This is a genomic window from Haloarcula sp. KBTZ06, from assembly GCF_048595605.1.
GTDB lineage: Archaea > Halobacteriota > Halobacteria > Halobacteriales > Haloarculaceae > Haloarcula > Haloarcula hispanica.
Map to the genome: position 1 here is coordinate 711049 of NZ_CP184337.1, position 111390 is coordinate 822438.

The window sequence follows — 111390 nt, forward strand, 5'->3', positions numbered from 1 at the left end:
GAGCCGGTAGTTCAGCGGGACGAACACCGCGCCGAGTTTGTTCGTCGCGTACAGCGTCTCGATGAAGTAGTGTGTGTTCGGCGCGAGGACGGCCACGCGACTCTCCTTCGAGACGCCCCGCTCCGACAGTGCGTGTGCCAGCCGATTGACCCGCTCGTTTACCTCAGCGTACGTGTACTCGGTACCGTCATGGGCGACAATACCGGTTACGTCGTCGTAGATGTCCGCTGCACGGTCGATGAAGTCGGTGGTGAGCATCTCGCGTTTCATGATAACATGCCTCACTTGTCGTATTCAAACCCAATTATTATTATATTTTCTTCGTGAACGGTTGACAGCCCTGATTAAATACCTTCGTGTGAACTACTACGGCTATCGGGAGAACAACAGTCTACGGCCACTCGTCCTCGTGGCCGTCCATCGGCGCGGGGACGACGCCGTCCTTCTGCGCCCAGACACGAGCGTGGTCCGGACACACTTTGCGGTTGGCGTCCCAGGGGATGTGGAGTTCGACCGCGGCCTCGTTTTCGCAACCGTCCTCTGCGCACTGCGTCATAGGAGCGCGACGGCAATCATGGTGACCAGTATCGACGCGGTCAGCAGGGCCTGGACAACGCCGGAGGCCAGCATTCCGGCGGTCGTCACGAGCGCGGCCTTCGCGCTCCCGCGAGCGTCCTCCTGCCGGTAGAACTCGACGACGAACACCGTGCCGGCGACCCCCAGCAGGATGCCGAGCGGGCCGGTGACGAAAAAGAGGACGAGCGCCACGACGCCGGCGAGGGCCGCCGTCCAGTTCGACGCCCCGCCGACGCGCGCGGCGACGGCCCCGCCTGCGATGTCGACGGCCCACGTCAGCAAGCCGACCAGCGTCAACAGGGCCAGCAGGACCGTCCCGGGTTCGGTCATGCCACTGGCGATCCAGTAGAGATAGACGCCGGCGAGCGAGACGAGCGCGCCGGGGACCTGAGGCGTGAGGCTGCCGATGACACCGCCGACTAGCAGGGCGAACGCGAGTACAAACAGCAGCGTTTCGAGGCCGAGCAGGCTCATTGGTGTCTATCGAGTTCCTCCTGTACCCAAGGGTCGCCGTACAGACGCGTCAACCTTTCGACTATTCCGCCCAGCGTTCGCATACACTCCCGCTCAGAGACGAACGCCAGTTCCTCGGTAACGGCCGGCCACGGCTGCGCTTGCAAGACCTTTCGGACAAGCAGGCGCTCCTCCCGTGGCGAAAGCGCGGCTGGGTCGGCCGGGTCTGAGAGGTGTCGCCGGCTGAGTTCACGGAACGGCTTCGGGTTCGTGTCGAGAACCGACGCACCGCCGGGGACGCCGGCAACTAGCCGCCATTCCCACTCAGAGAGGGAGAGGGACGGTTCGCTGTCAGTCGCTCGTAGCACTGCCCGAACCACGTCGGGGTCGCAGTCGTCGAGCGAGTCTGACAGCACCGCCGCGATGCGGTCCTGAAACCATCCACCGTGTCGGGTCGAGAGCGCCGCCCCGTCGTCGGAACAGGGGTCCAGCATCACGACGGAGTACTCGCCACTGGTCGCGTTCCGCGAGGTGGCGAGGTGCACGGTACTGTAACCGTTGTCCGCCCAGAAGCGGACGAGTTCCGGCGTCGCACCGTAGCTGACCCCAAGCCAGTCCACTTGGTCGGCGAACTCCGTCTTGATTTCCGAGAGGAGTTCGGAGCCGAGCCCGCGGGACCGGACCGCGGCGTGGGTCGCGATGCGGAGGACCCGCTGGCCGACCGGAATCCCGGCGGCCTCGTCCCGGAGCTGCGTCGACAGCACGTCCGGGAGCATGTTCCCACGGACCCGCCCGCCCTCGTACATCGTGGCTCGCGTGTCTGCCGAGAGCCCGCCCTCCTGTGCCAGCAACGCCACCGCGACGACGTGGCCCCCGTGGGTCAGCGCCCGAACGGTGAGATTGGGCGCGTCGAGCAGCCGGGCCAGGTCCGAGGGTTCCGTCCGGTAATGTGCCAGCACGAGCAGGCCGAAGACCTCCCGGAGCAGGTGTTCGTCGGCGAGCAGGTCAGCCGTCGAGAGCCGGCGATACTGTACGCTCTCCGGCGTCGCATCCGCGATGAGTTGGTCGGCTGGCGGGCGGGCGTCCAGCAACAGCGCCCGGAACGCCCACACCTCCACGGGGTCGGCGTCGCTGTACCTGATCGGTGTCGTCATCGACACGTCGGTAACCGTGTGGTCGCTTTCGGCAAGTCGGTCACGGAACCGGACGGAGAAGCCCCGGCCTGCCCCCTCGTAGCCGTGGACCGTCGTCGTGAAGGCGACCGCTGGGGCGTCGAGGAACTGTTCGAGTCGCCGGACCGGCAGGGCCGCGGCCTCGTCGACGATGACTACGTCGGGGTCGTCCGGTAACGCTGCGGCCTCGTCGGGGGACGAGTACCGCACACAGCCCGCCCCCGCAATGCCGAGCCGCTGTGGTCCGGATGCCTGGTCGCGCGTGAAATCAGCGCCGAGCGTCTCCAGAAGATGTCCCGCCCGCGCGAACACCTCGGCGGCGCTCCGGTACTGCGGCGCGGTCACCAGTACGTCCCGCCCCTCGACGGCGAGGTTTCCGGCGGCCAGTCCGGCGGCGCTGGATTTCCCCCGGCCGCGGTCGGCCTCGACCACGACTGCCTCGCCCTCGTTCCGCAGCGTCTCGAACGCCTGGACTGCGTCCCGCTGGTCGTCGGTGAGACACTGGGCGTAGGTCTCGGCGCGGAACCACGCGTCGGTTGGCGGGGTCGGGCTCGGAACCGGGCGGCTCGGTGGCGGGTCCGTCAGGCCGTCCTGCTCGACAGTGCCCCTGTCGACGTCGACGATAGCGATACCTCGGTGTGCTCGCAGCGTTTCGACGAACCGACGGCGGAAGTGGCCGCTCACGTCTTCGACGCTGAACGGCGGGACCGCGAGCGAGGCATCGAACTCATCCCGCTCCTCGGGCCATCGGTCCAGCGGCGGCGCGAGAATAACGTAGAGGCCGCCGCCGTCGACTGCACCGACGGTCCGCCCGACCGCGTCCGGCCGCAGTTCCTCGTGCACATCGACGACGACGGCCGTCCGGGTCCGCCCGAGGAGTTCCTCGGCGCGGGACTGCTCGTGGTGTTCACAGTCGAGGAACGGCTCCGGCCCGACGACGGTCGTCTCAGCGCTGGGGATATCCGCAGCGTCGAGGGCTGCCCTCGCTCGCTCCCGCGTCCGGTCGGGGTCGCCCGCCAGCACGAGCAGTCGCCGCTCGTTTGCGCGGCGGGCCTCGGCTCGGAGCGAGCGCGCGATGTCCATACCGGTGGTGGCGGACGCGCCAGTATGGACCTGACGGTCACGGCGCTATCGAGGTACGCTTTTACCGGATCGGACATAGTCGCCGGCATGGCACCCCTCCAGACCCCGCTCTGCTCTGCGATAGGTATCGACCACCCAGTCGTACAGGCACCGGTCGGGAGCGTCTCCACACCGGCACTGGCTGCGGCAGTCGCGGACGCGGGCGGCCTCGGGATGCTGGCGATGTCGTGGCGCGACGCCGACGCGATCCGTGATGCGTACACGGCGGCCGCGAGCGCGACCGACGGCGTGGTCGGCGTCAACGTCGTCCTCGACGAGTCGACGGGCGTGCTCTCGCCGTCGGCATGTCTCGATGCGTGTCTGGACGCGGGCGCGTCGGTTGTCTCCTTCTCTTTTGGCGATGCCGAACCGTACATCGACCGGGTGCACGAGGCTGGTGGGACGGTAATGGTCACGGTCGCGAGCGCGGCCGAGGCCAGGGCGGCCGTCGACGCCGGAGCCGATGTCGTGGTCGCACAGGGTCGGGAAGCCGGCGGCCACGTTCAGAGCGACGTGACGACTTTCGCCCTGCTCCCGCGGGTGGCCGACGCGGTTTCCGTCCCGGTGGTCGCGGCCGGCGGTCTCGGCGACGGTCGCGGCCTCGCGGCGGCGCTGACACTTGGGGCTGACGGCGGCTGGTTCGGCACTCGGTTCGTGGCGACCACAGAATCGGGGGCGCACGAGACCTACCGGGAACGCATCGTCGACGCGCCCGAGACGGCGACGCGGTTCACCGAACTGTTCGACCGGGGCTGGCCGGACCAGCCACACCGGGTACTCGAAACTGATGAGGTCAGGCAGCAGGCCGGTGCCGATTCAGGTGGGGAAAGCGACGGTAACGATTCCGAACAAGTCGCACAGATGCCCGACGGCGAGCCGATTAGTCGGTTTGCTGATATGCCCCCGCTTGCGGGGATGACCGGCGATGTCGAGGCCCTGCCACACTACGCCGGGCAAAGCACCGGTCGCGCACAGGACGTCCGGCCCGCCGGTGAGGTGGTGGCCCGTCTCGTCTCGGACGCGCGGGCCGCGCTGGCCGATGCGTCGGCGGCCGCGGAATAGGCAGACCCCCCGACAGCACCCGTGTGGCGGCCTGGCACGCGATTTCGGCTTCGAAAGCGCTTTTAGGGCCGGTGGCACAGAATGGGGTACAGCCTGCGCCGAGTTGATGATGCTCCCAGCCTTTTCAGGATACACACCATCACGGTGTGACGGGCCCCGCGGCCCGGACACGGCGGGGGAGCCTGAGCTCGCGCGCAGGAGGTGAACATACAAATGCCAGTATACGTAGATTTCGACGTTCCCGCGGACCTCGAAGACGACGCCCTCGAGGCGCTCGAGGTCGCCCGGGACACAGGCGCTGTAAAGAAGGGTACAAACGAAACGACCAAGTCCATCGAGCGCGGCTCCGCCGAGCTCGTCTTCGTCGCCGAAGACGTCCAGCCCGAGGAGATCGTCATGCACATTCCGGAACTCGCCGACGAGAAGGGTGTCCCCTTCATCTTCGTCGAGCAGCAGGACGACCTCGGACACGCCGCCGGGCTCGAAGTCGGCTCGGCCGCCGCAGCCGTCACCGACGCCGGTGAGGCTGACGCCGATGTCGAGGACATCGCCGACAAGGTCGAGGAGCTTCGGTGAGGTGACCTCGGATGAGCGCTGAGGAATCCGAAAGCAGCGGTTCCACGCCCGCCGAGGTTATCGAAGTCGTGGGCCGGACGGGGATGCACGGCGAGGCCATGCAGGTCAAGTGCCGCATCCGCGAAGGCGAGAACCAGGGGCGCATCATCACGCGCAACGTTCTCGGTCCGGTCCGCGAAGGTGACGTGCTCCAGCTCCGCGAGACGGCTCGCGAGGCCGACACCATCGGAGGGCAGTAACCATGCCCCGGACACGCGAATGTGACTACTGCGGCACAGACATCGAACCCGGCACGGGCACGATGTTCGTCCACAAGGACGGCGCGACCACGCACTTCTGTTCCTCGAAGTGCGAGAACAACGCCGATCTGGGCCGCGAGGCCCGCAACCTCGAATGGACCGACACCGCCCGCGGCGAAGCCGGTGCGGTCGAGACAGAGGTTGAAGACGAAGCTGAGGAGGCGGAAGCAGAGCCGGCAGCTGACGCCGAGGAAGCTGACGCAGACGACGAGGAAGCGGCTGCGGACGAAGCTGACGCCGACGACGCTGACGAGACCGACGCGGACGAAGACGTCGAGGACGAAGAAGCCGAGGAGGCTGAAGCGTAATGTCCGAGCACGAGCGCACGTTCGTGATGGTCAAGCCCGACGGCGTCCAGCGCGGCCTCATCGGGGACATCGTCTCCCGTTTCGAGGACCGCGGCCTGAAGATGGTCGGCGGCAAGTTCATGCAGATCGACCAGGAGCTCGCTGAGGAGCACTACGGCGAGCACGAGGACAAGCCGTTCTTCGACGGGCTCGTCGACTTCATCACCTCCGGTCCCGTGTTCGCGATGGTCTGGGAAGGTCAGGACGCGACCCGGCAGGTCCGCACCATGATGGGCGAGACCGACCCGGCCGAGTCGGCTCCCGGCACCATCCGCGGCGACTACGGCCTCGACCTCGGTCGGAACGTCATCCACGGCTCCGACCACGAGGACGAGGGCGCAAACGAGCGCGAAATCGAGCTGTTCTTCGACGAGGACGAACTCGTCGACTGGGACCAGATCGACGCGCCCTGGCTGTACGAGTAACGACAGATCGGCTGTCGCGTTTTTTCGAGCACAACCACCTTGAGGGCGGCGTCCGTACCGCTCAGTATGAGCCTGACGCTCTACCAGCTCGACGGCTGTCCGTACTGCGAGAAGGTCGCCGACCGACTGGACGAACTCGACATCGACTACGACAGCGTCTGGGTCGAGGCGCTGCACTCAGAACGTGACGAAGTGAAGCGGGTCTCCGGCCAGCGGGGCGTCCCGGTGCTGGTCGACGACGACCGCGGGGTCACGATGGCCGAGTCCGAGCGCATCCTCGAATTTATCGAGACGACCTACGCGCCCGAAGCCCAGTCGGTGTAGAGGTAGCGGGCGGCCGCGCCGAGGCTCGCAAATATCAGTGGGAGGAAGAACATCAGAATCAGGAGCCACAGCACCGCTGGCGCGGCCTGTCCCTCGCCCCCGCCGTCGAACATAACTGTCCGGACGAATACGAAGCTCCCGATAAACCCAGTGACGACGTAGCCAAAGCCGATGCCGGTCCCGACGAGCGCCGCCTCTTCGAGCAGGCTGTCCGACCGGGAATCGCCGCGGTAGCGTTCGAACAGTGCGCCGACGGTGAGCAGCGAGACGATTGGTATCAGGAAATAGACGATAGGGGGGATGCTCGCGTTCTCAACACCGTACAGGACGTTCCGCGCGGCCGAGCCGTACACCTCGGCACCTGTCGCAGTCACCAGTGTCGGCACATGATGGGCGTTGTACAGCACGAACCCGTACTGGATCAGCCGGTCCGACAGCTCCTGCAGGCCGACCTCCGGCGGGCCGACGAGAAACAGCAGCGTGACGAGCAGATACTCGACAGCCAGCGTCCCGGCGGCGACGCCGGCAGCCCGGAGCCACGGAAACGTTCGGAGGCTCTCAGCTAGCAGGTGACTCTCCGGCTGTGGCTGCTCGGCAGCGGCGGTCGGTGGCTCGTCCACCAGCGACTCGTCGACCGGCGCCCCGGCCCCCTCGTTGTCCGCCTCGTCGGTCCCGTGTTCAGTCACGTCTAGCCGTATCAACTTCAATGACGGAAAAAAGGGTTCCGGTGGTCGCTACTCCGACTCGAAGTCGAGCGCCGCGCCGTTGATGCAGTATCGCTTCCCGCTCGGCTCCGGTCCGTCGTCGAATACGTGGCCTAGATGACCGCCACACTCGGCACAGACGACTTCCGTTCGCTCCATCCCGTGGCTGTTGTCCGCCTGTGTCTCGACGTTGCCTTCCTGATACACGTCCCAGAAGCTCGGCCAGCCAGTCTCCGATTCGAACTTCCTGTCGCTATCGAACAGTTCTGTCCCACAGCCGGCACAGGTGAACACGCCCTCGTCTTCTACGTCGATGAGGTCGCTGCTGAACCGCGGCTCTGTTCCGGACTCGCGGAGGATTCGGTACTCCTCGTCGGAGAGAATTTCGCGCCACTCTTCGTCGTTGTCCGGGAGTTCTCCTTCGGATTCACTCATGCGCCACCGTATGCACCCCAGCGGTAAAAACGTGAAGCCAGGGGTGGGATTTGAACCCACGAACTCTCGATTACAAGTCGAGTGCTTGGACCACCCAAGCTCCCCTGGCGCGGTTGCATACCTGCGTTGTGTGGGGACCGTTTAGAGAGTATCGTTTTCGGTCGGCTTTTCGAGCTCGATCCGGTGTGGTGCGTAGCCGTGTGCTCGGTAGAACTGTCGGGCGGATTCGTTGTCCGCCATCGCCTCCAGCGCGAGGATCTCCGCACCGTCTTCGCGAAGTAGCTCCTCCGCCGTATCGAGCAGTTCGCTACCGACTCCCTGACTCCTGTGGACCGGTTCCACGAAGATGTTCTCGATGATGCCCCGCGTCTCGTCTTGTTCGTACCGGCCGCTGTCGATGGTCACCATGACGAACCCGACGATCTGCCGGTCTATACGGGCGATACGGACGTTCTCGGCGACAACGCGCTGTACGACAGTCTCCCGGACCGCGGTCCGGTTCCGGTCCCCGAACAGATGTGACCCGTGGGTACGTTGGCTCTCCGCCAGTCGGACCCACAGGTCGACGATGGTGTCCACGTCGTCCATCGAGGCGGTGGCGATTTCCACGGTGGTGCTCCGTGTCGTACGGTCAAAACAGTTCGGCTACGCCGCCGTATCCGTCCGCTGTGAGAGGCGGGGCCGGCTGGCGTGGGTCAGACGTCACGACAGTCCGCACAGAGGAGTTGCCCGTTGAACGACGCCAGGTCCCGTGTAAACGTGCTACAGGCGGAACAGATGCCCTGATTATCGAACGAATCCTCGACGGCGGACTGCATCCCGTCGGTGGTGGCTTCCTGCCCAGTTGTCGCAACCGGCGAGGGCTGTTCGACGACGTCTGTCGACTCGCTCTCTAATCGTGCAGTCGAGAGGATATCGTGCTCAGTCAGCGTCCCGAGCGGCTCTCCGTCAGCCGTTACTAGGAGGAACTCGGCGGACCGTGTCGCCATTCGGTCCCGGGCCGCCGGGAGTCCAGCATCGGGGCCAATTGTCGGAATGGATTCACGCATCACGTCGCCGACGGTGGCAGTCTCCGGGTCACCGCCGTCGACGATGTATGCCAGTACGTCTCTGTCCGTCGCGACACCGACCGGTTCGTTCCCCCGTAACACGAGAATCGGATGCTGGTCCTCTCGGATCAGCAACTCCGTCGTTTCGAGGAGGTCGTCGGACTCGCTTGCGCCGACGTACTCTCTGTTCATAACCTCCCGCACAGTGACCTCACCGTTCATGTGTCTAAGTACCACACGACCGGTCTAAAAGATACCTCCACTACGTTTATATCGCGTGGTTCACAACTTACTCGGTTGTCTCGGTTTCGATGGTAACGGCCTCGCCAGTCGCCCGACAGGTCTCTAACGCGTGCTTGGCGTCCATCCCGGCCGTAGCTGCCGTCCGCCCGCGTCCGACACCGACTTTCAACTCTACATCGACCGCGTCACGGACGTGGTTGATTGCGTCGTGGTAGTCCGCCTCGTCCAGGTCCGGACAGACCGCGATGACGTTGTCGCCGCCGACGAAAAACGACAACGAGTCGTGGGCTTCGCGCATATACTTCATGAGCGCCGCGTACCCCTGCTCGATCTGGATGAACGTGTCGAACTCGTTGAGCTGGTCGGTGTACTTCTCGGTGGCGTCGTCGACATCGAAATGCGCGAGTTGCACGTCTGTGGGCTTCCGGAACTCCTCGTCGATCGTCTGACCGCGTAGCACTTCTCGCCGGCCCTTGTCCTGTGCGCTACCGGCCTCCTGTAGCTGCTCTGTTGCCGTTCCCAGCGCCGAGACGGGTGTCGTTCCCGTCGCGACCGAGAGGCTCATCGTCACCGGGTAGCGATTGCCGACGGACTCCTGAATGAGTGCGTGTGCCGCCTCGTCCAGTCCGTTCGTCACGGCGATCATGTTGTCGAACCGCGAGAAGAAGATGTAGCCGTCGCGGTTCCCGAACAACTGTGCGAGGTCAGCGTACAACCGGGACTGGAGCGTCTGCAGGTCGACTTCACGGCGGGGCTCAGGCGTCACAGTCCACGGCCCGTAGTTATCAATCTGTATATGGGTGATCTGGGTGTTGGTCACTGTCCATCGTTCGTTTAGAAGCAACGGGTATTGCTCTGTCGAAATTAACCGGCAGAGTGGACTGAAGGCCGGTCCGGCCGGTGTCGGACTCCGGACATGCGAGCCGATTCAACGGGGGTCAGTCGGCACCGCGTCGGGGCGCTGTATCTCGACGGTCCCGACCATCGAATCGTATGTTACGATATCTGTTGCCGTCAGTTTCGGGAGGTGTTCGGTGAACAGTTCCTCGGTGAGTTCGTCCCTGTCAGTGTCAGGGACTGCCGCTGGCTCGATGTCACGCTGGGCCGCCAGAACCGCCGCCGCGAGGTCTGCTACGACAACCGGTTCACCGCGGTCTGCCAGTATCGAGAGCGCACGACGGCGAGTGTCGTCCGACAACAGATCGGCAACAACCTCCTCGGGGAGTCCCTGCTCGGTGCGGTCGCCGCTTGAAGATGTCGTCGCCATACGCGACGCTACATCGGCCTCCCACAAGTATGTGTCGTGCCCACACACTTCGCAGTCAGGCCTGTTCGAGTCTGTACGGCCACCAGTCCGCTTCGCGCAGCGCGCGCCCGAGAGATTTGTGGAAGTCCGGGAAGTCTTCGAACTCCTCCTGATCGACGTATTCGAAGATGTCCGCCACGCTGACGACCGTCTCGTAGTCGATCCGAACCGGGTGGTCCCCGTACTGTTCGACGTATTCCTCGGCAGTCAGTGGGAAGTCCTCGTCCTCGTCGACTTTCTTCGCCAGCACAGCGTGGCCGTACTTGCGCCGGCCCTCGCTTCCTTCCTCACCGTCCGGATCGTGTGGCCAATCCATACGCGGTTCTCTGGACACTGGCACAAAAAGGGTTTCTCTCCCCGCCTACAGTTCGAAGCCGCTGTCGTTCCGGCTGCCACCCCGTCGGAGGAGCACGATGACGACGCCGAACAGGAGCAACGCACCGAGAAGTCCGCCGATGACCAGCACTGTACTGAGGCCCATGACCGTCGCCGGGAGCGGCCCGAGTCCGCCGTCACCGTCACCCGCGGGTTCGGTCTGGACTGCTGGCTCCGTTCCCGTCGGCTCTGTCTTCGGCTCGGCACCGCCGTTCTCGTCGGTCTGGAGCTGGCTCTCGGTTACTTTGATTTCACCGGCGTTGGCGTCGTTGAAGCTGATCTGGAACGTCCCCGGCGTCGTCACGACCGTCGACAGCGTCACGGTCTGTTCGGTGTCTGCCGGCACAGTCACTGAGGTCTGGTTGACGACCTCGTCGTCTACCCGCATCTGCGCGTCGTACGTGCCTGGGGCACTGCCGGCGTTTTCGACAGTCCCTCTGACGCTGACCCGATATCCGTCTGTCGCCTGTTCGCTGACGACTGACGTTCGTGTGACGGAGAACGACGGCTCAATTTTCCCGATGGCGTAGGCCGTCGTCCCTGCGGTATCCGCCTCGTAAACGATACGGTCGGGCTGCTCCGTGGCGACGGTCGTTTCGGCGGCTTTCCAGGATCCGTTGATGCGATGATACACGCGGACATCCTGTGGTGCTATTCCGGCTGACTGGAGTGTTGAGCGGTCCAGCGCGAACTGCATCGACGACGGCTCGACGCCGTCCGACGACCCGACAGTCACCACACCGAACACCGATGCGTCGTCACCGGACGGTACCGCAAGGTCTGCCGCGCTGGGATCAGTGTACTCGGTCACGTCCTGCGTGAATGCCTGCCGTGATGCGTTGACCGTCCAGGACTGGACGGCAAAGGATCGGTTCGTTTGTTCCGATACGTTCAGTTCGTAGGGTTCGTTCGTCGGGACTGTCCCACCGCGTATCTTGAGCTGCCGCGTAGTCGAGTCCGTACGCGTTGTCTCGACTAGTGCCGGCTTGACCTTGACTCGCCCAGCTGATTTCCCTGGGCTCTGGACCTTAATCCTGTACGTTCCGGGGGCATCGAACTCCAGTGCCCGCGTCCGCTCGACCGACGAGTCGGCGTCGACGACCACCCGTTCGGTCGCTCTAGTCGTGCCGTTTACTACGTACTCGATACCCATCGCACCGCCCGAACTGCCGGTGTTATGGACCGTTGCGGTAACGTTTACTGATTCACCGGCCAGTATCGTGTTCGCGTCTTTCGACGCGCCGGACACGAACAGACTCGGTTCAGCAACAGCGGGGCCCGCTACCGTGGCTGCGAGGAGGAGAGAGACGACACAGACGATTGGGAGGCCCGGAAGATGCTGTCTTGGGGACCTATCTTCACGTACCATTACACGGATATAATCCGGACCACCGACATAAAACCGCCCGATTGCTTCGATTCGGTAAACTGTGCCTACACATCGGAAGGCAGCGAATTCTGTCCACCTCTTCTGTAGGCTCTTAGACTGGACCGAACGTTGCTGTAGTTGCATTCGAACCAGAGCAAGACGGTCGCACTCACTGTGTGCGCTGCGACTTGCAGGGTTCAAACCGCCAGTACATACCGATGGCTCCTCGCGCATTTGCTCGGAGCAATACGGTGGGACTGGGATTTGAACCGAGCCGAGACGGTCCTGCTCACGCCGTTGCGAGGGCTGCGACTCGTCGGCTTCAAATCTCAGCTGGTGTACTTGCCACTCACGGTTTGTTCGTGGCAAAATACGGTGGGACTGGGATTTGAACCCAGGAATCCGTGAGGATACCTGCTTTCAAGGCAGGCGCAATAGGCCGCTCTGCCATCCCACCGCAGTCGGGCATACTGCGTGGGCCTTCTAAGACCTGTCGGTCTCTCGGACCACGGTCGGCTCGCCGTCGTTGTCGACAACACGGATTCCGAGGTCATCGAAGAACGTCATCGTCCGTTCCGGTACGACCCGACCAGCTCGGTTCCGGGCGCGTAGCAGCGGAACCATCGTTTTGAGATCCGATTGCGTTTCGAGGACCGGCGTTGACGGGAGAAAGTCCACGTCGAGGCCGGCATCCGCGGCGCGCTCGCCGATGGTTTCGACCGCCGGGGTGGCGTAGCTGTCCTCGAAATCTATCGGCTCACCGAAACCCGCGTAGTAGACACGGCCGCCCTCAGCAGGGCCGAGTACCACGCCGCTGGATCGGAGTTTCATCGCCGCGCTGTCGATGAGTTGGCGGTTCAACAGTGCCGCTGTCGGTTCGACGGCGGCGACGGTTGCGACGTCTTCCCGGTTGAGGAGGTGTGTGACAGTGTTCCCGACCCGACCGGCGAACGTCGAGCCGACCTGTACCTCGAACCGGGCGTTGCCCGGTGATTCGAGGGCCTCTGTCACTGGCTCTCGCACCGCGGTCTCGGGGTCTACGCCGTCCGGGACCTGCTCCGAGGCACGGTAGTTCACCAACAGCTCGGCCCCGCTGATCTCCACCGCACGACAGACGTCGAGCAGCATGGCTTCGTACAGCTTGGCCGCCTCGGCGTCGTCCAAGAGGTCGCCCGCCAGGTCCTGTAACACGAACCCTTCGACTGGCGGATCAGCCAGTACAGTTACCGTAGTCATACTGTCTTCTCGGCCCGACTGTGATTAGTCGCTTGTGTTCCGACGCAGCTACAGAACAATTATAAGATGTGAGCAGTATTTGATAACTAAGAGAAACTATATGGAGCAATCCCAGACCTACAGATGTGACGGATGTGGGTCGGAGTACCGGGTTCTCGGGGAGCCACGACCCAAGATCGTATGCCGCGACTGCGAACGCGAGGCCACGTTGTCCGGGACTGCGGCGGCACAACGGGCGTACCATATCGGCTACACGCGGTATCGCGAAGCGCGCCGGCAGCTATCCGACGCGCTAGCGACCGTCGAAGACGGGGAGATGGCGCTCGCTCGCGGTGGGTTCGACAGTGCCGCGTCGGACTTCGAGGAAAGCGTCGAGGAGTTCACGACGACTGTTCGCGAAGCGGACGACGACTCGCTGACCGAGTTAGCGGAACGGGCGCGCAAGAAAGCGACCTGTCTCTGGCAGGCCGCCGAGTGGCTCAGCGGCATGACTTACGCCAGCGAACAGGGCGAATCGACACAGGCGAGCCAGTACCGCCACGACGCCGAAAACCGGCTACAGGCGGCAACTGAGTACGGGACAGTGTCGAGCCCGGAAGAGTTGCTCCAGACCGCTGAGACCGAAGTCCAGTCCGATACCTGACTACCGCCCGCGTCGGCCCTTCGTCTGCCGGTAGTCCTGTCCGAGCGTCTCGCTGAGGTGCTCCAGAAACGCTGTCCGTTCCGCATCGGTCTGTTCACTCGGCGGCATCATCGGAAGGATCTCGAATCCCCGACCGCGGATCGTCGTCGCGTGCCGGTCCTCGATGTCGAGTTCGTCCTCGCTCATCGTCGTGTATTCGAAGGCTAACTCTTCGAGGGGACGCTGGCCGACCGGTAGCAATATCTCGGGATTTATCATCCGTATCTCGCTGTTGAGATACGGTTCGCAGTTGACGACCTCTTCGTCGGTTGCGTCCCTTTCGGGATGGCGACAGCGGGTCACGTAGGTCAGGAAGGTGTTCTCTAACTGCGGCCTGTCGGCGTCCGGGTCCGAGCACATGTCGACTGCGGCGAGGATGTCGAGCAGTTCGCGCTCACTCTCGTCGGTGAACGGGATGCCGGACTCATCGGCCCCGGCCGCAGGCGAGTCGCCGAGGACGATGAACTCAGCGCCCACGTCCCCGTAGCCGTGGACGACGTTCTCTCGCGTCTCACACAGTGCGGGGCAGTTCTGGCACTCCTCGTCCATCCCGAACGGGTTCGACTTTGACTCCTGATGTGCGTCCATCTTACTCGTCGTCGATGGTTTTCGCGTGGGTGTCCGCGTCCTCGGGGTCGTTCTGTGGGCTGGACGGGTGGTAGTCGGTGTCGTACTCGCCCGGTCGGTCGTCGAGCCGGTCGGGGTTGATGCGGCCGCCGAGCAGCATGAAGTCGAGGACCGTACAGGCCAGCATGGCCTCGACGACCGGGACCGCCCGCGGCGGCAGGACCGGGTCGTGGCGGCCGGTGACGGTAATTTCCTTGCCTTCGCCCGTCTCCCAGTCGACCGTCTTCTGGGTCTTGGGAATCGACACCGGCGCGTGCCACGACACCTCGCCGTAGATTGGCTGGCCGGTCGTGATGCCCCCCTGGATGCCGCCGTGGTCGTTGCCGACAGGCGTGGGGTGGCCGTCCTCACTAAACTCCCAGTTCTCGGTGTACTCGCTGCCCTTCGTCGTCCGGGCCTCGCGGCCGATGCCGTACTCGAAGTCGTTGACCGCCGGAATCGAGTACATCGCCTGGCCGAGCCGGGACGGGAAGCTATCGAACCGTGGCGCGCCGAGGCCGGACGGGACGCCGCGACATTCGAAGTAAATCGCGCCGCCGATGGAGTCGCCCTCCTTCTGGTGCTTGTCGGCCAGGTCGCGCATCTCCTTGGCCGCGTCGGGGTCGGCACAGCGGACCTCGTTTTCCTCGCTGTGTTCGAGCATGTCCTCGAAGGTCACCGGGCCGGCCTCGACGTCGCCGATCTGGCAGACGTGGGCCTTGATCTGGACGTCGTAGTCGGACTGTTCGAGAACCTGCTTGGCGACGCCGCCGGCGGCGACCCAGTTGACGGTCTCGCGAGCGGAGGAGCGACCGCCGCCGCCCCAGTTCCGGGTCCCGAACTTCGCGGAGTAGGTGTAGTCGCCGTGGGACGGTCGCGGAGCCGTGATGAACGGCTCGTACTTGCCCGAGCGGGCGTCCTTGTTCTGGATGACCATCCCGATAGGCGTGCCCGTCGTGTACCCGTCCTGAATCCCGGAGTTGATCGTCACCTTATCCGGTTCGCCCCGGGAGGTGGTAATCATCGACTGGCCGGGCTTGCGCCGGTCGAGGTCTTTCTGTATCTCTTCCGCTGAGAGTTCGACACCCGCCGGGACGCCGGAGACGGTACAGCCCATCGCCTCCCCGTGGGACTCGCCGTAGGTCGTCATGCGGAACAGACGACCGAACTCGTTGCCGTTCATTACAGTGGTGTCGGGGTTGGGGGCATTTGAACCTTGTAGATGTGGCCGGTGCTTGTCCCGCTATAGGCGACGATAGCGTCGGTATCCCCGCTATCTACCGCTCGACGGCCGCGCCGAGCGAATCGAGCACGTCGAAGAAGTCCGGGAAGGACACGTCGACGTGTTCCGCGCCGGTCACAGTTGTCTCGCCGTCGGCGACGAGGCCGGCGACGGCCAGCGACATGATGATGCGGTGGTCCGCACGGCCCTCGACGGTCGTGCCGACGAGGTCGCTGTCAGCGCCGTAGACGAACAGTTCGTCCTGGTGTTCCTCCACCTCAGCGCCCATCTTCGTCAGTTCTTCAGCCATCGCGCTCACGCGGTCAGTCTCCTTGTACCGGACGTGCTCGGCGTCGGTAATTCGGGTGACGCCGTCGGCGGCGGCCCCAAGCGTCGCGATGGTCGGCAGGAGGTCCGGCGTGTCTTCGACGCCGACCTCGATACCGGTTAGCTCGGACTGTGTGACGGTGATTTCGCCGGTTTCCTCGTCCCAGTCGAGGTCGGCCCCCATCCGGTCGAGGATGTCGACGATGGCGGCGTCGCCCTGAGCGCTGGGGAACGCCGACGTGACGCGCAGGCCGTCCTCGGCGGCGAGCGCACCGGCCGCGAGCAGGTAGCTCATCGACGAGAAGTCCCCGGGGACGTTGTAGTCGCCGCCCGCTGGCGTGTAGGACTGACCGCCCTCGACGGTGAACCCGTTATCTGTCTTCTCGGCGTCGACGCCGAAGTCCGCCAGCACCTCAAGCGTGATGTCGACGTACGGCGACGATTTCAGCTCGGTCGTCAGATCGATGTCGACGCCGTCCGGCGAGACAGCGCCGGCCATCAGCAACGCAGTGATGTACTGCGAGGACACGTCGCCGGGGATCTCGACCGCACCGCCGTCGACGCCGCCGCCGACGACCAGCGGGGCCTGGCCGTTCCGGCGAGTCGATTCGGCGTCGCCGTTCAGTTGTCCGATGGCATTGAGCAGCGGCCCCTGGGGGCGCGACCGGAGTGAGCCGTCGCCAGTTAGCACCGCGAGATTGTCCTGCAGCGCGGCTGTGGCGGTGACCAGCCGCATCGTCGTCCCGCTGTTGGCACAGTCGATAACGTCGTCCGGCGTCCCCGGCCGGCCGTCGAAGCCCGTGACTTCGACCGTCGATTCGTCTTCAGCGAGCGAGACGCTGCCGCCGTAGGCCTCGACGGCGCGCATCGTGGCTTTCGTGTCTGCGCTCACGAGCGGGTCGCGGACGACCGCGCCGTCGGCGTAGCCCGCGGCCAGCACCGCCCGGTGCGTGTAGCTCTTCGACGGCGGCGCTTGCGCCGTCCCCTCGACCGTCGATTCGGCAATCGTGATGTCCATGCCCGGTCGGTAGCGGGCGTTCGACAAGAGGCTACCGCTCTCTCACCCCACCGACGGCGGGAGCAACGACCTTGTGGCTGGCAGCGGTACCACCGCTATGGTCCCAGCGATGGACGGCGCGACCGCTGTCGTCACGGGTGCGAGTAAAGGTATCGGCGAGCAGATAGCCCACGCGGTAGCGGGTGCGGGCGCACATACAGTCATCTGTGCTCGCGACGCGGAGGCCCTCGAACGTGTCGAAGCCGATATACGGGATGCAGGCGGCTCCGTGACCGCGATTCGGACGGACGTGCGCGACGAGTACGACGTAGAACGACTGGTCGAAACTGCGACGCGGGAGGGGAACGGTGCGATACAGTACGTCGTCGCCAACGCCGGCGTCTACCACGGAATCGCCGGCGAGACACCGCTCACCGAGGAATCCTACGCCGCATTCGACGACCACCTCCGGACGAACGCTCGGGGCGTGTTCTCGACGATCCGCGAAGCCGTCCCACACCTCGGTCCGGACGCCCGCATCGTCGTCCCGACGGGCGTCGTCGCCCGCGAAGGGATGCCCGGCTACGGCTCCTACGCCGTCTCGAAGGCCGCCGCGGAGGCTGTCGCCCGCGGGTTCGCCGCCGACCTCGACGTCCCGGTCGGTGCAGTCGACCCCGGACAGGTCGCAACGGACCTCTCCGGCGACGGCGGACGCGACCCGGAATCCGTCGCCGAAATGGTCCTCTGGGCGCTCCGGGACGCTGACCCGTCAGCACTGGACGGCGGCGTCATCGACTGGGGCGACTATCGGTCGGCGACCCGGTGACCGCCACCGATGGGTTTATTAGCAACAGCCCAGTGATTGTAGATAATGTCTATTAACTCGAACTCAATTTTTAATAACTCTGGCCGAATCTCCACCGCCGGCATCGCGAGTGTCGTCGGCCTGGTGATCCTGTCCGGCGTCGCAGTCACCGGCGGGGCGAGTAAGGTTCTGGTCATCTCCTGGGTCGCGTTCGTGGCAATGGCACTGGGCGCGTGGCTTGGGGCGCGGGCCGATGAAACGAACCCCTACCGACTGGTCTGGGGCTACGGGCTCGCGAGCGGGGCGATGGTCACCTCGGCGGCCATGTTCCTCGTTCCACAGGCGATGGGACTGGGCGGCCAGGCCGGCGCAGCGCGTATCGGCGGCGTCGGCATCGCCGCCGGACTGGTCACCGGCTACGGCACCCACACTATCGGCCACCGGCTGACCCACGTCGAGACTGCCTTCGACATGACGACGCTTGCCATCGCCGCCCACGCCCTCTCGGCCGGCCTGGTCATCGGGCTGGTCTACGCCTCGATGCCCCAACTGGGTATCCTGCTCGGGCTCGCTATTGTCTCACACAAGGGACCGGCCGGCTACGCTGCTGCCCGGCGGCTCGGACGCAGCGGCAAGTCCGCCACCGCGCTGTTACTCCCCGCGGCCGGCGTCGGCCTGACGGCGATCCCGTCCGCGCTCCTGCCGGTCCCGGAGTCCGCCCTTCTCAACGCAGTTATCTTCGGGTTCGCCGCCGGCATCTTCCTCCACGTCGCGATGGACTTCCTGCCGAACTGCGAGGCCGGCAGCGAGATCGACGAGGTCTGTGAACTCCACGACCACTCCCACGACCTGCTCGACGAACTCCGTACGCACGCCGTCGCGTCGACGGTGGTCGGCGCTGCCGTCATCGTGCTGGCGTGGGTCGCCATCTGAACGCGTGTTCGTCGTCACCGCACGGGCATAGTCACGGACACACTCGTCCCGTCGGTATCGACCCGGATGTCGATATCGCCACCGACGTAGCTGACGAGCCAGTACGCGAACCACAGCCCCAGCCCGGACCCGTGTTCGAGCGGCTTCTCTTCCGCCGCCTCGATGACCCGCCGCTCTTGATCCGGGACCCCTGGCCCGTTGTCCACAATCGTCACTGTCGCTGTCGAGTCGTGGCGCTCCGTCCGGACGGTGACCCGCGGTGCCGATGCGTCGGAGTGCTTGATACCGTTCTCGATGAGTTCCTGCAACGCTGGGACTACCTTTGCATCTATCGCGGACGACGAGACGGAGTCGCTCTCGACGACGAACTCGGCGTCGGGGTATGCTGCGGCCAGCCCGTCCGTGATGTCACTGAGGACGTCTTCGAGTTCGCGCTCGACATCGTCGGTAAGCGAGTCCGCGAGCAGTTCCTGTACGTGGTGCGCTTTCTCGCTGATGTCGAGCAGGGACTGCACGTTCGCTTTGATCGTCTCGAGGTGGTCGAGAGCGGCGTCGTCATCCACTAACTCTGACAGAATATCCGCACGTCCACTGATCGTCGTTCCGTTGTTCCGGAGATTGTGCCGGAGAATCCGATGGAACACGGTGAGCTGTTGCTCGCGCAGTCGGCGACCGGTGATTTCGTCCTGCATCCCGACGAACCCCTGGATCGTCCCGTCCGCGTCCTGAATCGGGGCGATGGTCTGGTTGATGATGAACCGCTCGCCGGACTTGCGCTCGTTTACGATCTCGCTCGTCCAGACCTCGCCGCGACAGATCGTGTCCCAGAGCCGTTCGTAGAACTGTTCGCTCTGTTCACCGGACTTGAGTATCCGCGGTGTTCGACCGATTGCCTCTTCGGCGCTGAATCCGGTGAGTTCCTCGAACGCCGGGTTGACGTACTCGATGACGCCGTAGGTGTTCGTTATCAGAATCGCGTGGCCCGCATGCTCGACGGCGTTCCTGAACCGCCGGAGTTCGCTGTTTTGTTCTCTGAGGTCCGCAACGAGGTCCTCGGTGTGGCTGCGCCGGGCGAGGAGGTTCGCGATGGTTCGAAAGAGCGCCTGCGTGTCCAGCGGCGCTGTCATGATATCATCGACGACGAGTGGCTGCTCGGCCGCGTCGATATCGGGCAGGTCAATCCTGACTGGCGTCCCCTCACGACGCACCAGAATCACGGGGCAAAACACCGGATCTGCCCGGTGTTTGTACTGCTCTATCGACTCTCTGTACTTCGGAAACGACGACTCGTCGACGATGTGGAGGTCGACTTCCCGGAACTCGTCGTCCGTGATCGGCGTGTGGTGTTCGGCGACGACGGAGGCGAGTGCCTCCCGGTTGCCGTCGCCGGCCAGCAGTAATTGGACGTCGGCCATCGGTGGTTAGCGAGTGGATGAGCGTCCGCCGCTGTCTCCATGCTGTTCGGGCACGCCCTCGAACACGCCGTGCATCCCCGAGACGGGGTCGCCGACCTGAAGGCCGTCGGCGGTTATCTCGAACCGGCGGGGGACCGCCTCGAACCCGCCGACGCGCTTTTTCAGCGCGCCGACGACTCGCTGGAGTTCGCCCCCGACCTCGATGTAGTTCTCGAAGACGATGTTGTCGGCGAGGTAACTGACGTTCTCGCTCGTGGGTTCGTGAAGCCCCGTCACGTCCCTACGCTGGTCGATCAGGATCACAGCGGTGTTCCCGCGCGTGAGATGCTGTGTCAGGGCGTGGAGCCGCCGACGCAGTTCCACGTCGTCCTGTCCGTGCTTGATCGCGTTCTTGTAGCCCGCGATGCCGTCGATAACCACGAGTTCGGCCCCGCGCTCCGCGGCCTGTGTCTTCACGCGGTTCGCGAACTCCTCGGGCGACATCGCCAGCGACTCGATCTCCTCGACGAGAAGTGTCCCCTCGTCACGCAACTCCGAGAGCGGTATCCCGAACGTCTCACAGCGGTGTGTGAACGTGTCGATGGATTCGTCGAACAGGTAGGCAAGCGCCGGGGACCCGTCTGCCGCTGCGGAGGCCAGGAACTCCGTCGCCGTCGTCGACTTGCCGACGCCGGAGGGGCCACTGAGAATCGTCACCGTCCCGCGTTCGAGTCCGCCATCGAGGAGCGAGTCCAGTTCCGGCACGCCGGCGGAGAACTGCGTGGGGTCGAACGACCGCGTCCGCTGTTCCGGTTCGAGCGCGGGATACACTTCGACGCCGGATTCCCGGATTTCCATCCCGTGTGAGCCGTCCTGTTGGCCGATGCCGCGATGCTTGCGCAGTCGAATACGCCGACCCGCCTTCTCATCGCCGTAACTGAGCGAGATGATGCCGTCACTGAGCGACCGAAGCTGGCTGTCCATCTGATTGCTCGGCGTCTTGGTCGCCAGCACGGTCGTCTCCCTGTCTTGCAGAAAGCGCGCGAAAGAGATGATACGCTTCCGAAACTGGTACTCGGTCGGTTCGAGATACTGGAAGTGTGTGATCGGGTCAATGAGGACGCGGTCCGGGTCGACCCGCTCGATAGCCTCGCGGATATCCGAAATCAGGTGGCCGTCCTCGACGTCTCTGGGCTTGACCACGTCGTACGATTCGGCCTCCATGAAAAACTCCGAATCGGGGCCGACATCCAGAAACGTCGCATCGGCGATATCGATGCCGAGTTCGGCAGTGTTCGCCAGTAAATCGGCAGCCGATTCTTCGGCGTGAATGAACAGCACGTCGTCGCCTGCTTCGAGCCCCGCTTCGAGAAACTGCGTGCCAAGCAGTGTTTTCCCGGTCCCGGGCGGTCCGATAACGAGATAGAGCCGCCCTTCCACAAGCCCGCCTCTGAGAAGCGAATCAAGGCCTGAGATCCCGCTGGAAAGCCGCGTGAACTGCCGCAAAGGAGAGGGCATAGAGAGAGTATCGGATGGCGGGTAATAAGCATCTCGCGAGAACGCGGGCGTGACAACCGAGGACACGAAACACCGATTCGCGTCTCCTCGCTCTTTCGACTAACGTGAGCGAAAAAGCGACCACTCGCGCTGCTCGTGGTCGTCCTACTCCTCGTCGAGCAACTGCTCGGCCAGAATCGGGACGAAGGTCCGCAATCCACCTTTTTTACCCTCGGGTGTGCTCCCAGTGGTCGCACACCGCTCGGTAAAAAACGTGGGTGAAAAAGCGACCACTCGCGCTGCTCGTGGTCGTCCTACTCCTCGTCGAGCAACTGCTCCGCCAGAATCGGGACAAACGTCCGCAATCCACCTTTTTTACCATCGGGTGTGCTCCCTGTGGTCACACACCACTCGATAAAAAACGTGGGCGAAAAAGCGACCACTCGCGCTGCTCGTGGTCGTCTTACTCCTCGTCGAGTAACTGCTCGGCCAGAATCGGGACAAAGGTACCGATATCGGTGACCATCCCGACCGCCTGCGCGGAGCCACGGTCGAGGAGCTGTGTCACCGTCGCGGGGTTGATGTCGACGCAGACGACCCGCGTCGTCGAGGGGAGACAGTTCCCGACGGCGACCGAGTGCAGCAGCGTCGAGAGCATCAACACCATGTCGGCCTCGTGGGCCTGCTCCCGGATGGCGTTCTGGGCCTCGACGGCGTCGGTGATGGTGTCCGGGAGCGGGCCGTCGTCGCGGATAGAGCCCGCGAGAACGAACGGCCGGTCGTTTTCGATGCATTCGTACATCACGCCGGAGCCGATGGTGCCGGACTCGACGGCCTCCTCGATGCCGCCCTCGCGGATGACCTCGCTGATGGCGTAGATGTGGTGCTTGTGGCCGTGGCGGGGATGGTCAAGGCTCTCGGTGTCCATGCCTAGCGAGGTCCCGTAGATGTCGCGCTCGATGTCATGGACGGCGAAGCCGTTGCCGGCCGAGAGCATATCGACGTAGCCCTCCCGGACGAGGCGGGCGAGGTCCTCGCGCGCCCCGGAGTGGATGAGGGCTGGCCCACAGACCGCCATCACTTTGCCACCCTCCTTTTTCGTCTCTTTGATGGCGTTCGCGATCTTGCGGATGGTCGACTCCGAGGGCCGCTCGGAGGAGACGCCGCCCTGCATGAAGCCGAACGCGCCGCCCGAATCGCGGGGCCGCTCCGGCGGCTGGACCTTGATGCCGGTTTCGTCGGTGACGACCATGTCGCCCTCCTCGATAGCGTTCAGGACCTTGGTGTAAGCTCGGGGGTAGTCTCTCGGTTCCTCGTCGTCACCGTTCGACTGTTCCGAGGCGCGGTGCGCTTCGCCATCTTCGACGACCACGGCGCAGTCCATCTCCATGTCCTCGACCTCGATCCACTCGCCGCTGTGGCGGATGAACGTCGGGTGGTTCGTCGTCGAGTAGAACCCGTGCGGGACGACCTGGTCGTCGGGTGCGGGGACGAGCGTGGCGTCTTTCGGGTCCGAGGGGTTGACGCCGTGCTGGTGGAGTTCGTGAACAATCGACTGCAGTTGGTCTTCGTCGTCAGCCTCGACGAGCATCCGGGCGTAGGACTCCTCGTCTTTGTGACGGCCGATATCGAACTCCTGAACGGAGAAGGAGCCGCCCAGATCCATGATGATGCCGAAACAGGACTGCATCATCCCGGAGTCGATGATGTGGCCCTCTAGTTCGACTTCGCGAGAGACGGTCATGGCCAAGACATGGAGACAGGTGTGTAAGACGGTTTTGGGTCTGCACCACTCCGGCGACCCGGCTACCGCCCGTCAACGTGTCGTTGCACGGCCCACGACTCTCCCTCGCTGGCCTCACGCAGCCGCTCGAAGAACCGCTGTAGCCCGTCGGACTCCGTGGTCGGCAGGACGTGCAGTCGGACCGTCCCGTCGCGGACGGCGACGCGGAACACGTCGGTCGTCTCCTCGTCGCGGACCAGCCACAGCGGCATCGGCAGGTCGTGGAAATCACCGTAGCGGTACGGTCCGGCCTCGAGGATGTCGACGACTGTCTCGGCGAGTTCCGGCGTCGACCGCTCCCGATCCGGGATAAGTCGGAACTCCGTCCCGCCCTCGTATTCGACCCCGCTCCCGTGGGGAAAGCGCCGCTGTGGGTGTGCAGGGATGCTGAACGGGGGGTCCGTGGTCATCTGTCACGTAGTTGGGCGCTTTCGGATTTAAATTCGCGGGCCATGCAGGGCTCGATAGTACAACCGCCCCTGCGTCTGTGGCGTCGATCCGACGCGGTCTAGCATGACCGGTGGCGAACTAAAGTCATGAGAGTGAATTGTCTTCGGAGTGAGGAATCAGTATGCGCGTTAGTCTGGCGGTGGTAGACCGTCTCGTCGCGAACGGCATCGATACCGTCTTCGGAATCCCGGGGAAGCAGTCCCTCCCGCTGAACGAGGCCATCGGCAAGCGAGACGACATCCGTTTCGTCGTGGCACGGCACGAAACTGCGGTCTCACATCAGGCCTGGGGCTATGCAGAGACGAGCGGGCAGATAGCGAGCACTGTTGTCGTTCCCGGTCCGGGCGATATGAACGCGATGAACGGCCTGAAAAACGCGCTGAACGACTGCACGCCGCTGGTGCACTTCGCCATCGAAACCGAGCCGGCGCTCCGGGGCGGGGATGCGATTCACGAAACCCCGCCGGACACCTACGACAACGTCGTCAAAGAGAACATACTACTGAAGAACCCCGAGACGACAGCGGCGACGATTGACCGAGCGGTACAGATCGCTAAGACACCTCCGAAGGGGCCAGTCAGAGTCGGACTCCCCAAGAATTACTTGCAGATGGACGTGCCAATCGCTGGTGCAAGCACACCTTCGGCTCCGTCCACCAGCACCGTCCCGGAGCAGGCGGTTGCGGAAGCCGCTGAGCACCTGCTCGCGGCCGAGATGCCAGTTATCATGGCAGGCGGTGGTGTGCGAGCGTCGGGTGGGACGGCGGCGCTCCGAAGCCTCGCCGAGCGACTTGACGCGCCCGTCGTGACGACGTACAAAGGCAAAGGCGTGTTCCCGGAGGATCACGACCTCAGTGCCGGTGTCCTGAGCGGGAGTGCAAGCCCAGAGCTACTGGACTGTCTCGCCGACTCCGACGCCGTACTCGCCGTCGGCTCCGACCTTGATGCACACGGGACACGCGGGTGGTCCGTCGAACTACCTGAGACGCTCGTTCACGTCACGATTGACGCCGACGACCTCGGCACGGGCTATGACCCGACTGTCGGCATCCTCGCAGATGCCGCGGACGCGATGACGGCGGTCGAGAACAAAATCGCGGCGGCTGATACCGCTCCTGCTACGAAGGCGGACGGCACCGAACGCGCACAGGCTGTCCGCGATGCTACTGCGCGTCGTATCGAACCGCTCGTGGATTCGGAACCACCGCTCACCTCCGTCCATGTGCTGCAAACTCTCCGGGACGCAGTCCCTTCGGATGCTATCACGGCCGTCGACGCCGGGGGGTTCCGCGTCTGGGCGCTGAACACGTTCGAGGCGTACGGGCCGCGCAGCTACGTCAACCCCGGGTCGTGGGCGACGATGGGAACCGGACTGCCGTCGGCGATTGGGGCACAGCTAGCCAATCCGGACACGCCCGTCGTCGCGTTGACCGGTGATGGCGGCCTCATGATGTGCGTGCACGAGCTCCACACTGCGGTCGCCGAGGACCTCCCGATCACCGTCGTCGTCCTCAACAACGACGATTACGCGATTATCAGTGAGGAGGCCGGCCGGAGTTACGACCTCGACCACCAGGCGTACGGATGGGACACGACGCCGATTGACTTCGGAACTGTCGCTGCCGGAATGGGGATGGAAGCCGTGCAAGCCGACACGCCGTCCGAAATCCGCACGGCGGTTCGCGAGGCGGTGCAGACGGACGCGCCGACGCTCGTCGAGGTCAGGACCGACCCGACGGAGCCACAGGCGAGCGAGTGGATGAGCGAGTAGTGGATTTATCCAGCGGGAACGCCAAAAGCAGGTCATGTGTGGCCGCTACAGTTTGTTCTCTCCTCGCGAGGAAATTGAGACGCGGTTCGACGCCGAGTTTTCTTTCGACTACGAGCCGCGATACAACGCCGCTCCGAGCCAAGACCTGCCGGTCATCACTGCCGAGTCGTCCGGCACAATCAAGCGGATGGAGTGGGGACTGATTCCGTCCTGGGCTGACAACCGCACGGACCACGGGCACATCAACGCCCGCGCCGAGACGCTGGCGGAGAAACGTTCGTTCGCCGAAGCCTACGAGGCTCGCCGCTGTCTTGTCCCTGCCGATGGGTTCTACGAGTGGGTCGAGACGAGCGACGGCAAGCAACCGTATCGCGTGGCGCTGCCGGACGACGACCTGTTCGCGATGGCGGGGCTGTACGAGCGGTGGGAGCCGCCACAGCGACAGACCGGGCTGGGGGAGTTCGGCGGGAGCGGCGGCGATTCGGGCGGCGAAGACGATATCGTCGAGTCGTTCACGATTGTGACGACCGAACCGAACGACGCCGTCGCTGACCTCCATCACCGGATGGCCGTCATCCTCGACCCGGCTGAGGAGTCGACGTGGCTGCGCGGCAGCGCCGACGACGTGTCCACACTGCTTGACCCGTACGACGGCCCGATGCGGACCTATCCGGTTTCGTCAGCGGTCAACAGCACTGCTAACGACTCGCCGGAACTCATCGAACCAGTCGGGTAGTGACGGCTGGGTAACGGCGCTACTCGCTCGGCGTGTTCTGGCGCTTGAACTGGTGCAACATCTTCCAGAGCGTCTCTTCTTCGACCTGGTTTTCGGCGGCGGATAGCTGGCGGTACAGGCCCTCAGAGACGGTAATCTCGGGCATTACTGGAACGCTCGTGTGGAGGCAACATAAGCTTCTGGAGACTCGGAACCGAGTGAATGTATCCGCCCCACAATATTCTGGGTACGTCGTTACGGGGGCTAATCGCCTTCTCCCGGTGTATGCAGTCGTACGCCCAGCGAGACGACGGTACTGTCGCGTCCAGTGTGACTGAGCTCATCGGCGACACGCCGCTGGTCTGTCTCGACAGCTTCGCGGACAATCTGCTCGGCAAGGTCGAAGCGGCCAATCCTTACTCCGTCAAGGACCGCATCGCGCTGTACATGGTCGAGGCGGCCGCAGAGTCCGGAAACCTACCTGACGACGGAACGGTCGTCGAGGCGACCAGCGGCAACACCGGTATCGGGCTGGCTGCTGTCTGCGCTGCACGGGGGTACGACTGCGTGCTGACGATGCCCGAATCGATGAGCGAGGAGCGCCGGCAGTTGCTGTCGGGGCTCGGCGCGGACCTCGAACTCACGCCGGCCGATGGCGGCATGAGCGGCGCGATCGAGCGCGCGAACGAACTCGCAGATGCGCCCGGTACCGTACGTGCCCGGCAGTTCGAGAACGAGGCGAACCCGCGTGCCCACCGCGAGACGACGGGTCCGGAGATATGGGCCGATACCGACGGCGACGTGGACGCCGTCGTCGCCGGCGTCGGGACCGGCGGCACGATCACCGGTATCTCGGAGTACATCGAGGAGGAGGTCGGCGCGGATCTCACATCGGTCGCCGTCGAGCCTGAACAGTCCAAACTGCTCTCGGCGGATGCCCCGGACAGCCACGACATCCAGGGTATCGGTCCCGGGTTCGTTCCGGACATTCTCCGGCGCGACCTCGTCGACGAGGTGCGGACCGCGAGCAAGGCGGAATCCATGGAGGCGACCCACCGACTCGCCAGCGAGGAAGGGATTATGGTCGGCATCTCCTCCGGTGCGGCGCTGCACGCGGCCGCGGAGTACGCCACCGAGAACCCCGACGAGACGGTGGTCGCCGTCCTGCCGGACACCGGTGAACGATACCTCTCGACGGACCTGTGGGACTAAGCGAGAACCGTCGCTGCGATGCGGCGAAAACAGCCTTCAGGCGACCCGGCCGAACGCCAGCGTGCCGCTGATGCTCTCGATGTAGGCCTCGACGACCTGCCCTTCGCGCGCTCCGGAGACGAAGATGGTGTACTTCCCTTTCTCGGCGACACCGTCGCCCTCGCGGCCGGTGCCGGTGATCTTGACCTCGTAGGTCTCGCCCTCTTCGAGCGTGGGTCGGTCCTGCTGCGTGTTCGAACTCGCGCCCTTGGCGACCGGGCGGAACGCACCACAGGCCTGACAGCGCAGCATGTCGACGCCGTCCTCGTTCTTGAGGACCGTGTCGGGCAGGCCACACTCGGAACAGGTGACGTACTCGGCGACGTACGCGTCGATGGCGGCCTCGAAATCAGCGGTGTCGAACGACCCGTTGTAGCGGGCTTCGCCGCCGTCGAACTGACCGTTGGTCCCGAACTCGCGCTGGATGGCTCGGTGGAGATGCTGGGCGTCCCGCGAGACTGCGTCGGCGATTGCCTCTAAGTTCGTCAGGCGTGTGAACGCACCGTCGGTCTGGCCCTCGGGGTCGGGAATCGAGAGCCGTTCGCCGGCTTCCCGGGGTTGGTCTGGTAGTACGTCGTACGCACGCTGTAGGGCGGACTCGTAGTTCATACATCTTAGACGGTGCTGGCACGTAAATGGATTCCGTCACATCTGTGATCTCCTATCGGCCAATGATATTAATACTGAGAGTGGATAATTGATTGACATGGATCAGCACGAACAGCCTGTGGAGACGCCGGGACTCGCGTCCGAGCGACTCGATACGCTATTACGGGCGCTGGCAGCCGAGCCCCGGCGGATGATATACACTTACCTCGCCGAACACGACTCGGCCTCAATCGCGGAACTCACTGACGTGGTCGTGGGCTGGTCCAGCGCGCGTGGTCGAGACACCGACGCCCGCAACTGGGACGATACCCGCACGTCGCTCCACCACCGCCACCTCCCTGTTCTCGATGACGCTGGCGTTATTAGCTACGACGCTGCCCAGCGGACCGCGACGCTGGCATCGCTGTCGCCATCCACGGCCGAGGTTCTGGCGACGATAACCGATCTGGATACCGCCGAGACAGACCACGAGGACTGATCGTGGGCCGATGACAGTTCGTACCCTCCTCCGACGCTTCGAGGACTCGGACGTGGAGATAACTGTGTACGGTCCGCCCGCAACGAAGACTGTGGTAGAGCGTCTGGCAACTCAGGGAATCGACGCCACCTGGCGGAAACTCCCGACTGGACACCAGAACGCGTTTGTCGTCGTCCGCCGCGACGGCGCGTTCGCCGGGACACCGCCACTCACAGCGCTGCAGGCGTTCTTATGTAAGCCGACGACAGAGCCCGACGACAGCAGGGTGCCTGACAGTGACCCGGACCGGCAACTTCTCTACTCGGCGCTCGCGAACACGCTCCTCGCATCGCTCACGCCGGCACAGTTGCTCGCAACGTCGCACGAGTTCGAGGACAGGGCCTACCGCGTCGGGGAGGGAACGCTTCGAGTGAGCTTCCAGTCGCTCTCGATCTTCCGCTCTCAGCGCGCCCGATACCAGACGCTCGCCAGCGACACGGACCTCGACATCCACGTTTACGGACGAGACGACTGGGAGCCGCCAGCGATTCCCGGAATCTCGTTCCATCCGCTCACAGACACCGTGCTCGAACAGGTGTGGCTGCTGGCGTTCGACGCCGCCGGCGACGACCAGAACAAGTGTGCACTCGTCGCCGAAGAAACCGAGGACGGACCGTTTCGTGGTCTCTGGACGTACAACGCACGGCTGGTCGACGAAATCATGACGGCGGTTGTGGCTGTCGACGAGTAGCAACTGACCACGAGTCGGCCCGGAAACACCCAGCGGATGCTATGCCGGACATGACAGCGGGACCCGAAGTCCGAGGCCATTACGCTCGATAGCCGTTCCGAAGGGCCGAGAGCGCTCCCGGAGTGTCTCACGAAGCCACTCAGCCACCGCTTCGTCGGCGCGTCCGACCTGTGTGTACGCGTTCTCGACCGGCGTGAGTTCGAGCGCGGCCAGCCGGCCGTCCTCGATATGGAGTTCGAACAGGAAGCTCCGGTCGTTGCGGTAGCCGTCCTTGACCGCGTAGTCGTCGACGAAATTACCGGTGTCGTACATGATGGGGCGACCGCGGTACACCTCGACCCCCTGGATGACGTGGGCGCTGTGGCCGTGGACCACGTCGGCCCCGTTGTCCACCAGCCAACGGGCGAAGGCCTGCTGTGTCTCGCCCGGTTCGGTCACCCAGTTCGGCCCCCAGTGAGCGGTGACGACGAGCAGGTCGGGGTCGGCGTCGCGGGCCGCCGCCAGCGCGCCCCCGACGCGGCGGCGAGTCAGCGGGTGGTTCGGGTCCAGCGGTGCGTATGCCGTGCCGGGACTGTCGCCGTCGGCGGCGTAGCTGGGTGACTGGTCAGTGACGGCGACGACGGCGATCGAGAGGTCGCCGATCTCGACGAACGCCGGCTCGAATGCTGTCTCGCTATCGACGCCGGCCCCGGCTGAGGCGATGCCAGCGTCGGCGAGGTGAGCCGGCGTGTCCGTGAGTGCCGCCGGTCCGAAATCGAACAGGTGGTTGTTCGCCAGTCCGGCACAGGAGACGCCGGCGCGGTCCAGCGCGGCCACGGCCCATTTCGGGCTCGCTCGGAAGTGGAACGTACGGCCGGGCCGCGGTTCGCCGCGGTCCGAGAGACAGCATTCGAGGTTCGCCACCAGCCCGTCGAGTGACTGGAGTTCGTCGAGCATCGACCCCCAGACGGCCGTCGGTCCGTCGGGGGCATCGCGCCAGCGTTCGTCGACGCTCCGGCCCAGCATCACGTCGCCGACGAACCCGAGGCGTAGTGACGCGTCCGTCGGGACAGACGGCGGACACGACACGTCCGCGTCGTCGTCGGCACCTAGACACCCCGAAACGGCGGTGAGGCTCCCGAGTGCGGGGCCGCCGCTGGCGAGGACGGTTCGGCGGGTCGGTGCCACAGTGAATAGAACATCGGCTGGGACCGCCTTGAATTTCAGTGACGTAAAAACCATCCAGGGTGTGTCGTATTGAGACACACTCCGGACGGTTACTTTTAGTTACCAATCCTCTATCCAGGTATGTCAAGCGACACTGCACGGGACTACGACGGGGACGAAGAGTGTACGACCACGGAGTCGTTCGCCGACCACGGCCTCGACGACGGCAGCGTCCTCATCAGCCGGACGTACAACCGAATCGCGGCGGACGGCGAACCCACGTTCGAACCGCCCTCGGAGTTTTTCGACACGCTGGAGGCGGCGTTCATCTGGGCCTACATCGGCACGATTGACGAACCTGGCGTCCCGCCCCATGTCGAAGCGGCCATCGAAGACGCTCGGGAGTTCACGCGCCAGGAGTTCGAAGACGACCCTGACGTGGACCTTCGAACGGACGTGATTCCGACGTTCTACCAGCAGGTCGCCGGCTTCCACTGCGCCTATCGAGATTAAAAGAGCAACCGCAGGCGGACTGTTGGGTGGACCGCTCTATTCGAGGTGGTGATAGTCGAGTTCGTAGCCGACGTCGACCGCCTCGCTGACTTCGTCGCTCGGTTCGGCGACGCCGCGAGTCGTCAGTTCGAGCCCGGTATCGCCGCGGTCTACGAGGATGTTCCGCCGCCACTCGGGGTCCACGTTGGGCGCGTCGGTGCGGTAGTGCGCGCCGCGGGACTCGTCGCGCTTGCGTGCGCTCAGCAGCAGGGCCTCGGCAACCGTGAGGCTGAAGAACAGATCGACGGCGAGTTCGAACGACAGGCTGGTCCGGTCGCCGTCGATACCGATGTCCCCAGTCCGTTCGCGAAGGGCATCGAGCGCGGCGAGGCCGTCCGACAGTGATTCGCCGTTACGGAGAATACCGGCGTGCTCCCACAGCAGGTCGCCGAGGTCCGCGAGTAGCCCTCCGGGCGTCTCGTCTCCGTCCGACGCCGCCAGTTCCTGCAGCGACCGGAACTCGCGCTCGGCGATGGCACGCTGACCAGCCGGCAGGGCGTCGTCGCGGTCGTCGTCTGTCACCTGCGCCGCGACGTGGTCGCCGACGAGCGCGCCGATGGCGACCGTCTCCGCCAACGAGTTCCCGCCTAGGCGGTTCGCGCCGTGGACGCCTGCGACCGTCTCGCCGACAGCGTAGAGCCCACTGACGCCGGTTTCCCCGGTCTCGAAGTCGATGTCGACGCCGCCCATCGAGTAGTGGGCGGTCGGCGCGACTTCCATCGGCTCCTCCGTGATGTCGACGCCGAGGTCCATGAACCGCTCGTACATCCGCGGCAGTCGGGACTTGATGTACTCGTCGTCGCGGTGGGAAATGTCCAGATAGACGCCGCCGTTCTCGGTCCCACGGCCCTCGCGGAGTTCCTGTGCGATGGCACGGGCCACCACGTCGCGCGCGTCGAGTTCCATCTGGTCCGGCGAGTACTCCTCCATGAACCGCTCGCCGTCGGCATTGAGCAGCCGACCGCCTTCCCCGCGGACCGCTTCGGTGACGAGGCGGCCGTCCCAGTCCTCGCCGTAGCGGTCGCCGACCATCCCCGTTGGGTGGAACTGGACGAACTCCATGTCCATCAGCGACGCGCCGGCTTCGAGCGCCAGCGCCGGGCCGTCGCCGTTGTTCTCCTCGTCGCGCGAGGAGTGGCGGTTATACAGCGCGGAGGAGCCACCCGCCGCCAGGACGACGTGATCCGACTCGAAGAGGATGAACTCGCCGCTCTCCATGTCGTAGCCGGCCGCCCCGTAGACGCGGTCGCCGTCCGAGAGCAGCCGCGTGATCATCACGTTGTCGCGGTAGGGAATTTCGAGCGACTGGGCCCTGTCGACGAGCGTGTCCAGCATCGCCTCGCCCGTGCGGTCACCGACGAAGCAGGTCCGGCGGAACGACTGCGCGCCGAAGTAGCGCTGATTGATCTTGCCGTCTTCGGTCCGATCGAAGGGGGTCCCCCAGTCATCGAGTTCCCGGATGCGGTCGGGCATATGCTTGGTCGTCAGCTCGACTGCTTTCGGGTCGTTGATGAAATGGCCCTCGTCCAGCGTATCGGCGGCGTGAATCGTCCAGTCGTCCTCGGGGTCGAGCGATCCCAGCGAGGCGTTGATGCCGCCGGCGGCCCACGTCGTGTGTGCGTCGCCGTGATCCCGCTTGCCGATGACCAGCGGCTCGACACCGTTCTCGGCGAGTCCGATAGCGACCCGCGCCCCGGCAGCGCCAGCGCCGACGACCAGCACTGGTACCGACACCGTCTCGTAGTCGACCGCCGGGCCTACGTCGGTCGCCCGACCGTCGGCAGCCTGCTCGCCGTCAGCGGATGGCTTCTGTGGTGTCATCGTCTAACGTAGGGGCTGTGGACTTATCAGGGCTTCGCGCGCACGCGCACGAGAAAGCCGCCAGCGTTCAGTCACGATCACACATTCACGACTGCTGGCAGCGCAAGGCCGATTAGTCCTCGCCTGCCGTCACCGACCCGCCACCACCGGACTGCACAGTCGTCTCTTCCGCGCCAGTTCGATCCGCATAGACGATCTGCCAGCCAGTGACCCCCATGAACAGGAGCACGAGCGGCGAGAGAAAGCCGAAGAAGTAGTACGGCGCGTATTCCAGCGTCGGGACGCCGAGCGTCCCGGCCATGAACAGACCGCCGCTGCTCCACGGGATGAGCGCACTCGTGGTCGTTCCCGACGCTTCGATGGCTCGGGAGAGATTCTGACTCTTGAGCCCCTGTTCGTTGTACAGATTACCGAGCGTCATCCCCGGGACCACGATACTCACGTACTGTTCTGCTGCGAGAATGTTCATCGAAACAGCGGAAACAGCGGTCACGCCTGTGAGGCTCGCGACGTTGTGACAGAGTCGCCCGAGATGGTGAGAGAGGACCGCGAGCACGCCGGCTCGTTCGAGCAGTCCGCCCAGCGCGAGCGCGGCAATCGCAATCGTCACGATCCACGCGCCGCCGGTCAGCCCCCCGCTCTCTAGGAGTCCGTTCACGAGTTCCATGCCCGTCTCCGGCGCTGTTCCGGACTGTGCGGCCGACCAGGCGGCACCGAACCCGGTTCCCTGCACGAGCATCGAGGTTGCGACGCCAGCGAACACGCCCGTTCCGAGCGTCGGCAGTGCGGGGATGCCACGCAGCGCAAGCCCGAAGGTCACAACGACCGGTAAAAATACGAACGGCGAGACGACGTACGTGCCCTCGATTGCCGCCTGGATGGACGCAACCCGGTCAGTAGGAATGGCCCCAGCGGCCCGCAGTCCGAGGCCGGCGTACAGGAGGACGGCAATCGTGAACGCGACGAGCGTGCCGGCCCGCATCGCGTTGATGTGTTCGTACAGGTCCGTGTCTGTCACTGCGGCGGCCAGGTTCGTCGTATCCGAGAGCGGGGACTGCTTGTCCCCCGTGTAGGCCCCGCTGAGGATGGCACCGGCGGTCATCGGCTCGGAAATACCCAGTCCCGAACCGATGCCGATGAGCGCCACCCCGAGTGTCCCGGCCGTCGTCCAGGACGAGCCGACGGCGAAGGAGATTATCGCAGAGAGGATGGCCGCTACTGGGAGAAACACTGTCGGCGTGAATAGCTCTAAACCGAAGTACATGAGGCTGGGAATCGTGCCCGCCTGAATCCACGACGCGATGAGCGCGTAGACGGTGAACATGATGAGAATTACCCGCATGCCCATGAGCAGGCTGCTGGCGATCCCGTCGTACAGGTCTTCCCACGTCAGCCCGAGGTGATACCGTGCGAACAGGCCGGTGAAGGCGATCCCCCAGAACAGCGGGAACTGTGGGTCCAAGTCGAAGGCAATGAGGCCCACACTGAGGAACACAATCATTCCCGCAATCGGCACGAGAGCGGCACCCAGCGACGGCCGCTCAGACGGGTCGATATCGTCGAACAGCCGGGGTTCGAACTCGACCATCACTGCACCCCGTCGCGCCTAGCTGGCCGGACTCCGACATGGCTTTGGTTTGAAGCTGGGTGTTCCCGCCAGCCCTGTCGACACGCTCCGATACGCCTCTGCCGACCACCTGCGACGGCCCCGCGTGTCATATTTATATCGGCGATAACCACAGGTGGGTTAAAACAGGCTCCATTCCGGCGTGGGCGTGAGGATTGGTAGCTTACTACTGTCTGTCGACAGTGTGTGCGTCCGCCGGGTCGAAGCCGACTGTCACCGTGCCCGTCGGCGGGTCTTCGGCTCGTAACAGGATTTCTCGACCCTCCCAGTCGAGATGAACGCGCGTCGTCTCCCCGAGGAACTCCGCGCTCGTGACGGTCGCCGTCAGCGCGTTCCGGTCGGCATCGAGGGTAAGCCGCTCCGGTCGCACACAGAACGTGAGCCGGTCCCCGGCCGAGACAGCGGCCTCCGGGTCGCTGTCACCATCCAGGGCCACTGAGAGCGTCGTACTGTCGACCGTCACGTCCGCGATGGATCGTCCACTCTCGTCGCTGGAATCGTCAACCCTGTCGGTCGACCGAACTGCCGTCACCTCACCGCTGAGGACGTTGTTGTCGCCGACGAAGGTGGCGACGAACTCTGTCGCCGGCTCGCGGTAGATGGTCCGCGGCGGCGCGACCTGTTCCGGCGTCCCGTCTCGCATGACTGCCACGCGGTCTGAGACAGCTAAGGCCTCCTCCTGGTCGTGGGTGACGTAAATCGTCGTAATGCCCAGTTCCTGTTGAATCTCGCGGACCTGCACGCGCAACCGTTCCCGGAGCTTCGCATCCAGGGCGCTCATCGGCTCGTCGAGCAGGAGCACGTCGGGGCCGGGGGCCAGCGCGCGGGCCATCGCCACCCGCTGTTGCTGGCCGCCGGAAAGCGTGTCTGGGTCCCGGTCCTGCATACCGTCGAGGTCCACCAGCTCCAGCAGCTCACGAACCCGCGCTTCGTCGCTGCCGCCGCCGGGCGGGTCGGAGAACGAGAGGCCGTAGGCGACGTTCTCCCCGACGGTCATGTGCGGGAACAGCGCGTAGTTCTGGAAGACGACGCCCACGTCGCGGCCCTCCGGCGGGACGCCGGTGACGGACTCGCCGCCGAACCGGACTTCGCCCTGCGTCGGGTCCTCGAAGCCGGCGATGAGCCGGAGCGTCGTCGTCTTCCCGCAGCCGGAGGGGCCGACCAGCGTGAAGAACTCGCCGTCCCGAACGGAAAGCGACAGGTCCTCGACGGCGGTCGTCTCGCCGTAGCGTCTGGTGACGCCGTCGAGTTCGACGGCCGGCGGGGCGGTCCGGTTCACGGCAGCACTGTCCGACGGCGACTCCTTAGAACCCAACGTCGTCACCCCCCAGCCGGTCGATGAGCAGGAAGCTCGCGCTGGTGACAACGAGCAGGACGACGCCCATCGCTGTCGCGGGACCGAGACGGCGGCCGATGAACCGCTCGATGGCGATGGGCATCGTGAACTGGTTCGTTCCCGAGGCGAGGACAATCGTCGCCGAGAACTCCCCGATAGAGATAGCGAACGCAAAGGCGGCCCCAGCGATGACCGCTGGCCACACGAGCGGCAGTTCGATGTCCAGCAGCGCTCTGGCACGCGGCGCGCCGAGCGCGCGGGCGGATTCGACCAGCGTGTGGTCGACTCCCTCGAGTCCGGGCGCGACCGTCCGGACGACGAACGGGTAGCCCGCGACAGCGTGGGCGGAGACGATGGCGAAGCTGCCGCCGACGGCGATTCGCGAGCCGCCGACCTCGACGCCGAAGACGAGGCCACGAAGCAGGCCGAGGCCGACGACGATACCCGACACGGCGAGTGGGGCCATCGCGACGGCGTCGACGAGCTTCCGGCCGCGGTAGTCCCGCGTCGTGAGAACGGCCACGACGACGCCCATCGGGAGGGCAACGGCCAGCGAGGCGACCCCGAACAGCAGTGAGTTCTTGACCGCATCCCACGGCTGGACCTGGAACGATGCGCCGGTCGTCTGGCGGTCGATGAGGAACTGATAGTTCGCCAGCGTCAGCCCCTCCGGGCCGCTGAGGCTGGCGAGCACCATGCTCGCTATCGGCGCGACGAACACCGCCAGCGCGACGACGGCGTAGACGGCGAGCCCCAGCCGGGGGAGCAGTTCCCGGACCGAGAACGACGGCGGTGTCAGCGGCCGCCGCGGAAGCGGTCGAATCCCCCGCGACCGGACAGTATGCTTGGCCTCGTACCGGAGGTACGCGTACAGCAGCCCCAGCGAGATGCCGAGTTCAATCAGCGCGAGGGCGGCCGCCTCGGCGTACTCCAGGTCTCGGATGAGCCGGTAGACGAACACCTCGACGGTCGCCAGCTGGAACCCGCCCAGCGCGAGGACGATGGGGAACGTGCTGAAGGTGAACACGAAGGTCAGCGCCGCCCCCATCAGCACCGACGGGTACAGCTGCGGGGCGACCACGTCGCGGAACGCTCGGACGGGGCTCGCGCCGAGGCTCCGGGCCGTCTCGACCGCACTGGCGTCGACGGACTCCCAGGCGGCGGTGGTCACCCGCGCCACGAGGGGCGCGTTGTAGAACGCGTGAGCGATAACGACGGCCTCAAGCGTGAACAGGAGATTCACCTGCCCCAGACCGAGCGCGCCGAGCACGGCGTTGAGCGTCCCGTTCCGGCCGAACGTGGCGACGAAGCCCACCCCGACCATTATCGACGGGAGGACGAAGGGGAGAATCGTTAGCGACCGGAGCGTTCGCCGACCGGGGAACTCATACCGAGCGAGCAGATACGCCGCCGGCAGGCCGAGAGCGACGCTGGCGACGGTCGAGAGAGCCGCCTGATACGCCGTGAAGCCGATGACGCCCAGCCGCCGGTCCGGCGACAGTGCGTCCTCGATGACGCTCGCTATGGGTTCGCCGGCGAGCAACCGCGCCGGCTCTCCGAGGTAGAACGGGTCCCGCAGTATCGAGACGAACACCCGGCCCGTCAAGCGGCCGTCGACGAGGACGCTGTCGATGAACACCGTCGCCACCGGGTAGTAGAAGATGCCAAGCAAGAGGGCGATAGTTGCGACCGCGAGCCCGACGATTGCCCGACGCTCGATAGTGTTGCGGACGGTCCGGCCCCGCTCGCGGGACGGACTGTTCGCTGTCCCTGTCGACCCCCCGCCGCCACCATCGGCACCGCCGTCTGAATCTCGGGCCACAGTCGGTCGTCGTTAGTTCGAGGCGAACTGCCGTTCCCAGTCGGAGATCCAGCCCGAGACGGAGCCCTTGAGTTCGTCGTAGCCGAACGTGACCGGCTCCGGGGGCTCCTGAGCCAGTTCGGCGTAGTCCTCGGGGAGGTCGGCGGATTCGGTCGCCGGGAACTGGACGTTCCGGACGGCGATTTCGCCCTGAATCTCCGGGCGCAGCAGGAAGCCCATGAACTCCCGGGCGAGGTCGGGCGTGTCCGCTCCATCGAAGACCGCCATCCCTTCCGGGTTGGCGTAGCCCTGGTCGTTCAGGAAGCGGATCTGGTGTTCTTCCAGATTGGCGTCGTTCTGGTCCGCGAACACCTGGTCGGTGGAGTAGGAGACGACCATCGGCGCTTCGCCGCCCGACCACGCACTGTAGGCATCGCTCCATGAGCCAAGCACCCGAACGTCGTTCTCTTGCAGGTCGCTCCAGTAGTCCAGATAGCCGTCCGGGCCGAACTGCTTGACCGTGTGCAGCAGGAACGCCCGGCCGGTAGCCGAACTGGACGGATTCTGCGTGATGAGGTCGCCGGCGTGTTCCTCCGCAAGCAGGCCGTCGAAGGTCTCCGGTGCTGTGGTCTCCGTGCCGTCGAACACCAGGCTGATGTAGCCGGTGTCGTAGGGTATCGCCCGGCCGTCGGGGTCGAACTGCAGCCCCGGTTTGATGTCGTCCTGGCCGGCCACGTCGCCGACCCCGGCGAACAGCCCGTCGTCGAGGTTCTCGTCGACCCGGACGAGGTGGTCCGTGTTCAGCCCGAGGTACATGTCGGCCTCGATGTCGACGCCGGCGTTCCGGCGTTCGATGTAGTGGTTGACCTCGTTGCTCGGCGTCTGCCAGATCAGGCGGGCGTCGAACTCCTCCTCGAAGCGCTGTTTCACCCACGCGCCCGGACTCGTCGACGGCGAGTCGACGAAGGCGCTGTAGGTTCCGACGACGAGCGTTTCCTCTACATCGCCGGCGTCGCCGGTACTCGTTCCGGTCGCGGTTGACTCGTCCGTACTCGATGCCTCGGTGCTCGACTCGTCGCTACCGCCCAGCCCGGCACAGCCGGCAAACGAGACGGACACTGTCACACCGGCCGCTGTCAGGAAGGAACGTCTATCCATTACTCCGTGGTCACACCCAGTGGTACTTAACGCCGGTGTTCCCGAATCCTAACGCGTCACCCCTCAAAACACCGCAACAGCCGTTATCACCCCGCGGTACTGCAGGATGGTGACGGCGTTGTAAGCAACGACCGCGAGCGTCACCACGGCGAACAGGGCGAGAAACACCGTCGCGTTGTGTTCGGAGAGCAGTCGCCACCCGGCGACCAGCCACAGCATCGCCCCGAACTTCACCAGCCAGAGGCCCGCCAGCCCGAACTCCGCGAGCATCGTGCTGACGACGACGTTCCCCTCTTGCAGTCCGACCGTGAGCCCAGTCATCGTCAGGAGGATGTCCCCGACTGTTGCGACGAGGATGACGGTCCAGAGTACTGCATGTGTGTGCGACAGGTGGTGTTCCCACCAGAGTGTCACCGCACTCTCGTCCGTCTCCGGGTTCGCTTTGCCGGGCATCACCGACATATTGGACGGAAACAGCATGAATACTCGGGCCAGTCGTGTCGACGAAGGGACTGTTTTATTTTCGCCGTCGTGGAATCTCCCTCCAATGAATATCGTCGGCAAGTGCCCGCCGACCACAGCCAAGCTCGACGCCGCGGCCGACCGAGGCTTCGACAGCGTGGAACTCCACCTCCGGCCGTCGGACCTCGACGACGTCGGGGCTACAGCGGCGATGGTCAAACAGTCACCCGTCTCGGCGGCGTCGGTCCACACGCTTCACGCCCGCCCGGACGATCCGGAACCGTTCCGCCGGAGCGATGCGCTTGCCGAGCGACTCGACGCCTATCTCGTTGTCCACAGCCAGTACGCCCAGCACACGCACACCGCCCTGCTGGACAGCTACGACTTCGCCGCCCCCTGCGGCTACGAGAACAACCCCGGCGCGAGCCAGTTCTCGCTGGCGAATCTACTGCTCGACCGCGGCCACGATCTGGTGCTCGATACGGCCCACCTGTTCATGTCCGAGCCAGCGTATCTGGAGTCACTTTCGGACCTCTTGAAAAGCTACGGCGACCAGATTCAGGTCGTCCACTTCACCGACGGAACGCTGTTGAACGACGGCCTCCCCTTCGGCGACGGGGAGATACCCCTCGAACGAACAGCCGAAATTTTGGCTTCGGAGTTCGACGGCAACGTCGTGCTTGAGGTCATGCCCGACGACCAAGCCGACGCCCGCCAGCGCGTGCTGGAGTGGCTCGACTAAGCGGCGATGGCGGCCGTGGTCTGGGAAAAGGTCATTGAGACTGACGAATCCTTGTTCCGTCAGTGAATCATGGCTCAGACACACCTTTTTGCCAGTCCGCACCGAGTGTGGTGATACGACATGGCAACCGACGTGCTCGATAGGGCGTACGACGACCAGGCGCAGGCGCTGGACGCCGATGGCGAGATCGTCGACCCGGACCTCATCCCGGACCTCTCTGACGAGAAACTGGTTTCGATGTACCGCGATATGCGCTTTGCGCGGCAGTTCGACGAGCGGATGATAAGTCTCCAGCGGCAGGGTCGGCTCGGCACCTACTCCTCGCTGGCGGGCCAGGAAGGGTCTCAGGTCGGGTCGACGTACGCGCTGGCCGACGAGGACACAATCTTCTATCAGTACCGGGAACACGGCGCGCTCGTCGCCCGCGGGCTCCCCTGGGAGTACGTCCTCTACTGGATGGGCCACGAAGCGGGCAACGCCGCTCTCGGCGACGTGAACGTGTTCCCGCTGAACATCTCCATCGGTGCACACCTGCCCCACGCCGTCGGGTGGTCGTGGGCGGCAAAGCGAAAGGGCGACGAGCGCGCCGGTATCGTCCACTTCGGCGACGGGGCCACCAGCGAAGGGGACTTCCACGAGGCGATGAACTTCGCCGGCGTGTTCGAGACACCAACGGTGTTCTTCTGTAACAACAACCAGTGGGCTATCTCCGTCCCGCGGGAGCGCCAGACCGCCAGCCAGACGCTGGCGCAGAAGGCCGACGCCTACGGCTTCGACGGCGTGCAGGTCGACGGGATGGACCCGCTGGCGACCTACACCGTCACCGAGGCCGCACGGGAGCGGGCCGTGGGAGCCGACGGACAGGAGCGGGGACCCGTTTTCATCGAAGCCGTCCAGTACCGCTTCGGCGCACATACGACCGCCGACGACCCGGACGTGTACCGGGACGACGCGGAGGTCGAGCAGTGGCGCGAACGCGACCCGCTGGACCGCATGGAGCAGTTCCTCAGGAACTGCAATCTGCTGGACGACGAGAAGATCGACGTGATGGACGACACCATCGACGAGCAACTCGGCGAGATTATCGACAACGCGGAGGCTCACGCCGCTGAACCGACGGATCTCTTTACCGACGTGTACGCCGAGTCCACGCAGAACATCGACGAGCAGCAGGAGTACTTCGAGGCGCTCCGCGAACGCCACGGCGACGACGCCTTGCTGGAGTCAGAGTAGCCGACCGAGCCTGTTATTGCCGTCCCGTCGCTTCCGTCTACTGTGACAGAGTGGCCACCGGTGGACCCTGCCGACGCAACGGCCGTTGCACAGCAGCGTGACGAACTGGTCGCGGCGGTCCGGGACCACGCCGGACAGGTCGCCTACCAGCTCGCCCGGCTGGAAGGCGGCGACTACGGGCAGGCGGACATCGAGACCGACCGCGGCGAGTGGACCGTCAAGTACGAGGGCGGCGATCTGGAGTATCTGCGGTTCTCGCCGTCGCGCGGCTCGGACACGTACGTCATCTCGACCAAACAGCCACCCGAGCCGGAGCCGCTGGCCGCCGCACTCGCCGACTACGACGCCTTCGTCGAGGGGTTCAACGACTACGTCGCGTCGCTCGACGGCGTGCTCGACGACGTATCGACCGAGTTCCCGGAAATTGCCACCACCGACGGCGTCGTGGCCGAGCGCGACCGTGTCCTCGGCCGCATCCGCGAGATTTGCGACCAGATTGCCCGGGAACTCCAGCGCTACGAGGGCGGCGACTACGGGACCTTCACCGACCGAATCGGCGGCACGCGCTGGGAACTCAAATGGGACACCGACGGCGCGTCGTACCTCCGGGTCGGCGGGAGCAACGGGCTCTATCTCCTCTCGCAGTACGAACCGCCGTCGGCCGCCGACATCCGGGAGTACGCCCCCCAGTTCGCGGATTTCGTCGACGCCTACAACGACCACGTCGACGAACTGGAATCGGACCTCGGAACCGTTGAACTCTGAGTCGGAGCGGTCTGTCCTGCTCTCGGTAGCGTTCCGCTCGGTGAGCGTGTGGTGTGTCAATTCGGCCAGCGCTGTCATTTTCGCATAATCGCTTTACTGAAGTCGAATTACCGTAGAATACCACCGAACAATATGTCGGCAGGGTTTTCAGGGGGCCTCACCCAAGCCGGAGGTATGAGTTCGACCGAAACCGTCGACAGTTCGGCTGTTAGCAAGGGAACACTCGGTGAATACGCCGAAGCGATGGGGCCGTCCTGGATCGCGGGTGCAATCGCCGCCGGCCCGGCGACGATTGCCAGCCTCGTCACCGCTGGCGGTGCGTTCGGCTACAGTCTCCTGTGGGTCGTCGTCCTCTCCGCGGGGGCGGGAGCGCTGGCCCAGTACCTCGCGATGCGGCTGGGACTTCTGACCGAACGGGGCATCGTCGCCGTCGTCGAGGAGCACCTCGGCGACGCGTGGGCGTGGCTGCTGGTCGGCGACGCGGTGCTTGCGGCCGGCGTGGCACAGCTCGTAATCATGAAGACTGTCGCCACGGTCTCGGCGACGGTGACCGGTATCGACGCGCGAATCTGGGGCGTCGCCTGGGCGCTCATCCTCGCGGCGGGCCTGGCCGGCGGCGGCTACCGGTTCCTCGAACTCGCCGCGAAAGTCCTCGTCCTGCTCGTGGTCGTCGCGTTCGTCGCCAGTCTGTTCGTCGTCCCCATCGACGCCGGCGCGGCGGTGACCGGACTGATTCCGTCCGTCCCGTCCGGGAGCGCGCTGGTCGCGGCCGGCATCCTCGGCGGCGCGGTCCACATCACGCTCATCACGATGCACTCCTACACGATGCGAGCGCGGGGCTGGACCCGCGAGGACTACGACCTCGCGACGGTCGACGTGGGGGCGTCTATGCTGGTGGCGTTTGGCATCTACAGCCTCGCCATCTTCCTGGTGACGGCGAGCGTGCTCACTTCCGGCGACCTCACGACGGTCGGCGCTGCGGAGGCCCTCGGTCCATTGGTCGGCGACAGCGCTCGCTGGCTGTTCCTGCTCGGCCTCTGGGGCGCGGCCGTGTCGACGCTTGGCGGCAACACCATCGTCCCGCCGTTCCTGCTCGCCGACAAGCTCGGCTGGGGCACCACTATCGAGGACAGCCGCTACCGCGGGCTACTCGTCGCCGTCGCGCTGCTCTCTGCCCCGGGCGCGTTCATCGGCGGGAACGTGCTCGGCCAGCTCGTCCTCGTGCTTGCCCTCGGCACCGTCGGCACTCCGTTCGTCATCGCCCTTGTCCTCTATCTCCTGAACTCCGACGCGGTTCCGGAGTCGAACTCGCTGGCGGCGAACGCCGGCGGGCTGGCGCTCATCGCAGTTTCGGGCGGGCTCGCCGGGAACTTCGTCGTCGAACAGCTCGGCGGCGGCGTCGGCCCGCTCTCCGGGTTCGTGCTGGCGTTTGCCATCGTCCTCGGCCTCGCCATGGCCGGCCTCGGCGGGAAGTTCCTCCGGGAGGAACTCCTCGCGTGACCGGCGTTGGATTCCCACTCTCTGGGTCGACGCTCGTCACCGGTCCCTCCAACGCCGGCAAGACGCGGACGACCGCTGCCGCCATAGAGGCATGGCTCGACCGCGAGGGCACCGAGGGCGTTGTCGTCCTCGATTTCGCGCCCGAAATCGAACTGGACGGGACTGTATTAGGCGGCCGTCTTGATCGATTTATCAGCGTCCCGGAGTCGGTCTGGGTCGGCCGGATCGACGCCAGTGCGCCCCGCGCCGAGAGCGAGACGGCCGAGCAGGCGGTCGCACTCGCCCGGGAAAACGCCCGCCGTGCCGAGCGACTGATTGACGCGCTCCCGGAGAATCCCCGCGCGGTGTTCGTCAACGACGCGACGATTCCGTTCCAGCACGACGCCGCTGCGGTCAGCCGGCTCACCGAATACTGTAAAAAGGCGGACGTAGCCGTCCTCAACGCCTTCGACAGCGACGAACTGGGCGTCGATAATCCGGTGTCCCGGGCCGAACGGGACGCGCTCGATAGGCTCCGGCGCTGGGCCGACCGGATCGTCGATCTGTCGTAGCGTCCCGTCGAACGGTGACCGGACGCGTCAGCGGCTGGCTACGACCCGCCGCGTTTCCGGAACCAGACGCGCTCGCCGACCGGATCTTCGTCGTCGCCGATGTCGAGCCGACTGACGAACAGGTCGCGAATGGCCATGGTGACGACGAGTTCAGTCGGCGCACCGGACTTGTTTTCGACGGTGACGACACAGTGGCCGTCTCGCTCCGCTATCTCGGTGATTGTACCGACGGTCCAGCTGTCGCGGTGGTGTGACGGTTCCTGCGCGTGAATGCGGTCGTGATTCATCGGGACTGCTGTGAGTTATCTCACCGGTTCCACTCGTAGAACCACCACGCGCCGCCGAGCACCATCAGGCCGATACCCAGCGTGGAGGTGGCCGGCTCAGGGATGATGAACAGTACGAGCCCGATGAGTACCATCCCGACCGGTTCGAGTTCGTCGAGATACTGGATGATGTCCATACGCGGTAGTTCACCCGCCTGCCGTATAGAGGTTCGTCCGGCTATCGGGGAGTGAGAACGAACCGGGAACGGCGACTGGATCAGCGGAAGCGGAACGTTTCGAGGTTCTCCGGCGCGAAGGTCCGGATGTTCTGGTCGTGGTACAGCGACGAGGAGAGGTCCTGTGTCGCGGATTCGTCGCCGTGGACACAGAGGATCTTCTCGGGTCGGGGGTTCATCGTCTTCACGAAGTTTTCGAGTCCCTGTCGGTCGGCGTGGCCGGAGAAGCCGTCGACCGTCTCGACGGTCATCTCCAGCGGGACCGTCTCGCTGCGCCCGTTGCCGCCGACGGGCGCCTCGTCTACGCCGCGCTGGATACGATTACCAAGCGTTCCCTGCGCCTGATAGTCGACGAAGGTAAGCGTCGAATCCGGGTCGGGGCCGAGCTGTTCGAGCCAGGACATGACCGGCCCGCCGGTAAGCATCCCCGAAGTAGAGAGGATGATAGCGGAATCGCCATCGGCGATCTCCTGTCGTTCCTCGTCCCCGCCGTCGATGTGGTTGAACTGATCGGCCAGGAACGGGTTCTGGTCTTCGTCGAAGATACGGTCCTGCAGACCGTCGCGGAGATACTCGGGGTAGGTCGTGTGAACGGCCGTCGCCTCCCAGATCATCCCGTCGAGGTGGACCGGCATCTCGGGGATGTCGCCGTTCCGCATCGCCTCTTCGAGGACGAGCATGAGTTCCTGTGACCGCCCGACGGCGAAGGTCGGAATGAGCACTTTCCCGTCGCGGTCGTAGGCGTTCTGGATGATCTGTTTGAGCTTTCGCTCTGAGTCTTCCTGATCGGTCTGGTAGTCGTTGCGGCCGCCGTAGGTCGACTCCAGCACGAGCGTTTCCACCCGCGGGAAGTCGTTGACCGCGCCGTCGAACAGGCGCGTGTCGTCGTAGTGGATGTCGCCGGAGAAGGCGACGTTGTACAGGCCGTCGCCGACGTGGAAGTGACACACCGACGAGCCCAGAATGTGGCCGGCGTTGTGCAGCGTCAGTTTGATGTCGGGCGCGATGTCGGTCACGTCGCCGTACTCCAGCGGGATGGTGTGTTTGATGGCTTCGCGGACCATCTCGGAGTCGTACGGCGGGGTCCGACCGTCGTCCGCGGCAGTGTCCAGATAATCCAGCGTCAGCAGGCCCATCAGGTCCCGCGTCGGCTCGGTGCAGTAGATGGGGCCGTCGTAGCCGTATTCGAACAGTAGCGGGACCAGCGCGGAGTGGTCCAGATGTGCGTGGGTCAGGACGACGGCGTCGATACCGTTGGTCCCGGCCCCGAACGCCTCCGGGATGTCCAGATACGGTTGCTCCCCGTTCGACCCGGGCTTGTTACCACAGTCGATGAGGATGCGCGTGTCCGGCGTCGAGAGGATGAACGCGGCGCGGCCGACCTCTCGGCAGCAGCCCAGTGTCGTGATACGGACGTACTCGTCGTCGGACATCGGCTCGCGGTGGATCTGCCGGCCGACGCGTTCGAGGATGTCCCGGCGGTCCTCACGCTCCTGTTTGAGGAAGTTCCGGACGTTCTCGACCGTCGAGGACTCGATGGGGGGCGTTCGAACGACTTCGGGCGTCCAGCCGACCTCTTGCGTGATGTCACGCAGGGTCGAGCCGCGCCGGCCAATGACGACGCCGGGCTTCTGGGCCTGGACGACGACTTCGCCGGTGTCGGTGTGGAAATTCAGGTCCATGACGCCGGCCTCCTCGGGGATGAGTTCCCGAATCGCCTCCTCAGCCTCGGCTGGCGGGGCCAGTACGTCCGGGTCCGGGCGGACCGTGATTCGCTTGCGGAGTTTCGACGCGAGCCGGCGAACGAGGTCGCTGTTCGCGGCGAACTCCTTCGGGTCCCGCGTGTATATGACGAGTTCCGGTCCCTCGTACGTGACATCCGAGACGGAGATACGGCGCGGGACTTCCTCGTCGATCGTTGCCTTCACGTCTTCGAGTTGCTTGTCTACAGTGCTCATAGCTCAAAACGGGGTGTCATCCCGGTAGCGGGGCCGTCCACGGCTGGCGCGGGCCGACCTGGTGCCGCGGGATGTACGCTCTCTAATAAAGTCATCAGTTATCGGTGAGTTGCCTCCGGACGTGGAGAGATGTCCGGAAAACCGTCCTCTATTTCTCAGTATTCCCCTCGTGTTATAAAAGCCTTCGCAATACGGAGGGTAGGGGGCCGGACCGTGGTCGACGCGCTGTTGCCCAAAGGAGTAAACGCACACCGTGTGAGACGCCACCATGCGACTGACACCGGACACAGTCCGCGACGAGTACGAATGGGTACAGGACCGTCGTAGCGACGTCGTCCCGCTGGTGAACGAAACGCGAGCCCATCTCGGGTCCCAGTTCGACGTCGACGTCGAGCCGCTCACAGACGACGCCTACACGGCCGCCATCGACGAGGTGTTCGCCGACGGCGACCGTGCGGTCAACGTCGCAGCGCTGGTTCATCTGCTTCGAGAACTGGACGTCGAGAGCGATTACCCGGGCTTCGTCGTCGACGAACTGCTGGGCCGTGAGCTGGCAGCGATGATTGCCGGCGAGCAACCGCTCCGGCTGCTCGCGGAGGCCACCTTCCACGTCGCGGACGTGCGAACCCACGGGGACGACACAGCGGCCGCGGGTGCTGACGACCTCGACGCCGCACTCGCGGCCGGGGTTCAGACGCGGGTCCCGGGCTGGCCGTGGCAACAGACGGAGAGTCCGTTCGCCGTGGAGTGAGCCATGGTCCGCTCTCGCAACCGAACGACTGGTCGAGGCGGTCAGCCTCCCGAAAACGAGAACGAGGGTGTCGTCAGGAACGCCGTCTCGTACCCCTCGTGGCGGGACACCTGTGGCGGGGCGACGACGTCGACACCGACAGACGGCTCCTGGGTCGCCGTCTCGACGACTGCGCCGTAATGATACCCGAGTTCGGGGTGGACCCCAGCGGTCAGCGCGTCGTCGAACACCGTTTCGCCGTCGGCCTCAACACTCCCGTCGAGGGACATCATCGGGAGGGGAACGCGGTTGTACGGCGTCCGAGCCGAGACGGCGAGATACGACTCGCCATCGGAGAGGAACGCGGCGTCCTGTACCCACGTCACGGCGTACACGCCGTCGCTCCCTTTGTCCGTCCCGAGGACCGTTCCGGGCAGGGCCGACACTTCTGGGACCTGCGATGTCGGTACCATGTCCATGTTCATCAGGTCGACCGCCCCGCGCTCGCCCTGCGAGTCCGGGAACTCCTCGAAGGAGAGCTGGTCGCGGGTGGACTGTGCGAAGTCGAACTCGACCGTTGCCTCGCCGGCCTCGCCGAACCGACCGTCGAAGCCCCCCAGTCGGCGTTCCCCCATCCCGTTGACGCGGACGGAAAGCTGGTAGACACCGTCGCCGTCGAGCGCGTAGTTGTCGCCGTAGTGAAAGCCCATGTTCTGGGAGATCATCGGCCACGGGGACTTGTCGGCGACCGTCTCGCCGTCGCGTTCGATGGTGATCGAGAGGCCGGCAGACACCGGCAGCACCATCTCGGTCTCGGGGTCCCAGATGGTTGCCATCAGGTGGACGCTGTCCTCGCTCCGGATGTCGACCTTTTCGGCCGTCGTCCCGGTGACCGTCCAGAAGCGGTGGGGAAAGGAGTAGCTCAGCCCGACCATGTACTCGCCTGCCTGTGCCATCCCGGCCATCCCCATTCCCTCGGCGTGGGTGGGGCGGTACGTGGCGTCGGGGCGGTTCTCGACCAGCGGGGGAGCGCGTGTCGACTGGGAACTCAGCGAACCACACCCCGCCAGGACCGTCGTGCCGGCGAGGCCGGCACTGGCGAGGAACTCTCGGCGATTCATGGACCGCCTTTGGGTCCTCGTCTGAAAGACCGTTCTGGTACGATAGCCGAATGTCGTGGCGAGACCGAAACGGCACAAGACATTTGCTATCGGTCGGTGCAATCCCGGCCGTGTCCTCCAGAATCGCCCGTACTGCGGTCCTCAGCTTCGTCGTCTTGGCCGCGGGATGTTTCGGTGGACCGTCGCCGGAGTCAGCGCCCCCGTCGGAGGCAGCGACAACCGTTGCATCCCCGACAGGGACTGTCGAGTTCCATGACGGTCCAAAGGACCCGCCCGACCAGCCCGCGACGCTGAACGAGTCCTCCGCCCGTGAGTTCGTCTACGAGTACCAGTACCGGAGCGTCTACAACGGTCTGTGGCAGGGCGAACACACCGAGATGACCCTCGACTGCCGCATCGACAACGTCACCGAGCGGTCGTGGGGGTACGACGTCGTCATCACCTGTACAGGGTCGTCGACGACCGACCCGCCGGCCGGCTCGACAGCGACGGACGGTCCGATATCCGACTACTTTACCCAGTCGTATCGGTACAGCGTCGGCGCCGACGCCCTGGCTCGTGAGACAGTCGAGAACCGTGACGCGGTCTCCTGACGACATCGACCCGTCAGGCTGGGTCGGCCGGTGGGAGCGCCCGCAACGAGCGCGGGGGGAGCAGGTAGTTCCCGCGTCGCGTGACTGTCATGTACTGGAGGATACCGTTGTTCACTCGCTGACCGACGGCGGAGTCGTTAGCGACGTCCGTTCCGTTCATCGCCTGTTTCGTCGCGACGAAGTCGGCGATAGAGCGTTGTAGCGAGAGGAAGTGCAGCCCCGCTTCGCCGTCGTCGGTCGAACTGAAGTCCCGGCGGAGGATGGTCGGTGTTCCGTCGTCCCTGACGCGGGACATCTTCTGTGCATGACCGACGACGCCCTTCTGTCGCCCGCTTTCGACCACGTCCTCGGGACACTCGCTGGCACCGTTGTCGGTGCCGAGGTTCTCGCCGACGCCTTCGACCCTGTCCTCGTCAGCGTGGGCCGGACAGAACATCTTCGAGACGCGCTGGTCCCGAGAGTCCTGTTCGTACCACTGCTGGAGCTGCAGCCGGATTTTCGAGAGGTGCTGGGTCGCGCCGCCGGCAAACGGTCCCGAATCGACCGTCACGCGGTCCTCGGAGGCCTGGTTTTCCTTGAACCCGGATTTGAACCCCATGAACAGCGGGGCCTCTTCGGGGACCGGGTCGGAGTCCGGAACCCCGTCGACGTCCTGGTTCTCGGCGGGGAGGCCGGCCCCGACGAACCCCGTCCGTCGCTCTGCCTCGCGCAGGACGCCCTCGAAGGTAGCGCTCATCTCGTGGTCGTTCGCAGTGTCCCGATTCCCCTTCAGTGCTTCTTCGGCCTCGATGACGGCTCGCTCGTCGTCACTGGCGAGGTGCAGGAGCGCGTCGGGCGTGTCGAGTTCCGGGTCTTCGAAGGGGGCAAGCGCCATCGGCTCTGGCAGGTCGACGCCGGCTACGTCGGCTTCAAAGCGGTCGAAGTAGGCCGGGCTGTACCCGAGCGTGAACAGTAGCCCCTCGTTGCTCCACTCGTAGGCCTGTTCGAGGTCGCGGAGCGCCGTATCGACCTGCTCGCGGCCGGCATCCGTCGGCGTTCCGTCGCCGGTGTAATCCAGCAGCAGGAGGACGTGGTGGCGCGACAGTCGGTGGTTCCCGGCGTCGTCGGTCGCCAGCGACGCGTCCCAGGCGTGCTGACGCGCCGGGAGAGACGAGGGGTCGTCGGTTCCCTTGGGTACCGTCCCCGACCCGCGGTCGAGACAGGCGGCCAGCGCCGCGGTGCCGCCGATGGCGACGGCGCTCTTGGCGAACTCGCGTCGGGAAATTCCGCGTTCAGTCATCACCCACCCTATGGACTGCCCGTGCAATTGGGTTGTGGTACGGGACTCGAAATCAGCCACTGTCCGCGGATAGTCGAACTAGCTGCTCTCGAAGAGTCGGTCGAGTAACCGGGTGAAGCGGTCCGACAGGCGGTCGGGGGCCGTGGGGTCCACCGTCGCGAGCAGCTCGACCGTCTGGTCACGCCGACAGAGCGCCAGCGTCACCCGTCCACCGTCCCGACGCTTTTCGACGATATCGTGTTCGACCAGGCCGCTGAGGTGGTGTTCGAGCGTGCTCCGAGCGATGTCGAGGTGGTCGGCCACTTCGCCGGGGCGAGCGGCTTCGCGCTCTACGAGCGTGACAAGAACGTCTCTCGCCGTTTCGCGACGGAGGAAGGCGATGGCGTGGCGCTCCCAGGGGTCGAACGACGCCGTGTAGTAGTGCGTGCGCCCGTTGATCGACTCGCTGGTGATGCGGTCGAGTCGGCCCAGATGGTACTGTACCTGTCCCGTTGCGAGGTCCAGCGCCCGGGTTAGCTCCCGGAAGTGAACTCCCGGATTGGACTCGATGTGCCGGTAAATCCGCGCTCTGGTGTCGCTCATAGCCCCTCCTCGTCGAGGCGTTTCTCGACTGTCCGGGCGTAGTACACTGCACCGAGGACGAGGACGACAAAGAGGGTATCGAGCGCGTGTTCGAGGAAATGGTGGGTCGGTCCTGAGACCAGTTCGAATCCGGACAGCAGCGCGATGAGTGGGCGGGCAAACAGCGCGGCGAGTGCGAGCACAATCAACAGATACGCACGCGTCCCGCGCTGGCGGTACGCGACCAGGGCAAGCCCACACAGGACCGCCCCGGCCACAGCGGAGAGGACGACGACGGCGGCGATGTCCCAGCTCCCGGCACCGAGATGGCCCCCAATACTGAGCGGTTTCATCAGGCGTTTACTTCGGAACCACGGTGCCTCAGTCGTTCGGTTTTGCGCGACTTTTTTATCGGACCGCTGAGACGTGGCGGTATGGACTGCATCGGCTTCATCTGCGAGCCTGAACACCCGGTGTTCGGTGCCGTCGCAGAGCGGCTCTCCGCCCGGGGGTTCGACGTCCAGTTTCTCCGCCCCGGAAACCCGGTGGCCAGAGCCGATATCGACGACCTGGCCGCACTCGTCAACACGACGCTCCGGCCCGAGTCATTCAGCGCCCTTCGCTACGCCGACAGGGTCGGCGTCGAGACGTGGAACGGGTTCCTGCCGACGACGGCGCTGGCCTGCCGACTCGTCGCCCTCCACGGGCTGGAGCAGGTCGGCTGTCAGGTCCCGACCGTCTGGTTCGAAAAGCCGGATCACGACTACATCGCCCGGACTCGCTACGCCTGGGACGGGATGCCGGCGAACAGTGACGAGGGCGATTTCTACCAGGCCCGGGTTCGGGAGGAGCCGGTGGAGTACAAGTACTTCGCCGTCAACGACGGCCGCGAAACCCATCTGCGGGCGATTCAGGTCCGGTCGGAAGTGTCCGGGCTGGACCACGTCATCAGCGAGGAGACTGTCGAGGTGACGCTCGCGGCCCGCGTCCGGGAGTTGCTGGACCGCTTTGGCGCGCGGGCACTCTGTGTCGAGTTCGTCGAGAGCAAGGAAGGGTTCTACGCGCAGGCTGTCGACCCCGCGCCGGGATTCACCGGGACGGGAATGGAACGCCGTGTCGCTGACTCTATCGCCTCGCTGACGACAATCGGTGCCTGAGTGTCGGCGCGGGGTGCGTTTGACAGCGCTGGCTCTGTTACCAAGGCACAAGATTATACAGGTTCACCGACGTGGTAGCGACCGGAGCCTTTCATGAGCACGTTCGTCCATCTCATCGCGGACTACGGCCCGGCCGATCCGGCATTCTCGGAGGTCGTCCACCGTCTCACTGCCGCCGACCCGACGATGACCGTCCAGTCGACCGAAGTCAAGCCGTTCTCGACGGTCGCCACGGGGTTCTGGATTGCGCAGCTCGGCATCCACAATCCGTCGTTCGACGACCTGCTGATTTACTCGAACACCGCGCCACGAACCACGGAATCGACGCCGGAGCGGGCCGACACCGGCGGGCCCCTGTGCTATCTCGAACTGGACAACGGCGTCCCCGTCGTCGCCGTCGACGCCGGCTACAACCTCTCGTTTATCGCCGGCCGCGCGACGACCTTCCGCGAGATCGAACTGCCGGCCGACACCGGCCAGTTCCGCTCGCGGGACGTGTTCCCGCGCCGGGTCGCCGAAATCGCGAACGGGAACCGCTCGTCGCTGGGCGCGGAGCGCTCACTCGACGACGTCCCGGCCCCGCCCGAGTCCGTGGTCTGTCACGTCGACGGGTACGGGAACGTCAAGACCTCGATTCGAACCTCGGAGTTCGAACCCGGTAGTGACACAGTCGCTGTCGAACTCAACGGTGAGTCCCGTGAGGTCGTTGTCAGGGATGCTGTATCGAACGTTCCGGAGGGAGTCCTCGCTATCGTCCCAGGGTCGGCTGGTGGGAGTGACCCCTATCAGGAGCTGTTCTTGCGCGGCGGGTCCGCGGCATCGGCCTTCGGGACCCCGGAGCCCGGAGACAGTCTCTCTATACGGGCGGAATAGAGCTGAGATCGACCTCCGCTACGATGGTCCTCGCGGCGCGAAGCGGGGCATCGAACTGGTCCGGTCGGCGTGCCAGCGGCTCACCACCCTTCGGGGAGTTTATTAGCGCCGTGGGCCACGACACACCTAATGAGTGGCGAGCAGGAACTCGGCATTACCGAGAGCAAGGAGCATTCACCCGGCGAGTGGTACGCCGAGGTCGTCCAGAAGGCAGGCCTCGCGGACTACGCCCCCATGGGCGGGTTCATCGTCACGCGACCACGCGGCTACGCCATCTGGGAGCGTATCCAGAACAACCTCGACGGCTGGTTCAAGGACACCGGCGTCCAGAACGCCTACTTCCCGCTGTTTATTCCCGAGAGCTATCTGGAGAAGGAGAAAGACGTCGTCGAGGGGTTCGACCCCGAGGTCGCGTGGGTGACCCACGGCGGCCACGAGGAACTCGAAGAGCGCCTCGCCGTCAGGCCCACCAGCGAGTCCATCATCGCCCCGTTCATGGCCCAGTGGACCCGCTCGCACCGGGACCTCCCTTTGCGGTTGAACCAGTGGTGTTCCGTCGTCCGGTGGGAGGCCACCGAGACGAAGCCGTTCTTCCGCACCAAGGAGTTCCTCTGGCAGGAGGGTCACACCGCCCACGCCGACGAGGACGGCGCGTGGGAGGAGACGATGACTCGTCTAGACCAGTACGCTCGCCTCTACGAGGAGGTCATGGCGATGCCGCCGCTGAAGGGCCGCAAGCCCGAGCACGACAAGTTCCCCGGGGCACACACCACGACGACCATCGAGACGCTGATGCCCGACGGCAAGACCGTTCAGGCCGCCACCTCTCACTATCTGGGGACCTCCTTCGGCGAGGCGTTCGACATCACATACGCCGACGCCGACGAGGAGGAGAACACCGCCCACACGACCTCGTGGGGGCTGTCCTGGCGCGCGATGGGCGCGCTCATCATGACCCACTCCGACGACCAGGGGCTCGTGCTCCCGCCCGCGCTCGCACCCGATCAGGTCGTCGTCGTCCCCATCTGGCAGGAGGACAACAAGGACGAAGTCATCGACTACGCCGCCGACCTCGCTGCCGAACTGGACGAGGCCGGCGTCCGCGTCGAACTCGACGACCGCGAGCACCGCAATCCCGGCTTCAAGTACAACGAGCACGAACTACACGGCGTTCCTCTCCGAATCGAAATCGGTCCCCACGAGGTCGAGGACGGGGAAGCCACGCTGGTCCACCGGCCCGACGGTGAGAACGCGACCGTCGACCGCGAGGGCATCGCTGACACCGTTACCGACCACCTCGACACTGTCCACGCCAAGCTGTACGCCGACGCCGAGGAGACGCTGGAGGGCGAAATCCGCGAGGCTGAGTCCCGTGAGGAGATTCTGGGCACTATCGGCCAGCACGGCGGCTACGTGAAGTGTGGCTGGTGCGGCGACGCGGACTGTGAGGAACCGATCAAAGACGCTATCGCGGCCGAAATCGTGATGGTTCCCCTCGACCGCGACGAGGAGCCGATCCACGACGACTGCGCCATCTGCGGTGAGGACGCCGAGGAGACGGCGTACTTCGCGAAGAGCTACTGAGAAGGCGGGTGCTTACTCTGGTATCCGGTCCAGAAACGCGCCGGCTTCGGCCCGGCCCGTTTCCATGAGGTCCTCGATGAACCGAGGGTCGCGGTCGCGCTTCGAAGCTGCTGTCAGCTTTTCATCGAGTCCCAGTCGCCGTATCTCGATGTGTTTGAAATCGTCCGGGAGATACCCCTTTTCGACCCATTCGTTGACCTTCCGGACGAAGAACAGCTCCTGATTCAGCGAGAGATTCCCCGATAGTTCCTGCCGGCGGTCGGTGATCTCCGCAAGCGATGTCGGTCGGTCGTCGCGGGTCTGTGGCTCGATCTGGATGACCCAGATCTCGTCCGGTTTCGGTCGGTCGCTGGTCAGGAACTCCCGGATCGGTGGGTTCTGTGAGAACAGGCCGTCCCAGTGCCAGTGACCGTTCAGTTCGACGGCTTTGTACAGCAGCGGGAACGCGGCCGAGGCCAGCACCGTCCTTGCTGTGATGGCATCGTCGGTGAACGTCTCGAACACGCCGCTGTTGACGTTGACCGTGCCGACGGTCACATGCGGTGGTACCTCGTCGGCGAGACTGTCGAACTCGTCGAACTCGATGTGGCGGTCGAGCAGCGATAGGAACCAGTCGTGGCCGACCGCTCCTGGCGTCGCGTAGGGCGAGATGTCGGCCGCAGGGACCATGAGATTCTGTAGTCGCTTGCGCCAGACGAGCGACTCGTTCAGCAGGACCGAGGGCGGTGTCGTGGCGGCGACGTCACACCAGACGTCTCCCAGCAGCTTCTCGGCGTCGTCGGGGCCATCACTGAGCAGTCCGTACCAGGCCGTGACCGCACAGAGCGCGCCACCGGAAGTACCACTCAACCCCACGAGATTGTACTCGTTGTCGACAGTTGGTAGGAGTCGTTGCAGCACACCGGCGGTAAACGCACTGTGGCTGCCGCCGCCCTGACAGGCGATGGCGACGCTGGGTCCATGACCAGACATGGTTTAATTCATATACGAGGGGCTTGCATAGATAGTTGCCGGCCCACCGATACTGCCGGCTGTGAGCCGGTGAAGTGTCTTGCCACCTCTGGGTAGCGGGCATCTTCACTAACACAGCCGGCAGTATGAAGGAAGGATGGGGTCGGGGAGCGTGTGACATTTTCCTCCGTGCCCCCGATGACCACTGCTGTCTCTATGTATATAAATCGCCGTCAGACTACAGTCATACAAACGCCAAACGGCGAACAGATACCGTCGTGGGAACCGTGGATGTATCGCCCATTCTGGGTCATCAGCGGTGGGCCGACAGCCCCGACGTGATCGACCAGTCGGGATGCGGCGTCGGGGAGACAGCGAGCGACTGGTTGGGTGGTGCATTCGTCGGCGCGAGCGCGGAATATTAAGACCTTATATATTTCTCTGCATCGCTGCAATCGGTAAATATCCGGAACCAACACGGTTATACCTCGCCCTATGTTATCGGCTGTCATGGACGACGTGTTTGTCGGACGAATTATGTCATCGCCTGTCACCACTGTTGCTGCTGACGCGAACGCGAAAGCGGTCGCCAAGCGGATGCTCGACGAGAACATCAGCTCTGTTGTTGTCGTCGACGCTGACGGAGCGTTGTTGGGGATTCTCACCTCCACGGATTTCGTCGAAATCGCCGCAGAAGGTGGCGATACGACGGCGCTAGACGTGTCTGACTTCATGACGACGGAGCCGGTTACAGTAACGGCAAACGACCCCATCGAGGCGGCCGCAAGCCTGATGCTGGACCACAGTGTCCACCACCTCCCTGTCGTCGATGAGACGGAAGGAGTCGTCGGAATGTTGACGACGACTGACATGACGGCCTACGTTTCGGGTATCGAGCAGTCATCCGCTCCTGTGCTCGGCTGAACAGCGTGTGAACCGCCAGCCTGCGGACGACCGTTTATAAACCATGATACAGTCCCAACAATCGTTATAAATATATACTCCCTAATGTGGGGTTAAACAACACTAATACCATTAGGATTACCCTCTTATAGTGGCATCCCCAGTCGTGAAACACATGGTTGAGCGACAGACAGGTCTCTCTGCAGGCGACGCCGGGCTTGCAGATCCCACGGACGAACGGTCGAACTGTGGCGTCGGGGTCGTCATGGACCTCGACGGCCAGAGCGACCACTGGGTTGTATCGGACGGACTCGAACTCCTCGACAACCTCGAACATCGAGGGACGACAGGAGCCGAGCAAGATACGGGCGACGGAGCGGGCATCATGCTCCAGATCCCCCACGAGTTTTTCGCTGCCGAAGTCGACGCCGACCTGCCGCCCGCCGGCGAATACGCCGTTGGCACGCTCTTTCTCCCGAAAGACGACGAGGTCGCCGGGAGTCTGAAGGACCTCGTCGAGACGGAACTCGCCGCAGAGGGCCTGGACGTCCTCGACTGGCGCGACGTCCCGACTGACAACAGCGACCTCGGCGCGACGGCGCTCGAATCTGAGCCAGACATCGTCCAGTTTTTCGTCACTTCCGCGACGGGCAAGACCGGCGACGCCTTCGAGAATCAACTGTATATCGGCCGCCGGTCGCTCGAAAACACCGTCAAGGAAGCGAAACCACCGGGTCACGAGCGCTTCTATGTTGTCTCGCTCGCGACCGACGTAGTGGTGTACAAAGGCCTGCTCAAGGCCGAACAGCTCGAAGACTACTACCCTGACCTCGAAGACGAGCGGCTGCAGTCCACGTTCGCGATGGTCCACGCCCGCTTCTCGACGAACACGCTGGGCGCGTGGCACCTTGCCCACCCCTACCGCCGTGTCATCCACAACGGCGAGTTCAACACGATTCAGGGGAACATCAACTGGATGCGCGCTCGGGAGACTGACATCCAGAGCGACGAGTTCGAGGGCGACTTAGAGAAAATCAAGCCGATTATCGACGACCCCGAGCAGTCGGACACCGCGAGCGTCGACAACGCGCTCGAACTCCTGCTGCAGGGCGGCCGCGACCTCCCCCACGCGCTCCGGATGCTCATCCCGGAGGCCTGGCGCGGCGAGATGAACGACGTGACCGGTGACCGGCGTGATTTCTATGACTACCACGCCTCGCTGGTCGAACCCTGGGACGGCCCGGCGCTCGTCGCGGCCACCGACGGCGACCGCATCGGTGCCGTGCTGGACCGGAACGGGCTGCGCCCGTGTCGCTACGACGTGCTGGAGGACAACACGCTCGTGATGTCCTCGGAAGCCGGCGCGCTGGAACACGACGCCAGCGAGATTCAAGAGCGCGGCCGGCTCCAGCCCGGACAGTGTTTCCTCGCCGACCCCGAAGAGGGGCGTGTCATCCCCGACGCCGAAGTGTTCGACGACATCACGGACGACAAGTACGGCGAGTGGGTCGCCGAAGAACAGGTCGCCCTCGACGAGGTCGCCGACCGCGGGGACAACGCGCCCCGGGACCCCGCGGATGCCCTCCGAAGCCACCAGGCCATGTACGGCTACACGTACGACGAGGTCGACCACCTCATCGAGCCGATGGCCGAGAAAGGGAAAGACCCCGTCGGCTCCATGGGCGACGACACGCCGCTGTCGGTCCTCTCGCAGTTCAACCGTCCGCTGTTCACCTACTTCAAGCAGCTGTTCGCCCAGGTGACGAACCCGCCGCTCGACTACATCCGCGAGGAACTCGTCACCTCGCTGGAATCCCGGCTCGGGTTCCAGCGCAACATGCTCGACGAGAGCCAAGATCACGCCCGCCAACTCGTCCTCGACTCGCCGATCCTCACCGACGAGGAGACGGCGTCGATCAAGGACCTGAACGCCAACGGCATGTCCACGAAGGTCATCGATATTACCTACAAAGAGGGCGGCGACCTTCGGCAGGCCGTCGAAGACGTGCGGGCCGAAGCCGACGCCGCTGCCAAAGAGCACGACATCCTCGTGCTCTCGGACCGTTCGGCCAGCGAGGACCGCGTGCCGATTCCGAGCCTGCTGGCCGTCGGTGGCGTCCACCACCACCTCGTCCGCAACGGCCTCCGCAACCACGTCGGGCTCGTCGTCGAGTCCGGCGACCCGCGTGCGGTGCATCACTTCGCGACGCTCATCGGCTACGGCGCTGGCGCGGTCAACCCCTACCTGGCTTACCAGACCATCGAGGATCTGGTCGCTGGACCGGACGGCGCGGACCTCGCCGACGCTATCGACGCCTACATCACCGCCGTCGAGGACGGCCTTCTGAAGACGATGGCCAAGATGGGTATCTCCACCGTGGAGTCCTACCAGGGCGCTCAGATCTTCGAGGCCGTCGGCCTCTCCTCGGACTTCATCGCCGAGTACTTCGAGGGGACGACCTGCCGGACGGAGGGTATCGGCATCGAGGAGATCGAGGACGACCTCACCCAGCGCCACGAAATCGCTTGGAGCGAGGAAGAGCCGGAGATGCCCCGCCAGGGCGAGTACGAGTTCCGCTCGAACGGCATCCACCACCAGTGGAACCCCAACACGGTCGGCAAGATCCAGCAGGCTGTCCGCATGGGTGACTACGACACGTACAAGGAGTTCGCCGAGCTGGTCAACGACCAGAACGAGGAGCTCCAGACGCTCCGTGGCCTGCTTGAGTTCGACTCCGACCGCGAGTCCATCCCCATCGAGGACGTCGAGCCGGTCGAGGACATCGTCGAGCGCTTCGAGACGGCGGCGATGTCACTCGGGTCGCTGTCGCCCGAGATGCACGAGAACAACGCCATCGCGATGAACCGGCTTGGGGCCAACGCCAACACCGGCGAGGGCGGCGAGCCGCCCGAGCGGTTCGACACCGAGAAGGAGTGTACCACGAAGCAGGTCGCCTCCGGCCGCTTCGGCGTCACCTCGGATTACCTCGCGTCGGCCGACGAGCTCCAGATCAAGATGGCCCAGGGCTCCAAGCCCGGCGAGGGCGGCCACCTGCCCGGCAAGAAGGTCAACGAGATGATCGCTCACGTCCGGTACGCGACGCCGGGCGTCGGCCTCATCTCGCCGCCGCCGCTGCACGATATCTACTCCATCGAGGACCTCAAGCAGCTCATCCACGACCTCAAGGCCTCGAACCCCGAGGCTGACATCAACGTCAAGCTGGTCTCCGAGGACGGTATCGGGACCATCGCGGCCGGCGTCGCCAAGGCCAACGCCGACGTGGTCCACATCTCGGGCCACGACGGCGGGACCGGCGCGTCACCGAAGACCTCCATCAAGAACGCCGGTCTCCCCTGGGAACTGGGCGTCTCCGAGGCCAACCAGATGCTCCGGGCGACCGGCCTGCGCTCGCGCATCAAGGTGACCACCGACGGCGGCATGAAGACGGGCCGCGACGTGGCCGTCGCCGCCCTGCTCGGTGCCGAGGGGTACACCTTCGGGACCGCTTCGATGGTCACCTCCGGCTGCGTGATGGCCCGGCAGTGCCACGAGAACACCTGCCCGGTCGGTATCGCCACGCAGAACGAGAACCTCCGTGAGCGGTTCCCCGGTGAGCCACAGCACGTCGTCAACTACATGACGTTCGTGGCCCAGGAACTGCGGGAGATTATGGCCGAACTCGGCTTCGAGACGGTCGACGAGATGATCGGCCGACCGAGCGTGCTGGCACAGCGCGACGACGTGTCCCAGCCGAAGGCCCAGAAGCTCGATCTCTCGGGAGTCATCGCGGAGCCGGCCGACAACGACGGCCGCTACAAGCAGCGCGAGCAGACCCACGAAGTCGACGAACAGCTCGACTGGGACCTCATCGACGCCGCCGAGGACGCCATCTACGACGGTGATCCGGTCGCTATCGACACCGAGATCAACAACGTCAACCGTGCGGTCGGGGCAACCCTCTCGAACCGCATCTCCCGCGAGCACGCAAGTGACGGCCTCGCGGACGACACTATCCGGGTCGACTTCGACGGCACGGCCGGCCAGTCCTTCGGCGCGTTCCTCGCACAGGGCGTGACGATGGAACTGACCGGGACGGCCAACGACTACGTCGGCAAGGGGCTCTCCGGTGGGAAGCTCATCCTGAACACGCCGGACAACGCTCCCTTCGACCCGGCGGAGAACATCGTCATCGGCAACGTCGCGCTGTACGGCGCGACCCAGGGCGAGGCCTACGTCAACGGCATGGCCGGCGAGCGCTTCGCCGTCCGAAACTCCGGGGTCAAGGGCGTCGTCGAGGGCGTCGGCGACCACGGCTGTGAGTACATGACCGGCGGCGCTATCGTCGTGCTGGGCGAGACGGGCAAGAACTTCGCGGCCGGGATGTCCGGCGGCGTCGCCTACGTCTACGACCCCGACGGCGAGTTCGCCGAGAAGGCAAACACCGGCATGGTGTCGCTGGCTGATACGCTCGAAGGCAAGGACCGCCAGATGATTACCCGACTCGTCGAGAACCACGCCGCCTACACCGACTCCGACCGCGCGGCGGAACTGCTCGATGACTGGGACGCCGAAGTGGAGAACTTCACGAAGGTGATGCCCGACGCCTACGCCGAGGTCATCGCCGACCGCGAGCGCGACGACGTGCGCAACGAGCCGCCGGCCAAGGCCGCGCCGAGTGCCGAAGCCGCCGAAGCCGACTTCGCCGCCTCGACAGACGACTGACGCGCGGTTATTCGTCGGTTTTGGATATCAGTTGGCAATAGCTCGCTTTTTTCGATCACAATTGAGAGGGAGGTCCGGTAGCCCTAGTGCGACACTGTGACAATCAACCGCTGGCTCTATAGCCGTCGGGCCAAAGTGCGGGACATGGTCCCTGTAAACCAACCGTGGTATCGCATCGGAGCACAGCATGAGTGACATCCCTGACCCTGGCCCTGATTCCGGGTCGGATATCGACATCGATGTCGGCCGCGGCCTCCGTATCGGCGTCAGCATCGTTGTTGCCCTTGCCGTCGCAACGGCCCTGTTCGGTGGCTATCATCAGGTCCCCGAAGGCCACGTCGGCGTCCAGAAATCGTTCGGCGCGGTAACCGGCGCTGAATTCCAACCGGGCGCACACATCATCGTGCCTGTCAAGGACTCGGTCCAGGACGTGGAAATCCGGCCACGGACCTACACCATGGCCAACACCGAGGGCGAAGGCGACAGAGCGGCCCAATCCGATGCGGTGACCGTCCAGACGATAAACGGGACGACGGTCGACATCGACATCACCGTCCGGTACAAGGTCGAAGAAGCGGACGCGTCAGGGTTCGTCACGGAATGGCGGAACGTCGAACAGGCGGAGGAACGGCTTATTCGACCGTCCGTTCGGTCGCAACTCCGTGACGAGGCCGCCGGTATCCAGACAAGCGAAATATACACCAACAGCGGCCGCGAGCGGCTTGGTGAGGCGGCACAGCAGAAACTCGAATCCGCGTTTGAGGGCGAAGCGCTCGTCCTCGAAGAGGTACAGGTCCGTGACGTCGACCTCCCGGACTCGTACGACCAGGCGCTCAATGACAAGGAAATCGCCAAGCAACGCGTCGAAGAGAAGAAGTTCGAGATTCAACAGGCCGAACGCGAGAAGAAGCGTCAGGAGATTCAGGCCGAAGCCGACGCCCGGGTTATCGAGATTCGCGGTGAGGCACTTCGGGACAACCCGGTCGTGCTGAAACAGCAGTACGTGCAGAGCATCGACGATTCGGATAAGGTCATTCTGGCGACTGACGACGAGGGGACACCGATTATCCTGCAGACTGGCAGGAGTAGCGGCGGAAACACTTCCAGTGCCGATACGGGGTTCTCGACAAACGTGACGAACGCAACGGGCGGGAACTGACCACAGGCAAGAAGGAGCGCCTCGTTCGTTTTTGTCCCGCTGTGCCGGGTACCTGTCGAGTCATGCAGTTAATTCCTGTCGGATAATAACCGCGTTCGACGGGGTGTGCACGACTCGGACGGTTACCGTGTCGCCCGACTGCAAGTCACAGTCCCCGCCTGCGATTCGGAAGATGATAACGTCACCGGGGCGGAACTCGTCCGTAACCAGTGCCCCGGTATCATCGGCACCGCGCTCCGTGAGCGAGCCAGTGCTCTCGTCGAAGAGATCGTCGCCCTCGATGTTGTCACTCTGTGGCCGGTCACCGGATTTCGCCGGCAGATTGACTAACCGCCCGTGCTTTTCAGTTCCGTCACCGCTACAGTCGGCACTGACTGCCACTTCGATATCCGAGACACGGACGACATCTCCAGCAACGTGCGTGATACGGACGATGCCCCCGTCGAACCCATCCTGTGCGGCGAACTCACCGTCTGATTGGCCGATTACGGGCGCTGTATCATCCAACGTCTCCGCGAGGTCAACCGTCGCCATAGACAGCACTGCCGCGAGAACGACAGTTACCGCCACGAGAAGGATAACTGAAATGACCGAAGAGACAGCACGCAACTGACCCGTCACTGGGTCTGCTACTATCCGGTTACATAAAAACACCCGCAACGGGACTGGCGTGAGACGTCGTCTTGAACCGTACATTGCCGGTTCTATCATCGCATTCTGCGGAGAAACCGGTCGTCTTGCCGCCCCGGCAAACAATCGGTATCGACTGTCGGACCTGCGGCAGACTCCGGCGGTGAGCCACACTGTTTTGCTGGTCCCGTCCGAGCACAGCGTATGGACAGCGTCCTCGTCATCGGCGGCGGCAGGTTCATCGGCCGACACACGGTCACCGAGTTCCGCGACGCGGGCTACGACGTGACGATGCTCACCCGCGGCCAGCGCTCGAATCCGTTCATGAACTCCGATGTCACTCACATCAAGGGCGACCGGAACGAGCGGGACACACTCGAAACCGCCCGCAAGCAGATCGTTCCCGACGTAGTCGTCGACTGCGTAGCGTATTTCCCGGAAGATGTCCGGGCGGCGACCGACGTGTTTGCCGACGTCGACGCGTACGTGTATATCTCAAGTGGTGCGGCCTACGGCGTCGAACGGACGCCCAAGCGGGAGGGGGAGACGCCGCTTGCGGGCTGTACCGAGGCGCAGGCGACAACCGACAGCGCGGAGACCTACGGGCCACGGAAAGCTGAAGGCGACCGCGAGGTGTTCGCCGCCGCGGAGGACGGCGTGCGGGCGATGAGCGTCCGGCCGACCGTCGTGTACGGCCCCTACGACTACACCGAGCGGTTCGCCTACTGGGTGGACCGCGTGGCCGAGTACGACCGAATTGTGGTACCTAGCGACGGCCTCAGTCTGTGGCAGATGGCCTACGTCGAGGACGTGGCGAGCGCGCTTCGCCTCGTCGCGGAGCGAGGGACGGCCGGCGAGGCGTACAACGTCGGCGACGAGCACGCGCCGACGCTCCGGGAGTGGGTTGACCTGCTCGCCGGAGTACATGACACGTCCGTCGAGACCATCGGCGTCGGCGAGCGTGAGCTCGCGGCGGCGGGACTGGACCCCGACGACTTCCCCATCTACCGCGACTCGCCGCATCTGCTGTCGACGGCGAAGCTCCGCGACCTGGGCTGGTCGTCGACGCCCCACGAGACGGCGCTGGCCGTGACCGTCGCCGAGCATCGGGAGAACGACCGAACCGGCCGGGAGTTCGGCCCGGACCGAGACACGGAAGCGACGCTTATCGACCGCCTGACCGGGTGATCACTACGCCCGGCGGAGCGTCGTGTGCTTGACCTCGTAGTCCTCCAAGAACGCGCCGTATCCGCCGACAGCGATGTGGTCTTGTCCGGTGTCGACGACCAGCGAGTTCTCGAACCCGAAGTCGCTGTTGTGCGGTTCGACGAGGTTCTGTCGGACATCGACCACCTCGCCGGATATCACTTCGAAATCGTCGTCGGAGCCTGTCGGCCGCGCGTACAGGTCGGCGACGACGGACTCGCCGGCCCGGAGCGCGAGCGTGATCGTGAACACGACGGGGCGGAACATGTCGTACCGGGCCGGAAGCGATGGCGGCCGCGAAAGGAGGACCTCCTCACCTATCGGCCAGTAATTGCCCAGGTAGGAACCGACTAACACCGCCGCGACCGCCTCCTGCGTGAACGTGATCGCGTTCGTTTCGTCGTGGTCCCAACTGAGCATCGTCGACGGCGAGACGAACCCGCGCTGCTGGTCCGTCGCAAGCAACGAGGGCGCGCCGTCGAGGCCGAGACGGACGGCGTTGGCGACGCCCTCCAGGTCCAGTTCCATCGTAGCCGCGTCGTAACTCGACAGCGTCAGGAGCACGAGGATGCCCCGCTGCCGGGCACGGCGGAGCGTGTCGCGGATCTCCGGGAGCCGACGGGCCGGGACCTGGAGCACGACCTCGCATTCGGCGGCTTCGATGTGCTGTTTCAGGCGCTTGATGATGGTCGGTCTGGATTTGACCACCTCGAAGGAGTTGTCGTCGGCCGAGTTGTTCTCGTACCGGGTCTGCACCGCCGTTTCCAGCGTGTCGAGTTCGCGTCTCAGCGTTCCGAAGGCCTCCGACGGGGGCGTCGCACGGATGACCGTCGGCGTCCGGTGGTCGTCGACGGTGACGAAGCCGTCCGCGGCCAGCGAATCACAGATGTCGTACACGTAGCTCTTGGAGACCCCCGCTGTTTCAGCCACCGTCCGGGCTGTCGCCGGTCCCGTTTCGACGACAGCGAGGTACGTTTCGGCCTCTGTTTCGGAGAGGCCGTACTGCTGGAGTCGGTCCCGAACGGTCGCGTTGGGTTGGCGTGTGGAGTCAGGCATAACTGTCCCGCTCAAACCGTGTTAGCTGGCTTCGTGTCATTGGATCGCTGTTTCAGATAGTATCACTGAGTATATATAATGATTTGTGGGCGTGCGAGCGGGCCGGCGTGCCTCTGGACGTGGCGGTTCTTTGATGTCCGGTGGCCAGCGGAAACACTGCGGAGTCGGTCGCGGGAACCGTCTCAGGAACGCTGCCGAACCTCGTCGAGCAGGTCGACGACGTCTTCCATGGTGGGGTCGCGGCTGGTGTTGTCGCCGTTGCCATTTCCGTTCCCGTTGTTGCCGTTGTTTCCGCTCCCGTTCCCATTGCTCTGACCGGGGTTGCCCCCTGACCCGTTCGGGAGGCCCGGAACAGGGTCCGGTTCGGTGATGCTCGCCGTGTTCTGGACGGTGAGCGTGGTCGTCGGGCCGTCCTGGCCGACAGTGAGTTCGTACTCGCCGGCTTCAACGACCTTCGGGGCGACTCCGAGCACGTCACCGGGGACGATTTCTAACGCCGTCAGGTCGGCGGTCACGTCCACCGTGGCTGACTCGCCGGAATCCAGCGAGACGCGCTCGTAGCCGAGCAGGCGGCGCTTCGGCTGGAGCACCGAGCCGTAGGACTGGGTATTGAACACTTCGACTATGTGCTCGCCGGCCATCTCGCCGGTGTTCGTCACCTCGACGCTGACGGTCACTTCGGACTGGTTGGCCGGGTTGCCGACGGTCGGCTGTGTGACCGAGACGCTCCCGTACTCGAAGTCAGTGTAGGAGAGGCCGTGGCCGTACTCGTAGATCGCAGTGTTGTCCGTTCCGCCAGTCGACGTCGGCTCGTAGCGGTTGTACTGCACGGGCGCCGTGCCGACGTTCTCGGGCCAGCTGAACGGGAGCTTGCCCGAGGGGTTGTACTCGCCGACCAGCGTCTCGGCGATGGCGACCCCGCCGTCGCTGCCGGGCTGGCCGGCAAACAGGAAAGCGTCGAGCCGGCTGAACGTCTCCGGGGACCCCCGCGGCGCGCCGGCGAGCATGACGCCGATGATCGGCGTCGAATCGTCGGTGGACTCGACGACGGTGTCCAGAAGCGCCTGCTGGGACTCGTCGAGCACCAGTTCGTCACGGTCGCCGAAGCCTTCGTTGTGGGTCCCCTCGCCGATAACGACGACCACGGCGTCGGATTCGGGGGCCGCCGACTCGACCTGTGACCGCTGTTCATCGGTGAAATCGAAATTCCCGTTCTCGTCGCTCTGCTGGTTCTCGCCGTCGCCCTCGCCGGCCCACCAGGTGGTGTTCTCGTATGAGGTGGGGACGTGGGTGAGACTGCCGACGCGGGATCGCAGCTCTTCTTCGAGGAGATTCTGGCGGGGATACGGGCCGCCGGCGCTGGCCCCCTGCCAGCCCAGCGTCCAGCCGCCGTGTTGCATCAGCGCGCGGGTGTTGTTGCCGTCGCCGTCGACGCCGGGGCCGGTCAGCAGGACGCTCTCGTCGCCCGACAGCGGGAGCGTGTCCGCGTCGTTTTTCAGGAGGACCAGCGACTCCTTGGCCATCGTTTCGGCGGTCTCCTGTGCGCCGCCGAGCACGTTGCCGATGCGGGACTCGTCGACTGTCGGCTGCTCGAACAGGCCGAGGTCGGCCTTCAGTTCGAGGATGCGGCGGACCGCTTCGTCGATGCGCTCCATCGGAATCGCGCCGTCTTCGACGAGAACGACCACGGTGTCGATGAACTGGACCGGTCCCGGCGCGTCGCCGCCGTTGCCGATCATGTACATATCGACGCCGGCGTTGATCGCCATCTCCGCCGCCGTTTCGAAGTCGGGCGCGTAGTCGTGGTTCGTGAGCATTCGATTCAGGTCGTCCCAGTCGGAGACGACCATCCCCTCGTAGCCGTAGGTGTCCCGGAGCAGCGTCGTCAACAGCCAGTGGGAGGCGTGGGCCGGAACCCCGTTTATCGAGCCGCTGTTGACCATCACCGTGCCGGGCTCTGATTCCAGTGCCTCCCGGTACGGCGGGAGGATGTTCGTCCGGAGGTCACGTAGCGATGTCGAGGCCGGTGCGCGGTCGTTGCCGTTGTTCGGGACGGAGTAGGCCGCGAAGTGTTTGACACACGCCGTCAGCCGGTCGTCGTCCTCAAGCGCTCGCGCCCGCGCCCGCGAGACATCCGCTTCGAGTTTCGGGTCCTCGCTGATGCCCTCGAAGAAGCGGCCCCAGCGGGGGTCCCGCTGGAGGTCCGTCGTCGGTGCGAACGTCCAGTGTGCCCCCATCGACGCCGTCGCGTCGCTCGTGTGCCGTTCGGCCTCCGCGATCAGACTCAGGTCGCGCGTCACACCCATGTTCAGCCGCTGGGGGAACACCGTTGCCCCCTCCAGCAGGCCGTTTCCGTGTGTCGCGTCGACGCCGTAGAGGAACGGAATGTCGTGGTCGGCGTTGTTGAGGTTGTACTTCTGGAGGGCGTTGATGCCCTCGACCACGCTACTGGCGTCGAAGCTCGGCGGCTCGGCCCCACCCGAGAGGATCGACCCGACGCCGAGTTCGCTGAAGTACTCGCCGACCGTGTCGACCCCGAAGCTGTCGGGGACGTTCGATCCCTTCGGCTCCGCCTCGAAGGAGCTGATCGCGACCTGTGTCATCTGGGCCGCTTTCTGTTCCAGTGTGAGGTCGCCGACGAGCGAATCGACGTCCGGTTGCGCCGCGGCCGTCCCAACACCTGCGCCGGTGGCGGCCGCTGCCGTGGCCACACCGGTCGCTTTCAGAAATGTCCGCCGAGACGCCCGCATACCGTCGTCAGTCGTGTCATGTGCCATGACAGGCGCACCCAAACAGTGATGTTAATAATTGTTTTTGGAAAACTGGCGTGTGATTGTTGTTAAAAGATTTCGGTTGCCGCGCAGTCGGACCGCCAGTTGCACCTAAACTGTTTTCACGCGTGCCCGGAGACAGGCAACCATGTTCGAGAAACGCACCTGGATTCGCCTCCCCCGGAACGTCGTGGTCGGGCACGGAGTCCTCGGGCAGACGATAGAGGCCGTCAGCGAACTCCACCTGACCGGCCGACCGCTCGTCGTCTCCAGTCCGACGCCACACGATGTCGCCGGCAAGCGGGTCGTCGCACAGTTCGAGGACGAGGGGTACGACCCATCCGAGATCGTCATCGAGGAGGCCAGTTTCGATGCCGTCCAGCAGGTCATCGACCACGCGAGCGACATCGACGCGGGCTTCCTGCTTGGTGTCGGCGGTGGGAAAGCTATCGACATCACGAAGATGGCGGCCGACGACCTGGGACTGGGCTTCGTCTCGGTCCCGACGGCCGCGAGCCACGACGGCATCGTCTCCGGCCGCGGCTCTGTCCCCGAAGGTGATACGCGCCACAGCGTCGCCGCCGAACCGCCGCTGGCCGTCATCGCCGACACCGAGGTGCTGGCAGAGGCCCCCTGGCGGCTGACCACCGCCGGCTGTGCCGACATCATCTCGAACTACACTGCGGTTCGGGACTGGCAGCTCGCCCATCGCCTGAAGAACGTCCACTACTCGGAGTACGCCGGCGCGCTCTCCCAGATGACCGCCGAGATGCTCGTCGAGAGCGCTGACTCGATAAAGCAGGGGCTCGAGGAGTCATCCTGGATTGTCGTGAAAGCGCTCGTCTCCTCCGGCGTCGCGATGTCCATCGCTGACTCCTCCCGGCCGGCGAGCGGCGCAGAACACCTGTTTTCCCACCAGCTGGACCGGCTCGTCCCCGACGGCGCGCTCCACGGCCATCAGGTCGGTGTCGGCTCGATAATGACCGAGTACCTCCACAGCGGCCAGAAAGGCAAGTGGAAAGACGCCAGAGACGCGCTGGCGGCCATCGGCGCGCCGACGACGGCAGACGAACTTGGTATCGACGACGAGACGGTGATCGAAGCGCTGACCACAGCTCACCAGATCCGCGACCGCTACACGGTGCTCGGGGACGGTATGAGTGAAGAAGCGGCGATCGAAGCGGCGACGGTCACCGGCGTTATCTAAACCAGTTCCGCGACCGCGACATCGCTTGAGTCGTCCCATCGAATCGACGCTTCGGCCTCAGCGACCGTCTCGGCGTCACTGCCGCCGGGCGCGGCCCTGTTGATTTCGGCGTCGAACACGATACTGAGTCGATACACCGTCTCGGCGTCCGGGTCTGCCTCGTTTCGCACACCACAGATGGTCGCCCGAACCGCGTCCCGAATGGTACACGAGACGCCGGCTGTTTCGGTGACGACTCGTTCGGCCGCTGCCGCCGGCCGCTCGGCCCCCTGTGTCTGTCCCTGTGGTATCTCCCAGGACCCGTCGGCGTCGCTGAGTAGCACGTCGCCCGACTCGTTGTGGACGAACGCGTGTACGTCCACCTGTCCTTCCCGTGAGCGCTCGACAGCACGCTGGTACGCCTCCGAACCCACCGAAAAGGTGGTCTGGTCCACCGGCGTCGAGCCGAACTCCTGTTCGAGCCGGGCGAGGCGTTCCTGCACCCGCGCTCGCGAGCGCTCGGCTATCTCCATACGAAACGGTGCTTCGGCAGCGTAATAAATCCGCCTGAACGCTCTCACAGTTTGAAACTACCCTGTGCGCCGGCTGTGATGCCCCGTAATACCGTCCGTCACAGCATTCGGCCGGACCTCTCAGACGTGCTCGTTGAGGAACTCGACGACAGCGGTGTAGGCCTCGATGCGGTTCTCCCGCTTGCTGATGCCATGTCCTTCGTCGTCGAAGACGAGCTTCTCCACGGGAACTCCCCGTTCGGCCGCCTGCTCGGCGATCTGCTCGGCCTCGCCGACCGGAACACGCGGATCGTTGGCCCCGTGGAGGACGAACAGCGGCGCGTCGATGCGGTCGACGTTGTTGATCGGCGAGATGGATTCGAGGAACTCCCTGTCCTCGTCGAGAGAGCCGTACTCGGCCTCGCGGAGTTCGCGTCGCCAGTCACCGGTGTTCTCCAGAAACGTCACGAAGTTGGCGATGCCGACTACGTCGACGCCGGCCGCCCAGAGGTCCGGGTACTCAGTCAGTGCCGCAAGCACCATGAAGCCGCCGTAAGACCCACCCATCGCCACGATTCGGTTGGGGTCGACAGCCGGGTGGTCATGGAGCCAGTCGACGCCCGCTCGCAGGTCCTTCACGGAGTCCATCCGCTTTTCCACGTCGTCGAGGTGCGTGTAAGCCTTTCCGTAGCCGGTCGACCCGCGGACGTTGGGCTCGAAGACCGCGTACCCCCGCGAGAGGAAGTACTGGGTCAGGCCCGAGAACGACGGCCGGCGCTGACTCTCCGGGCCGCCGTGGATGTCGACGATGACGGGCGTGTCGCCGTCAGCACTGGCCCCGTTCGCACCGTTCGGCAGGGAGAACAGCGCTGGAACCTCTCGCCCGTCGAAGGAGTCGAACCGGACGACCTCTGGCTCGATGAACGTCTCGCGCGGGATGCCGGCCGTCGAAGCGGCCGTCCACTGTTCGCTCTCGCCGGTTTCGGCCTCGACGACGAACACGTTGGTATTGACCCGCCGCCCGGTGACGCTAACGGCGAAACGCTCGGCATCGGGGCCCCAGGCGACGCCGCCAGCCAGCCCGCCCGGCAGGTCCGGCGTCGGGAACGTCTCGATGGTCGTCGGCCCCGTCAGTTCGCCGACGGTGAGTTCGTTGTAGCCGTCGACATTGCGCGAGTACACGAGACGGCCACTGTCCTTATCAAGTGCGACACCGTCGATGTTCCACTGGTCGTCCGAGCGCACGATGTCGAGGTCGCCTTCAAGCGAGAGGCGGGCGAGTTCGAGCGTGTCGCTCTCGGCGTCGGTGACGAGATACACCGCATCGCCGTCCGGCCCCCACGACGCGCTCGTGTAGCGGACCTTCCCCTCGTGCGGCGTGAGATGGCTGAGGTCCCCGCTGTCGATGTCCAGCACGTAGATGTCCTGGTCGAAACTGGAGTGGGCCTCGCTGACCAGCAGTCGCTCACCGTCGGGCGAAAACCCGCCCACGGAGAGCCAGCCGTCGCCCTCCCAGACCAGTTCTGCGTTGTCGCCGGTCGCGTCGCGGTCCTGCACGTAGATGTCGAAGGCGGCTTCGTCGCGGCGGTTCGACGCGAAGGCGAAGCGCTCGCCGTCCGGCGACCAGCCGCCCCAGCGGTGTTTCGCGTCGGGCATCCCGGTGAGGTCGTGGACGCGCCCGTCCGCGTCGAGCCGGTACAGTTGCGCCCGCTCGTTGCCGCCCTCGTCCATGCCGAAGACGAGTTCCTGGCGCTCGGGCGAGTAGTCGACGAAGCTCACGGTGTCGTCATAAAAAGTCAGTTGCTCGGGCCAGCCCTGTGGCTCGGTAAGCGACCAGGCCTGGGCGACGCCGGTCGTATTCATCAGGAAGGCGAGCGTCCCGTCCGGCGCGAACGAACTGCCGTAGGCGCTCCGGACGTTCAGATAGCGAGAGAGGTCGTACGCGGTCACAACCGGTGGGAGGGCAGGGACCGGCAAAACCCTTTGTGGCGGCCGTGGTCTGATTCAGCGGAACGCGGCGGCTGTTATCCAGCTAGTCGCTTGAGTGGCTCCTCACCCTGCCAGCGGGCGTACGCGTACGAGGCGACGAGGAGGATGCCACCCAGTACGAGGAACGAGAGGGTCCGGGCGAGCGTATCGAGCCCCTGCGTGTCGTAGAGGAACACCTTGGTCGTCACCAGGCCGAGGACGACGACGCCCTGGAGTCGACGACTGCGGTCGTCCAGCGCGAGGCCAACCCCGACGAACGCGAGCCCCAGGACGGCCCACGCAACCGACAGCCCCGCCCCCGAAAGCTCCAGTCCCAGAAGCACCACCGCGAGCCCGGTCGCCGTCCAGACGTACGGCGCAGCCACCGAGAGTTCGCGGTCAGTGCTTGGCACCGTCGTCGATGCGCCGCCGAACCTCCGACCGAGCGCGTAGAAGACCGCGATTCCCAGCAGGTATGCGGCTGGTCGCCCCATCGCGGTCGCCAGCGGGTCCGCGAGCGAGAACGCCGGTAATTCGGTCGCGTCCACGGCGAGCAGTTTGGCGACGGTCCCGACGGCGACGAGGTGCCCGCCGATACGAACTGCCCTCGCGTCGCGGCGAGATCCGAGCGCCAGCGCCCCACAGAGCAGGAGGAGGAGCCCAGCGGTCGCGAGGAACGGGTCGGCCCCGAGGACGACGCTGACGGCGAGTAGCACGACGGCCAGCACCCCAGCCGCGCTGTCTTGCTGTCCGAGGCGTGACTCCGTGACGGCGTAGACGCCGCCGAGAGCGAGTCCGACTGCGCCGACAGCCACCCCGTCCGGCGCTGTCGGGATGAGTCGACGAACGACGCCTTCCAGCAGGATTGCGGCGAACACGGCATTGAGCCCCGTCGTCGCTTCCACCAGTCGGCGGTGCCATCGGTCCGTTCGGTCGCTCGCACGGAGCACGTACACACCAGCGGCGTAGACGGCGAACGTCGCGACGAGAACAGCGGTGGCAACCGCTTCGGGTGGCTCTAGCCTGTTCATCCAGGCGATGTGGAGCACGTAGGCCGGGAGGACGCTGCCGAGGACGAGCCGGCTCCACGGCCGGACGGCGGCGATGGTCACCAGCCCGGCCGTGAGAAGCACGACGTAGGCCGGCGAGACGACGAAGGACGCGGCGTCGAGTCCGACGTAGGCCGTGACGTATCCCAGCAGGAACGCCTCACCGGCGACGGCCGGCGCGTGGTCCCGCACCGAGACAATCGCTGTGGCGGCCACGAGGGCTGTCAAGACCAGCAGCACCGCCCACAGTGGCGCTCCGATGGCGGTGCGGTACGACTCGAAACCGTAGGCCGCGTAGACGCTGAAATACGCGATTGCGAGGCCGGTTCCCGCGACGAGCCGGCCCCATCGGTCGTAGCCCTGCCGCTCGGCGGCGTACCGACCGCCCGCGAGCAGTATGAGCCCGCCCGCTGTGCCGGTGAGCACACGCCCGAGGGGGCCGAGGTAGCCCGCTTCGATGGCCAGACGAATGAAGAAGACGACGCCGACCACCAGCGCGAGCCCGCCGACCCCGCCGAGCCACTTCATCCCGATGTCGCGCTCCCAGTTCCGCTCGTCGACAGGCGCGTCGCTGTCGGCTGTCTCGCCGGTCTCTGGCGCTGTCTCCGAACCGTGTGTGGCCTCCGATTCGGGAGCCGCCGTGTCCGCTTCAGTGGTTGCAGTTTCGTCCCCGACAGACGGAGGCGGGTCGGTGTCCAGTTTCGATTCCAGGGCGGTGATGCGTGTCTGGAGGGCATCGACCTCGGCGCGGAGGTCACGTACTTCCGCTTCGAGGTCGTCATCATCGCTCATACACTGACACGTTGCGCAGTCGCTGTAATAAACATCCAGTCGAACGACAGTTCCGACGGCCAATCCGCCATCTGTCGCCGTCAACCGCGAACGGGTGGATTTTTGAGCGGCCACGTCGTCGCACCTGTATGCGTGTCGCGGTCGTCGCCATGGAGACGAGTCAGTACCGGGACACAGTGGGACGGACCCGGCTGGAGCGGGTGGCTACCGAACTCGCCGCTGCCGGTCACGACGTGACCGTGTTCTGTTCGCAGTGGTGGCCGGGATTCGACAATCAGCGCGAGCGCGACGGCGTCACGTACCGCGCCGTCACCGTCTCGCCGACCGTCCCCTCCTTCTGTGTCCGCCTTCCGGCCATGCTCGCCCGGTTCCGCCCGGATGTCGTCCACGTTCACCCGACGCCGTCGTCGGTCGCACTCGCGGCCAAGACCGGTGCAACGCTGTCTCGCGCGCCGCTTCTCACGGAGTGGTATGGGGACGAAGACGTGCCCGAAAGCCGCCGGGCCAACCTCGCGCTCCGCGCGTCGGACTGTCTCGTCACCCCCTCCGAACTCGTCCGCACGCGGGTCCGAGAGCGGGGCGCGACGGCGGACCAGACCACGGTCCTCCCACAGAGCATCGACATGGACCTCGTCCGGGACGCCGACACGGATGAGGAGATCGACGTGGTGTACGCCAACCGGCTGGACGGCAGCGCGAACGTCGAGTCGCTGTTGCTCGGGCTGGCGGAACTCAGACAGAAGGGCTGGTCGGCGACGATCATCGGCGACGGCTCGGAGCGGGAGTACTACGAACAGGAGGCGGCCGACCTCCGCATCGACGACCGCGTGACCTTCGCCGGCGCGTGCGACATCGAGGAGCGCGTCTCGATCTACAAGGGCGCGCACGTATTCGTCCAGACGGCGTTCCGAGAGTGTTTCGCAACGGACCTCCTCTGGGCGATGGCCTGTGGCTGTATCGGCATCGTGGAGTACCAGGCCGAGTCGTCGGCCCACGAACTCATCGAGCAGCGCGACCGTGCCTTCCGGGTGACGAACCCACAGGAAATCGCCGACAAAATCGCCGAATCGGCCGACTTCGAGCGCCGGACCGTCGACGAGTCCTGTGCCGAGTTCGACCACGCACAGGTCCGTGCAGAGTACGAGGACCTGTACGAGTCACGTATCGAGGAGACCGGTCTTTTCTAATCGGAACGCCGTTCAGACGCGCTGACGACGGGGACAAATCGCCACCAGTCAGTACGGGATGACGCGGAACCCTTCGGGGAGCACCAGCCCGAACACGAGGAACAGCGCGGCCGCGATACCTGCCGCGATGAGAGCGTAGGGCGCTTGACTCCGGACGTGGACCATGTGGTCGCTCCCGCTCGTCGACGACGCGAGGACGGTCGTGTCGCTGATGGGCGAGGTGTGGTCGCCGAAGATGCCGCCGCTGAACACCGCGCCGAGGACGAGCGGGAGGTTCGCGCCCGTCGAGAACGCGAGCGGGATGGCGATGGGGAACATGATGCCGTAGGTCGACCACGACGAGCCATCGGAGAAGCTAACAAAGGAAGTCACGAGGAAGACGCCCACCGGAATGATGAACGCCGGCACGCCGCCGAAGACGTTCGTCACGAACGACGAAATACCCAGTATCGTCACCGCGTTCTGGATGGAACTGGCGAACATCAGGATGACGGCCGCAAGGAGGATGCCCTTGAAGCCGACCATCATCGCGTCGGTGGCATCGTCGTTGGACGGGATGTCGCCCTTCCAGCGATACAGCAGGAAGGCGAGGATGAGTGCCGAGAAGGACGCGAGACCCAACTGGACGCCGCCGATGTTGAACGCCCACGGGCCGCTCGGCGGCGTGATGAGCTGCCAACTGCCGAGCTGGAGCAGCGTGGCCCCCATCCCTTCCTTCCCCTTGACGTAGATGACGGGGCTGGCCCGCCAGAACATCGCGCCGAGGCCGACGACGATCATGGTGAGAATCGGCCAGGCGAAGTTCCGCCAGTCCGGCGTCGCGGTCTCTGACACCTCGTACTCGTCCATCTCCGCGGAAATCATCGGGTCGGCGTCGTCGCCGACGACTTTCCCCTCGTTTCTCGCTCGGGATTCCTCCGTCCCCATCCCGTAGATGTTTGGCACGACCTGCCACGCGACGAGTCCCGCGAGACCGAGCGCGATCCAGGAGTAGAAGCCGGTAAACAGCGTGTTGAAAAACAGCGGCCAGACGGCACCGGTCGCCGCGGTGACCTGCTCGCCGCCGGTGTTCACGAAGTTGGTCATGCCCGAGGGCAGCGTCCCCTGCTGCTGTGCCTCGACGAGGCCGCCTCCGATGAAGCCGACCATCGCCGCTCCCCACGTCGAGTAGAACGCGAGCCGGGACGCCGGGGACCCCGCTGAGTCGACGTAGTAGGCCAGTTTGGCCCGCGAGACGTCGAACTTGTCGGTCAGCGGCCGCATCATCGAGCCGACCACGAGGCAGTTGAAGTAGTCATCGATGTGGATGGCGATCCCGGCCAGGAACGCGGCCTTCTCGGCGTCTGCGGCGGATTCAGCCCGCTCCACCAGCGCCTCCAGCACGCCCTGTATCGCCCCAGCTCGGATCATCAGTCCGATCAGCCCGCCGATGGCGAAGATGGCGAGCAGGACGTTCTTGACGTACCATTCCCCGAACAGCGGGGCCGTGGCGATGATTTCCGGCACGAGCTTCAGCCCGAAGAGCGCTCCGAGTACGATGCCACCGACGCCGACCGTCCAGGGACTCCCGTCTTCTGCCTGTGGCTGAACGGTCGCCACCTCACCGCCGGCGGTGATCAGATCGGACGGGACCCCGACAGCCTGGGGGTGTAATGCGCCGACCAGCACGCCTGTGATGACGATGCCCACGAACAGCCCGATAAGAGCGTCCCGGGTGTACCAAGCGAGACCGATAGCGACGAGCGCGGGAACGACAGACCACGGTCCAGCCGCGATTCCCTCAACCATGCCGGCAGGTCTAGGTGGCGCTATATTAAGGTATGTATTCACACCCGCGTCAGGGACGGTCCAGACGAAACCCGTTTGAGCGTCGGTCCCCTCCATTTGGTAGTGACAGTCGAGGAGCCAGCAGACCGAGACGAGGACTCGGACCCCGCAGAACTCGAACTCGACGCCGTCTACGACGCTATCGATGCCGTCGGCCGCCCACATCTGACGGCGACGGAGTTCTCCCGGAAAACGGACCTGACGCCAGACGAGGCCCGGGAAGCACTGGATCGCCTCGCCGACGACGGCGACATCGAGCGCCAGGACGTGTCCGAGGTCGAGTCCGTGTGGTACCCGGCGGACATCGCCGAGGTGACAGACCGCGAGCGCGTCGTTCTGTTCCCCGACCGCCGCGAAGTGGTCGTCGAACACCCCGACCAGTTCACGCGGGCGCAACTCTCACAGTTCGCGCGCCTGCAGGACACCAACCGTTCGGGTGGGTACGTGTACGAACTCCGCGAGGAGGACATCTGGGCCGCGCCACACGAGTCCCTGGACGCCCTCCTGACGACGATGCGGGACGTGCTGGGCGAGCGCTCGCCCCACCTCGAAGAGTGGGTGACGAGCCAGTGGGAGCGCGCCCGGAAGTTCCGCCTGAAGACCCACGAGGACGGCTACGTCGTCCTCGAAGCCGAGAGTGACGACCTGATGGGCAACGTCGCCCGGCCGAAACTCGACGACGACCACCTCCGGGCCCCCATCTCGGATTCGGAGTCGTGGGTCAACGAGGACGCGACCGCCGAGATCAAGCGCACGCTGTACGAGGCGGGCTATCCGGTCCGTGACGACCGCGACTTAGAGACCGGCGACGCCATCGAGATGGACCTCCGCCTGCGCCTGCGGGATTACCAGCAGGACTGGGTCGAGCGGTTCACCGAGCAGGGCTCTGGCGTGTTCGTCGGCCCGCCGGGGTCGGGCAAGACCGTCGCCGCGATGGGGGCGATGGCCGCTATCAGCGGTGAGACGTTGATTCTCGTCCCCTCGCGCGAACTCGCGACCCAGTGGCACGACGAACTGGTCCGGCACACGACCCTGACCGACGACGACATCGGCGAGTACCACGGCGGCGAAAAGAGCATCCGGCCGGTCACCATTGCCACCTACCGCACCGCGGGGATGGACCGCCACCGGAAGCTGTTCGACCAGCGCAAGTGGGGTCTCATCGTCTTCGACGAGGTCCACCACGTCCCCTCGCCGATTCACCGCCGGAGCGCGGACCTCCAGACCAAACACCGCCTGGGTTTGACCGCCACGCCGACCAGAGAGAGCGACGACGAGGAGGAGATATTCACGCTCATCGGCCCGCCTATCGGCACCGACTGGGGGAAACTGTTCGACGAGGGCTACGTGGCCGAACCCGAGGTCGAAATCCGCCTCGTCCCGTGGGGCAACGAGACGGAGCAGTCCGAGTACAGTTCCACGTCGGGCCACGACCGCCGACAGGCCGCCGCCAGCAACACCGGGAAAATCGACGAGATACGCTACGCACTGGCCGAGAACCCGGCCGCGAAGGCGCTCGTGTTCATCGAGTACCTTGACCAGGGCGAGGCCATCAGCGAGGCCATCGACGCGCCCTTTATCAGCGGCGAGACGCCACACGCACGTCGGGAGAAACTGTTCGACGAGTTCCGCCGGGGCGAACTGAACACGCTGGTCGTCTCCCGCGTCGGCGACGAGGGTATCGACCTGCCCGACGCCGAACTCGCTCTCGTCGCGTCTGGACTGGGTGGGTCCCGTCGGCAGGGCGCACAGCGGGCCGGACGGACGATGCGCCCTGCCGGCGACGCCCGGATGGTTATTCTCGCGACACGCGGGACGACGGAGGAGGACTTCGTCCGCCGGCAGATGCGCCACCTCGCTTCGAAGGGCATCCGCGTGACCGAGACGGAGGCCGAGGCCGTCGAGCCGCCCGAAGTCGAGGAGTAAGCCAGACGCGCTGACTGTGGGTCGAGCTTATTCCGTGTCGGTATCGAGCCGGCGCGCGGTCTCGGCCACGTCCCGAATCTTCGCCGTCTGTTCTTCGTTCGTCGCCGCGAGGTCGTCCAGTTGTGCCGTCATGTCGTCGATGCCGCTCGACAGTTCGTCGATCATGCTGGCCACCTCCTCGGTCGACGCCGCCTGGTCGTCGGTGGCCGCCGAGACCTCCTGGATGCCCTGTGCTGCCTCGTTGACCGCCGACACGATCTCTTCGAGTTGTTCGGCCGCCGTCTCGACCTGATCGATGCCCTCCGTCACCTGCTCTGTCACGGTTTCGAGGCTCTCGACGGCGTCGACGGTCTCGTCTTGGATCTCTGTGACGGTGTCCTCGATCTGGTTCGCGTGTTCCTGTGAATCTCCGGCGAGCGTCTTGATTTCGTCGGCGACAACGGCGAACCCGTCGCCCGCCTCGCCGGCGCGTGCGGCCTCGATAGACGCGTTCAGCGCGAGCATGTTGGTCTGGTCCGCGATGTCGTTGATCACCTCGACGATGTCGTCGATCTCGTTGGCCTGCTCCCGGAGGCCGGCGATGTCTGTGGAAACCGTATCGACAGCGTCGTCGACGTCGTTCATCATGGCCGCGGCCTGCTGTGCGGCTTCGTTCCCGCGTTCCGCCTTTTCCTCGGCCGATGTGCTGGTACTCGCGACTTCTTCGGCGGTCGAGGCGATCTCCTCGATGGTTGCGCTCATATCCGCGACCTCGCCCGCCACCTCGTCCATCGACTCGGACTGTGTCTCGGCTGTGTCGGTGATTTGTTGGTTCGTCTGGGCGACCTCCTCGGCTGAGGCGCTCAGTTCGTCGATGGGCTGCTGGAGTCCGCTCTCGACCTCCTCCATCAGCGCCTGCTGGTCATCGATTGCCGATTCCAGACGCTGGCTGTACGAGTCGATGTAGGTGTCCATCGCCACCTGCTGGTCGAGGTTGAGGAGTTTGAACACGGACAGCGCCCGCGATTGCATCTCTTCGAGTGCCTCGTCCCGGGCGGCGTCGCCCGACTGCAGGTCCTCGACGATTGTCCGCAGGAAATGTTCGAAGTAGATGCTGTAGGCCCCGAGATAGATCTTCGGGCCGAGGTCGAGCATGTCGTGAATCTTCCCGATACGGGCCCGGTTCTCGAAGTACTGTTTGTCGTAGCTCCCGGCGACGAGGTCGCGGAGGTACTGTGACTGTGTGTTTTTGAGCTGGTCGACCGACTTGGTGGACCGCCCGAAAATCTCGATGGTTTCGTCGAACGATTTGAGGTGATCGTAGAAGTCGTCGACGACAGATTCGGCCCGGGCGTTCGTCTTCGCTTCCATCGCGGTCAGATTGTCGACGTCCGACTCGTCGAATCCGGTAAACTCCTTCCGCCAGCGTATCTCCCCGGCGTCCAGTCCGATACGATCGGTAAGCGTTCCGCCGTCGACCGCTTTTCTGTCAGAAGAACTGATGCGCTCTCGGGAGTTCTTACTCCCGTCCCGTAATTCCATGGCGGACCTCCACCGATACAAACCTTATATGTTCGCTCCCGATTTTCATTGTTGAGAGATATCGGGAATAATCCCCCCCAATATAGTGGGAAAATTGCTTGTGCCGCCCAGGCCTAACGCACCGAACAACTGCCCGAGTAGTCCTGGTTATAGAACCCATCTCCACACGAACGCAAGTCCCCTGATTCAGTTGTGACCCGGCAGTGTCTCGCTGTCCTCCGGTTGTGCCCGGAATATGGCGAAGGTCCCTCCGAGTTCATCGTCGACCGGTTCGACCGATTCGACGCGAAAGCCGGCTTCCGTCAGTAGATCTGCGCTACGTTCACGACCGTGGAAACTCCAGGCCATGGCGGTGCCGGTATCCAGCCAGTCGTCGTTCGTGCCTTCCCATGGGTCGTCTCCTAGCGCGGCCAGGAGTTGCCCGCCGGGCCGGAGCACGCGCTTAAATTCGGAAAAGACAGTGGCGTGTTCGTCCTTTGGAACGTGGATGACGGCGTGGTAGGAGACAACAGCGCCGAACGTATCGTCAGCGAACGGGAGCGTCGCCAGGTCACCACGGACCAGTCCATCGGAGTCGACAGTATCACGAGCGGTACGGAGCTGTTCGGCTGAGATATCCAGTCCGATGGTATCGTGCTGATCGGCGAGAACTTCCATTGCCGGCGTACCCGCACCACAGCCCGCATCGAGGACGCGACTACCATCAGGGAGGGCCGCTGCAAGCGATTCGACAAGGGTCCGTTCGCGACCGTTCCCGTCCCGCTTCTCGGCGTAGGTACTCGCAATCTCGTCGTACCCCTCGCGGACAACGTCTCGCTGATCCATACCAGCGGTGCTCGGTGGTGGCGTAAGTGCTTTCGGTCCGGTGGAATTACGGACAAACAGCGCCGCTCAGTCCTCGAATTTCTCCGGGTTCTGAGCTGCCTCAGCGACCCGAACCGCGGCAACGTTCTCCGGGACGTCGTGAACGCGAACGATGTCGGCCCCCCGTTCGGCCGCCAGCGTCGTCCCGGCGATGGTCGCCTCCAGACAGTCGCCCGCTTCCTGTCCGACCAGCCCGAACAGGGACTTGTGGGAGTGCCCGACCAAGATTGGACAGCCGAGTGCCTCGAACTCCGGAAGTCGGTCGAGCAGTTCGAAGTCCTCCGTGGCAGCTTTCCCGAAGCCGATGCCCGGGTCGACGATGATCTGGTCTCGGTCGAGTCCGGCCTTTTCCGCGAGCAGGACGCGCTCCGTCAGCTGGTCGATGCAGTCCCCCACCACGTCGTCGTAGTGGATGTCGCTGTCGGGGTCGACCGGCGTCTCGATGGAGTGCATCACGACCACCGGCACGTCGTACTCGGCGGCGACGAGGCGCATCTCGGGGTCTTCGAGGCCAGACACGTCGTTCAGGATGTCTGCCCCGGCGTCGAGTGCTGCCCGCGCGACTGGGGCCTTCCGCGTGTCGACGGAAATGGCGACGTCCAACTCCGAAAGCGCCTCGATGACCGGCACCACGCGGTCGATCTCCTCCTCGGCCGGGACCGGTTCAGCACCGGGCCGGGTCGACTCCCCGCCGATATCTAGGATGTCCGCGCCGTCCTCGACCATTTGCTCGGCGCGGGCGACGGCGTCCTCGACGGCGTTGTACTCGCCGCCGTCGTGGAAGGAATCCGGGGTGATATTGCAGATACCCATAACGGCTGTGCCGTCGTCCCAGGGATACGCTGCCGACGTGTCGGGCTCGGACTGTTGGATGGACAGCGCCCCCCGCAGTTCGTCGGCGAACGACGCGAGCCCGTAGGGCTGGCCGTCCAGCTTCTCCGCGAGGCGCTTGTACTGGGCCATCGTCGCCATCATGACCACGTCGGTTGATTCCTCCTCTTGGCCGTCCAGCCCAGAGACGGCACATTCGCCGCCCAAGGACAGCAGTTCCTCCTTGAGGTACTGGGCCTGTCGCGGCTGGACGCGGGTACGCAGGACGCGGTGGACGCCCTTCCCCCGCATCCGCCAGGCCCCGGTATCGGTGACGTGGGCGCTCTCGATGGTCTCGCGGGCCTCGGCCAGCGAGTCGACCTGCTTGGGAATCAGCGAGCGCGACCAGCCGGTCCGGGCCTCCCGGACGGCGTACAGCGACCCGGTCACGAGGACCGCATCACCGGAGTCCGCGGCGTTGAGTGCGATATCGAGCGCCCCGGATACGTCGTTTCGCGTCTCGATGGTGGCGTCGGTCGCGTTCTCAACGGCGGTCGCGACGACGTGGTGAGACTCCGCCCGGTCGACGTTGGGCTGGCAGGCGACGACGTGGTCCGGGTCCGGTAACGCCGCGGCGATGCGCTCGTGGTCCTTGTCGACCATCGCGCCGACGACGACGTGGAGGTCGTCGTAGTCGAACGACGACAGCGTCTCCGCGGTGCGCTCGATGCTTCCTGGGTTGTGTGCCCCGTCGAGGACGACCAGCGGCGACTCGTTCATCACTTCAAACCGACCGGGCCAGTGGGCGTTTCGCAGGCCGCGTTCGAGATCGGACTGCGAGACATCCGCGACCTGCCGGCACAGTGTGGCTGCGATTCCGGCGTTCTGTGCCTGATGCGCGCCCAGCAGCGGGAGGGAGGTATCGACGCTCCAGTTCGGGCCGTCGACCGAGACCGACCCCTCCAGCCCCTCACGACCGCCGTAGTTCACGGATATATCGGCCTCGCTCTCGGCCGGGTTCTGGTCTGTCTCGACGGCGCTCCCAACGGTCACGACATCGTCGGTGAACTCGCGGACGGCCGCGAGCGCGTCGCCTGTCGTTCCGGTCACCAGCGGATTGCCGTCCGGGGCGACGTGGGCCTTGTCGTGGGCGATTTCCTCGACGGTGTCGCCCAGGATATGGGTGTGTTCGAGCGTCACGGACGTGACGGCGCTTGCGACCGGATCGACCACGCTCGTGGCGTCGTACCGGCCGCCGATACCGACCTCCAGCACTGCCACGTCGACGTCCTGGCGGTCGAACTCCCACAGCGCCATCGCAGTCATCGTTTCGAAGAAGGTGGGCGAATCATTGGCCGCGCCCTGCTCGGTCACGTACGCCTGAACCGATTCGACGAACTCGACGAGCGCGGCCTCGGAGAGCTTCCTGCCGTTGATCCGGATTCGCTCGCGCACGTCGTCGAGATGCGGGGACGTGTACAGTCCGACATCGAGGCCTGCTTCCCGCAACGTTCGTTCGACCATCCGCGCGGTGGACCCCTTCCCGTTGGACCCCGCAATCTGGACGCAGCGAAGCCCCTCCTGTGGGTCACCGAGCGACGATAGCAGGTCCTGCGTGGCATCAGTACCGGGTCGCGAGGCGAACCGGCGCAACTCGAAGAGGAAGTTCGCGGCCTCGTGGAACTCCATGGTCGGGCTATCGGAGCCGCTCGCTTTAGCCTGTCGGACTGTTGCGTGTGTCCGGCGCGAAGACGCCCCGAACAGCCTGCTTACCCAACTGGTCTCCCACTGGCCTGCCGGCGACAGTTACGCCTGGTCGCTACGCTCGCGCGTGGCCCACCGACCGAGCGCGCTCGACAGAATCAGGAACGCGGCACCCAGCAGCGGTGCCGGGTCGATCTTCGCTTCCGGTCGCTCGTCCGTGTCCGTCTCAGTGGGCTCCGTCTCCACTTGTTCCAGAGTGTCCGTCTCGGTCTCTGACTTGGGAGCGCCAGATAGCTCCGTACCCGTCCCAGTATCCTGCCGCCGGGACTCGGACTCAGTCCGTGGCATCTCTGTGGCCAGCGACGTTTCCTGCGCCTCTGGAGCCGGCGTCTCCTCGGCGTCTTCTACCGCTGCTGTCGGCTCGAACTCCGTCTCGGCCGGTGATGGCGTGTCGACGCTCGGTTCAGCCGGTGGTGGCGTTTCGTCTGGACGTTCCGTGGCCCATTCCGACGCGTCCTCGTCGGTGCTCCTGGCATCGGTTCCATCAGCGTTGCGGCGGCGGTACCACCAGAGCCCAGCCGTTGCCGCGCCGAGCGCGATGAGGGACAGCCCCGTGCCGAGCAGCCCCCACTGTCGCCACAGCGACCCGAGGCGGTCCGTGAGACTGGGGCCGGAATCCTCGGCCCCGTCCGGCCCCGCCGGTCCCGGTGATGGGCCAGTAGTGGTATCGTCGACAACGGCGACGCCGGGAACGGCGTCGAGCGCCGAGGCGATGGCGTCTCGCTCCACCTCGACTTCGAGAAACGTGGGTGCGTCCATACGTGACCCGTCGTCGGGCGACTATGTAAAACCCGCTCAGGCTATTCCCGGGCGGGCTCGTACTCGGTGTCGGTCGCCGCGGTCCGCGGTAGGTCGGTCTCCATGTCGACGGCGTCCAGCAGTTCAGAATCCGGGTTCTCTGACTCGCCGAGAAGCGCCTGCAGTTCCCGCTCGTACTCGGCCTCGGAGAGGTCTCCCTCGACGTACCGGCGCGTCAACGCCTCGTGTCGCTCCTCGACTGTCGGCTCCGGCGGCGCGAACACGTCGGCGAGGCCGAGCGACGCGAGCGGTGGCACGACTGATTCGAGACGGGTGAGCCCACCAGCGACGCGCTGGCTCTTCGGCACCGACGCCCGCCGGGCCAGCGCACGGACCAGCGCGACCGAGAAGACGATGTCAACGCCCACTAGGAGCAATGTGCCAAGCAGGAACCCGGCGAAAGTCTGGATGACCGCGCCGCCGCCGAGAAGCGCCCCGACTGTCGCGACGACACCGACGATTCCCAGCCCGACAGCGCCCAGCGTCGTCAGAACGACGGCGGCAAACAGAAGCAGCAGCCGGTTATCTCTCACCCAGTTCACACCAACGATAGCCGGAGGCCGTTGAAATGGTTTGTGTCAGCGCTCGTTCTCTCGCGACTCCGGATCGCTTTGGGGAATTTCGTCGGTCGCCGGCACGTACGAGCGGCCCGAAGCGGACCACCCGCCCCAGATCCACTCCCGGATGGTGAGCTGGCGCTTGGACCCCTGATCTCGCGCTGTTTCGAGCCGCCGTTCGGTCGTATGGAAGTAGTTGACGACGGTCACGAGCACGACGCCGCCGACGGAGTTGCCGAGAAGTACCGGCAGGACGAACTGCCAGAGGCCGACAGACAGCGCCAGCTCGCCGATAAACACGAGATAGAACATCTCCGTCGCGGAGACGACGACGTGATAGAGGTTTCCGAAGGGAATCGCCAGGAAGGCGATGTAAATCAACACGAGCCGGGAGATGCTGTCCCGTAGCGAGTAGTCGACCCAGACGACGCCGGCGACGATGAGGCCGGCGAACACCGCCTTCGAGAACAGCGTTAGCTGAGAGGTCGCGATAGCTTTCTGGGCGAAGCCGGCGGCGGCCGCCGCCGCGTCGGCGGAGAGAACGTCGGTCGTCGCCAGCGCGAGCGCGCCGAGCATCCCGCCGAAGAGGTTCGAAATCAGGACGACGACCCAGATACGGAGCAGCGACGGGATGCTCGCCAGCCGTTCGAGGACGAGCGCGACCGGTGGGAGTGTGTTCTCCGTGTAGAGCTGATAATCCCCGAGAATGATGAAGACAAACCCGAGTGGATACAGGAGCGCGCTCAATATCGGGTCGCCGCCGGTCTTCGCGTACAATGACGCGTACAGCATGAACGTCACTGTGATAGCGAACCCGCCCGCGACGCCGGCGAAGAACATCTCGCGAGTCCCGACTGTCACCTCCTCGTCGGCCGCGACGATGATGCGCTGGAAGATCTCGTCCGCGGAGAACCGGTCACGGATGACACTCCCACCCGCTGGGGCACCGCTCCGAGAGACGTCCACAGCGTCGCGGACAGCTTCCTCCCTGTCGTTGTCGTTTGCCATCGGGAGCGGGTTCTAAAGCCTCGACAAAACCTCTTTCGTTGCCGGCTACCGGTTGCGCTGCGGTCCCGCTCAGTCGTGCCGGAACCACCGATAGACTCGTGCCACTCGTCTACCGAGGCTCAGACACGCTCTCGCTACCGCTCAGTCGTGTCTGAACGACCGCTGCCCGGTGAACACCATCGCCATGTCGTGTTCGTCCGCGGCCTCGATGACGCTCTCGTCGTTCTTCGAGCCGCCGGGCTGGATAACCGCCTCGATGCCGGCGTCGGCGGCCTCTTCAATGCCGTCCGGGAACGGGAAGAAGGCGTCCGAGGCCATCACCGCGCCCTCGGCGTCCTTCCCCTCGGCGTGCTCGTCGGCCTTCATCGCGGCCAGCCGGACGGCGTCGACCCGGGACACTTGCCCCATGCCGATGCCGACCGTTTCCGTCCCGTCAGCGAAGAGAATGCCGTTGGACTTGACGTGTTTGAGCGTGTGCCAGGCGAACAGCATCGACTCGATCTGCTCGTCGGTCGGCTCGCGCTCGGTGACGACTTCAAGATCGTCGACTGAGAGGTGCTGGGTGTCCCGCTCCTGAACGAGTCGGCCCCCAACGAGGGGCTTTTCGGTCAGGCTGTCGGTGACCTCGAAGTTCTCGGACCGACCGGACTCGCCCGTCCGGCCGTCCCCGGGGCTCACATCCAGCACGCGGAGATTCTCCTTCTCGAACAGTACATCGAGCGCGGCGTCGGTGTAGCCGGGCGCGACGACGACCTCCTTGAAGGAGTCGATGATCTGCTCGGCGGTGGCGGCGTCGCACTCGCGGTTCAGCGCGACAATACCTCCAAAAGCACTCATCGGGTCCGTCGACAGTGCCTTCTCGTAGGCGTCGGCCACGGAGTCGGCAGTCGCACAGCCGGCCGGGTTGGTGTGTTTGATGACCGCCGCGGCGGGCTCCTCGAACTCCTTGATGAGGTTCAGCGCGCCGTCGGCGTCGTTGTAGTTGTTGTACGACAGCGCCTTCGCACCCTCGTTGAGCTGGTCGGCGTGGACGACGCTGGCCTCCGAGACGGTCGTGTCAGTGTACAGCGCGGCGTTCTGATGGGGGTTCTCTCCATAGCGCAGACTCGATTCGAGGTCATCCGAGACGATGCGGCGGGCAGGGAAGTCTCCGCCCTCGTCGCCCTCTACTGAGACCGTGCCTGCATCCCAGTCGATGGTGACGCGGTCCTCGGCGAACCACTCGATGACGCGCGGGTAGGCAGTGAACTCACCCTCGTAGAGCACGCGCTCCTTGAGGCTGTCCTCGTCGTCACCTTCGAAGACGGGGATGGGTTCCTGCGTGACGATGGGGCCGCCGTCGACGCTTTCATCAAGGACGTGGACGGTACAGCCCGTCACCTTCACGCCGGCGTCGAGGACCTGCTCGTGAGCGTTCGCCCCGGTGAAGTTCGGCAGCAGGCTTGGGTGGACGTTCAGCGCGGTCGGTGTCTCGTCGAGGAACGTCTCGCTGAGGACGCGCATATACCCGTCCAGCGTGATGAGGTCGAAGTCGTACTCCGAGAGGGCGTCGAGGACGCGCTCCTCGTGGGACTCGCGCGACTCGTCCGCGTCGTGCTCGACGACCTCGGTCGGGATGCCGCGCTCGGCGGCTGCTTCGAGCACCGGCGCGTCGGCGTCATTGGTCAGAACGACGGCGAACTCCGCCCCGCCCGGGGCGCGGTCCGCGATGTTCATGAGATTTCGGCCGCGGTTACTGGCCATACCGGCGAGTTTCATGTGGGACTGACCGACCGGACCGTGCAAAGTTGTTGCGAAACCCCCGGCCGGCCTGTGGCGTGCGACCGAGCCACATTAGCTATGTCTGTATTCTCGGCGTGTACCGGTTCGGTGCGCATTTGTAGCCCGCCGCCAACTCGCCCGTATGGCGAAGCTACGGTGTCAGCGCGCGGGTGCGGTCGCCGCCGTCGGTGGTGTCGTCTGGGTTGGCTGGGCCGTGGTGCTGTCCGCGACCGGTCAGACCGAAATGAGTACCTCCATCCTCGCCGGAACCGCCCTCTCCGCACTCGGTGTCGTAGCCGGTCACTATGCCATTGAGGATTTCTACGGCGCACGGATGAAGCGGCCAGGGACCATCGGTGCGTGGGCCGGCGGCCTCGGCGGCCTCGTTTTCGCCGTCGGACAACTGGTCCGCCTCCTCTCCGGTGGTGGCGAGGCGGTCATCGCGGTCGGCGTACTCGTGCTGGTCAGCGGGTCGTTACTGGTCACCGTCGGTCTCGTCAGGACGCGCATCCAGCCGCCGTGGCTGGGCGTGTTGCTTGGCCTCGGGACTATCGCGTTCCTTGGGTTCGAAGTCCAGCCAGCGGCGGCAACCGTCTACGGCCTCGCGTGGGTCGCACTTGGGCAGGACCTCTATCGCTTTGACCCACCGGATGGCCGCTTTGGCGATGCCGACGGCGACTACGGCTGGCTGAGTTGAGGATTGGCCGGCTAGCGGGACCATCTCTTCGCTCTCTGTCGAAGGTATTTCGATGTGGACGAAAATATGGCTACTTGATATGTGTCATCGGCTTCGGCAGCAGCGGCAGTTATTTGAAATTATTCTGGACTTAGATTGACGCAGCCGAGTAACCACAATATCAGGGGTGCGGACCTCCTCGCTCGCGAAGATATTGTAGCTCAAAAACCATAATATTCATTAGTAAGATATCCTATGTTAATAGTGTAATGCAAGCAGTACTACTAGAAGAGTTTCAGGAGCCGCTAACAGTACAAGAAGTCGAACGCCCCGAACCGGAGCCGGACGGTGCCGTCGCCGAGGTCATCGGCTGTGGTATCTGTCGGTCCGACTGGCACTGCTGGCAGGGGGACTGGGACTGGTTCGGGTACCGGCCTGACCCGCCACACGTCCTCGGTCACGAGCCGACAGGCCGGATTGTCTCTGTCGGCGAAGACGTCGAAAACATTGAGGAGGGACAGGAGGTCGCCATTCCGTTCAACTTCGCCTGCGGGAACTGCGACCTCTGTCGAAACGGGCGGGAAAACATCTGCGAGAACCACATCGGTCTCGGGTTCATGAACCAGGCCCCCGGCGCGTTCGCCGAGGAGGTCCACATTCCCAACGCCGACCTCAACGCCGTTCCGCTCCCGGACGGTATCGACGCCGAGTCGGCCGCCGGGATGGGCTGTCGGTTCATGACCTCGTTCCACGCGATGGCCCACCGCGCACCGGTCAGTGCCGGCGACGACGTTGTTATCCACGGCTGCGGTGGCATCGGGCTCTCGGCGGTTCACATCGCGAACGCCCTCGGCGGCAACGTCATCGGAGTCGACCTGATGGACGAGAAACTGGAGCGCGCGGAAGACCTCGGCGCTGTCGCCACCGTCAACGCACAGGCGGTCGACGACCCCGCAAAGGAGGTCAGGGACATCACTGACGGCGGGGCCGACGTATCCGCAGACGCCCTCGGTATCGCAACGACCTGCCAGAACGCGGTGAACTCGCTCCGCAAAGGCGGCACGCACGTCCAGATCGGACTGACCACCAGCGAGGAGGCGGGGATGGTGTCGCTCCCGACCGACGAGTTCGTCGCCAAAGAAATCGATTTCAAGGGCTCACTCGGGCTCCAGCCATCGCGGTACAGCGAAATGCTGGACATGGTGGAATCGAGCAAACTCGACCCGACGGCGCTGGTCGAGGACACGGTCGACATCCACCAGGTACCCGACGAACTGGCCGCGATGAGCGACTACAACACGGTCGGTATCCCGGTCTGCAACGAGTTCAGCAACTAACGACGCGGCCTCCTCTTTCACCCGAACCCCCGCACCCCACCTTTCTCGCCGTCACACCACGCCTCGCTGCCGCACCGCGTCGCGGTTGCGGGAGAACGACACGCTTTTTCGCGCCTCCCGCGCACACTCGGGTATGACCGAGAGAGGGCCACTGGCCGCCGTTTCGCCGCTCGACGGCCGATACGCCCGCTACACCGAACCGCTCGTCCCGTACGCCAGCGAGCGGGCGCTGATGCGCGCCCGCGTGGAAGTCGAAGTCGAGTATCTCATCGCGCTTGCCGACCTCGACGCCACGCCGCTGTCAATCGACGACGGCCAGCGCGCGACGCTCCGGGCGCTGTACGAAGGGTTCGACGACGAGGACGCGAGCGTCGTCAAACAGCTCGAAACCGAGGGCTACGGCGAGTACGCGGCGACCAACCACGACGTGAAGGCCATCGAGTACTTCATCCGGCTGGGGATGCCCGACGACCTCGACGCCGCCAACTGGATTCACTTCGGCCTGACCAGCGAGGACGTGAACAACCTCGCCCAGCGGCTGCTCGTCAAGCCCGCCGCCGAGGAGGTGCTGGTGCCCGAACTCCGCGAGATTCGGGATACGCTGGTGGAGATGGCCCACACCTACGCTGACGTGCCGATGCTGGCCCGCACACACGGCCAGCCTGCGACGCCGACGACGTTCGGCAAGGAGATGGCCGTCTACGCCTCGCGGCTGGGCCAGGCCATCGGTCGGGTCGAGCGGGCCGCCGACACCCTCTCCGGAAAGCTCGCCGGCGCGTCGGGAACCTACGCGGCCCACGTCGCCGCCTACCCCGACGTGGACTGGCCAACGTTCGCCGATTCCTTCGTCGGCGACCTCGGCCTGGAGCACGAACCGCTGACGACGCAGGTCAACCCCTGTGACGACCTCGCGGTCCTGTTCGATGCGCTCCGGGGCGCGAACAACATCCTGCTGGACCTCGACCTCGACGTGTGGCTGTACGTCTCGGACCGCTATCTCGGCCAGGAAGCCGTCGAGGGCGAAACGGGGTCCTCGACGATGCCCCACAAGGTCAACCCAATCGACTTCGAGAACAGCGAGGGGAATCTCTCGAAGGCCAATTCCGACCTCCACTTCCTCGGCGACTACGTCACGAACTCCCGGCTCCAGCGGGACCTCTCGGACTCGACGGTCAAGCGCAACATCGGGGCCGCCTTCGCCCACTGTCTCATCGGCTACAGCAAGTGCCAGAACGGGCTGGCGAAGGTCGTCCCCAACGAGCAGGTGATGCGCGACGACCTCGCCGCGACGCCGGAGATCATCGGCGAAGCCGTTCAGACGATCCTCCGGCGCGAAGGGTACGCCGACGCCTACGAGCAGGTCAAAAAGGCCACTCGGGGCCGCGAGGTCACCATCGAGGACTTCCACGATATGTTTGCCGACCTCGACGTGAGCGACGAGGTCCGGGCCGAACTGGAGGCGCTGACGCCGACCGATTACACGGGGATCGCGGCGCAGCAGGCCGACGACATCTGAGCGCCGCTGTCTCGTCGGTGCTGTTTTCGGGTCGACGTACCACCGCGGGGAACGCAACTATCACGAGTGTGGCCGCCTTCGTCAGGGGTAGATGGTCCTCGGCACTGACACCCGGGTCCTGACGCTCGCGTTCGCTCGGATGGCGGACGCGCTGGGCAACTCGTTTCTCATCATCGTGCTCCCCCTGTACATCGCCAGCGGACAGGTGTCGCTCGCCGGTATCGCCGGCCAGCAGATACTCGGGTTCACGCTTCAGACGGAGACGCTGATCGGACTGGTGCTCTCCCTGTTCGGCCTGTTGAACAGTTTCGGCCAGCCTTTCACCGGGCGGCTCTCGGACCGGACCGGTAAGCGCCGGATTTTCGTCCTCACCGGGCTGGTGCTGTTCGCTATCGGCAGCGCGGCCTACCCGTTCCTCTCCTCGTACTGGACGGTCCTCGCCGCGCGGGCATTTCAGGGACTCGGTGCGGCGTTCACGATTCCGGCGACGGTGGCGCTGGTAAACGACTACGCGGCGAGTGACGCCGAGCGCGGCGGGAACTTCGGCGTGTTCAACACTTTCCGGCTCATCGGCTTCGGGTTCGGGCCGATAATCGCCGGCGTCGTCATCACCGGCGGACTCGCCGCGAACGACGTGGTGACCTACCGATTCGCCGGCACCGCGATATCCGGCTTCACCGCCGCCTTCGCCATCGCCGTGCTGGGCGCTGTCGTGAGCTTCGTCCTCGTGTGGGCCCTGATTCAGGATCCACCGGTCGATGCCGAAGCGGGCAAAGACCTCTCGATAGCGATTCTGGACCGAGAGGGGGAGGGGCTCGATTCAGTGTTCGTCCTCGGTATCGGCACCTTCCTAATGGCGGCCACTATCGCCCTGTTTGCCACGCTCGAAGGGCCAATTCGGATGCGGCTGGACGAGTCGACCCTGTTCTTCAGCGTCCAGTTTGCCGCCGTCGTCATCGCGAACGTCGTCTTTCAGGTACCCATCGGCCGAGCGAGCGACCGGTTTGGTCGACGGCCGTTCATCGTCGCCGGGTTCGTCATCCTTGTTCCGTCGGTGTTCGCACAGGGTGTCGTGACAGGCCCGTGGAGCATGCTTCTGGCGCGGTTCGTCCAGGGCATCGCCGTTGCGCTGGTGTTTGCCCCGTCGCTCGCTCTTGCCGGTGATCTGGCCGGCGCGAGAGGGTCCGGGACGACGCTGTCTGTCCTGACAATGGCGTTCGGTCTCGGCGTCGCTATCGGGCCGCTGGCGTCGGGCCTGCTGTACAACTTCGGGTCGTTCAGCACGCCCTTCACTGCCGGTGCCGCGCTCGCGTTTGTCGGTCTCGTTCTGACGTACACACAGGTCGAGGAGACGCTGGCCCTCGGGCAGGAACCCGACCAGCCGACACCCCAGGACTGAGCCGGTGACGCAGCCACCCGCTTGGTCGGCCGCCAGCCCCGGTGACGACTGACCGGAATGATTAGGATGTACGATTCCGTATAGTGTGGTATGTTCACAGACCGCTCGGATGCGGCGCAACAGCTCGTGGCCGCGCTGCGCCGGCGGGATGTCGTCGGCGATATCGTCGTCACGCTCGCACCGAACGGCGTCCCCGTCGGCAACGTGGTCGCTGACGCGACCGGGCTCCCGATGGATGTCATCGTCATACAACGTATACGCGCTCCAAACCACCCTGAGCTGACTATCGGAGCCGTCGCGCCGGGGGGCTTCTCGTGGATCAACAGCCCGATGATGCGGTTTCTGGACGTGAACTGGGAGTACGTTCAGGAGGCGAAGACGCACGCGAGCGACACCGTCGAGTCGCGAGCGGTCGACTACGGCGAGACATGGGGGCCGCTTGACGTGGCTGGCAAGCGGGTTCTGCTGGTCGACGACGGGATTCCGACGGGTGCGGCGATGCGCGTCGCGACACAGCGCCTGCGGAAAGCGGGTGCCGACGAGGTTATCGCCGCCGCCCCCGTCGCGCCGCCGGACGTGCTCGACGAGGTACAGCGGTGGGCCGACGATGTCGTCGTCCCGCTGAAACCGGCGGCGTTTCAGGCGACTTCGGACTACTACGAGGAGTTCGACAGCGTGACAGACGAAGACGCAACCACGGCGCTCTCCGACCTCGTCCAGCGGCGGTCGGCGTAGGTCGTGACTTTCCGACTCAGACCAGCCGTTCGACCGTCTCCCGCACGGCTCGCGCGGCCGTCCGAACCTCCGAGAGACGGACGTACTCGCGTTTCGAGTGGGCGACAGCACCCATCTCATCGCTCAGGTCGCCGGGACCGAACACCACGGTCGGCCCGTTGCTCGCGAAATACGAAGCTTCCGTCGCGGCCCCGAACTGCCGGACCCCGCCGCCACTTGCTTCCTGCAGCGTGCGGACCAGTTCTGCGTCGGTGTCGGTCGCGAACGCCTCGGGGAACGGCGTATCCGGGCGGATGAGGTCCACGGTGAGGTCCATCGACTCCGGGAGCCACTGTTCGAGGTGGGCCTGCAGGTCGGCACAGAACGATTCGCTCGTCTCCGGCGGGACGCTCCGCCGGTCGAACGTGATGATACACTCTGCCGGGACCTGATTGGTCGCCTCGCCGCCCTCCACCATCGACGGGGTGAGAATGGGGTAACCGAGCGTTTCGTGTTCGCCCGGCCCTTTCTTTTCCTCGTAACTCTCCATCGCCTGCAGTATCGGCGCGGCGGCTCGAATCGCGTTGTGGCCGCTGCCGGGGTCGGCGGCGTGGGCACTCTCGCCGTGGATGGTGACCGTCCCCTCGAACTGGCCGCGGGCGGCCGTACAGACGTCCAGGCCGGTCGGCTCGCCGACGATGTAGCCGTCGGCGTCGATGGTGTCCGCGAGGTGTGCGCCGCCGGTCTGTGTCGTCTCCTCGTCGGTGGAAATCGCCAGCGTGACGCGGCCGTCGTCGGGCGTCACGGTGAGGAACGCATCGAGGAGTGCCGCGAGCGGCCCTTTCGCATCGCAGGCTCCGCGGCCACAGACGATGTCGCCGTCCCCGTCACCGCCAGAGCCATCAATACTCTCGTCTGGCCCCGGCGGCTCCGTCCGCCGCTCGTAGGGCAAATGCGGCGGCACGGTGTCGATGTGCGTGTTGAGCAGGATATGGGTCCCGTCGGTATCGCCACGGGACGCGACGACGTTACCGAGGTCGTCTATCTCCGGGTACTCGCCGGCGTCTTCGAGCGTGTCGACCAGTAACGAGCGCATGTCGTCGACGCGCTCGTGTGACGGCGTCTCGACGGCCTGCCGGTGGAACGAGGGGATGTCGAACGCCATTACCGCTCCATGCGGGTCACGTCCGCCAGCGTCTCGCGCTCGCGGACGACTCGCGTCTCGCCGCCCTCGAAGGCGATCTCCGCCGGCCGCGGCTGGGAGTGGAATTGGTTGGCCAGCTCGTAGCCGTACGCGCCGGCGTTGCCGATGGCGAGCAGGTCAGTCCGCTCGGGTCGAGCGAGCGGTCGGTCAGTGCAGAACACGTCGGCGCTCGTACAGCAGGGACCGCCGACCGACACCGGTTCGGCCTCCCGCTCCGGCGCGGTGACGTTCCGGATCGGGTGGTAGGAGCCGAACATTGCCGGTCGGATGAGTGTTGCCAGCGAGGCGTCGACGCCGACGACAGTTGCCGCCGGCGTCTCCTTGACCGTGTTGACCTCAGTGAGGATGCACTCGGCGTCGGCGACAACGTACCGGCCGGGTTCGAGTTTGACCTGCGCGTCGAGTTCCCCGACCGCCTCGCGGACCTTCTCGCCGACAGTATCCATGTCCAGCGGCTCGATAGTCTCCCTGTAGGGAACGCCGAAGCCGCCGCCGAAGTCGACGAAGTCCAGTTCCGCGCCGTCGGCGATGACTTCTCGGCCTATGTCGGCGACCTTCCCGATGGCCCGACAGTGGTCGTCGAGGTCGTCGTGAAGGACGCCGCTGCCGGCGTGGGCGTGCAGGCCGACGAGGTCGAACCGCTCGCGCACATCGGCCGCGACCTCGGGCACCTCGTCGTAGGGAATGCCGAACTTGGCGTCTTTCCCCGTCGCGACCTTCTCGTGGTGGCCCGTCCCGATACCGGGATTGATGCGGATGGCGACCCGGCCGTCGTAGCCCCGCTCTTCGAGGCGGTCGAAGGTGTCCCGCGCGCCCCCCGTAATCGTCAGCCCGGGGTGCTCTGCCGCCAGTTCGACGGCACGGTCGAGGTCGCGGTCCGGCGGATTGACGGCCGTGTACTGGAGCGTGTTCGGGTCTGCGCCGGCGTCGATAGCCCGCTGGAGTTCCCCCCAGGCCGCACACTCGATGTCCGCGCCCGTCTCAAGCAGTTTCGACAGAACGGCCTGTCCGGTGTGGGCCTTCGCGGCGTACATGACATGGGCGTCGGGGAACGCCGCGGCGAATCGCTCGTAGTTCTCGGCGACGCGGTCGAGATCAACGACGTACAGCGGCGTGCCGTGCTCGGCAGCCACCGCCTCCAGACGCTCGTGGTCCCAGTCCGCGAGGCGGCGGACCGGCGGCGAGTCGTGGCTCATTGGGGAAACCACGGTGTCGGCGGCTAACAAGGGTTCCGTTTCGATACACACAGCGCCCCAACTGGCCATCTCTCTATCGGGCGACGGTCGGATGCGGACGGTGCTGCGCAACAATCGTCTGTCGGCGCGTGAGGACACACCGGTATGTGAGCCGTGCCTGCCGATTCGAGCCAGCAGTACTGTTCCCGGTTACTCTGTGCGTTCTGCCGACCGTTCTCGAACGTGTACGACACCGTCGTTTGTCACATCAATGCGGAGTGGTACCTGCACCGTGTCCTGCTGAATCGCACCATCGACGGCGTCATCGACGAGTTGCAACAGATTTGAGGAGCCGTAATTGACCTCGACACCGGCCTCATCACAGGCGGCGTACACCGTTTGCGGAACATCGTAGATGTCGGTCCCGACTGCAATGTCGACACGAACCGGTGCAGTCAGGGTGTTCGCGAAGGCGACTGTCTGGCGTGCCTTCTCGACGTTCTCTCTCGCATTCCGCTCTATGCTCGAAATATTCGCGCGTGACGTGCCGAGCAACTCCCCGATATCGCTCTGACGGACATCGTTTTCGCGGAGCGCAAGTACCTCCGCTTGCCGGCGCGTTAGCACGCTCTCGTCCGCATCAAAGCCGACAGCAGCGAGCAGTTCGTCCGGGTCGATTCGTTCATCCATAGCCACAGGTCGGTAGCTGGACTGAAAACAACGTTGTTGCCAGCCGCGAGCGGCCATCCCTGGCCGTACTAAGTAAGGTGGACTGACCCTGAGCGACAGCACAGACTGCTGACTGCCGAGTTCACTGTTCGGTAACGGACACAGCGCCTGGCGACTGCCAGCGGGTCACGTCGCCGCTTGGGTGGCGTGCCATGACAATCGATTCGGCGTCGTGTGACCGGGCGAACCGCTTTACGACGGCAACTTCGGCGAAGTCATCCGGAGCGTCGATATACACACGTCTGGTCAGCCCATCTGTATGCAGTGACACCCATCCGGCCAGCGCCAGTTCGGTTTTGGGGTCTCGTGTCCCCGCAGCAGCGTCGGGCACCACTGCCCGGAACAGCCGCTCGTGCATCCCTGACGGGACGACGTATTTCGTCCCGTCGGGGGCGATGGACACGTTGGCGGCTTCAATCTGTCCGGGAGGGACTTGCGGGAACGGGACGCTCACGTCAATCGAGTGAAATATTCACCGTCTTCGTCTGCGTGTAATGTTCGATCGTTTCCTCGCCGATCTCTCGACCGATTCCCGACTGCTTGTATCCGCCGAACGGCTGGCCTGCCGGGAAGTCGTTGTAGGTGTTGACCCAGATGTTCCCCGCTTCGATGTCTTTTGCACACTGGTGCGCCTTCGAGAGGTCTTCTGTGAGGACTCCTGCTGCGAGACCGTAGTCGACATCGTTAGCCAGTTCCATCATCTCATCGTACTCGCTCCAGCTGAACACTTCCTGAACCGGGCCGAAGATTTCTTCCTGGACCGGTTTGCTGTCGTGGTCAATCTCGTCAATAAGTGTCGGCGCGACGAAGCAGCCATCCGAAAGGGCTTCGTCGTCCGGCTGACTCCCTCCGGTGACGAAAGCGGCTCCTTCCTGTTCTGCCTCCTCTATGTAGCCCAGCGTCCGCTCGACCTGCTCTGCGGTCACTTTCGGGCCGAGGTCTGTCGCCTCCAGCAGTGGGTCATCTACAGTTAGGTCCTCGGCTGCAGCCGCAAGCTCATTCAGGAACTCGTCTTTGATGTCTTCATGGACGAACAACCGTGACCCGGCACAGCAACACTCACCGGTGTTAAAGAAGATTGCCGTAATCGTCGTCTGGACAGCCTGTTCCAGGTCTGCATCGGGGAACACAATGAGCGGACTCTTTCCGCCCAGTTCCAGCGTCACGTCAGTGATGGTTTCGGCGGCGCTTTGCATCACTTTACTCCCGATTTCTGTCGATCCAGTGAACGCTAGCTTCCGGATGTCAGGGTGTTTCGAGAGCGGCTCCCCTGCCTCCGGACCGAACCCGGTGACGACGTTAACGACGCCGTCGGGAATCACATCTTCCGTAATTTCCATCAGTTTGAGAATACTCAGCGGCGTCTCCTCGGCAGGCTTCAGTACGACGGTGTTACCGGCCGACAGCGCCGGGGCGAGCTTCCAGGCCGCCATCAGCAACGGGAAGTTCCACGGGATTATCTGTCCAACAACCCCATACGGCTCCCGGAGCGTCTGGACGTGCCGGCTGTCGTCAGTTTCAATGGTCCGTCCCTCGCCCGACCGAGCGAGACCTGCGAAATACCGGAAGTGGTCGATAACGAGGTCAATATCGATCCGAGCCTCGCTAATCGGTTTCCCGTTATCTAAACTTTCGAGCTTCGCGAACTCCTCGCTGCGCTCCGCAATGGCATCTGCGATACTATCCAGCATTGCCTGGCGTGCGCCTGTAGACATATCGCTATACGTCTCGTCGTAGGCGTCCCATGCGGCCGCAACTGCACTGTCAATATCCTCCGCAGTGCCGGCTTGCACTTCCGCAAGCGGTTCACCGGTTGTCGGGTCTATCGTTTCGAATGTCTTCCCGGCGCTACTCTGGACCCATTCCCCACCGATGTACAGTTCCCGCCGATCCGGCAGCACCTCGTTTGCCGCCTGTTCGTGACGCTTCTTTATCGCTGACTTCCGCTCGGTTGCGCTCTGCTGCTTGCTGTCACTAGACATATCTACGGCAAATATTTCATGCTATCAATACTTAAAGTTTCAGGGTAGTGTAGCCAGTAGCGATTACAAAAACTCAGGATTCGGCCAAAAAGAAACCACTATAGGTTTCACATCACCTAATACAGTCCTAATACACGCTCGACATTTCGCCTGTGAGATCGCTGGAGAGCGTCGTCAGGAACCGCTGCCGTCTTATAACTAAAATCACATACCGATACAGAAACGCTCGTTTCGGTCCAGTCCCAGAGGCCGATGTCCACGTTGCGAGGGCCGCTACTCCGCGCACACCCACTCTCTCTGCGTGCGTCTTCTGGCTCCATTGTTTTCAGTGTCTCCTCTCCATCGGCGACGACAACACCGCGGCGCGGACAGACCGCTCGGTCTGGACGAGTGCGGCCCGGCTCACACCGTTCGGGTGGCGTTCTCGCTGCCTGATAATGTTATCACACATTTATCATGTTCCCAATACAATCAAATCGCATGTCTTCCAGACACGCCAGCGGCGGCCTCCGGGTCGCTACGCTCGCGCTCGTGTCGCTCGTTTTGCTATCGACTGTGGCCGGTACCGTTGCCGCGCAGTCGTATCAGGGAGCAAGCGGAACCATAATCATCGGACCTGACGAGACGTACGACAGCGTTGAGGGGGTCGCCGGGACGGTCATCGTTCGCGGGACGGTGACCGGAGACGTCGAAACCGCGGCAGGGACCGTCCACGTCACCGAGGCCGGTGAGGTGGGTGGGAACATCGAGGCTGCGGCGGGGACTGTCCGTATCGACGGCACTGTCGGCGGCAACGTCAGCGTCGCCGGCGGGACAGTCGAGATCGGCGAGACAGCCCAGATTGGCGGACACCTCGAAGCAGGTGCTGGCTTCCTCGCGATTCATGGGACGGTCGACGGGACCGTCCGTGCTGGTGCAGAGGAGTTCGTCCTCGGGCCGACGGCGTCGGTCGGCGGCGACGTCCGCTACGACGCAGCCACGTTCACCCGCGATCCCGAGGCCACCATCGGCGGGAGTGTCGTTCAGGACGAGAGCATCGGCGACAGCGCCGGGCCGGACTCCGGCGAGTTCGCGCTTCCGTCATGGATCGGTGTCGTCTACGGCCTGCTCGTAAACCTCCTGCTGGGTGCGATCCTACTGGCCGCCTTCCCGTCGTTTTCAGCGCGCGTCGCCGGACACGTCGCGGAGCGCCCGGCGAAGTCCGGGGGCGTCGGCCTGCTGACACTCGTCGCCGTGCCCGTCGTCCTCGTCGTTCTCCTGTTCACCATCGTCGGCATCCCGCTCTCGCTGGTCGGTGCCGTCGTTTTCGGCGTCGCGGTGTGGGTCGCCGTCGTCTACGGCCAGTTCGCCGCTGGGTCGTGGGCGCTCTCGCTCGCTGACCGGGAGAACCGCTGGCTCGCGTTGACCGTCGGCCTCATCGGGTTTGCAATTCTCGGTGCGATACCGGTTGTCGGGTGGGCGTTCGAACTGCTTGCGCTTTTACTCGGCCTCGGCGCACTGGCACTCACCCTCAGAGAGTCCTACCAGCGCCGTGGGAACGTCGCAGACGGGCGGCAAACGACGCTTGACGAGGTCGACAGCGATACCACCGCGGCCTGAAGTCCGAGCGACATGCCGCCGTTGGTTCCCCTCCAGTCACTCAGCTTCGATACTCAACAGCTCTTGACCGTGGCGTAGACTGTCTGAACTATCAGTCCGTCCACCAGATGCGCTCGCCGGACGAGGTGATGCCGAGAGCGCTCTCCACGGTCGAAACTCCATTGCTCGCGGGTCACTTCGCTCACCGTTCGCTTTACCGAGGGCCGCGCTTCGCGCGCCCTCGCTACTCCCGAAGCGCGTCTTCTCTCTCCGTCGCTTCCAGCGTCTCCTCCTCGACATCGGTCGCCACCACAGCGGGCTTGTACGCCCCGCCGGGAATCAGGTCGTTCTCGCCGACTGAAGAGTCGACGAAGCGCTGGAAGGCGCGCCGTTCCGGCGGCAGTTCGCCGTACAGTACCTCGTCCTTGACGAGATCGTAGACGGGAATCCGCGGCGTCAGGAGCGTGTTCTCACCGACAATCGAGCCTTCGCCAACGACGAAGCCGCTGGTGACGCGACAGCCAGCGCCCAGCGATACCTCGTCCTCAACGATGACTGGGGCGTTCTCGACCGGTTCGAGGACGCCGCCGATGAGCGTGTTCGCGCCGAGCTTGACGTTCTCGCCGATCTGGGCGCAGGAGCCGACGGTGTCACAGGAGTCGACGAGCGTCCCGTCGCCGACGTACGCCCCGATGTTGACGAACGAGGGCGACATCATGATGCAGTCCTCACCGAGGTACGCGCCACGGCGGATGGTCGTGCCGTCCGGCGTGTTGCGGGTCCCGCGCTCGCCGAGGTCCTCAGTCTCCCGGAGTGGGAGCACGTCGTGGTAGTCGACGCCGCCGTACTCCCGGGCGACGGTCTCGCGCAGGCCGAAGTTCAGCAGAATGCCCTGCTTGACCCACGCGTTCGCCTCCCACTCGCCGCCAGACTTCTCCGCGGCGCGGACCTCGCCGGCTTCCAGCGCCGTGAGGAATTCATCGAGTACAGCGAGGTGGTCGTCGGTCGTGTCGGCCGCCGAGAGGCCGTCCTGTTTCCGTTGCCAGAGGTCGCCGATATCGGCTTTGAGGCTCATACTTCCCGGTTGCGACGCCGGGGGCTTACCTATCGGGGTTTCGGGATGGGTGTGCTACCATGCCGCATTTTCCGCCTGTCGTTCTCTCAGTCGGACCCGCGGCCGGGGATGTACCCACATTCCCGGCACATACTGATGCGCGGTGCCGTCGCCTCGAATTCGCTGGAACATCGCGGGCAATCGGTCGCTGGTAGTTGTACGCGCTGGTTCGTAGCCATAGACGATACGCGGCAACTCCGACATATAAGGCTGACCGTGGTATTGAGAGAGGTATTCGAGTGTGTATTATCACATATTCATATTTTCCGAATACCGGGTGTCAATATGGTCGCCGCTCACCGATCCGTCGATAGTAACAATTGAAACGATTTACACACTGATCGCACTACAGTCGTCCGATCAGGTGTGCATTGATTTTCAACGGCTACTATAGAACCGCAATCAATTACGGCGAGTAGACCGCTGAAAACCGTCCCGTGTTTCCCTCCCGTTCTCGCTCAGGCGTCTACAACGTCGCCGAACTCGTACCAGCCGGCGTCGCGGCCGACGAGCCACGTCGCCGCGTCCAGTGCGCCGGCGGCGAACACACCGCGGTCCTCGGCCCGGTGGGAGAGCGAGAGGACTTCGTCGTTGCCGGCCAGTACGAGTTCGTGCTCCCCGCGAATGTCACCGGCTCGCCTGGCGAACACGCCGATTTCGTCGTCGTCGCGCGGTGCGTGCCCTTCCCGGCCGTACACCGGCTCTACGTCGCGCTCCTCTTGGATCACGTCGAGGATGCTGTTGGCCGTCCCCGACGGCGCGTCGACCTTGCGGTTGTGGTGGGTCTCCATGAGTTCGAGGTCGTAGTCGTCGAGCGTCCCGACGGCCTCGCTGACGAGGCGCTGGAGGACCTGAATTCCCTGCGAGAAGTTGGTCGCCTTCAGCAGCGGAACCTCCTCACTGGCGTCTCGCAGACTGGCCATCCCGTCCTCGTCGAAGCCGGTGGTTCCGACGACCATCGAGACGCCCGCTTCGACGCAGGCTTCGGCGACGGTCAGCGCACCCTCTGGGACAGCGAAGTCGACGACAACGTCCACGTCGTACTCCCGGAGTGCCTCGGCGGCATCGGCGGGGTCGACGACAGGGACGCCGTCGACCGCGTTGGTATCGCTGGTCGCAAAGCCGACCACGACCTCGCTGTCGGTGGCGGCCTCGATGACAGCGCCACCCATCTGGCCGGTGACGCCGTTGACCGCCACCCGCGTCATCGCTCGGCCTCCGCGTACTCGTCTTCGAGGTCTTCGGTTTCGAGCGTCGCGAGCACGTCACGCAGGTGGTCGAGGTGTTCGTCGGACAGGCGGGTTAGCGGCGAGCGGAGGTACGCCGGGCCGTAGCCTCTGATCCGCATTGCCTCCTTGACCGGGATGGGGTTCGTCTCGACGAACAGTGCGCGGAACAGCGGGCCGAGTTCGTGGTGAATCGCTCTCGCTCGCTCGAAGTCGCCGGACAGCGCCGCACCGACCATCGCGCAGGTGCGCTCCGGTTCGATGTTGGCCGAGACGGAGATACAGCCGGTCCCGCCGACCGACAGCATCGGTAGCGTCATCCCGTCGTCGCCGGACAGCACCGCGAAGTCCTCGTCCCGCGTGCGTTCGATGATCTCTGAAATCTGTCCCATGTCGCCGCTCGCAGCCTTATAGGCCCGGATGTTCGGGTGTGCGGCGAGTTCGACCGCCGTATCCGGGTCGATGTTCTGGCCCGTCCGCGAGGGGACGTTGTAGACGATCTGTGGCAGGTCGACGGCGTCAGCCAGCGTCGTGTAGTGGTCGAGGAACCCCTGCTGTTCGGGCTTGTTGTAGTACGGCGAGATGAGCAACAGCGCGTCAGCGCCGGCCTCGGCGGAGCGCCGGGACAGCTCCAGCGCTTCCTTGGTGTTGTTCGACCCCGAGCCGGCGATGACCGGCACGTCGTCGACGGCGTCGATGACCGCCTCGACGACCTCGATGTGTTCGTCGTGCGAGAGCGTCGCCGATTCACCGGTCGAGCCGACCGGAACGAGGCCGTCGACGCCGGCGGATTCGAGCCGCTGGGCGTCCTCTTGGAGTGTTTCGAAGTCGATACTGCCGTCCTGGTGGAACGGCGTGCACATAGCCGGGAACACGCCGCGGAAGTCGATAGCTGTCATTGCTGAGTGTGTGGTGTCGCTGTGGGTTCGGTTGTCCGGTCGGAAACGGTGCGATAGCCGGCCGATACCGCCGGCTGTTGTGTGTCAAACGTCCTGACCCGAGACGGAGTCGCCACGTCCGCCACGAGTCGCTAAAACGTCGGCTTGCGTTTCGCACGGACGACGCCCTCACCGGGGAGCCACGAGGCGGTTCCGGACTGACGGCGTCGTCGCATGGTCGAGTAACCAAGCGTGACCGACTTAGCTTTTGTGTTCTCGCTGTCGCCTTTCACAGTGCATTCGAAGCCTTATCGAGTCGTCGCATGGAGACGGCGGGACCCCCCATCGTGTGGCAGTACGCCAGCGTTTCCCTCGGCTTGTCTGGGAGACGCTGCTGGAGCAGGCCCGACTGCATTTTGGTATTTGCGTCCTGTCTGAAACAAGCGGTCAGAGGTGTACACATTACATTCTGACAATAACACATAAGTATCGGTCACAAAACACATACTGCAAGGTACATAATATCGGCAGGTATGCGTCGAAGACACTATCTTTTAGCCACCTCCAGCGTCTTCGGATTCGCCGGCTGTTCGAGTACCAGCAGTGATCCGACCGAGACAGCTGCAAAAACGGAAACCGAGAACACTGAGCAACAAACAGCTGGAAATACCGAAGAGATGACAGAGCGTCAACTCAGTGGTCACATTCGGCCAGCTGAGAGTCCTGAGTCCCCGGTAAAAGAACTCTCGTGTGAGAAGGGCAACTTCACTCGCCACCCGCCAATGTATGACGAAGGCTCCGTTCCGTGGGGAGATACCGGGTATGTATCACTACGGATTGATGGGACAGCGTTTGAATACGGTGACACAGCCCAAATTACGCTGACAAACACGTCTGATAGCACCCTCTCTCTGGGTCTTAAGTATCTGTACCAGATCGAACTGCTCACTGAAGATGGCTGGCAAGATGTCCGTGGACAGACCGGGGACGATGAGTTTCAATACGTGGATATGGGTACCGAGGCAGCGCCTGGGCAGGTATTTGAATGGTCGCTCCGTCTGACCGAAGAGGGGGTTGTTCCTGACGAGAAGGATTTTACTGTGTGTCCTGAACTCGTCTCCGGTCGGTATCGGTTCGTCTACTGGACAGTTACTCCGGTAGCAGTTGCGTTCGACCTCCAGAAGTAGGCTGTTTTGCGCTTGTCCGAGTGAAACACAGTGCTCACTAAGTTGACTGCACTCCTCGGTAGTAAGACCGTCTTATTGACATATTCTATCCACGGCTAGAGCTGCTGAAGCGACAACAACTGGTTAGTTGGGGCATAATTACGCCGTTCTTTCACGTTTGTATCCCGAAAGCATATTCGGGCCGATAGCCAATACCTGATATGACAGTTTCCCAGCCGGGACAGCGCGTGGCCGTACTGGCCGACGCGCAAAACCTCTATCACACTGCCCGGAGTCTTTACTCGCGGAACATCGACTACGAGGCACTACTGGAAGAGGCCGTTGACGGCCGCGAACTGACCCGCGCAATCGCCTACGTCATCCGCGCGGATTCGCCCGAAGAGGAGTCGTTTTTCGAAGCGCTCGTCGACATCGGCTTCGAGACGCGCATCAAGGACATCAAGACGTTCCAGGACGGATCGAAGAAGGCCGACTGGGATGTCGGGATGAGTCTCGACGCGGTCTCGCTAGCGAATCACGTCGATACGGTCGTGCTCTGTACCGGCGACGGGGACTTCGCTCGTGTGTGTCGGTATCTCCGCCACGAAGGCTGTCGCGTCGAAGCGATGGGCTTCGAAGAGTCGTCCTCCGAAGACCTCAAAGCGGCCGTTGATGGGTTCATCGATATGAGCGACGATTCCGACCGGTTCCTGCTATAGCCGACCCAGTGTGTGGGCGGTCGCTCCGGCGCTGTCTCCACCACTGGCCCAACCGTAACCGGAATAGCTTCCTGTGGCTCGACAGGCTCAAAGCTACTTGTGCTTGGGTTTCGAAGGAAAAGGCTCTCGGCGGTTAGACCGGGCGACCGTCTTCTGACGTTCCAACGAGGAGGGCTCCGGCGGCCAGCCCAAGTGCAGCCAGCGCTCCGGCAGCGGCCGGGATGCCGATGTCGATTGCCCCTGTACCAAGGATGAGCACGGTGCTGATCGCCAGCAGCGCAGCGCCCAGAATCACTTTTCGCGTGTCTGTAGCCATGTCACCCGTCACTTGGAAGTCATCCGGTATAAATTTCCCCAAAATCGACGGAGGAAAGTATGGTACTAGGAAGCAATGCCCACATCTTTCCTGAGAGACGCCACCGCTCCGGCCCGGCAGAACGGAAATTCCGGCCCACCTGCATAACTGAAGCAGCAAACACATCCCCGTGTAGTTCCCCCGACCAGTTGGGTCACAGAGACGGCGTGTTGCCACATGCTGAGGATAGTCGGTACACCCTCGCGCTCGTCACGGAACAGGCGCGAGATGGAGACCCACTGCAGTTCCAGGCGTCGTGGTCGGATCGCTGACCGCGGATCGGATACAGAGGCACACGCCCCGTGTACTCGGGCCGGGGCGATTGACGGAGCGAACCAATGGCATTCCGGTTCGGGACTCCGTCACCCATAGGGCCGGACCGGTGATTCGGAACGGATTGGGGGAGTGGCATTCACCATCGCCACACGATTTCGGTCGGCCGTGGTTCGGGCAGCCACGGTCGGGCAAACATTTCCTTTCGGACTGCGTCGAACAGTGGCACGGACAGAACCGAAAGGCGGTTTATCACCCGGCATCGAACACGGGCAATGAGCGACGACGAGTTCCGCGGGCTCCGGCGCGCGGCCGACTACCAGTTCGGCGGTGGCGGCGGGACAGCGCTGTTCGCCGGCGCTGACGCCCTCGACGTAACACACACCAGCTCCGGCCGTCCGCGGCAGGTCCATGCCACGGATGGCCGGATCGCTACGTACGGCGACGACGGGCGCTTTCGGCTCGGACTCGCCGGCGGGAGCAGACTCCTCAATGCCTTCGACGGGCCGCGACACCGCGTGGTCGTCGGCGACGAGAGCGAGCCCTTCATCCGTGAGGGCCGCAACGCCTTCGCGAAGTTCGTCCAGTCCGCCGACAGCGCTCTCCGTCCGGGCGACGAAGCCCTCGTCGTCCACGAGGACGGCTATCTACTCGCCGTCGGTCGCGCGGAACTGCCCGGCAGCGGCATGGACGACTTCGAGACGGGCATGGCCGTGAAGGTCCGGCAGGGCGCAGAGGACTGACGGGTTTTGTGGCGATCGCCGGGGCGTGCCGCCCTCGTGGGTTGGCACTATCCAGGATGGTCGACAAGGATTAGTATGACAGAAAGCATTTGCTGCTCCCTTCGAGACGAGCGATATGCGCCGCCGCACGCTCCTCGCCGCGCTTGCGCTCTCCCCAGTTGCCGGCTGCAGTGCGCCCGGTGACGACACGTCGACGGACGATTCGACATCATCGACAGCCACAACGACGCCACAGGAACAGCCGACAACGGCAGTGACCAGTACACGGCAGGACACGCCGACGCCGACAGTAACGCCCGCTCCGGACGACCCGATCCTGTTTGTCGTCGACAACGACACGGACAGCGAGCAGACTGTCACACTCACTATCACGAGAAACGAAACGGCGGTACTGGACGAGACGGCGACGCTGGCTGCCGGCGAGTCGGTCGAGTATGACCCGATGATCGGTGCGACCGGCGAATACACGATCACTGTCCAGGTGGAGGGTGGCCCCAGCCGGACCATCGACCGGCCTATCGGCCGGTTCGCGGTCAGAAACGGCTCGAACCACTTCGTCGACATCACCGCCGAGGAGATACGGATATACTGGGAGGAGTAGTCACAGCACCAGTCCGGACTGCAGCAGCCACACGAGAACCGTCACCGTCACCGCGCTGACGACGGTCGTCAGGAACACGGTCGCGCTGACGAATTCGCCTGGCGAGCGGTCGCCAGTCTGATGGCTGAACGCGCCGACGAGGATGATGGTCGTCACGCCGGTCGGCGTCGCCAACAGGAGCACGACCACCCGCGCGACTGTCTGGTTCTGGAACCCGACCGCGAGCACCGCGGCGAACGCGAGCACTGGCGCCAGCAGGAGTTTCAACGCGCTGGCGATCCCGACCGACCGGAAATCGCTGTTCCCGTCGACGTTCGATAGCTGGATGCCGAGAATGAGCAACATCACCGGAATCGAGGCGTTGCCAAGCAGTTCGAGTGTCTGCATCACTGTCGAGTCTGTGGGCGGCACTGCGCCGACCCATCGGAGTGCAAGCGCGACGACGACAGCGTAGACGAGCGGCACGCCGAACACACGGCGCATATCCGCGAGCGGGCTGTCGCCGCTACCCCGGGCGGCGATGTAGATGCCGACGGTGTAGAGTAGCACGCCCTGCAGCGCGGTCACGAGGACGGCCGTGCTGCGCCCGGTCGCGCCGAAGGCGAAATCCGCCAGCGGGATGCCGTAGTTCCCGGTGTTGGGGAAGATAGCGACGAGGACGAACGCGCCGAGCAGCGGTTCCGAATGCCCCGTGAGGCGGCCGACGCCCTCCGCGATGAGAAGCATCGCCGCGGTGAACAGCACGACAGCGAGGACGACGCTCAGAATCGTATCGCCGGCCAGCGAGGACGTTGTCAGGCTGTGGACCACCAGCGCGGGCGCGAGGACGTACACCGTGATGGTGTTGAGCGCGTCCGGGTCCGTACCTTTCACCCGGCCGAGCGCGAAGCCGGCCGCAGCGACGGCGACGACCGGGAGGATGGCCGTGGCGAAGATGGACAGCAGTGACACGGCGGAGATGGACGGGCGAGCCTTAGAATCGTTACGAAGCCGTGGGAGCGTGCCGGTTTCGCCCGGTCGACCGGCCTGCCCCGCGACGGACTCCAGTCCGAGCCCGGGTCGCTACGCTTTTCTGCCCTGCCCCGCCAGTCACACGTATGTTTGGCGGAGGCGGCGGGATGAACCCGCGCAAGATGAAGCAGATGATGGAACAGATGGGCATCGACATGGAGGACATCGATGCGCAGGAAGTAATTATCCGCACCCCGGACGAGGAGCTCGTCTTCGACGACGCGGAGGTCCAGCTCATGGAAGCGCAGGGCCAGAAGACGTATCAGGTCGTCGGCGAACCCGAGAGCCGCGAACTCGGCTCCGGCGAGGGCTCGGCCGCGGCGGCTGCGGACGACGCAGACGAGAGCGGCAGCGACTCCGGCGTCGACGAGGACGACGTCGAACTCGTCGCGATGCGGGCGGGCGTCGACGAAGACACTGCGCGAGAAGCGCTGGAAGCCAACGACGGCGACCTCGCCGACGCGGTCGACGAACTGGAGTAACGTGGCGTATCTCTTCGTCCACGAAGACCGCGAGTACCTGCTGGACCCCGGCGAGCGCTTCGAGTCCGACCTCGGTATTCTGGAGGTCCCCGAGGACGTGGAACCGGGCGATGTCGTCGAGACGCATCTAGGCACCGGTTTCACCGTCCGCCGACTGCGCGGCCCGGACCTGTTCACCCACCTCGAACGCACCGGCGCGCCGATGATGCCCCGCGACGTGGGGCTGGTCGTCGGCAAGACCGGCGTGGCAGCGGCGGACCGCGTCCTCGACGCCGGCACCGGGACCGGCATCCTCAGCGCGTACATGGGCCGCATTGGCGCTGACGTGGTCACCTATGAGCAGGACCCGGAGTTCGCCGAGGTGGCGCGACAGAACATGGAGATCGCTGGCGTCGCGGACACCGTCGAGGTTCGGACCGGCGACATCACCGACGACCTCGACGACCTCTCGGGCTTTGACGTGTTGACGCTCGACACCGAGGACGCCCCGACTGTGGTCGAGCGAACGCCGACGCTGCTGGACCGTGGCGGATCGCTGGCGGTGTACTCCCCGTTCGTGGAAAACACGCGCGAGGTCGTGGCGACGGCCACCGAGGTCGGTCTTGACGGCGTCGAGACGCTCGACACCATCCAGCGGGAGATGGACTTCGACGACCGCGGCTCCCGCCCATCGACCGGTGGCGTCGGGCATACCGGCTACCTGACATTCGCGCGGCGGCCCTGACGGCTTCTGTCAGGCTACCCAAACCCCTGTCGTTGGGGTCGACTTTAAACATGTAGTAGCACGTACACTGTACTGCATGAGCGAATCAGAAACGCCGATGGAGACGACAACCTGGCCAGAGCTCGCAATCGGACTCTACGACCGCCTGACCGGGCGCAACGCGGAAATAACGTACGACTTCGACGACATGGAAGTCGACGTCCCGAGCAAGGCCGGCGAGGACGCCGAGCACGCTCGCTGGCGAGTCGATGGCACGCTGACTATCACGACACGCGATAACGACTGACAGTGGTCACCACGGCGAAGGCGGTCGGCGATCTGTTCGACCAGGTCGAGCGAAAGCCGGACCTGCTCGTCGACGCCGACCTGACCGTCGAGCGCGACGGGGTCGCGTTCAGCGTCCGCGGGTACGACGACCTCGTCGCCGTCGACCTACCGTCTTTCGGGGCGGCGCTCACCCTCTGGCGGGACCGACCGGTCGAGGGAAGGGACGCCGCCGCGGCGCTGACTGCGGCCGGACTGACGGCTGAAATCCGCGTTCGTGGTGCGCCCGTGGCCCGCCTCGGCGCGGACGCCGTTCCGAGCTCGCTCGCGAAACGACTCGGTCTCGGGCCGATAGAACTGTTCCTCGACGGCACGCTTCTGGCGCTTACGCCACGGCGCGGATGAGGTCAAGCAGTTCGGACCGGTAGTCCGACGGCGTCCGCCGGAGCGCTTCCGGCGGATTCTCAATATCCAGCAGTGTCGCAATCGACCGGTCGGGATATGCGCCGGCAGCGATACGGAAGCCGTCGCCGTGCCAGACGCCGACCCAGCCGGTAATCGACAGCGTCGCGCCGGCCGCTTCGAGGTCGAGTTCGGCGCTGTAGGTCCGGAGCCGAGCGCGGTCGCCGCTGTCGACGCGGACTCGCTCGCTCCGCCCGCGTTCGACGGACTCGAACCCTCTGTCGGCCAGTTCGTCGGCGAAGGCCGACTGGGCCTCCGACCGGACCGTCGGGAGAATCACCGCCGGTCCGATGCCCGGCGCGAGCGGCGGGGTAAACGACAGTGCGGTCGCGAAGAAGAACCGCCACTGGTGGTCGAGCCCGACCGCGTCCCGGACGGCTTCGCGTGTCTCGGCGGCGTCGTACACCTTCGTTGCCCCCTCGACGCGGGCCGTCGGCAACTGAAAGACAGTTTCGACGCTCTCGTCGACGAGCTCCCAGCCGCCGTCGCGCAGCCGGTCCGCGGGAACGTCCGGGAACGCGGGGTCAGTGGGCACGGTCCGGCCTCAGTGGTCGTCCTCGCGCCACTTGTGTTCGCACTCGGTACAGGTGAAAAAGCGCGTCTCGGACTCGTCGGCCGCGCGGATCTGCTTCATCTCGTAGAAGGCTCGCTCGTTGCCACACTCGGGACAGCGAGCGCCCGTCGTCGGCCCCATGTCTTCGGCGTCGACCTCGGAGGTGTCGACGACTTCCGACTCCTCCTGGCCCTGCGTGGTGACGGCCATCTCCTGTTCGGTCTCGGCGTTTCGAGCCTTTTCGTAGCCGCAACTACCGCAGACCCAGCGCTCGTCGTCCGTTTTCATCATCGAACCGCATTCGTCGCAAAACTCCATTGTAGTACCACCGTTTGCCTGCCGACCGTGTTAAATACCCGGTTTCGCCCAGGCCGTTCTGTCGGTCCCCATCGCTGTGCAGTGCGGAAGCTTAGCAAAATCGGAGTGCCGACGGTATCAGTCGTTGCGAACCCACGCCGAACAGGGTTCCATGTCGTCCATGACCTCGCCGTGGAACGAACAGTACGGCTCGATATCGCCGTCCTGCATCACGTACTCGAAGTGCCGGCAGTTCCCGCAGTAGGTGTCCGGTTCGCCCTGGTGGACCGCCGTCTCGGTAATCGCGTCGTGCCCCGCCGTCGCCGTGCCACCGTCGGTCGATGTGGACCCTTCCGGGCCGGCCTCAGCTATTCTCGGGTCGAGCGCGTTCTCGGAGGGGCCGGTTTGCTCTGTTCCATGCGACGTGGTGTTTCGCTGACCGATGTTCGAGCCAGGGGTCGTCTGACGGTCCGACCGTCGCTCTGTCGCTGTGCCGCTGTCCGACCGTCGCTTGGACCGCGTGCTGCGGTCAGATTGCGTGTCCCCCGTCGGTTGCCGACGGCGGCTGTTGGCCGTGCGCGTAGTGCCCGAGCGCTGTCCGGTCCCGCCGTCGCTGACAGCGCCCTCGTCGGTCGCACTCGCTCGGTTCGTCTGCGTCTCGACTGTGCCGTCCGGGTCCTGCCCGAAAAACCCGATGCCGCCCAGTCCCGGCAGCGTCCGGGCTTCCTCGACGAGGCGAATCGTCCCTTCCTCGGTAACTTCCATGCGTGCCGTCCCACCGGGGTCGTTTCGCGTCTTGAACGTCGCAAGCGATGCAAACAGACACCAGAACGTCGTCACGATGCCAGCGAAGTAGACAACGCCGGTGAGCAGTGCCAGCAGCGGGTCGCTGCTGGTCCAGCTGTAGG

The 111390-nt window shown here is 64.8% G+C and carries 110 protein-coding genes and 2 tRNA genes (2 of these 112 cut by a window edge); 46 read left to right on the forward strand and 66 right to left on the reverse strand.

Annotation, left to right across the window (positions count from 1 at the left end; genetic code table 11):
- From ACNO8S_RS03820 to tmcA, 4 genes are all read right to left on the reverse strand, one after another.
- Positions 1-270 carry the beginning of a class I adenylate-forming enzyme family protein gene (locus ACNO8S_RS03820; protein WP_420182507.1) on the reverse strand. 1332 nt of this gene lie to the left of the window's left edge, so the window shows 270 of its 1602 coding nt (coding positions 1-270); it begins with the start codon at positions 268-270; the stop codon falls past the left edge of the window.
- 121 nt (positions 271-391) lie between these two features.
- A complete protein-coding gene (locus ACNO8S_RS03825) occupies positions 392-556 on the reverse strand; it encodes a hypothetical protein (RefSeq protein WP_191906037.1) in 165 nt (54 codons plus the stop codon).
- Entirely contained in the window at positions 553-1050 is a 498-nt protein-coding gene (locus tag ACNO8S_RS03830; protein WP_151103034.1) for a DUF456 domain-containing protein, read from the reverse strand. The genes ACNO8S_RS03825 and ACNO8S_RS03830 overlap by 4 nt, the downstream gene beginning before the upstream one ends.
- On the reverse strand, positions 1047-3284 hold the full coding sequence (gene tmcA, locus ACNO8S_RS03835; RefSeq protein ID WP_151103035.1) for a tRNA(Met) cytidine acetyltransferase TmcA: 2238 nt from the start codon (positions 3282-3284) through the stop codon (positions 1047-1049). The genes ACNO8S_RS03830 and tmcA overlap by 4 nt, the downstream gene beginning before the upstream one ends.
- Before the next feature lie 87 nt (positions 3285-3371).
- Between tmcA and ACNO8S_RS03840 the strand changes: the two genes are divergently transcribed.
- From ACNO8S_RS03840 to ACNO8S_RS03865, 6 genes are all read left to right on the forward strand, one after another.
- Positions 3372-4385 carry an NAD(P)H-dependent flavin oxidoreductase gene (locus tag ACNO8S_RS03840; protein WP_151103036.1) on the forward strand — a complete coding sequence of 338 codons (1014 nt, stop codon included), beginning with the start codon at positions 3372-3374 and terminating at the stop codon, positions 4383-4385.
- Positions 4386-4598: 213 nt separating this feature from the next.
- Positions 4599-4961: a 50S ribosomal protein L7Ae gene (gene rpl7ae / locus ACNO8S_RS03845; RefSeq protein WP_004593501.1), complete on the forward strand. Its 363-nt coding sequence runs from the start codon at positions 4599-4601 to the stop codon at positions 4959-4961.
- A gap of 11 nt (positions 4962-4972) precedes the next feature.
- A complete protein-coding gene (locus ACNO8S_RS03850; RefSeq protein ID WP_004516764.1) occupies positions 4973-5200 on the forward strand; it encodes a 30S ribosomal protein S28e in 228 nt (75 codons plus the stop codon).
- Between the two features lie 2 nt (positions 5201-5202).
- Positions 5203-5568, forward strand: a complete 366-nt coding sequence (locus tag ACNO8S_RS03855; RefSeq protein WP_191449748.1) for a 50S ribosomal protein L24e — start codon at positions 5203-5205, stop codon at positions 5566-5568.
- Positions 5568-6032 (forward strand): nucleoside-diphosphate kinase, encoded by a 465-nt coding sequence (gene ndk / locus ACNO8S_RS03860; RefSeq protein WP_008310318.1) that lies wholly within the window; start codon positions 5568-5570, stop codon positions 6030-6032. Before ACNO8S_RS03855 ends, ndk begins: the two co-directional genes overlap by 1 nt.
- 66 nt (positions 6033-6098) lie before the next feature.
- Complete coding sequence (locus ACNO8S_RS03865; protein WP_014039786.1) at positions 6099-6356, forward strand: glutaredoxin family protein; 258 nt, start codon at positions 6099-6101, stop codon at positions 6354-6356.
- Here ACNO8S_RS03865 and ACNO8S_RS03870 read toward each other — a convergent pair.
- From ACNO8S_RS03870 to ACNO8S_RS03920, 11 genes are all read right to left on the reverse strand, one after another.
- Positions 6329-7042 (reverse strand): hypothetical protein, encoded by a 714-nt coding sequence (locus tag ACNO8S_RS03870; RefSeq protein ID WP_014039787.1) that lies wholly within the window; start codon positions 7040-7042, stop codon positions 6329-6331. The two genes, ACNO8S_RS03865 and ACNO8S_RS03870, sit on opposite strands and share 28 nt — an antisense overlap.
- 48 nt (positions 7043-7090) lie before the next feature.
- Positions 7091-7495 (reverse strand): peptide-methionine (R)-S-oxide reductase MsrB, encoded by a 405-nt coding sequence (msrB, locus tag ACNO8S_RS03875; protein WP_014039788.1) that lies wholly within the window; start codon positions 7493-7495, stop codon positions 7091-7093.
- A gap of 35 nt (positions 7496-7530) precedes the next feature.
- A tRNA-Thr gene (locus tag ACNO8S_RS03880) sits at positions 7531-7604 on the reverse strand.
- Positions 7605-7636: 32 nt separating this feature from the next.
- On the reverse strand, positions 7637-8104 hold the full coding sequence (locus ACNO8S_RS03885) for a GNAT family N-acetyltransferase (RefSeq protein WP_186764074.1): 468 nt from the start codon (positions 8102-8104) through the stop codon (positions 7637-7639).
- A gap of 86 nt (positions 8105-8190) precedes the next feature.
- Positions 8191-8766 (reverse strand): CBS domain-containing protein, encoded by a 576-nt coding sequence (locus ACNO8S_RS03890; RefSeq protein WP_050037694.1) that lies wholly within the window; start codon positions 8764-8766, stop codon positions 8191-8193.
- Positions 8767-8833: 67 nt separating this feature from the next.
- Complete coding sequence (locus tag ACNO8S_RS03895; protein ID WP_014039791.1) at positions 8834-9607, reverse strand: GTP cyclohydrolase III; 774 nt, start codon at positions 9605-9607, stop codon at positions 8834-8836.
- 108 nt (positions 9608-9715) lie between these two features.
- Positions 9716-10054 (reverse strand): DUF7344 domain-containing protein, encoded by a 339-nt coding sequence (locus tag ACNO8S_RS03900; RefSeq protein WP_064288342.1) that lies wholly within the window; start codon positions 10052-10054, stop codon positions 9716-9718.
- 55 nt (positions 10055-10109) lie between these two features.
- Entirely contained in the window at positions 10110-10409 is a 300-nt protein-coding gene (locus ACNO8S_RS03905; protein ID WP_004593490.1) for a DUF5785 family protein, read from the reverse strand.
- Positions 10410-10454: 45 nt separating this feature from the next.
- Entirely contained in the window at positions 10455-11717 is a 1263-nt protein-coding gene (locus ACNO8S_RS03910) for a PGF-pre-PGF domain-containing protein (protein WP_014039793.1), read from the reverse strand.
- 493 nt (positions 11718-12210) lie between these two features.
- Positions 12211-12294: transfer RNA gene (locus ACNO8S_RS03915), tRNA-Ser, on the reverse strand.
- A 26-nt stretch (positions 12295-12320) separates the two neighbouring features.
- A complete protein-coding gene (locus ACNO8S_RS03920) occupies positions 12321-13073 on the reverse strand; it encodes a hypothetical protein (protein ID WP_050006899.1) in 753 nt (250 codons plus the stop codon).
- A 100-nt stretch (positions 13074-13173) separates the two neighbouring features.
- Here ACNO8S_RS03920 and ACNO8S_RS03925 point away from each other — a divergent pair, with 100 nt between their 5' ends.
- Complete coding sequence (locus ACNO8S_RS03925) at positions 13174-13716, forward strand: hypothetical protein (protein ID WP_050006898.1); 543 nt, start codon at positions 13174-13176, stop codon at positions 13714-13716.
- Here the strand turns inward: ACNO8S_RS03925 and ACNO8S_RS03930 are convergent, their stop codons facing one another.
- The 3 genes from ACNO8S_RS03930 to aroA form a co-directional block, all read right to left on the reverse strand.
- Positions 13717-14343: a uracil-DNA glycosylase gene (locus ACNO8S_RS03930; RefSeq protein WP_420182508.1), complete on the reverse strand. Its 627-nt coding sequence runs from the start codon at positions 14341-14343 to the stop codon at positions 13717-13719. It lies immediately after the preceding gene.
- A gap of 1 nt (position 14344) precedes the next feature.
- Positions 14345-15544, reverse strand: a complete 1200-nt coding sequence (gene aroC / locus ACNO8S_RS03935; RefSeq protein WP_420182509.1) for a chorismate synthase — start codon at positions 15542-15544, stop codon at positions 14345-14347.
- Between the two features lie 94 nt (positions 15545-15638).
- Entirely contained in the window at positions 15639-16928 is a 1290-nt protein-coding gene (gene aroA / locus ACNO8S_RS03940) for a 3-phosphoshikimate 1-carboxyvinyltransferase (RefSeq protein ID WP_420182510.1), read from the reverse strand.
- A gap of 97 nt (positions 16929-17025) precedes the next feature.
- Here aroA and ACNO8S_RS03945 point away from each other — a divergent pair, with 97 nt between their 5' ends.
- Positions 17026-17733: an SDR family oxidoreductase gene (locus ACNO8S_RS03945; RefSeq protein ID WP_336357791.1), complete on the forward strand. Its 708-nt coding sequence runs from the start codon at positions 17026-17028 to the stop codon at positions 17731-17733.
- A 45-nt stretch (positions 17734-17778) separates the two neighbouring features.
- The gene (locus tag ACNO8S_RS03950; protein ID WP_420182511.1) at positions 17779-18645 is read left to right on the forward strand and encodes a ZIP family metal transporter; all 867 of its coding nucleotides are present in this window, start codon (positions 17779-17781) and stop codon (positions 18643-18645) included.
- A 14-nt stretch (positions 18646-18659) separates the two neighbouring features.
- Here ACNO8S_RS03950 and ACNO8S_RS03955 read toward each other — a convergent pair whose 3' ends face one another.
- The 4 genes from ACNO8S_RS03955 to ACNO8S_RS03970 form a co-directional block, all read right to left on the reverse strand.
- The gene (locus ACNO8S_RS03955) at positions 18660-20060 is read right to left on the reverse strand and encodes a PAS domain S-box protein (RefSeq protein WP_050037702.1); all 1401 of its coding nucleotides are present in this window, start codon (positions 20058-20060) and stop codon (positions 18660-18662) included.
- A 6-nt stretch (positions 20061-20066) separates the two neighbouring features.
- Positions 20067-21557 carry an ATPase domain-containing protein gene (locus ACNO8S_RS03960; RefSeq protein WP_129754878.1) on the reverse strand — a complete coding sequence of 497 codons (1491 nt, stop codon included), beginning with the start codon at positions 21555-21557 and terminating at the stop codon, positions 20067-20069.
- A gap of 442 nt (positions 21558-21999) precedes the next feature.
- Positions 22000-23280, reverse strand: coding sequence for a TIGR00300 family protein (locus ACNO8S_RS03965; RefSeq protein ID WP_050037704.1), 1281 nt, complete (start codon positions 23278-23280; stop codon positions 22000-22002).
- A 62-nt stretch (positions 23281-23342) separates the two neighbouring features.
- Positions 23343-23729, reverse strand: coding sequence for a hypothetical protein (locus ACNO8S_RS03970; RefSeq protein ID WP_014039804.1), 387 nt, complete (start codon positions 23727-23729; stop codon positions 23343-23345).
- A 161-nt stretch (positions 23730-23890) separates the two neighbouring features.
- On the opposite strand from ACNO8S_RS03970, the gene ACNO8S_RS03975 reads away from it, so the two are divergent.
- Together ACNO8S_RS03975 and ACNO8S_RS03980 are read left to right on the forward strand one after the other, a co-directional pair.
- Positions 23891-25540 carry a thiamine pyrophosphate-binding protein gene (locus ACNO8S_RS03975; RefSeq protein ID WP_014039805.1) on the forward strand — a complete coding sequence of 550 codons (1650 nt, stop codon included), beginning with the start codon at positions 23891-23893 and terminating at the stop codon, positions 25538-25540.
- A gap of 34 nt (positions 25541-25574) precedes the next feature.
- Entirely contained in the window at positions 25575-26276 is a 702-nt protein-coding gene (locus ACNO8S_RS03980) for an SOS response-associated peptidase (protein WP_420182512.1), read from the forward strand.
- Between the two features lie 19 nt (positions 26277-26295).
- On the opposite strand, the gene ACNO8S_RS03985 is transcribed toward ACNO8S_RS03980, so the two are convergent.
- The gene (locus ACNO8S_RS03985) at positions 26296-26421 is read right to left on the reverse strand and encodes a hypothetical protein (protein WP_008310277.1); all 126 of its coding nucleotides are present in this window, start codon (positions 26419-26421) and stop codon (positions 26296-26298) included.
- A gap of 119 nt (positions 26422-26540) precedes the next feature.
- On the opposite strand from ACNO8S_RS03985, the gene cysK reads away from it, so the two are divergent.
- Positions 26541-27467, forward strand: coding sequence for a cysteine synthase A (gene cysK, locus ACNO8S_RS03990; RefSeq protein ID WP_151103051.1), 927 nt, complete (start codon positions 26541-26543; stop codon positions 27465-27467).
- A gap of 36 nt (positions 27468-27503) precedes the next feature.
- On the opposite strand, the gene ACNO8S_RS03995 is transcribed toward cysK, so the two are convergent.
- Complete coding sequence (locus ACNO8S_RS03995; protein ID WP_008310273.1) at positions 27504-28115, reverse strand: translation initiation factor IF-2 subunit beta; 612 nt, start codon at positions 28113-28115, stop codon at positions 27504-27506.
- A gap of 97 nt (positions 28116-28212) precedes the next feature.
- Between ACNO8S_RS03995 and ACNO8S_RS04000 the strand changes: the two genes are divergently transcribed.
- Both ACNO8S_RS04000 and ACNO8S_RS04005 read left to right on the forward strand, forming a co-directional pair.
- On the forward strand, positions 28213-28593 hold the full coding sequence (locus tag ACNO8S_RS04000; protein ID WP_023843165.1) for a DUF7344 domain-containing protein: 381 nt from the start codon (positions 28213-28215) through the stop codon (positions 28591-28593).
- A gap of 10 nt (positions 28594-28603) precedes the next feature.
- Positions 28604-29323, forward strand: coding sequence for a DICT sensory domain-containing protein (locus ACNO8S_RS04005; RefSeq protein WP_050006896.1), 720 nt, complete (start codon positions 28604-28606; stop codon positions 29321-29323).
- A 39-nt stretch (positions 29324-29362) separates the two neighbouring features.
- Here the strand turns inward: ACNO8S_RS04005 and ACNO8S_RS04010 are convergent, their stop codons facing one another.
- Positions 29363-30490 carry a CapA family protein gene (locus ACNO8S_RS04010; RefSeq protein WP_050038280.1) on the reverse strand — a complete coding sequence of 376 codons (1128 nt, stop codon included), beginning with the start codon at positions 30488-30490 and terminating at the stop codon, positions 29363-29365.
- A gap of 120 nt (positions 30491-30610) precedes the next feature.
- On the opposite strand from ACNO8S_RS04010, the gene ACNO8S_RS04015 reads away from it, so the two are divergent.
- The gene (locus tag ACNO8S_RS04015) at positions 30611-30982 is read left to right on the forward strand and encodes a hypothetical protein (RefSeq protein ID WP_050037708.1); all 372 of its coding nucleotides are present in this window, start codon (positions 30611-30613) and stop codon (positions 30980-30982) included.
- Positions 30983-31018: 36 nt separating this feature from the next.
- Here ACNO8S_RS04015 and ACNO8S_RS04020 read toward each other — a convergent pair whose 3' ends face one another.
- The 6 genes from ACNO8S_RS04020 to ACNO8S_RS04045 all read right to left on the reverse strand — a co-directional run bounded on the left by ACNO8S_RS04020 (position 31019) and on the right by ACNO8S_RS04045 (position 39217).
- Positions 31019-32842: an L-aspartate oxidase gene (locus tag ACNO8S_RS04020; RefSeq protein ID WP_151103053.1), complete on the reverse strand. Its 1824-nt coding sequence runs from the start codon at positions 32840-32842 to the stop codon at positions 31019-31021.
- A gap of 112 nt (positions 32843-32954) precedes the next feature.
- Positions 32955-34430: a Na+/H+ antiporter NhaC gene (nhaC, locus tag ACNO8S_RS04025; RefSeq protein ID WP_050037710.1), complete on the reverse strand. Its 1476-nt coding sequence runs from the start codon at positions 34428-34430 to the stop codon at positions 32955-32957.
- A gap of 205 nt (positions 34431-34635) precedes the next feature.
- On the reverse strand, positions 34636-35748 hold the full coding sequence (locus ACNO8S_RS04030; RefSeq protein ID WP_050037711.1) for an ABC transporter ATP-binding protein: 1113 nt from the start codon (positions 35746-35748) through the stop codon (positions 34636-34638).
- Between the two features lie 25 nt (positions 35749-35773).
- The gene (locus tag ACNO8S_RS04035; RefSeq protein WP_420182513.1) at positions 35774-37627 is read right to left on the reverse strand and encodes an ABC transporter permease; all 1854 of its coding nucleotides are present in this window, start codon (positions 37625-37627) and stop codon (positions 35774-35776) included.
- Between the two features lie 12 nt (positions 37628-37639).
- Positions 37640-38764: a thiamine ABC transporter substrate-binding protein gene (locus ACNO8S_RS04040; RefSeq protein ID WP_420182514.1), complete on the reverse strand. Its 1125-nt coding sequence runs from the start codon at positions 38762-38764 to the stop codon at positions 37640-37642.
- Positions 38765-38827: 63 nt separating this feature from the next.
- On the reverse strand, positions 38828-39217 hold the full coding sequence (locus ACNO8S_RS04045; RefSeq protein ID WP_151146797.1) for a DUF5658 family protein: 390 nt from the start codon (positions 39215-39217) through the stop codon (positions 38828-38830).
- A gap of 94 nt (positions 39218-39311) precedes the next feature.
- Between ACNO8S_RS04045 and ACNO8S_RS04050 the strand changes: the two genes are divergently transcribed.
- The 5 genes from ACNO8S_RS04050 to ACNO8S_RS04070 all read left to right on the forward strand — a co-directional run bounded on the left by ACNO8S_RS04050 (position 39312) and on the right by ACNO8S_RS04070 (position 44017).
- Positions 39312-39968 (forward strand): sugar phosphate isomerase/epimerase family protein, encoded by a 657-nt coding sequence (locus ACNO8S_RS04050; RefSeq protein ID WP_420182515.1) that lies wholly within the window; start codon positions 39312-39314, stop codon positions 39966-39968.
- A gap of 120 nt (positions 39969-40088) precedes the next feature.
- A complete protein-coding gene (pdhA, locus tag ACNO8S_RS04055) occupies positions 40089-41201 on the forward strand; it encodes a pyruvate dehydrogenase (acetyl-transferring) E1 component subunit alpha (protein ID WP_014039819.1) in 1113 nt (370 codons plus the stop codon).
- Between the two features lie 60 nt (positions 41202-41261).
- Positions 41262-41966 carry a hypothetical protein gene (locus tag ACNO8S_RS04060; protein WP_014039820.1) on the forward strand — a complete coding sequence of 235 codons (705 nt, stop codon included), beginning with the start codon at positions 41262-41264 and terminating at the stop codon, positions 41964-41966.
- Positions 41967-42140: 174 nt separating this feature from the next.
- A complete protein-coding gene (locus ACNO8S_RS04065) occupies positions 42141-43466 on the forward strand; it encodes a divalent metal cation transporter (RefSeq protein WP_050037715.1) in 1326 nt (441 codons plus the stop codon).
- Positions 43463-44017 (forward strand): hypothetical protein, encoded by a 555-nt coding sequence (locus ACNO8S_RS04070; protein WP_420182516.1) that lies wholly within the window; start codon positions 43463-43465, stop codon positions 44015-44017. Before ACNO8S_RS04065 ends, ACNO8S_RS04070 begins: the two co-directional genes overlap by 4 nt.
- A 38-nt stretch (positions 44018-44055) precedes the next feature.
- On the opposite strand, the gene ACNO8S_RS04075 is transcribed toward ACNO8S_RS04070, so the two are convergent.
- The 3 genes from ACNO8S_RS04075 to ACNO8S_RS04085 form a co-directional block, all read right to left on the reverse strand.
- A complete protein-coding gene (locus ACNO8S_RS04075; RefSeq protein ID WP_050037716.1) occupies positions 44056-44304 on the reverse strand; it encodes a hypothetical protein in 249 nt (82 codons plus the stop codon).
- A gap of 20 nt (positions 44305-44324) precedes the next feature.
- Positions 44325-44480 carry a hypothetical protein gene (locus tag ACNO8S_RS04080; protein WP_008310249.1) on the reverse strand — a complete coding sequence of 52 codons (156 nt, stop codon included), beginning with the start codon at positions 44478-44480 and terminating at the stop codon, positions 44325-44327.
- An 80-nt stretch (positions 44481-44560) separates the two neighbouring features.
- The gene (locus ACNO8S_RS04085) at positions 44561-46477 is read right to left on the reverse strand and encodes a beta-CASP ribonuclease aCPSF1 (protein WP_064288360.1); all 1917 of its coding nucleotides are present in this window, start codon (positions 46475-46477) and stop codon (positions 44561-44563) included.
- A 268-nt stretch (positions 46478-46745) separates the two neighbouring features.
- Between ACNO8S_RS04085 and ACNO8S_RS04090 the strand changes: the two genes are divergently transcribed.
- Positions 46746-47228 carry a hypothetical protein gene (locus ACNO8S_RS04090; RefSeq protein ID WP_064288361.1) on the forward strand — a complete coding sequence of 161 codons (483 nt, stop codon included), beginning with the start codon at positions 46746-46748 and terminating at the stop codon, positions 47226-47228.
- 41 nt (positions 47229-47269) lie between these two features.
- On the opposite strand, the gene ACNO8S_RS04095 is transcribed toward ACNO8S_RS04090, so the two are convergent.
- On the reverse strand, positions 47270-48328 hold the full coding sequence (locus ACNO8S_RS04095) for a DUF7350 domain-containing protein (RefSeq protein WP_064288362.1): 1059 nt from the start codon (positions 48326-48328) through the stop codon (positions 47270-47272).
- 110 nt (positions 48329-48438) lie between these two features.
- Here ACNO8S_RS04095 and ACNO8S_RS04100 point away from each other — a divergent pair, with 110 nt between their 5' ends.
- The gene (locus tag ACNO8S_RS04100; RefSeq protein WP_420182517.1) at positions 48439-48921 is read left to right on the forward strand and encodes a hypothetical protein; all 483 of its coding nucleotides are present in this window, start codon (positions 48439-48441) and stop codon (positions 48919-48921) included.
- A 13-nt stretch (positions 48922-48934) separates the two neighbouring features.
- On the opposite strand, the gene ACNO8S_RS04105 is transcribed toward ACNO8S_RS04100, so the two are convergent.
- The 3 genes from ACNO8S_RS04105 to ACNO8S_RS04115 all read right to left on the reverse strand — a co-directional run bounded on the left by ACNO8S_RS04105 (position 48935) and on the right by ACNO8S_RS04115 (position 51114).
- Positions 48935-50200 carry a DUF7405 family protein gene (locus ACNO8S_RS04105; RefSeq protein WP_420182518.1) on the reverse strand — a complete coding sequence of 422 codons (1266 nt, stop codon included), beginning with the start codon at positions 50198-50200 and terminating at the stop codon, positions 48935-48937.
- 78 nt (positions 50201-50278) lie between these two features.
- A complete protein-coding gene (locus ACNO8S_RS04110; protein ID WP_050037721.1) occupies positions 50279-50782 on the reverse strand; it encodes a winged helix-turn-helix transcriptional regulator in 504 nt (167 codons plus the stop codon).
- Positions 50779-51114: a DUF7471 family protein gene (locus ACNO8S_RS04115; protein WP_050006893.1), complete on the reverse strand. Its 336-nt coding sequence runs from the start codon at positions 51112-51114 to the stop codon at positions 50779-50781. Before ACNO8S_RS04115 ends, ACNO8S_RS04110 begins: the two co-directional genes overlap by 4 nt.
- An 81-nt stretch (positions 51115-51195) precedes the next feature.
- Here ACNO8S_RS04115 and ACNO8S_RS04120 point away from each other — a divergent pair, with 81 nt between their 5' ends.
- The 3 genes from ACNO8S_RS04120 to proS all read left to right on the forward strand — a co-directional run bounded on the left by ACNO8S_RS04120 (position 51196) and on the right by proS (position 54375).
- Positions 51196-51918, forward strand: coding sequence for a hypothetical protein (locus tag ACNO8S_RS04120; protein WP_064288366.1), 723 nt, complete (start codon positions 51196-51198; stop codon positions 51916-51918).
- Between the two features lie 93 nt (positions 51919-52011).
- Entirely contained in the window at positions 52012-52791 is a 780-nt protein-coding gene (locus ACNO8S_RS04125) for an SAM hydroxide adenosyltransferase (RefSeq protein ID WP_420182519.1), read from the forward strand.
- Between the two features lie 129 nt (positions 52792-52920).
- A complete protein-coding gene (gene proS / locus ACNO8S_RS04130) occupies positions 52921-54375 on the forward strand; it encodes a proline--tRNA ligase (protein WP_420182520.1) in 1455 nt (484 codons plus the stop codon).
- Positions 54376-54387: 12 nt separating this feature from the next.
- Here proS and ACNO8S_RS04135 read toward each other — a convergent pair whose 3' ends face one another.
- A complete protein-coding gene (locus ACNO8S_RS04135) occupies positions 54388-55347 on the reverse strand; it encodes a patatin-like phospholipase family protein (protein WP_014039834.1) in 960 nt (319 codons plus the stop codon).
- Between the two features lie 489 nt (positions 55348-55836).
- On the opposite strand from ACNO8S_RS04135, the gene ACNO8S_RS04140 reads away from it, so the two are divergent.
- The 3 genes from ACNO8S_RS04140 (at position 55837) to ACNO8S_RS04150 (ending at position 62111) form a co-directional block, all read left to right on the forward strand.
- Entirely contained in the window at positions 55837-56250 is a 414-nt protein-coding gene (locus ACNO8S_RS04140; RefSeq protein ID WP_049942937.1) for a CBS domain-containing protein, read from the forward strand.
- Between the two features lie 154 nt (positions 56251-56404).
- Entirely contained in the window at positions 56405-60952 is a 4548-nt protein-coding gene (gene gltB, locus ACNO8S_RS04145) for a glutamate synthase large subunit (RefSeq protein ID WP_420182521.1), read from the forward strand.
- 187 nt (positions 60953-61139) lie between these two features.
- Positions 61140-62111, forward strand: a complete 972-nt coding sequence (locus ACNO8S_RS04150) for a prohibitin family protein (protein ID WP_014039838.1) — start codon at positions 61140-61142, stop codon at positions 62109-62111.
- Between the two features lie 60 nt (positions 62112-62171).
- Here ACNO8S_RS04150 and ACNO8S_RS04155 read toward each other — a convergent pair whose 3' ends face one another.
- Complete coding sequence (locus ACNO8S_RS04155) at positions 62172-62732, reverse strand: type IV pilin (RefSeq protein ID WP_023843170.1); 561 nt, start codon at positions 62730-62732, stop codon at positions 62172-62174.
- Between the two features lie 213 nt (positions 62733-62945).
- On the opposite strand from ACNO8S_RS04155, the gene ACNO8S_RS04160 reads away from it, so the two are divergent.
- Positions 62946-63929, forward strand: coding sequence for an NAD-dependent epimerase/dehydratase family protein (locus ACNO8S_RS04160; RefSeq protein ID WP_420182522.1), 984 nt, complete (start codon positions 62946-62948; stop codon positions 63927-63929).
- 3 nt (positions 63930-63932) lie between these two features.
- Here ACNO8S_RS04160 and ACNO8S_RS04165 read toward each other — a convergent pair whose 3' ends face one another.
- The gene (locus ACNO8S_RS04165) at positions 63933-65003 is read right to left on the reverse strand and encodes a TrmB family transcriptional regulator sugar-binding domain-containing protein (RefSeq protein ID WP_129754901.1); all 1071 of its coding nucleotides are present in this window, start codon (positions 65001-65003) and stop codon (positions 63933-63935) included.
- Between the two features lie 182 nt (positions 65004-65185).
- Positions 65186-67780 (reverse strand): beta-glucosidase, encoded by a 2595-nt coding sequence (locus ACNO8S_RS04170; RefSeq protein WP_420182523.1) that lies wholly within the window; start codon positions 67778-67780, stop codon positions 65186-65188.
- Positions 67781-67922: 142 nt separating this feature from the next.
- Here ACNO8S_RS04170 and ACNO8S_RS04175 point away from each other — a divergent pair, with 142 nt between their 5' ends.
- Positions 67923-68981 (forward strand): NAD(P)-dependent glycerol-1-phosphate dehydrogenase, encoded by a 1059-nt coding sequence (locus tag ACNO8S_RS04175; protein ID WP_129754902.1) that lies wholly within the window; start codon positions 67923-67925, stop codon positions 68979-68981.
- Here ACNO8S_RS04175 and ACNO8S_RS04180 read toward each other — a convergent pair.
- The 3 genes from ACNO8S_RS04180 to ACNO8S_RS04190 all read right to left on the reverse strand — a co-directional run bounded on the left by ACNO8S_RS04180 (position 68978) and on the right by ACNO8S_RS04190 (position 73281).
- Positions 68978-69493 carry an NUDIX domain-containing protein gene (locus tag ACNO8S_RS04180; RefSeq protein ID WP_014039844.1) on the reverse strand — a complete coding sequence of 172 codons (516 nt, stop codon included), beginning with the start codon at positions 69491-69493 and terminating at the stop codon, positions 68978-68980. The two genes, ACNO8S_RS04175 and ACNO8S_RS04180, sit on opposite strands and share 4 nt — an antisense overlap.
- A 120-nt stretch (positions 69494-69613) precedes the next feature.
- Complete coding sequence (locus ACNO8S_RS04185) at positions 69614-71422, reverse strand: prolyl oligopeptidase family serine peptidase (RefSeq protein WP_420182524.1); 1809 nt, start codon at positions 71420-71422, stop codon at positions 69614-69616.
- A gap of 74 nt (positions 71423-71496) precedes the next feature.
- Positions 71497-73281 carry a DUF2339 domain-containing protein gene (locus ACNO8S_RS04190; RefSeq protein WP_420182525.1) on the reverse strand — a complete coding sequence of 595 codons (1785 nt, stop codon included), beginning with the start codon at positions 73279-73281 and terminating at the stop codon, positions 71497-71499.
- A gap of 128 nt (positions 73282-73409) precedes the next feature.
- Here ACNO8S_RS04190 and ACNO8S_RS04195 point away from each other — a divergent pair, with 128 nt between their 5' ends.
- Entirely contained in the window at positions 73410-74468 is a 1059-nt protein-coding gene (locus ACNO8S_RS04195; RefSeq protein WP_151103077.1) for a glycosyltransferase, read from the forward strand.
- Between the two features lie 48 nt (positions 74469-74516).
- On the opposite strand, the gene ACNO8S_RS04200 is transcribed toward ACNO8S_RS04195, so the two are convergent.
- Positions 74517-76256: a Na+/H+ antiporter NhaC family protein gene (locus ACNO8S_RS04200; protein ID WP_064288374.1), complete on the reverse strand. Its 1740-nt coding sequence runs from the start codon at positions 76254-76256 to the stop codon at positions 74517-74519.
- 102 nt (positions 76257-76358) lie between these two features.
- On the opposite strand from ACNO8S_RS04200, the gene ACNO8S_RS04205 reads away from it, so the two are divergent.
- Complete coding sequence (locus ACNO8S_RS04205; protein WP_420182526.1) at positions 76359-78221, forward strand: DEAD/DEAH box helicase; 1863 nt, start codon at positions 76359-76361, stop codon at positions 78219-78221.
- 27 nt (positions 78222-78248) lie between these two features.
- Here the strand turns inward: ACNO8S_RS04205 and ACNO8S_RS04210 are convergent, their stop codons facing one another.
- The 7 genes from ACNO8S_RS04210 to purH all read right to left on the reverse strand — a co-directional run bounded on the left by ACNO8S_RS04210 (position 78249) and on the right by purH (position 87301).
- Positions 78249-79742, reverse strand: coding sequence for a globin-coupled sensor protein (locus tag ACNO8S_RS04210; RefSeq protein ID WP_420182527.1), 1494 nt, complete (start codon positions 79740-79742; stop codon positions 78249-78251).
- Positions 79743-79928: 186 nt separating this feature from the next.
- Positions 79929-80567 (reverse strand): class I SAM-dependent methyltransferase, encoded by a 639-nt coding sequence (locus ACNO8S_RS04215; RefSeq protein WP_420182528.1) that lies wholly within the window; start codon positions 80565-80567, stop codon positions 79929-79931.
- Positions 80568-80633: 66 nt separating this feature from the next.
- Complete coding sequence (folP, locus tag ACNO8S_RS04220; RefSeq protein ID WP_420182529.1) at positions 80634-83105, reverse strand: dihydropteroate synthase; 2472 nt, start codon at positions 83103-83105, stop codon at positions 80634-80636.
- A 117-nt stretch (positions 83106-83222) separates the two neighbouring features.
- A complete protein-coding gene (locus tag ACNO8S_RS04225; RefSeq protein ID WP_064288379.1) occupies positions 83223-83939 on the reverse strand; it encodes a hypothetical protein in 717 nt (238 codons plus the stop codon).
- A 41-nt stretch (positions 83940-83980) separates the two neighbouring features.
- Complete coding sequence (locus ACNO8S_RS04230; protein ID WP_014039855.1) at positions 83981-84520, reverse strand: hypothetical protein; 540 nt, start codon at positions 84518-84520, stop codon at positions 83981-83983.
- Positions 84521-84556: 36 nt separating this feature from the next.
- Entirely contained in the window at positions 84557-85543 is a 987-nt protein-coding gene (locus ACNO8S_RS04235) for a formate/nitrite transporter family protein (protein WP_014039856.1), read from the reverse strand.
- 141 nt (positions 85544-85684) lie between these two features.
- Positions 85685-87301, reverse strand: coding sequence for a bifunctional phosphoribosylaminoimidazolecarboxamide formyltransferase/IMP cyclohydrolase (purH, locus tag ACNO8S_RS04240; RefSeq protein WP_420182530.1), 1617 nt, complete (start codon positions 87299-87301; stop codon positions 85685-85687).
- Between the two features lie 145 nt (positions 87302-87446).
- Here purH and ACNO8S_RS04245 point away from each other — a divergent pair, with 145 nt between their 5' ends.
- The 5 genes from ACNO8S_RS04245 to ACNO8S_RS04265 all read left to right on the forward strand — a co-directional run bounded on the left by ACNO8S_RS04245 (position 87447) and on the right by ACNO8S_RS04265 (position 92967).
- Positions 87447-88001 (forward strand): hypothetical protein, encoded by a 555-nt coding sequence (locus ACNO8S_RS04245; protein ID WP_004963012.1) that lies wholly within the window; start codon positions 87447-87449, stop codon positions 87999-88001.
- A gap of 248 nt (positions 88002-88249) precedes the next feature.
- Complete coding sequence (locus ACNO8S_RS04250) at positions 88250-89317, forward strand: zinc-dependent alcohol dehydrogenase family protein (protein ID WP_014039859.1); 1068 nt, start codon at positions 88250-88252, stop codon at positions 89315-89317.
- Positions 89318-89450: 133 nt separating this feature from the next.
- Complete coding sequence (purB, locus tag ACNO8S_RS04255; protein WP_151103089.1) at positions 89451-90833, forward strand: adenylosuccinate lyase; 1383 nt, start codon at positions 89451-89453, stop codon at positions 90831-90833.
- Positions 90834-90924: 91 nt separating this feature from the next.
- Positions 90925-92232, forward strand: a complete 1308-nt coding sequence (locus ACNO8S_RS04260) for an MFS transporter (protein WP_014039861.1) — start codon at positions 90925-90927, stop codon at positions 92230-92232.
- Between the two features lie 90 nt (positions 92233-92322).
- Positions 92323-92967 (forward strand): phosphoribosyltransferase, encoded by a 645-nt coding sequence (locus ACNO8S_RS04265; RefSeq protein WP_064288386.1) that lies wholly within the window; start codon positions 92323-92325, stop codon positions 92965-92967.
- Positions 92968-92983: 16 nt separating this feature from the next.
- Here the strand turns inward: ACNO8S_RS04265 and ACNO8S_RS04270 are convergent, their stop codons facing one another.
- The 5 genes from ACNO8S_RS04270 to ACNO8S_RS04290 all read right to left on the reverse strand — a co-directional run bounded on the left by ACNO8S_RS04270 (position 92984) and on the right by ACNO8S_RS04290 (position 98036).
- On the reverse strand, positions 92984-94111 hold the full coding sequence (locus ACNO8S_RS04270) for a M20 family metallopeptidase (protein WP_420182531.1): 1128 nt from the start codon (positions 94109-94111) through the stop codon (positions 92984-92986).
- On the reverse strand, positions 94111-95346 hold the full coding sequence (lysA, locus tag ACNO8S_RS04275; RefSeq protein WP_420182532.1) for a diaminopimelate decarboxylase: 1236 nt from the start codon (positions 95344-95346) through the stop codon (positions 94111-94113). Before lysA ends, ACNO8S_RS04270 begins: the two co-directional genes overlap by 1 nt.
- 189 nt (positions 95347-95535) lie before the next feature.
- Positions 95536-96015 carry a Tfx family DNA-binding protein gene (locus ACNO8S_RS04280; protein ID WP_050006886.1) on the reverse strand — a complete coding sequence of 160 codons (480 nt, stop codon included), beginning with the start codon at positions 96013-96015 and terminating at the stop codon, positions 95536-95538.
- Positions 96016-96136: 121 nt separating this feature from the next.
- On the reverse strand, positions 96137-96508 hold the full coding sequence (locus ACNO8S_RS04285) for a hypothetical protein (protein WP_420182533.1): 372 nt from the start codon (positions 96506-96508) through the stop codon (positions 96137-96139).
- Between the two features lies 1 nt (position 96509).
- Positions 96510-98036: an aldehyde dehydrogenase family protein gene (locus tag ACNO8S_RS04290; protein ID WP_014039867.1), complete on the reverse strand. Its 1527-nt coding sequence runs from the start codon at positions 98034-98036 to the stop codon at positions 96510-96512.
- A 480-nt stretch (positions 98037-98516) separates the two neighbouring features.
- Here ACNO8S_RS04290 and ACNO8S_RS04295 point away from each other — a divergent pair, with 480 nt between their 5' ends.
- On the forward strand, positions 98517-99635 hold the full coding sequence (locus ACNO8S_RS04295; RefSeq protein ID WP_420182534.1) for a bactofilin family protein: 1119 nt from the start codon (positions 98517-98519) through the stop codon (positions 99633-99635).
- 223 nt (positions 99636-99858) lie between these two features.
- Here ACNO8S_RS04295 and ACNO8S_RS04300 read toward each other — a convergent pair whose 3' ends face one another.
- The 3 genes from ACNO8S_RS04300 to dapA all read right to left on the reverse strand — a co-directional run bounded on the left by ACNO8S_RS04300 (position 99859) and on the right by dapA (position 102853).
- Positions 99859-100689 (reverse strand): 2,3,4,5-tetrahydropyridine-2,6-dicarboxylate N-succinyltransferase, encoded by an 831-nt coding sequence (locus ACNO8S_RS04300; RefSeq protein ID WP_420182535.1) that lies wholly within the window; start codon positions 100687-100689, stop codon positions 99859-99861.
- A 497-nt stretch (positions 100690-101186) separates the two neighbouring features.
- Positions 101187-101936: a 4-hydroxy-tetrahydrodipicolinate reductase gene (gene dapB, locus ACNO8S_RS04305; protein WP_420182536.1), complete on the reverse strand. Its 750-nt coding sequence runs from the start codon at positions 101934-101936 to the stop codon at positions 101187-101189.
- Positions 101933-102853, reverse strand: coding sequence for a 4-hydroxy-tetrahydrodipicolinate synthase (gene dapA / locus ACNO8S_RS04310; protein WP_420182537.1), 921 nt, complete (start codon positions 102851-102853; stop codon positions 101933-101935). The genes dapB and dapA overlap by 4 nt, the downstream gene beginning before the upstream one ends.
- Before the next feature lie 512 nt (positions 102854-103365).
- On the opposite strand from dapA, the gene ACNO8S_RS04315 reads away from it, so the two are divergent.
- Both ACNO8S_RS04315 and ACNO8S_RS04320 read left to right on the forward strand, forming a co-directional pair.
- Complete coding sequence (locus ACNO8S_RS04315) at positions 103366-104019, forward strand: hypothetical protein (protein WP_151146735.1); 654 nt, start codon at positions 103366-103368, stop codon at positions 104017-104019.
- Positions 104020-104219: 200 nt separating this feature from the next.
- Positions 104220-104717, forward strand: coding sequence for an NYN domain-containing protein (locus tag ACNO8S_RS04320; protein WP_004516675.1), 498 nt, complete (start codon positions 104220-104222; stop codon positions 104715-104717).
- Positions 104718-104850: 133 nt separating this feature from the next.
- Here the strand turns inward: ACNO8S_RS04320 and ACNO8S_RS04325 are convergent, their stop codons facing one another.
- The gene (locus ACNO8S_RS04325) at positions 104851-105033 is read right to left on the reverse strand and encodes a hypothetical protein (protein ID WP_008310160.1); all 183 of its coding nucleotides are present in this window, start codon (positions 105031-105033) and stop codon (positions 104851-104853) included.
- 587 nt (positions 105034-105620) lie between these two features.
- Between ACNO8S_RS04325 and ACNO8S_RS04330 the strand changes: the two genes are divergently transcribed.
- Both ACNO8S_RS04330 and ACNO8S_RS04335 read left to right on the forward strand, forming a co-directional pair.
- Positions 105621-106088, forward strand: a complete 468-nt coding sequence (locus tag ACNO8S_RS04330; protein ID WP_420182538.1) for a PUA domain-containing protein — start codon at positions 105621-105623, stop codon at positions 106086-106088.
- A 115-nt stretch (positions 106089-106203) separates the two neighbouring features.
- Positions 106204-106689 carry a hypothetical protein gene (locus ACNO8S_RS04335; RefSeq protein ID WP_008310156.1) on the forward strand — a complete coding sequence of 162 codons (486 nt, stop codon included), beginning with the start codon at positions 106204-106206 and terminating at the stop codon, positions 106687-106689.
- Here the strand turns inward: ACNO8S_RS04335 and ACNO8S_RS04340 are convergent, their stop codons facing one another.
- Positions 106690-107640 (reverse strand): AEC family transporter, encoded by a 951-nt coding sequence (locus ACNO8S_RS04340; protein ID WP_420182539.1) that lies wholly within the window; start codon positions 107638-107640, stop codon positions 106690-106692.
- A 146-nt stretch (positions 107641-107786) separates the two neighbouring features.
- Here ACNO8S_RS04340 and ACNO8S_RS04345 point away from each other — a divergent pair, with 146 nt between their 5' ends.
- The 4 genes from ACNO8S_RS04345 (at position 107787) to ACNO8S_RS04360 (ending at position 109575) form a co-directional block, all read left to right on the forward strand.
- Complete coding sequence (locus tag ACNO8S_RS04345; RefSeq protein WP_008310152.1) at positions 107787-108182, forward strand: nascent polypeptide-associated complex protein; 396 nt, start codon at positions 107787-107789, stop codon at positions 108180-108182.
- A 1-nt stretch (position 108183) separates the two neighbouring features.
- Complete coding sequence (locus ACNO8S_RS04350) at positions 108184-108906, forward strand: methyltransferase domain-containing protein (RefSeq protein WP_004962944.1); 723 nt, start codon at positions 108184-108186, stop codon at positions 108904-108906.
- 76 nt (positions 108907-108982) lie between these two features.
- Positions 108983-109192 (forward strand): hypothetical protein, encoded by a 210-nt coding sequence (locus ACNO8S_RS04355; protein WP_014039877.1) that lies wholly within the window; start codon positions 108983-108985, stop codon positions 109190-109192.
- 2 nt (positions 109193-109194) lie between these two features.
- Positions 109195-109575 (forward strand): hypothetical protein, encoded by a 381-nt coding sequence (locus ACNO8S_RS04360; RefSeq protein ID WP_420182540.1) that lies wholly within the window; start codon positions 109195-109197, stop codon positions 109573-109575.
- Here the strand turns inward: ACNO8S_RS04360 and ACNO8S_RS04365 are convergent.
- From ACNO8S_RS04365 to ACNO8S_RS04375, 3 genes are all read right to left on the reverse strand, one after another.
- Positions 109556-110167, reverse strand: a complete 612-nt coding sequence (locus tag ACNO8S_RS04365; protein ID WP_420182541.1) for a hypothetical protein — start codon at positions 110165-110167, stop codon at positions 109556-109558. The genes ACNO8S_RS04360 and ACNO8S_RS04365 overlap by 20 nt on opposite strands.
- 9 nt (positions 110168-110176) lie before the next feature.
- Positions 110177-110503, reverse strand: coding sequence for a transcription factor S (locus tag ACNO8S_RS04370; RefSeq protein WP_005535365.1), 327 nt, complete (start codon positions 110501-110503; stop codon positions 110177-110179).
- A gap of 117 nt (positions 110504-110620) precedes the next feature.
- A protein-coding gene (locus ACNO8S_RS04375; RefSeq protein WP_420182542.1) for a DUF7139 domain-containing protein crosses the window boundary here: on the reverse strand, positions 110621-111390 show its 3' portion. 325 nt of this gene lie beyond the right edge of the window; only the last 770 of its 1095 coding nucleotides appear in the window; its start codon lies beyond the right edge, outside the window — the gene reads right to left on this strand; it ends in the stop codon at positions 110621-110623.

Bases quoted from the DNA above. Each gene is read 5' to 3' on its own strand.
- ACNO8S_RS04180 (WP_014039844.1), bottom strand. From the start codon at position 69,493: ATGGAGATAGCCGAGCGCTCGCGAGCGCGGGTGCAGGAACGCCTCGCC.
- ACNO8S_RS04045 (WP_151146797.1), bottom strand. From the start codon at position 39,217: ATGCCCGGCAAAGCGAACCCGGAGACGGACGAGAGTGCGGTGACACTC.
- ACNO8S_RS03985 (WP_008310277.1), bottom strand. From the start codon at position 26,421: ATGCCCGAGATTACCGTCTCTGAGGGCCTGTACCGCCAGCTATCCGCC.
- lysA (WP_420182532.1), bottom strand. From the start codon at position 95,346: ATGAGCCACGACTCGCCGCCGGTCCGCCGCCTCGCGGACTGGGACCAC.
- ACNO8S_RS04290 (WP_014039867.1), bottom strand. From the start codon at position 98,036: ATGTCTAGTGACAGCAAGCAGCAGAGCGCAACCGAGCGGAAGTCAGCG.
- tmcA (WP_151103035.1), bottom strand. From the start codon at position 3,284: ATGGACATCGCGCGCTCGCTCCGAGCCGAGGCCCGCCGCGCAAACGAG.
- ACNO8S_RS04330 (WP_420182538.1), top strand. From the start codon at position 105,621: ATGAGCGACGACGAGTTCCGCGGGCTCCGGCGCGCGGCCGACTACCAG.
- ACNO8S_RS04160 (WP_420182522.1), top strand. From the start codon at position 62,946: ATGGACAGCGTCCTCGTCATCGGCGGCGGCAGGTTCATCGGCCGACAC.
- ACNO8S_RS03930 (WP_420182508.1), bottom strand. From the start codon at position 14,343: ATGGACGCACATCAGGAGTCAAAGTCGAACCCGTTCGGGATGGACGAG.
- ACNO8S_RS04015 (WP_050037708.1), top strand. From the start codon at position 30,611: ATGTCAAGCGACACTGCACGGGACTACGACGGGGACGAAGAGTGTACG.
- cysK (WP_151103051.1), top strand. From the start codon at position 26,541: ATGCAGTCGTACGCCCAGCGAGACGACGGTACTGTCGCGTCCAGTGTG.
- aroA (WP_420182510.1), bottom strand. From the start codon at position 16,928: ATGGACATCACGATTGCCGAATCGACGGTCGAGGGGACGGCGCAAGCG.
- dapA (WP_420182537.1), bottom strand. From the start codon at position 102,853: ATGACAGCTATCGACTTCCGCGGCGTGTTCCCGGCTATGTGCACGCCG.
- nhaC (WP_050037710.1), bottom strand. From the start codon at position 34,430: ATGGTCGAGTTCGAACCCCGGCTGTTCGACGATATCGACCCGTCTGAG.
- dapB (WP_420182536.1), bottom strand. From the start codon at position 101,936: ATGACGCGGGTGGCGGTCAACGGCGTCACCGGCCAGATGGGTGGCGCT.
- ndk (WP_008310318.1), top strand. From the start codon at position 5,568: ATGTCCGAGCACGAGCGCACGTTCGTGATGGTCAAGCCCGACGGCGTC.
- ACNO8S_RS04210 (WP_420182527.1), bottom strand. From the start codon at position 79,742: ATGGAATTACGGGACGGGAGTAAGAACTCCCGAGAGCGCATCAGTTCT.
- ACNO8S_RS03920 (WP_050006899.1), bottom strand. From the start codon at position 13,073: ATGACTACGGTAACTGTACTGGCTGATCCGCCAGTCGAAGGGTTCGTG.
- ACNO8S_RS04225 (WP_064288379.1), bottom strand. From the start codon at position 83,939: ATGGACGCACCCACGTTTCTCGAAGTCGAGGTGGAGCGAGACGCCATC.
- ACNO8S_RS04265 (WP_064288386.1), top strand. From the start codon at position 92,323: ATGTTCACAGACCGCTCGGATGCGGCGCAACAGCTCGTGGCCGCGCTG.
- ACNO8S_RS04250 (WP_014039859.1), top strand. From the start codon at position 88,250: ATGCAAGCAGTACTACTAGAAGAGTTTCAGGAGCCGCTAACAGTACAA.
- ACNO8S_RS04370 (WP_005535365.1), bottom strand. From the start codon at position 110,503: ATGGAGTTTTGCGACGAATGCGGTTCGATGATGAAAACGGACGACGAG.
- aroC (WP_420182509.1), bottom strand. From the start codon at position 15,544: ATGAACGGCAACGAGTTCGGTCGTCTGTTCCGCATGACGACCTACGGC.
- folP (WP_420182529.1), bottom strand. From the start codon at position 83,105: ATGGAGTTCCACGAGGCCGCGAACTTCCTCTTCGAGTTGCGCCGGTTC.
- ACNO8S_RS04040 (WP_420182514.1), bottom strand. From the start codon at position 38,764: ATGGATAGACGTTCCTTCCTGACAGCGGCCGGTGTGACAGTGTCCGTC.
- ACNO8S_RS04000 (WP_023843165.1), top strand. From the start codon at position 28,213: ATGGATCAGCACGAACAGCCTGTGGAGACGCCGGGACTCGCGTCCGAG.
- ACNO8S_RS03975 (WP_014039805.1), top strand. From the start codon at position 23,891: ATGCGCGTTAGTCTGGCGGTGGTAGACCGTCTCGTCGCGAACGGCATC.
- ACNO8S_RS03970 (WP_014039804.1), bottom strand. From the start codon at position 23,729: ATGACCACGGACCCCCCGTTCAGCATCCCTGCACACCCACAGCGGCGC.
- ACNO8S_RS04315 (WP_151146735.1), top strand. From the start codon at position 103,366: ATGCGTCGAAGACACTATCTTTTAGCCACCTCCAGCGTCTTCGGATTC.
- ACNO8S_RS04065 (WP_050037715.1), top strand. From the start codon at position 42,141: ATGAGTTCGACCGAAACCGTCGACAGTTCGGCTGTTAGCAAGGGAACA.
- ACNO8S_RS04260 (WP_014039861.1), top strand. From the start codon at position 90,925: ATGGTCCTCGGCACTGACACCCGGGTCCTGACGCTCGCGTTCGCTCGG.
- ACNO8S_RS03840 (WP_151103036.1), top strand. From the start codon at position 3,372: ATGGCACCCCTCCAGACCCCGCTCTGCTCTGCGATAGGTATCGACCAC.
- proS (WP_420182520.1), top strand. From the start codon at position 52,921: ATGAGTGGCGAGCAGGAACTCGGCATTACCGAGAGCAAGGAGCATTCA.
- ACNO8S_RS04280 (WP_050006886.1), bottom strand. From the start codon at position 96,015: ATGGATGAACGAATCGACCCGGACGAACTGCTCGCTGCTGTCGGCTTT.
- ACNO8S_RS04320 (WP_004516675.1), top strand. From the start codon at position 104,220: ATGACAGTTTCCCAGCCGGGACAGCGCGTGGCCGTACTGGCCGACGCG.
- ACNO8S_RS03965 (WP_050037704.1), bottom strand. From the start codon at position 23,280: ATGACCGTCTCTCGCGAAGTCGAACTAGAGGGCCACATCATCGACTCC.
- ACNO8S_RS03905 (WP_004593490.1), bottom strand. From the start codon at position 10,409: ATGGATTGGCCACACGATCCGGACGGTGAGGAAGGAAGCGAGGGCCGG.
- ACNO8S_RS04295 (WP_420182534.1), top strand. From the start codon at position 98,517: ATGTCTTCCAGACACGCCAGCGGCGGCCTCCGGGTCGCTACGCTCGCG.
- ACNO8S_RS04095 (WP_064288362.1), bottom strand. From the start codon at position 48,328: ATGAATCGCCGAGAGTTCCTCGCCAGTGCCGGCCTCGCCGGCACGACG.
- ACNO8S_RS03855 (WP_191449748.1), top strand. From the start codon at position 5,203: ATGCCCCGGACACGCGAATGTGACTACTGCGGCACAGACATCGAACCC.
- ACNO8S_RS04165 (WP_129754901.1), bottom strand. From the start codon at position 65,003: ATGCCTGACTCCACACGCCAACCCAACGCGACCGTTCGGGACCGACTC.
- ACNO8S_RS04235 (WP_014039856.1), bottom strand. From the start codon at position 85,543: ATGGCAAACGACAACGACAGGGAGGAAGCTGTCCGCGACGCTGTGGAC.
- ACNO8S_RS04110 (WP_050037721.1), bottom strand. From the start codon at position 50,782: ATGAGCGACACCAGAGCGCGGATTTACCGGCACATCGAGTCCAATCCG.
- purH (WP_420182530.1), bottom strand. From the start codon at position 87,301: ATGAAACTCGCCGGTATGGCCAGTAACCGCGGCCGAAATCTCATGAAC.
- ACNO8S_RS03945 (WP_336357791.1), top strand. From the start codon at position 17,026: ATGGTCCCAGCGATGGACGGCGCGACCGCTGTCGTCACGGGTGCGAGT.
- ACNO8S_RS04200 (WP_064288374.1), bottom strand. From the start codon at position 76,256: ATGGTTGAGGGAATCGCGGCTGGACCGTGGTCTGTCGTTCCCGCGCTC.
- ACNO8S_RS03830 (WP_151103034.1), bottom strand. From the start codon at position 1,050: ATGAGCCTGCTCGGCCTCGAAACGCTGCTGTTTGTACTCGCGTTCGCC.
- ACNO8S_RS03955 (WP_050037702.1), bottom strand. From the start codon at position 20,060: ATGGCCGACGTCCAATTACTGCTGGCCGGCGACGGCAACCGGGAGGCA.
- ACNO8S_RS04135 (WP_014039834.1), bottom strand. From the start codon at position 55,347: ATGTCTGGTCATGGACCCAGCGTCGCCATCGCCTGTCAGGGCGGCGGC.
- ACNO8S_RS04090 (WP_064288361.1), top strand. From the start codon at position 46,746: ATGCGACTGACACCGGACACAGTCCGCGACGAGTACGAATGGGTACAG.
- ACNO8S_RS04245 (WP_004963012.1), top strand. From the start codon at position 87,447: ATGGCGAAGCTACGGTGTCAGCGCGCGGGTGCGGTCGCCGCCGTCGGT.
- ACNO8S_RS04075 (WP_050037716.1), bottom strand. From the start codon at position 44,304: ATGAATCACGACCGCATTCACGCGCAGGAACCGTCACACCACCGCGAC.
- ACNO8S_RS04190 (WP_420182525.1), bottom strand. From the start codon at position 73,281: ATGAGCGATGATGACGACCTCGAAGCGGAAGTACGTGACCTCCGCGCC.
- ACNO8S_RS04325 (WP_008310160.1), bottom strand. From the start codon at position 105,033: ATGGCTACAGACACGCGAAAAGTGATTCTGGGCGCTGCGCTGCTGGCG.
- ACNO8S_RS04300 (WP_420182535.1), bottom strand. From the start codon at position 100,689: ATGAGCCTCAAAGCCGATATCGGCGACCTCTGGCAACGGAAACAGGAC.
- ACNO8S_RS03825 (WP_191906037.1), bottom strand. From the start codon at position 556: ATGACGCAGTGCGCAGAGGACGGTTGCGAAAACGAGGCCGCGGTCGAA.
- ACNO8S_RS04140 (WP_049942937.1), top strand. From the start codon at position 55,837: ATGGACGACGTGTTTGTCGGACGAATTATGTCATCGCCTGTCACCACT.
- ACNO8S_RS03980 (WP_420182512.1), top strand. From the start codon at position 25,575: ATGTGTGGCCGCTACAGTTTGTTCTCTCCTCGCGAGGAAATTGAGACG.
- ACNO8S_RS04120 (WP_064288366.1), top strand. From the start codon at position 51,196: ATGGACTGCATCGGCTTCATCTGCGAGCCTGAACACCCGGTGTTCGGT.
- ACNO8S_RS04355 (WP_014039877.1), top strand. From the start codon at position 108,983: ATGAGCGAATCAGAAACGCCGATGGAGACGACAACCTGGCCAGAGCTC.
- ACNO8S_RS04125 (WP_420182519.1), top strand. From the start codon at position 52,012: ATGAGCACGTTCGTCCATCTCATCGCGGACTACGGCCCGGCCGATCCG.
- ACNO8S_RS04215 (WP_420182528.1), bottom strand. From the start codon at position 80,567: ATGGATCAGCGAGACGTTGTCCGCGAGGGGTACGACGAGATTGCGAGT.
- ACNO8S_RS03950 (WP_420182511.1), top strand. From the start codon at position 17,779: ATGTCTATTAACTCGAACTCAATTTTTAATAACTCTGGCCGAATCTCC.
- ACNO8S_RS04345 (WP_008310152.1), top strand. From the start codon at position 107,787: ATGTTTGGCGGAGGCGGCGGGATGAACCCGCGCAAGATGAAGCAGATG.
- ACNO8S_RS04020 (WP_151103053.1), bottom strand. From the start codon at position 32,842: ATGACACCACAGAAGCCATCCGCTGACGGCGAGCAGGCTGCCGACGGT.
- ACNO8S_RS03925 (WP_050006898.1), top strand. From the start codon at position 13,174: ATGGAGCAATCCCAGACCTACAGATGTGACGGATGTGGGTCGGAGTAC.
- ACNO8S_RS03995 (WP_008310273.1), bottom strand. From the start codon at position 28,115: ATGAACTACGAGTCCGCCCTACAGCGTGCGTACGACGTACTACCAGAC.
- ACNO8S_RS03890 (WP_050037694.1), bottom strand. From the start codon at position 8,766: ATGAACGGTGAGGTCACTGTGCGGGAGGTTATGAACAGAGAGTACGTC.
- ACNO8S_RS03865 (WP_014039786.1), top strand. From the start codon at position 6,099: ATGAGCCTGACGCTCTACCAGCTCGACGGCTGTCCGTACTGCGAGAAG.
- ACNO8S_RS04080 (WP_008310249.1), bottom strand. From the start codon at position 44,480: ATGGACATCATCCAGTATCTCGACGAACTCGAACCGGTCGGGATGGTA.
- ACNO8S_RS04175 (WP_129754902.1), top strand. From the start codon at position 67,923: ATGTTCGAGAAACGCACCTGGATTCGCCTCCCCCGGAACGTCGTGGTC.
- ACNO8S_RS03900 (WP_064288342.1), bottom strand. From the start codon at position 10,054: ATGGCGACGACATCTTCAAGCGGCGACCGCACCGAGCAGGGACTCCCC.
- rpl7ae (WP_004593501.1), top strand. From the start codon at position 4,599: ATGCCAGTATACGTAGATTTCGACGTTCCCGCGGACCTCGAAGACGAC.
- ACNO8S_RS04085 (WP_064288360.1), bottom strand. From the start codon at position 46,477: ATGAGCACTGTAGACAAGCAACTCGAAGACGTGAAGGCAACGATCGAC.
- ACNO8S_RS03960 (WP_129754878.1), bottom strand. From the start codon at position 21,557: ATGCCCTCTCCTTTGCGGCAGTTCACGCGGCTTTCCAGCGGGATCTCA.
- ACNO8S_RS04115 (WP_050006893.1), bottom strand. From the start codon at position 51,114: ATGAAACCGCTCAGTATTGGGGGCCATCTCGGTGCCGGGAGCTGGGAC.
- ACNO8S_RS04050 (WP_420182515.1), top strand. From the start codon at position 39,312: ATGAATATCGTCGGCAAGTGCCCGCCGACCACAGCCAAGCTCGACGCC.
- ACNO8S_RS04270 (WP_420182531.1), bottom strand. From the start codon at position 94,111: ATGGCGTTCGACATCCCCTCGTTCCACCGGCAGGCCGTCGAGACGCCG.
- pdhA (WP_014039819.1), top strand. From the start codon at position 40,089: ATGGCAACCGACGTGCTCGATAGGGCGTACGACGACCAGGCGCAGGCG.
- ACNO8S_RS04335 (WP_008310156.1), top strand. From the start codon at position 106,204: ATGCGCCGCCGCACGCTCCTCGCCGCGCTTGCGCTCTCCCCAGTTGCC.
- ACNO8S_RS03850 (WP_004516764.1), top strand. From the start codon at position 4,973: ATGAGCGCTGAGGAATCCGAAAGCAGCGGTTCCACGCCCGCCGAGGTT.
- msrB (WP_014039788.1), bottom strand. From the start codon at position 7,495: ATGAGTGAATCCGAAGGAGAACTCCCGGACAACGACGAAGAGTGGCGC.
- ACNO8S_RS04105 (WP_420182518.1), bottom strand. From the start codon at position 50,200: ATGACTGAACGCGGAATTTCCCGACGCGAGTTCGCCAAGAGCGCCGTC.
- ACNO8S_RS04170 (WP_420182523.1), bottom strand. From the start codon at position 67,780: ATGGCACATGACACGACTGACGACGGTATGCGGGCGTCTCGGCGGACA.
- purB (WP_151103089.1), top strand. From the start codon at position 89,451: ATGACCGAGAGAGGGCCACTGGCCGCCGTTTCGCCGCTCGACGGCCGA.
- gltB (WP_420182521.1), top strand. From the start codon at position 56,405: ATGGTTGAGCGACAGACAGGTCTCTCTGCAGGCGACGCCGGGCTTGCA.
- ACNO8S_RS04005 (WP_050006896.1), top strand. From the start codon at position 28,604: ATGACAGTTCGTACCCTCCTCCGACGCTTCGAGGACTCGGACGTGGAG.
- ACNO8S_RS04195 (WP_151103077.1), top strand. From the start codon at position 73,410: ATGCGTGTCGCGGTCGTCGCCATGGAGACGAGTCAGTACCGGGACACA.
- ACNO8S_RS04150 (WP_014039838.1), top strand. From the start codon at position 61,140: ATGAGTGACATCCCTGACCCTGGCCCTGATTCCGGGTCGGATATCGAC.